This is a genomic window from Sphingobium sp. D43FB (assembly GCF_002312805.1).
Taxonomy (GTDB): Bacteria; Pseudomonadota; Alphaproteobacteria; order Sphingomonadales; family Sphingomonadaceae; genus Sphingobium.
Genome location: NZ_NMUA01000007.1, coordinates 57,672 through 173,014, shown reverse-complemented (window position 1 = coordinate 173,014; position 115,343 = coordinate 57,672). Strand labels below are relative to the sequence as shown.

At 63.2% G+C, this 115,343-nt stretch carries 96 protein-coding genes (2 of these 96 cut by a window edge); 51 read left to right on the top strand and 45 right to left on the bottom strand.

What is annotated here, in order from left to right; all coding sequences use genetic code 11:
• The 3 genes in view from SxD43FB_RS08545 to alr are tightly spaced (at most 20 nt apart) and all read right to left on the bottom strand, a layout consistent with a single transcriptional unit that may run on beyond the window.
• Positions 1-164: the start of a RidA family protein gene (locus SxD43FB_RS08545; protein ID WP_096061802.1), read on the bottom strand. Its footprint begins 184 nt before the window's first position; only the first 164 of its 348 coding nucleotides appear in the window; it begins with the start codon at positions 162-164; its stop codon lies beyond the left edge, outside the window.
• Between the two features lie 20 nt (positions 165-184).
• The gene (locus SxD43FB_RS08540) at positions 185-1,441 is read right to left on the bottom strand and encodes a D-amino acid dehydrogenase (RefSeq protein WP_096061801.1); all 1,257 of its coding nucleotides are present in this window, start codon (positions 1,439-1,441) and stop codon (positions 185-187) included.
• 3 nt (positions 1,442-1,444) lie between these two features.
• Entirely contained in the window at positions 1,445-2,560 is a 1,116-nt protein-coding gene (gene alr / locus SxD43FB_RS08535; RefSeq protein WP_096061800.1) for an alanine racemase, read from the bottom strand.
• Positions 2,561-2,684: 124 nt separating this feature from the next.
• On the opposite strand from alr, the gene SxD43FB_RS08530 reads away from it, so the two are divergent.
• On the top strand, positions 2,685-3,155 hold the full coding sequence (locus tag SxD43FB_RS08530) for an Lrp/AsnC family transcriptional regulator (RefSeq protein ID WP_069064295.1): 471 nt from the start codon (positions 2,685-2,687) through the stop codon (positions 3,153-3,155).
• Here the strand turns inward: SxD43FB_RS08530 and SxD43FB_RS08525 are convergent.
• From SxD43FB_RS08525 to SxD43FB_RS08510, 4 genes are all read right to left on the bottom strand, one after another.
• Positions 3,152-4,882 (bottom strand): acyl-CoA dehydrogenase C-terminal domain-containing protein, encoded by a 1,731-nt coding sequence (locus tag SxD43FB_RS08525; RefSeq protein ID WP_096061799.1) that lies wholly within the window; start codon positions 4,880-4,882, stop codon positions 3,152-3,154. The two genes, SxD43FB_RS08530 and SxD43FB_RS08525, sit on opposite strands and share 4 nt — an antisense overlap.
• 100 nt (positions 4,883-4,982) lie before the next feature.
• A complete protein-coding gene (locus SxD43FB_RS08520) occupies positions 4,983-6,101 on the bottom strand; it encodes a PHB depolymerase family esterase (protein WP_343228839.1) in 1,119 nt (372 codons plus the stop codon).
• A 155-nt stretch (positions 6,102-6,256) separates the two neighbouring features.
• On the bottom strand, positions 6,257-6,448 hold the full coding sequence (locus tag SxD43FB_RS08515; RefSeq protein ID WP_069064293.1) for a hypothetical protein: 192 nt from the start codon (positions 6,446-6,448) through the stop codon (positions 6,257-6,259).
• Positions 6,445-7,188, bottom strand: coding sequence for a Crp/Fnr family transcriptional regulator (locus SxD43FB_RS08510; RefSeq protein ID WP_176482716.1), 744 nt, complete (start codon positions 7,186-7,188; stop codon positions 6,445-6,447). Before SxD43FB_RS08510 ends, SxD43FB_RS08515 begins: the two co-directional genes overlap by 4 nt.
• A 317-nt stretch (positions 7,189-7,505) precedes the next feature.
• On the opposite strand from SxD43FB_RS08510, the gene SxD43FB_RS08505 reads away from it, so the two are divergent.
• The 8 genes from SxD43FB_RS08505 to SxD43FB_RS08470 all read left to right on the top strand — a co-directional run bounded on the left by SxD43FB_RS08505 (position 7,506) and on the right by SxD43FB_RS08470 (position 15,989).
• On the top strand, positions 7,506-9,629 hold the full coding sequence (locus SxD43FB_RS08505) for a catalase (RefSeq protein WP_096061832.1): 2,124 nt from the start codon (positions 7,506-7,508) through the stop codon (positions 9,627-9,629).
• Positions 9,630-9,702: 73 nt separating this feature from the next.
• Positions 9,703-10,842, top strand: coding sequence for a glycosyltransferase family 4 protein (locus SxD43FB_RS08500; RefSeq protein ID WP_096061798.1), 1,140 nt, complete (start codon positions 9,703-9,705; stop codon positions 10,840-10,842).
• The gene (locus SxD43FB_RS08495) at positions 10,835-11,767 is read left to right on the top strand and encodes a glycosyltransferase (protein WP_096061797.1); all 933 of its coding nucleotides are present in this window, start codon (positions 10,835-10,837) and stop codon (positions 11,765-11,767) included. The genes SxD43FB_RS08500 and SxD43FB_RS08495 overlap by 8 nt, the downstream gene beginning before the upstream one ends.
• On the top strand, positions 11,764-12,783 hold the full coding sequence (locus tag SxD43FB_RS08490) for a glycosyltransferase (RefSeq protein ID WP_096061796.1): 1,020 nt from the start codon (positions 11,764-11,766) through the stop codon (positions 12,781-12,783). The genes SxD43FB_RS08495 and SxD43FB_RS08490 overlap by 4 nt, the downstream gene beginning before the upstream one ends.
• On the top strand, positions 12,780-13,898 hold the full coding sequence (locus SxD43FB_RS08485) for an acyl-CoA dehydrogenase family protein (RefSeq protein WP_096061795.1): 1,119 nt from the start codon (positions 12,780-12,782) through the stop codon (positions 13,896-13,898). Before SxD43FB_RS08490 ends, SxD43FB_RS08485 begins: the two co-directional genes overlap by 4 nt.
• Entirely contained in the window at positions 13,895-14,560 is a 666-nt protein-coding gene (locus tag SxD43FB_RS08480) for a PIG-L family deacetylase (protein ID WP_255245645.1), read from the top strand. Before SxD43FB_RS08485 ends, SxD43FB_RS08480 begins: the two co-directional genes overlap by 4 nt.
• Positions 14,557-15,147, top strand: coding sequence for an SAM-dependent methyltransferase (locus SxD43FB_RS08475; RefSeq protein ID WP_096061794.1), 591 nt, complete (start codon positions 14,557-14,559; stop codon positions 15,145-15,147). The genes SxD43FB_RS08480 and SxD43FB_RS08475 overlap by 4 nt, the downstream gene beginning before the upstream one ends.
• Positions 15,144-15,989: a glycosyltransferase gene (locus tag SxD43FB_RS08470; RefSeq protein WP_176482714.1), complete on the top strand. Its 846-nt coding sequence runs from the start codon at positions 15,144-15,146 to the stop codon at positions 15,987-15,989. Before SxD43FB_RS08475 ends, SxD43FB_RS08470 begins: the two co-directional genes overlap by 4 nt.
• Before the next feature lie 40 nt (positions 15,990-16,029).
• Here SxD43FB_RS08470 and SxD43FB_RS08465 read toward each other — a convergent pair whose 3' ends face one another.
• The 15 genes from SxD43FB_RS08465 to SxD43FB_RS08395 form a co-directional block, all read right to left on the bottom strand.
• Entirely contained in the window at positions 16,030-16,482 is a 453-nt protein-coding gene (locus SxD43FB_RS08465) for a PA2169 family four-helix-bundle protein (RefSeq protein ID WP_096061792.1), read from the bottom strand.
• 133 nt (positions 16,483-16,615) lie between these two features.
• On the bottom strand, positions 16,616-17,356 hold the full coding sequence (locus SxD43FB_RS08460) for a TetR/AcrR family transcriptional regulator (RefSeq protein ID WP_255245644.1): 741 nt from the start codon (positions 17,354-17,356) through the stop codon (positions 16,616-16,618).
• A gap of 21 nt (positions 17,357-17,377) precedes the next feature.
• Complete coding sequence (locus tag SxD43FB_RS08455) at positions 17,378-18,844, bottom strand: aldehyde dehydrogenase family protein (protein ID WP_096061791.1); 1,467 nt, start codon at positions 18,842-18,844, stop codon at positions 17,378-17,380.
• Between the two features lie 38 nt (positions 18,845-18,882).
• Positions 18,883-19,632, bottom strand: coding sequence for an SDR family oxidoreductase (locus tag SxD43FB_RS08450; protein ID WP_237236134.1), 750 nt, complete (start codon positions 19,630-19,632; stop codon positions 18,883-18,885).
• Positions 19,633-19,714: 82 nt separating this feature from the next.
• Complete coding sequence (locus tag SxD43FB_RS08445; RefSeq protein ID WP_096061790.1) at positions 19,715-20,503, bottom strand: hypothetical protein; 789 nt, start codon at positions 20,501-20,503, stop codon at positions 19,715-19,717.
• A gap of 119 nt (positions 20,504-20,622) precedes the next feature.
• Positions 20,623-21,051, bottom strand: a complete 429-nt coding sequence (locus tag SxD43FB_RS08440) for a nuclear transport factor 2 family protein (protein ID WP_069064282.1) — start codon at positions 21,049-21,051, stop codon at positions 20,623-20,625.
• A complete protein-coding gene (locus SxD43FB_RS08435; protein WP_096061789.1) occupies positions 21,051-21,812 on the bottom strand; it encodes an SDR family oxidoreductase in 762 nt (253 codons plus the stop codon). Before SxD43FB_RS08435 ends, SxD43FB_RS08440 begins: the two co-directional genes overlap by 1 nt.
• Before the next feature lie 14 nt (positions 21,813-21,826).
• On the bottom strand, positions 21,827-22,246 hold the full coding sequence (locus SxD43FB_RS08430; protein WP_096061788.1) for a nuclear transport factor 2 family protein: 420 nt from the start codon (positions 22,244-22,246) through the stop codon (positions 21,827-21,829).
• Entirely contained in the window at positions 22,243-23,925 is a 1,683-nt protein-coding gene (locus SxD43FB_RS08425; protein WP_096061787.1) for an AMP-binding protein, read from the bottom strand. Before SxD43FB_RS08425 ends, SxD43FB_RS08430 begins: the two co-directional genes overlap by 4 nt.
• Positions 23,926-23,946: 21 nt before the next feature.
• On the bottom strand, positions 23,947-24,930 hold the full coding sequence (locus tag SxD43FB_RS08420; protein WP_096061786.1) for an MDR family oxidoreductase: 984 nt from the start codon (positions 24,928-24,930) through the stop codon (positions 23,947-23,949).
• Between the two features lie 4 nt (positions 24,931-24,934).
• Complete coding sequence (locus tag SxD43FB_RS08415) at positions 24,935-25,624, bottom strand: TetR/AcrR family transcriptional regulator (RefSeq protein ID WP_043149822.1); 690 nt, start codon at positions 25,622-25,624, stop codon at positions 24,935-24,937.
• Positions 25,625-25,837: 213 nt separating this feature from the next.
• Positions 25,838-28,258: a TonB-dependent receptor gene (locus SxD43FB_RS08410; protein ID WP_096061785.1), complete on the bottom strand. Its 2,421-nt coding sequence runs from the start codon at positions 28,256-28,258 to the stop codon at positions 25,838-25,840.
• Positions 28,259-28,451: 193 nt separating this feature from the next.
• Positions 28,452-28,835 carry a VOC family protein gene (locus SxD43FB_RS08405; protein ID WP_096061784.1) on the bottom strand — a complete coding sequence of 128 codons (384 nt, stop codon included), beginning with the start codon at positions 28,833-28,835 and terminating at the stop codon, positions 28,452-28,454.
• Positions 28,832-29,305, bottom strand: coding sequence for a VOC family protein (locus SxD43FB_RS08400; protein ID WP_096061783.1), 474 nt, complete (start codon positions 29,303-29,305; stop codon positions 28,832-28,834). The genes SxD43FB_RS08405 and SxD43FB_RS08400 overlap by 4 nt, the downstream gene beginning before the upstream one ends.
• Positions 29,306-29,416: 111 nt before the next feature.
• The gene (locus SxD43FB_RS08395; protein WP_096061782.1) at positions 29,417-30,298 is read right to left on the bottom strand and encodes a helix-turn-helix transcriptional regulator; all 882 of its coding nucleotides are present in this window, start codon (positions 30,296-30,298) and stop codon (positions 29,417-29,419) included.
• A gap of 152 nt (positions 30,299-30,450) precedes the next feature.
• Here SxD43FB_RS08395 and SxD43FB_RS08390 point away from each other — a divergent pair, with 152 nt between their 5' ends.
• The 4 genes from SxD43FB_RS08390 to SxD43FB_RS08375 are packed head-to-tail and all read left to right on the top strand — an operon-like array spanning position 30,451 to position 34,728.
• Positions 30,451-31,269, top strand: a complete 819-nt coding sequence (locus SxD43FB_RS08390) for an SDR family oxidoreductase (protein ID WP_096061781.1) — start codon at positions 30,451-30,453, stop codon at positions 31,267-31,269.
• 14 nt (positions 31,270-31,283) lie between these two features.
• On the top strand, positions 31,284-32,294 hold the full coding sequence (locus tag SxD43FB_RS08385) for a zinc-binding dehydrogenase (RefSeq protein WP_096061780.1): 1,011 nt from the start codon (positions 31,284-31,286) through the stop codon (positions 32,292-32,294).
• Entirely contained in the window at positions 32,291-33,565 is a 1,275-nt protein-coding gene (locus tag SxD43FB_RS08380; RefSeq protein ID WP_096061779.1) for an alkyl sulfatase dimerization domain-containing protein, read from the top strand. Before SxD43FB_RS08385 ends, SxD43FB_RS08380 begins: the two co-directional genes overlap by 4 nt.
• Positions 33,565-34,728, top strand: coding sequence for a sulfotransferase (locus tag SxD43FB_RS08375; protein ID WP_096061829.1), 1,164 nt, complete (start codon positions 33,565-33,567; stop codon positions 34,726-34,728). The genes SxD43FB_RS08380 and SxD43FB_RS08375 overlap by 1 nt, the downstream gene beginning before the upstream one ends.
• 148 nt (positions 34,729-34,876) lie before the next feature.
• On the opposite strand, the gene SxD43FB_RS08370 is transcribed toward SxD43FB_RS08375, so the two are convergent.
• The 3 genes from SxD43FB_RS08370 to SxD43FB_RS08360 form a co-directional block, all read right to left on the bottom strand.
• Positions 34,877-35,788: an SDR family NAD(P)-dependent oxidoreductase gene (locus tag SxD43FB_RS08370; RefSeq protein WP_096061778.1), complete on the bottom strand. Its 912-nt coding sequence runs from the start codon at positions 35,786-35,788 to the stop codon at positions 34,877-34,879.
• A gap of 113 nt (positions 35,789-35,901) precedes the next feature.
• Positions 35,902-37,050 carry a MaoC family dehydratase N-terminal domain-containing protein gene (locus SxD43FB_RS08365; protein ID WP_096061777.1) on the bottom strand — a complete coding sequence of 383 codons (1,149 nt, stop codon included), beginning with the start codon at positions 37,048-37,050 and terminating at the stop codon, positions 35,902-35,904.
• A 17-nt stretch (positions 37,051-37,067) separates the two neighbouring features.
• The gene (locus tag SxD43FB_RS08360) at positions 37,068-38,633 is read right to left on the bottom strand and encodes an AMP-binding protein (RefSeq protein WP_096061776.1); all 1,566 of its coding nucleotides are present in this window, start codon (positions 38,631-38,633) and stop codon (positions 37,068-37,070) included.
• A 153-nt stretch (positions 38,634-38,786) separates the two neighbouring features.
• On the opposite strand from SxD43FB_RS08360, the gene SxD43FB_RS08355 reads away from it, so the two are divergent.
• Complete coding sequence (locus tag SxD43FB_RS08355) at positions 38,787-39,599, top strand: IclR family transcriptional regulator (RefSeq protein WP_096061828.1); 813 nt, start codon at positions 38,787-38,789, stop codon at positions 39,597-39,599.
• Between the two features lie 79 nt (positions 39,600-39,678).
• Here SxD43FB_RS08355 and SxD43FB_RS08350 read toward each other — a convergent pair whose 3' ends face one another.
• The 5 genes from SxD43FB_RS08350 to SxD43FB_RS08330 form a co-directional block, all read right to left on the bottom strand.
• Positions 39,679-41,262, bottom strand: coding sequence for an SMP-30/gluconolactonase/LRE family protein (locus tag SxD43FB_RS08350; RefSeq protein ID WP_096061775.1), 1,584 nt, complete (start codon positions 41,260-41,262; stop codon positions 39,679-39,681).
• 1 nt (position 41,263) lies between these two features.
• Complete coding sequence (locus tag SxD43FB_RS08345; RefSeq protein ID WP_096061774.1) at positions 41,264-42,679, bottom strand: aldehyde dehydrogenase family protein; 1,416 nt, start codon at positions 42,677-42,679, stop codon at positions 41,264-41,266.
• A 150-nt stretch (positions 42,680-42,829) separates the two neighbouring features.
• Positions 42,830-44,614, bottom strand: a complete 1,785-nt coding sequence (locus SxD43FB_RS08340) for a thiamine pyrophosphate-binding protein (RefSeq protein ID WP_096061773.1) — start codon at positions 44,612-44,614, stop codon at positions 42,830-42,832.
• On the bottom strand, positions 44,611-45,987 hold the full coding sequence (locus SxD43FB_RS08335) for an aromatic ring-hydroxylating dioxygenase subunit alpha (RefSeq protein ID WP_096061772.1): 1,377 nt from the start codon (positions 45,985-45,987) through the stop codon (positions 44,611-44,613). Before SxD43FB_RS08335 ends, SxD43FB_RS08340 begins: the two co-directional genes overlap by 4 nt.
• 100 nt (positions 45,988-46,087) lie before the next feature.
• Positions 46,088-47,917 carry an NAD(P)/FAD-dependent oxidoreductase gene (locus tag SxD43FB_RS08330; RefSeq protein ID WP_096061771.1) on the bottom strand — a complete coding sequence of 610 codons (1,830 nt, stop codon included), beginning with the start codon at positions 47,915-47,917 and terminating at the stop codon, positions 46,088-46,090.
• 169 nt (positions 47,918-48,086) lie between these two features.
• On the opposite strand from SxD43FB_RS08330, the gene SxD43FB_RS08325 reads away from it, so the two are divergent.
• Positions 48,087-48,932, top strand: a complete 846-nt coding sequence (locus SxD43FB_RS08325) for an SDR family oxidoreductase (RefSeq protein WP_096061827.1) — start codon at positions 48,087-48,089, stop codon at positions 48,930-48,932.
• 11 nt (positions 48,933-48,943) lie between these two features.
• The gene (locus SxD43FB_RS08320) at positions 48,944-49,789 is read left to right on the top strand and encodes an alpha/beta hydrolase (protein ID WP_217988784.1); all 846 of its coding nucleotides are present in this window, start codon (positions 48,944-48,946) and stop codon (positions 49,787-49,789) included.
• Between the two features lie 31 nt (positions 49,790-49,820).
• On the opposite strand, the gene SxD43FB_RS08315 is transcribed toward SxD43FB_RS08320, so the two are convergent.
• The 4 genes from SxD43FB_RS08315 to SxD43FB_RS08300 all read right to left on the bottom strand — a co-directional run bounded on the left by SxD43FB_RS08315 (position 49,821) and on the right by SxD43FB_RS08300 (position 54,525).
• The gene (locus tag SxD43FB_RS08315) at positions 49,821-50,702 is read right to left on the bottom strand and encodes a Rossmann-like and DUF2520 domain-containing protein (RefSeq protein WP_096061769.1); all 882 of its coding nucleotides are present in this window, start codon (positions 50,700-50,702) and stop codon (positions 49,821-49,823) included.
• A 65-nt stretch (positions 50,703-50,767) separates the two neighbouring features.
• Complete coding sequence (gene htpG / locus SxD43FB_RS08310; protein ID WP_096061768.1) at positions 50,768-52,654, bottom strand: molecular chaperone HtpG; 1,887 nt, start codon at positions 52,652-52,654, stop codon at positions 50,768-50,770.
• 110 nt (positions 52,655-52,764) lie between these two features.
• Positions 52,765-53,580, bottom strand: coding sequence for a transglutaminase family protein (locus tag SxD43FB_RS08305; RefSeq protein WP_096061767.1), 816 nt, complete (start codon positions 53,578-53,580; stop codon positions 52,765-52,767).
• Between the two features lie 15 nt (positions 53,581-53,595).
• Positions 53,596-54,525, bottom strand: coding sequence for a transglutaminase family protein (locus SxD43FB_RS08300; protein WP_096061766.1), 930 nt, complete (start codon positions 54,523-54,525; stop codon positions 53,596-53,598).
• 14 nt (positions 54,526-54,539) lie between these two features.
• Here SxD43FB_RS08300 and SxD43FB_RS08295 point away from each other — a divergent pair, with 14 nt between their 5' ends.
• The 4 genes from SxD43FB_RS08295 (at position 54,540) to SxD43FB_RS08280 (ending at position 59,521) form a co-directional block, all read left to right on the top strand.
• Positions 54,540-55,310, top strand: a complete 771-nt coding sequence (locus tag SxD43FB_RS08295; RefSeq protein ID WP_096061765.1) for an N-formylglutamate amidohydrolase — start codon at positions 54,540-54,542, stop codon at positions 55,308-55,310.
• An 88-nt stretch (positions 55,311-55,398) separates the two neighbouring features.
• The gene (locus tag SxD43FB_RS08290) at positions 55,399-56,211 is read left to right on the top strand and encodes a DUF1206 domain-containing protein (RefSeq protein ID WP_096061764.1); all 813 of its coding nucleotides are present in this window, start codon (positions 55,399-55,401) and stop codon (positions 56,209-56,211) included.
• A gap of 116 nt (positions 56,212-56,327) precedes the next feature.
• Complete coding sequence (locus SxD43FB_RS08285; protein WP_096061763.1) at positions 56,328-57,836, top strand: ATPase domain-containing protein; 1,509 nt, start codon at positions 56,328-56,330, stop codon at positions 57,834-57,836.
• A 2-nt stretch (positions 57,837-57,838) separates the two neighbouring features.
• Positions 57,839-59,521 carry a response regulator gene (locus SxD43FB_RS08280; protein WP_096061762.1) on the top strand — a complete coding sequence of 561 codons (1,683 nt, stop codon included), beginning with the start codon at positions 57,839-57,841 and terminating at the stop codon, positions 59,519-59,521.
• 33 nt (positions 59,522-59,554) lie between these two features.
• On the opposite strand, the gene SxD43FB_RS08275 is transcribed toward SxD43FB_RS08280, so the two are convergent.
• Positions 59,555-61,984 (bottom strand): MHYT domain-containing protein, encoded by a 2,430-nt coding sequence (locus SxD43FB_RS08275; RefSeq protein ID WP_176482713.1) that lies wholly within the window; start codon positions 61,982-61,984, stop codon positions 59,555-59,557.
• Between SxD43FB_RS08275 and SxD43FB_RS25180 the strand changes: the two genes are divergently transcribed.
• A complete protein-coding gene (locus SxD43FB_RS25180; RefSeq protein WP_176482712.1) occupies positions 61,983-62,126 on the top strand; it encodes a hypothetical protein in 144 nt (47 codons plus the stop codon). The two genes, SxD43FB_RS08275 and SxD43FB_RS25180, sit on opposite strands and share 2 nt — an antisense overlap.
• On the opposite strand, the gene SxD43FB_RS08270 is transcribed toward SxD43FB_RS25180, so the two are convergent.
• Positions 62,102-63,214, bottom strand: a complete 1,113-nt coding sequence (locus tag SxD43FB_RS08270) for an ROK family transcriptional regulator (RefSeq protein ID WP_037480778.1) — start codon at positions 63,212-63,214, stop codon at positions 62,102-62,104. The two genes, SxD43FB_RS25180 and SxD43FB_RS08270, sit on opposite strands and share 25 nt — an antisense overlap.
• Positions 63,215-63,350: 136 nt before the next feature.
• Between SxD43FB_RS08270 and SxD43FB_RS08265 the strand changes: the two genes are divergently transcribed.
• The 5 genes from SxD43FB_RS08265 to SxD43FB_RS08245 all read left to right on the top strand — a co-directional run bounded on the left by SxD43FB_RS08265 (position 63,351) and on the right by SxD43FB_RS08245 (position 72,169).
• Entirely contained in the window at positions 63,351-65,852 is a 2,502-nt protein-coding gene (locus tag SxD43FB_RS08265) for a TonB-dependent receptor (RefSeq protein ID WP_096061760.1), read from the top strand.
• A gap of 2 nt (positions 65,853-65,854) precedes the next feature.
• Positions 65,855-67,030, top strand: coding sequence for a YdcF family protein (locus tag SxD43FB_RS08260; protein WP_255245648.1), 1,176 nt, complete (start codon positions 65,855-65,857; stop codon positions 67,028-67,030).
• Between the two features lie 16 nt (positions 67,031-67,046).
• Positions 67,047-68,036, top strand: a complete 990-nt coding sequence (locus SxD43FB_RS25175; RefSeq protein ID WP_096061758.1) for a nuclease — start codon at positions 67,047-67,049, stop codon at positions 68,034-68,036.
• Between the two features lie 190 nt (positions 68,037-68,226).
• A complete protein-coding gene (locus SxD43FB_RS08250; RefSeq protein WP_096061757.1) occupies positions 68,227-70,500 on the top strand; it encodes a TonB-dependent receptor in 2,274 nt (757 codons plus the stop codon).
• A gap of 22 nt (positions 70,501-70,522) precedes the next feature.
• On the top strand, positions 70,523-72,169 hold the full coding sequence (locus SxD43FB_RS08245; protein ID WP_096061756.1) for an alkaline phosphatase D family protein: 1,647 nt from the start codon (positions 70,523-70,525) through the stop codon (positions 72,167-72,169).
• 192 nt (positions 72,170-72,361) lie between these two features.
• Here SxD43FB_RS08245 and SxD43FB_RS08240 read toward each other — a convergent pair whose 3' ends face one another.
• Complete coding sequence (locus SxD43FB_RS08240) at positions 72,362-73,789, bottom strand: MFS transporter (RefSeq protein WP_255245643.1); 1,428 nt, start codon at positions 73,787-73,789, stop codon at positions 72,362-72,364.
• Positions 73,790-74,006: 217 nt separating this feature from the next.
• On the opposite strand from SxD43FB_RS08240, the gene SxD43FB_RS08235 reads away from it, so the two are divergent.
• From SxD43FB_RS08235 to SxD43FB_RS08195, 9 genes are all read left to right on the top strand, one after another.
• A complete protein-coding gene (locus SxD43FB_RS08235; protein WP_096061825.1) occupies positions 74,007-75,011 on the top strand; it encodes a substrate-binding domain-containing protein in 1,005 nt (334 codons plus the stop codon).
• Between the two features lie 309 nt (positions 75,012-75,320).
• Complete coding sequence (locus SxD43FB_RS08230) at positions 75,321-76,445, top strand: glycoside hydrolase family 68 protein (RefSeq protein ID WP_096061755.1); 1,125 nt, start codon at positions 75,321-75,323, stop codon at positions 76,443-76,445.
• Entirely contained in the window at positions 76,442-77,347 is a 906-nt protein-coding gene (locus SxD43FB_RS08225; RefSeq protein WP_176482711.1) for an ROK family protein, read from the top strand. Before SxD43FB_RS08230 ends, SxD43FB_RS08225 begins: the two co-directional genes overlap by 4 nt.
• Positions 77,344-79,095, top strand: coding sequence for a tannase/feruloyl esterase family alpha/beta hydrolase (locus SxD43FB_RS08220; RefSeq protein ID WP_096061753.1), 1,752 nt, complete (start codon positions 77,344-77,346; stop codon positions 79,093-79,095). Before SxD43FB_RS08225 ends, SxD43FB_RS08220 begins: the two co-directional genes overlap by 4 nt.
• Positions 79,092-80,330 (top strand): SGNH/GDSL hydrolase family protein, encoded by a 1,239-nt coding sequence (locus tag SxD43FB_RS08215; RefSeq protein ID WP_176482710.1) that lies wholly within the window; start codon positions 79,092-79,094, stop codon positions 80,328-80,330. The genes SxD43FB_RS08220 and SxD43FB_RS08215 overlap by 4 nt, the downstream gene beginning before the upstream one ends.
• A 73-nt stretch (positions 80,331-80,403) precedes the next feature.
• On the top strand, positions 80,404-82,773 hold the full coding sequence (locus SxD43FB_RS08210) for a TonB-dependent receptor (RefSeq protein ID WP_096061751.1): 2,370 nt from the start codon (positions 80,404-80,406) through the stop codon (positions 82,771-82,773).
• A 55-nt stretch (positions 82,774-82,828) separates the two neighbouring features.
• Positions 82,829-83,362 (top strand): DUF3237 domain-containing protein, encoded by a 534-nt coding sequence (locus tag SxD43FB_RS08205; RefSeq protein ID WP_255245642.1) that lies wholly within the window; start codon positions 82,829-82,831, stop codon positions 83,360-83,362.
• 12 nt (positions 83,363-83,374) lie between these two features.
• Positions 83,375-84,571, top strand: a complete 1,197-nt coding sequence (locus SxD43FB_RS08200) for an MFS transporter (protein ID WP_096061750.1) — start codon at positions 83,375-83,377, stop codon at positions 84,569-84,571.
• Between the two features lie 83 nt (positions 84,572-84,654).
• Positions 84,655-85,431, top strand: coding sequence for an IclR family transcriptional regulator (locus SxD43FB_RS08195; RefSeq protein ID WP_037480355.1), 777 nt, complete (start codon positions 84,655-84,657; stop codon positions 85,429-85,431).
• Between the two features lie 81 nt (positions 85,432-85,512).
• On the opposite strand, the gene SxD43FB_RS08190 is transcribed toward SxD43FB_RS08195, so the two are convergent.
• Positions 85,513-88,455 (bottom strand): TonB-dependent receptor, encoded by a 2,943-nt coding sequence (locus SxD43FB_RS08190; RefSeq protein ID WP_096061749.1) that lies wholly within the window; start codon positions 88,453-88,455, stop codon positions 85,513-85,515.
• Between the two features lie 329 nt (positions 88,456-88,784).
• Here SxD43FB_RS08190 and SxD43FB_RS08185 point away from each other — a divergent pair, with 329 nt between their 5' ends.
• The 9 genes from SxD43FB_RS08185 (at position 88,785) to SxD43FB_RS08145 (ending at position 102,317) form a co-directional block, all read left to right on the top strand.
• A complete protein-coding gene (locus SxD43FB_RS08185; RefSeq protein WP_096061748.1) occupies positions 88,785-89,978 on the top strand; it encodes a rhamnogalacturonan acetylesterase in 1,194 nt (397 codons plus the stop codon).
• Positions 89,979-89,985: 7 nt separating this feature from the next.
• Positions 89,986-91,506: a glycosyl hydrolase family 28-related protein gene (locus SxD43FB_RS08180; RefSeq protein WP_096061823.1), complete on the top strand. Its 1,521-nt coding sequence runs from the start codon at positions 89,986-89,988 to the stop codon at positions 91,504-91,506.
• Positions 91,507-91,579: 73 nt separating this feature from the next.
• Complete coding sequence (locus SxD43FB_RS08175) at positions 91,580-91,894, top strand: L-rhamnose mutarotase (RefSeq protein WP_096061747.1); 315 nt, start codon at positions 91,580-91,582, stop codon at positions 91,892-91,894.
• An 8-nt stretch (positions 91,895-91,902) separates the two neighbouring features.
• A complete protein-coding gene (locus SxD43FB_RS08170) occupies positions 91,903-94,902 on the top strand; it encodes a beta-galactosidase (RefSeq protein WP_096061746.1) in 3,000 nt (999 codons plus the stop codon).
• Between the two features lie 6 nt (positions 94,903-94,908).
• Positions 94,909-96,024 carry a glycoside hydrolase family 88 protein gene (locus SxD43FB_RS08165; protein ID WP_096061745.1) on the top strand — a complete coding sequence of 372 codons (1,116 nt, stop codon included), beginning with the start codon at positions 94,909-94,911 and terminating at the stop codon, positions 96,022-96,024.
• Between the two features lie 109 nt (positions 96,025-96,133).
• Positions 96,134-98,572 (top strand): glycosyl hydrolase 115 family protein, encoded by a 2,439-nt coding sequence (locus tag SxD43FB_RS08160; RefSeq protein ID WP_096061744.1) that lies wholly within the window; start codon positions 96,134-96,136, stop codon positions 98,570-98,572.
• A 94-nt stretch (positions 98,573-98,666) separates the two neighbouring features.
• On the top strand, positions 98,667-100,163 hold the full coding sequence (locus tag SxD43FB_RS08155; RefSeq protein ID WP_255245641.1) for an MFS transporter: 1,497 nt from the start codon (positions 98,667-98,669) through the stop codon (positions 100,161-100,163).
• A 13-nt stretch (positions 100,164-100,176) separates the two neighbouring features.
• Positions 100,177-101,358, top strand: coding sequence for an SGNH/GDSL hydrolase family protein (locus SxD43FB_RS08150; protein WP_096061822.1), 1,182 nt, complete (start codon positions 100,177-100,179; stop codon positions 101,356-101,358).
• Complete coding sequence (locus SxD43FB_RS08145) at positions 101,355-102,317, top strand: family 43 glycosylhydrolase (RefSeq protein ID WP_096061742.1); 963 nt, start codon at positions 101,355-101,357, stop codon at positions 102,315-102,317. Before SxD43FB_RS08150 ends, SxD43FB_RS08145 begins: the two co-directional genes overlap by 4 nt.
• Positions 102,318-102,324: 7 nt before the next feature.
• Here SxD43FB_RS08145 and SxD43FB_RS08140 read toward each other — a convergent pair whose 3' ends face one another.
• The 7 genes from SxD43FB_RS08140 to rhmD all read right to left on the bottom strand — a co-directional run bounded on the left by SxD43FB_RS08140 (position 102,325) and on the right by rhmD (position 109,100).
• Positions 102,325-103,143, bottom strand: a complete 819-nt coding sequence (locus SxD43FB_RS08140; protein WP_096061741.1) for an alpha/beta hydrolase — start codon at positions 103,141-103,143, stop codon at positions 102,325-102,327.
• Positions 103,130-104,167, bottom strand: coding sequence for a glycoside hydrolase family 43 protein (locus tag SxD43FB_RS08135; protein WP_096061740.1), 1,038 nt, complete (start codon positions 104,165-104,167; stop codon positions 103,130-103,132). The genes SxD43FB_RS08140 and SxD43FB_RS08135 overlap by 14 nt, the downstream gene beginning before the upstream one ends.
• Entirely contained in the window at positions 104,167-105,231 is a 1,065-nt protein-coding gene (gene rhaT, locus SxD43FB_RS08130; protein ID WP_037475224.1) for an L-rhamnose/proton symporter RhaT, read from the bottom strand. The genes SxD43FB_RS08135 and rhaT overlap by 1 nt, the downstream gene beginning before the upstream one ends.
• Positions 105,228-106,130, bottom strand: coding sequence for an amidohydrolase family protein (locus SxD43FB_RS08125; RefSeq protein ID WP_096061739.1), 903 nt, complete (start codon positions 106,128-106,130; stop codon positions 105,228-105,230). The genes rhaT and SxD43FB_RS08125 overlap by 4 nt, the downstream gene beginning before the upstream one ends.
• Positions 106,131-106,293: 163 nt before the next feature.
• A complete protein-coding gene (locus SxD43FB_RS08120; protein WP_096061738.1) occupies positions 106,294-107,043 on the bottom strand; it encodes an SDR family NAD(P)-dependent oxidoreductase in 750 nt (249 codons plus the stop codon).
• Complete coding sequence (locus tag SxD43FB_RS08115; protein WP_096061737.1) at positions 107,040-107,897, bottom strand: fumarylacetoacetate hydrolase family protein; 858 nt, start codon at positions 107,895-107,897, stop codon at positions 107,040-107,042. The genes SxD43FB_RS08120 and SxD43FB_RS08115 overlap by 4 nt, the downstream gene beginning before the upstream one ends.
• A gap of 18 nt (positions 107,898-107,915) precedes the next feature.
• On the bottom strand, positions 107,916-109,100 hold the full coding sequence (rhmD, locus tag SxD43FB_RS08110) for an L-rhamnonate dehydratase (RefSeq protein WP_096061821.1): 1,185 nt from the start codon (positions 109,098-109,100) through the stop codon (positions 107,916-107,918).
• 191 nt (positions 109,101-109,291) lie between these two features.
• Here rhmD and SxD43FB_RS08105 point away from each other — a divergent pair, with 191 nt between their 5' ends.
• The 7 genes from SxD43FB_RS08105 to SxD43FB_RS08075 all read left to right on the top strand — a co-directional run.
• On the top strand, positions 109,292-110,119 hold the full coding sequence (locus SxD43FB_RS08105) for an IclR family transcriptional regulator (protein ID WP_096061736.1): 828 nt from the start codon (positions 109,292-109,294) through the stop codon (positions 110,117-110,119).
• Positions 110,120-110,143: 24 nt separating this feature from the next.
• Entirely contained in the window at positions 110,144-110,908 is a 765-nt protein-coding gene (locus SxD43FB_RS08100) for an SDR family NAD(P)-dependent oxidoreductase (protein WP_096061735.1), read from the top strand.
• Between the two features lie 112 nt (positions 110,909-111,020).
• Positions 111,021-111,842, top strand: a complete 822-nt coding sequence (locus SxD43FB_RS08095) for a rhamnogalacturonan acetylesterase (RefSeq protein WP_255245640.1) — start codon at positions 111,021-111,023, stop codon at positions 111,840-111,842.
• Positions 111,839-112,807 carry an alpha/beta hydrolase gene (locus SxD43FB_RS08090; RefSeq protein ID WP_096061733.1) on the top strand — a complete coding sequence of 323 codons (969 nt, stop codon included), beginning with the start codon at positions 111,839-111,841 and terminating at the stop codon, positions 112,805-112,807. Before SxD43FB_RS08095 ends, SxD43FB_RS08090 begins: the two co-directional genes overlap by 4 nt.
• Entirely contained in the window at positions 112,804-113,559 is a 756-nt protein-coding gene (locus SxD43FB_RS08085) for a (Fe-S)-binding protein (RefSeq protein WP_096061732.1), read from the top strand. Before SxD43FB_RS08090 ends, SxD43FB_RS08085 begins: the two co-directional genes overlap by 4 nt.
• On the top strand, positions 113,556-114,950 hold the full coding sequence (locus tag SxD43FB_RS08080; RefSeq protein WP_096061731.1) for a lactate utilization protein B: 1,395 nt from the start codon (positions 113,556-113,558) through the stop codon (positions 114,948-114,950). The genes SxD43FB_RS08085 and SxD43FB_RS08080 overlap by 4 nt, the downstream gene beginning before the upstream one ends.
• Positions 114,947-115,343, top strand: the 5' portion of a protein-coding gene (locus SxD43FB_RS08075; RefSeq protein WP_096061730.1) for an LUD domain-containing protein. 212 nt of this gene lie beyond the right edge of the window; the window shows 397 of its 609 coding nt (coding positions 1-397); it begins with the start codon at positions 114,947-114,949; its stop codon lies beyond the right edge, outside the window. The genes SxD43FB_RS08080 and SxD43FB_RS08075 overlap by 4 nt, the downstream gene beginning before the upstream one ends.

Sequence of the window (115,343 nt, the reverse complement as noted above, 5' to 3'; positions counted from 1 at the left end):
CTGCCCGCCAATGCCAGCAAGCGCTCGATTTCGGCGAGCGTTTCCTGCGTCTGGTGGGTGACGCTCTTGCCCGGTGTGCCGACCTGGCCCGCGAGATAGACGGTGTCGCCATGGATGACCGCTTCGCTCATGCGCGGGCCGGTTTCGATGCGGGTGATGGTCATGGGTCTTCTCCTTGGAAACGTCAGCGGCGGTAGCGGGCGAGGCCCAGATCAGCGGTCTCGATCGCCGGGGGGCGGCCGCCGATAATGTCGGCGATCACCTGGCCTGAACCGCAGGCCATGGTCCAGCCGAGCGTGCCATGGCCGGTGTTGAGGAACAGATTGTCGAGCGGCGTCGCGCCGATGACCGGGGTGGAATCAGGGGTCATAGGCCGCAGGCCGCTCCAGAAGGTGGCCTGCGACAAGTCCCCTGCGCCGGGGAAGAGCGTGCCGACACTATGGTCGAGCGTGTCGCGGCGCGCTTGCGGCAGGTCATTGGTATAGCCCGATAGTTCGGCCATGCCGCCGACCCGGATGCGATCGCCCAGCCGCGTGATCGCGACCTTGTAGCTTTCATCGAGCAGGGTCGAGACCGGCGCGGCTTCCTCCTGCACGATCGGCACGGTGATCGAATAGCCCTTCACCGGATAGACCGGCAGACGCAGGCCGAGCGGGGCGAGGAGCAGCGGCGAGAAACTGCCCATGGCGACGAGATAGGCATCGCCGGTGACGGGGCCATCGCTGGTGACGACATGGCTGATCCGGCCGGATTCGCACGCCAATCCGTGGATGGTGCGGCCCATCAGGAACTGGACGCCGCGTGCGCGGGCCATGTCGGCGAGCGCATTGGTGAATTTGAAACAGTCGCCGGTTTCGTCATTGGGCAAACGAAGGCCGCCTGCGATCGGCGAAGCGCTGGCGGCGAGGCCCGGCTCGGCGGCGATGCAACCGGCACGGTCGAGCACTTCGAAGGGCACATTGTCGGCGCGCAGCACCTCGATATCCTTCGCGATGCCGTCCAGCTGCTTTTGTTCGCGGAACAGTTGCAGCGTGCCCTGGGTGCGTTCGTCATAGCGGATGCCGGTCGCTTCACGCAGCGCGATCAACTGGTCGCGGCTATATTCGGCGAGACGCACCATCCGCCCCTTGTTGATGCGATAGTCGGCTGCGTTGCAATTGCCGAGCATCGCGATCATCCAGCGGATCATGGCCATATCTACATTGGGCCGCAGGATCAGCGGTGCATGCTGCATGAACAGCCAGCGCAACGCCTTGGCCGGGATGCCGGGCGCGGCCCAGGGGGAGGCATAGCCGGGCGAAATTTCGCCCGCATTGGCGAAGCTGGTTTCCTGCGCAACGCCGCTTTGGCGGTCGATGACGACGACCTCATGCCCCGCCTGCGACAGATACCAGGCGGAGGTGACGCCGACGACACCGCCGCCCAGAATGACGATCTTCATGGTCTATTGCTCCTGAATGGCGGCGGGCGCGGGCAGATAGCTGCGCGCGTAGCGGGGGCCGAGCCGGGTCAAAATCTCGTAGGATATCGTGTCCGCTTGTGCCGCGACATCATCGATCGACTGGTGCGGGCCGATGAGTTCGACGGCGGCTGCGGGATAGAGGAGATAGTCGGGGACGTCGGTGACATCGAGCGCCAGGCTGTCCATCGAGACGCGGCCGACGATCGGCGCGCGCACGCCACCGATATAGGCAAAGCCCCGGTTGCTCAGATGCCGTGGCCAGCCATCGGCATAGCCGACCGACACGGTGGCGATGTGCGATGGGCGGTCGAAGCGATGAGTGAGGCCATAGCCGACCCCAGCCCCGGCTTCGACGGTGCGTAGTTGGATAATATGGGCGTCAAGCGCGACAACGGCGTGCATCGGGTTGGGCTGGCCATGGGGTGCCCCGCCATAAAGGGCGATGCCGGCGCGGACGATGTCGCCATGGGTGACGCCCGCCGTCATGGCACCGCCCGAATTGTCGATCGAGCGGGGCACGCCGGGGAATTGCCGGGCGATCGCATCGAAGGTGGCGCGCTGATGCGGGTTGAAGCTGTCGTCGGGATGATCGGCGCAGGCGAGATGGGTCATGACCAGGCGCAGGTCGATGCCCGCCAGCCGATCCGGCTGATCGCGCAGAGTGCCGAGTTCGGTGGATGCGAGGCCGAGGCGCGACATGCCGCTATCGACCTGGATCACCGCCGGGAGCGCATGGCCCAGCGTGCGGGCCGTTGCAGCCCAACCGTCGATCTGTTCGAGCGAATTGAGGACCGGGAGCGCGCCGATCGCCGCGCAAGTTGCCTCTGCGCCGGGTTGCACACCGTTCAAGACGTATAGGGTCGCGTCGATGGGCAGATGGGACCGCAAAGCGGTGGCTTCGCACAGATGGGCGACGAAGAAATGGCGGCAGCCAGTGTCGAGCAATGCGCGTGATACTTCGGCTGCGCCCAGGCCATAGGCATTGGCCTTGACCACGCCCGCGACGCTGGCGGGGGCGACCTGCGCCGCGATCAGCCGGTAGTTGGCGACCAGTGCGGCAAGGTCGATGCGCAAATTGCCCGCCATCTGCAAATCCATGCCGCTTCCCCTTCTCATCGTGCCGCAGTGTAGATCACGTTTCTTCGAAATGGGATGGCAAATGATCGAAGAATATTCCATTTCAAACCGTGAAATCGCAGAATAGTTCACGAGATTCGCATATATGGCCATTTCCTTCGATACGACCGATCGCGCCATCCTGCGCCTGCTCAAGCTCAATGCGCGGCGGTCCAATGCCGAGATCGCAGCGGAGGTCGGCCTGTCGCCGTCTGCCTGCCATCGGCGCATCCGGCAATTGGAAGCGCAGGGCGTCATTCGCGGCTATACGATCGTCGCGGGCGGGCGCGATGACAGCCCGCTGGTCAATGTCGTTGTGCAGGTGACGCTGGATCGGCAGACCGAGGATTATCTCGCACGGTTCGAACATGCGGTGCGACAATGCCCGGAAATCCGCGAATGTTTCCTGATGACCGGCGCGGTGGATTATTGGCTGCGGGTCGAGGCAGACAGCGTGGACGCCTATGAACGCATCCACAGCGAGATCTTATCGCGCCTGCCGGGCGTGACGCGGATCAATTCCAACATCGCCATGCGCGATGCGTTGCGGCCACGCCGAGGCAAGGGCGCGGGTTAGAAAGCGTCGGCTTCCAGCGCCATCAACGTGTCTTCGCCTGCCATGATGCTGACGGCCAGGGCATCGGCCTGGGGCAGCATGCGCTGGGCGAAGAAGGCGGCGACGGAGCGCTTGGCGTGGTGGAGCGGTGTGTCGTCCTGCGCGGCAGTAGCCATGCGGGTCCACATCCAGCCCATGGCGACGAGGGCGAAGAGGCGCAGATAGTCGACCGCGGCCGCCCCCGACGCATCGACCGATGCGCCGCGAAGCGAAGCGGTGACATCGCGTAATTTGCCAAGCGCCTCGCGGGTGCGGGTCGCAACCGGCAGGTCGGTGGCGTCGAGATCAGCGGCGATCAGGTTGAAAAAGCCCTCGACTACAGCGCCGCCCGACAGCGGCAGTTTGCGCGCGACCAGATCCATTGCCTGCACGCCGTTGGTGCCTTCGTAAATCTGGGCGATGCGGGCGTCGCGGACATATTGTTCCATGCCCCATTCGCGGATGTAGCCATGACCGCCAAACACCTGTTGCGCCTGCACCGCGCTTTCAAAGCCCATGTCGGTGAAGGCCGCCTTGACCACCGGGGTCAGCAGCGCGACCAGCGCGTCGGCCTTTGCCCGCTCGGCGGCATCAGGATGGGCATGGGCGCGATCAAGCTGGAGCGCGGTCCAGCCCGCCAGTGCGCGGCCCGCCTCGACAAAGGCGCGAATGATGAGCAGCATGCGGCGGACATCGGCATGTTCGATGATCGCCACCGGGTTGCGGGTGCCATCGGCGCTGCGGCCCTGGAGCCGTTCCTTGGCGTAGCTTGCCGCCTGACCGTAAGCCGCACCGGCGATGCCCAGCCCCTGGATGCCGACCATCAGCCGTTCGGCGTTCATCATCGTGAACATGGCAGCGAGGCCGCGATGCGGTTCGCCCACCAGCCAGCCGGTCGCCTCGTCATAATTCATGACGCAGGTGGGCTGGGCGTGAATGCCCATCTTCTTTTCGAGCGCGCCGACCGACATGCTGTTGCGGATGGTGAAGCCGCCATCGGCGTCGGGCAGGAATTTGGGGACGAGGAAGAGGCTGATCCCCTTGACGCCGGGCGGGGCGTCGGGGAGGCGGGCGAGGACGAGGTGGATGATATTGCCGCCGAAATCATGGTCGCCCGACGAGATGAAGATCTTTTGGCCGGTGACGGCGTGGCGGCCATCGCCGAGCGGCACGGCCTTGGTCTTGAGCAGGGCAAGATCGGTGCCTGCGCCGCTTTCGGTGAGCGCCATCGCGCCGGTCCATTCGCCGCTGACCAGCGGGGCGAGATAGGCGGCTTTCAAGTCTTCGCTGGCATGGGCGATGATCGCTTCCACCGCGCCGCGCGTCAGGCCGGGAAAGAGGCCGAAGGACAGGTTGGTGGCCGAGAGCATTTCGTCGAGCCAGAGCTGGAGGATGAAGGGTAGCCCCTGCCCGCCATGGTCCGGCGACGCGGCGAGCGCGGGCCAGCCAGCTGCCACGAATTCGCGATAGGCGTCGGCAAAGCCGGGTGGCGTGACGACGGCGCCGTCGACCAGGCGGCTGCCCTGTTCGTCGCCTTCGCGGTTGAGAGGTTGGAGCCGGTCGGCGCACATGCGACCCGCCTCTTCCAGTACGGCGACTGCGAGGTCCGCGTCCACATCCTTGCCGACATCGGCCATCGCTTCATCGAAGCGCAGGACGTGCGTCAACAGGAAGCGGTAATCGTCGATCGGGGGGACGTAGCTGTACATCGGGCCTCTCCTGCTGGCGTAGATGAGGACTACACCAAACAGCTGTTACAGTCAACTATCCGCCGAGGGGCCGGCCTCCCGGCGCGGCCCCTCTATCCGATCATCGCATCAGTCCGGCCTTGCGCAGCGCGTCTTCGATGATGGCGCTGACGCCGGTCGCCTTGTGCGCTGGCTTTGAGGTTGGCTTTCTGGCGTGCATGGGTTGCGGCCGGATGCGTTCGCCGGGCGTGGGGGCGGATTTGCGGGCGGGTGTGGCGGTCATCAGCCCCCAAGCCTGAGCGATCTGTCCGGTCGAGGAGATGCCCGCTTCCAGCATATAGGGGGCGGCGTTGCCATGGCCGTCCGGTCCTACGGTGTTCAGTGGCGTGCCATGGCCCATGCCGACAATCTCATAGGACTCGATGACCGCCCTGCCCTTTTCGTCACGCCAGGTGCGGCGTGGGCTGCCGTCGATGATTGTCTGCTCGCTGGGCAAGCCATCGACGCCGTGTAGCGATTGCCATTGGGCGAGGATGCGGTCAGCATTGGAGGGGGCGACGGTCTGGTCGGCGCTGCCCTGCCAGACAGAAATGGTTGGCCATGGTCCCTGATGGCCGGACGCGGCCTTGACCAGTTCGGGTAGGCGATCGTCGGCGGGATAGCCCTCGCCGCGCATGCGGGCGAAAGCGTCGTTGACCGAGGCCGCGCAACCGAAGGGAAGGCCGGCGATGATCGCGCCGCCCGCGAAGAGTTCGGGGTAGCAGGCCAGCATGATCGACGTCATGGCGCCGCCCGCGGACAGGCCGGTCACGAAGACGCGGCTTTGGTCGATGTCATGGGTGGCAACCATGGTATCGATCATCTGGCGGATCGAGAGCGCTTCGCCGGAATCGCGCCGGGAATCGAGGGGCGAGAACCAGTTGAAGCAAAGGTTGGGATTGTTCGACCGCTGCTGTTCGGGGAAGAGCAGCGCAACGCCCTGTTCGTCGGCGAGTTGTGACCAGCCAGCGGCGTGATCATAGCCCGCTGCATTCTGGGTGCAGCCATGGAGGACCACGACCAGCGCCGCGCCCTTGGCCAGATTTGCGGGCACATAGATTCTGGCGCGCAGGGCACCGGGGTTGCTGCCGAAGGCGATCAGGTCGTCCAGGCGATCCTTGACGGGGTCGGCCGACGCGCCGTGGGTCATCGCACGGAATTTGGCGAGTTGGGTAATGGTGGAACTTAGACGGGTCATCATGGGGTCTCCGGTTCGGCTTACGCCTATATTATGCTATAATGGTCGAACCGCCCAGATAGTTGCTGCATCGCACAATAGAATATGATGCCTAATCCCCTTATCTTCATGGAGATGTGAGGATAAATTTCTTCATTCTGCCGCAACGCAGCATATTCCTACGCCTCTGGCTCGGTCCAATGTTCGGCGCGTTGGGCGGCCTCGATCAGGCTCTTGCCCGTTTCCGATGCGGCGTAGGCGGTCATGGTGACGGCAATACCGTCGGGACCGTCGAGCAATACCAGCCCGGCTTCCGCGCTGGCGATGCCGGGCCGCGTCTGCGTGCCGGCGATGGGAGGGGGAGACCTCATGAGGCTTGGCTTTCATTGGGTTTGGTAGGATCGGCGTCGATGTAGAGATAATCGGGATTGAACTGCCCTCGCCTGGCGAGACCCCGCACGTCGAGAATATCCACGAGCGACGAGCGGAAGACGCATAACCCCTCCTCGCGCAACTGGCGCAGGACGCGATTGGCGTGGACGTTGGTAATGCCGCATATTTCGGCGATGTCATTCTGGGTGATGCCCAGCGCAAAGCGGCTTCCGTCGCTAAGCCCCACGGGCAGGAGCCGGGCGTTTGTTTCGCTCAAGAAGTGCGCGACGCGGCCGACCGCGTCCAACCGGCCGAGACGGAACAGCCAGGCCCGGTGGATGGCGGCATCGAGCAGGGTCGAGAACCATAATTTGCGGGTCAGTTCCGGCATGGTCGCGTTGATGCCGTCCAAGGCGCGGTGGGGCACGATCGCGACGGTGGCCGCAGTCAGGGTGGCGACATCATGATCGAGCGTCTTGAGCGGATAGGCATGGAGATCAACGAAATCGCCCGGCACCTGCACCGCGACGAGTTGGCGCATGCCTTCCCGGTCATCGAGATAGCGGCACATGAAGCCGTCGATCAGCAATGTGCTGTTGGATAAGGGCTCGCCCGCGCTGACGATGGTAGCGCGGGCGTCTATGGTGCGGACTTCGGATATGGCGCCTTCCAAGACAGCGCGTTCTTCCGCCCCCAGTTGGACGCCCCGACGTCCTTTCAAAAACCGATCCGTGAACAAGATATTGTCCTTCGCATATGATGGCGATCTTTGCCCCGATCGCCCGTGACAGTCCAAACGGCCCGCTGCGCCAGTATATCCAAGCCATGGCCACAAAACGTTATGACGCAGATTAGTATTTGCCAGACAGCCGCAACTTGCAACGTTGCTGCGTGTTTCCGTGACGTAGCATTTCTGCAGACCGTCCCTGCGCATGTGGTTGAGCATGGCATTGCCTTTGCTCGCCTATGTGCGCGCTCTCCAGTTGAGGAATTCTCATGGCCAAGTCAGACAAACCCGCCAGCGCATCCGGCAAGATCGCCGAGCAATCGGCCCGCATGGCCCCGCCGCCGCCCGCCGACGGGGTGTCCGACGTTTATGCCGAACCGCAGGCCGATGGCGGCGAGACGCATCAGATTGCAGGGGGTGATGTCGTAACGTTGACGACCGCTCAAGGTATTCCCGTTGCCGACAACCAGAATTCGCTGAAACAGGGCGCGCGCGGCCCGACGCTGCTGGAAGACGCCCATTTTCGCGAGAAGATGTTTCATTTTGACCATGAGCGCATCCCGGAGCGTGTCGTCCACGCCCGCGGCTATGGCGCGCATGGTTATTTCGAGCTGACGGAATCGCTGAGCGATGTGACGCGCGCCGATGTGTTGCAGCGCGTAGGCGAGAAAGTGCCTGCCTTTGTTCGCTTTTCGACTGTTGCCGGGTCGAAGGGTTCGGCGGATTTGGCCCGCGACGTGCGCGGCTTTGCGGTTAAGCTCTACACGCAGGAAGGCAATTGGGATCTGGTCGGCAATAATATCCCGGTCTTCTTCATCCAGGACGCGATCAAATTCCCCGACCTGATCCATGCCGCCAAGCCGGAGCCGGATCGCGATTTCCCACAGGCGCAGACCGCGCATGACAATTTCTGGGATTTCATCAGCCTGTCGCCCGAAGCCATGCATATGGTGATGTGGACGATGTCGGACCGGGCGATTCCGCGATCGCTGCGCACCATGGAAGGTTTTGGCGTCCATACCTTCCGTCTGGTCGATGCCGAGGGCAAGTCGACCTTCGTCAAATTCCATTGGAAGCCCAAACAGGGTTTGCAGTCAGTCGCGTGGAACGAGGCAGTCAAGATCAATGGGGCCGACCCGGACTTCCATCGCCGCGACCTGTGGGATGCGATCAATGCGGGCGATTTCCCGGAATGGGAATTGGGCGTGCAATTGTTCGACGATGCGTTCGCCGACAGTTTCGATTTCGATGTTCTCGACGCGACCAAGCTGATCCCCGAAGAATTAATTCCTGTGCGGATCGTCGGGCGGCTGGTGCTTGATCGGGTCGTCGACAATTTCTTTGCCGAGACCGAGCAGGTCGCCTTCTGCACGCAGAATGTGCCGCCGGGCATCGACTTCAGCAATGATCCGCTGCTGCAGGGTCGCAATTTCTCCTATCTCGATACCCAGCTCAAGCGGCTGGGCGGCCCCAACTTCACGCATATCCCCATCAATGCGCCCAAATGCCCGATGGCCCATTTCCAACAGGATGGGCATATGGCGATGCGCAATCCCAAGGGTCGGGCCAATTACGAGCCCAATAGCTGGGGCGCCGAACAGGGTGGCCCGCGCGAAGACCCGGCCAAGGGTTTCGTCAGTGTCGCCACGGTCGAGGACGGTCCCAAGCAACGGGTCCGGTCGGAGAGTTTTGCCGATCATTATAGCCAGGCACGTCAATTCTATATCAGCCAGATGCCGATCGAGCAGAAGCATCTCGGCGACGCGATCGTGTTCGAGCTGAGCAAGGTCGAGCGGCCCGATATCCGTTCGCGGACGGTATCGCATCTGCGCAATATCGATGAGACACTGGCGACGACGGTGGCGGATGGTTTGGGCATGGCCCTGCCCGAGCCGGCAAAGGCGGCGCGTGCCACGATCATGGACTTGCCGCCGTCCGATGCGCTGAGCATCCTCAAGAACGGGCCGGACAATTTCAAGGGCCGGAAGCTCGGCATCCTTTTGACCGATGGCGCCGATGCCAAGATGTTCGACGCGCTAGTCAAGGCGGTGGACAAGGAAGGCGCGGTGTATGAGGTGATTGCGCCCAAGATCGGCGGGGTCACCCTGTCCGATGGCACGGCGGTTGCGGCCAAGCAAAAAATCGATGGCGGGCCATCGGTGCTGTATGATGCGGTTGCGGTCGTCGCTTCGGCGGATGGCGCGGCGTTGCTGGCCATGGATGCGGCGGCCAAGGACTTCGTTACCGACGCCTTTGCCCATTGCAAGTTCATGGGGCTTACGGCAGAGGCACAGATCTTGTTCGAAAAGGCGGGTATCGCCGACGATCTGGACGAGGGCTGCCTGCCGCTTGCTACAGCGAAAGACGCCACGAGCCTGCTGACCGCCTGTCGCGGGCTGCGCCATTGGCCACGGGAAATGACCGTGGATCTGGACGCCGTGCCCGACGCCTGATCTCGATCTTCGATCAACCGGGGGCGAATGCGTTTTCGCCTCCGGCCCTCTTCTTGTCCAAAGGATATCGTTGATGCGGATTGGCATTATCGCCCATCTCAAGCATCCCATTGCGGAACCGTTTGCGGGCGGTTTGGAGATGCATACGCATCTTCTAGCCCGGTCATTGCGGGATCGCGGTCATGCCGTGACTGTCTTCGCGTCATCGCGCTCCGAACCCGCATTGGGGCTGGAGGCGATCTGTACCGAGACGGCGATAACGTCCGTTGGCACGACGGAAGCGAGCGACATCGCATTTTTCCGCGAGCATCATGCGTATCTGAGCCTGATGACCGGTTTGCGGAACCGGGATTTCGACATCATTCACAATAATGCGCTCCATTATCTGCCGCTGACCATGGCCGACAGTCTACCGATGCCGATGGTCACGACGCTGCACACGCCGCCATTCTGCTGGCTGGAAAGCGGCATCCGCCTGTGCGAAGCGCCCAATCATGCGCTGGTTGCGGTATCGCAGTCGGTCGCGGCGCAGTGGAGCCATGTCGCGCCCGCCGATGCCGTGATCCTCAACGGGATCGACTTGCGGAAATTCGTCTTTCGCGCGCAGGCCGACAGCGCGCCCTATCTGGTCTGGTATGGTCGGATCGTGGCGGAAAAGGGGTTGCACCTGGCAATCGAGGCGGCGCGCCTCATCGGCTTACCGTTGCGCATCGCCGGGCCGGTGCTGGATGAGGATTATTATCGGACGGTGATAGCGCCTACGTTGGGCGCGGACATCATCCATGTCGGCCATCTGGCGCATAGCCAATTGGCGCAGTTGGTGGCTGGGGCCAGCGCGTTTCTGTGTACGCCCTTGTGGGACGAGCCCTATGGGCTGGTCGTGGCCGAGGCATTGGCCTGCGGCGTGCCGGTGGCTGCCTTTGCGCGGGGTGCGATCCCGGAAATTCTTGATTCCAGTTGTGGAGTTCTGGCCACGCCCGATGATGTCGGGTCGCTGGCGCAGGCGGGGCGCGCGGCGCTGGCGCTGGATCGGCGGGCCTGCCGCGCGCGGGCGGAGCAGATGTGCGACGCCAACCGCATGGTGGAAAGCTATGAGGCGCTCTATCGGCAGCAGATCGACCTTGGCAGGCCGGTGCCGCGCGATGGCCGGGCGGCCATGCATCTGGTGCCGCCGTCTTCGCCGGATTCGTTACGTGCAATGCTGCATGGTTGAGCCGACGATCAATTTTTGCGTCTGTGTGCCGGCACGGAATGAGGCCGAACGGTTGCCGGTGCTACTTGCGGCGTTGGCGGCGCAGGATTGGCCGGGTCCGGTTATGGTATCGATCGGCGTCAACAATACGAGCGACGACAGTCTGGACGTGATTGGCAGGGTGCAGCGGCAACATGGCGCGCGGCTGGACATTGCGGTGGTCGTTGCCGATTTCGCGCCGGGGCTGGCGCATGCCGGATCGGCGCGCAAGTTGGCGATGGATGCGGGGCTGGCGCGGATTGCGATGGCCGGAGATGGCGTGCTGGTCAGTACCGATGCCGATAGTCGGCCGCCGGTCGATTGGCTGTGCAATATCGCCAAGGCTGTGGACCGGGGCGCGGATATGGTGGGTGGCCGGATCGATATCGATAGCCAGGAGCCCCTGCCCCCGGCCGTTTCGGCGCTGCGTTCGGCATGGGATGCTTATTGGGCGGCGGTGCGCGCGATCGAGGATGCGATCGACCCCCTGCCCTGGGATCTTGCACCGCGCCATGGCGATCATACGGGGGCTTCGCTAGCGATCCGTGCCTCTGTTTATCGGGCCTGTGGTGGGGTGCCGTTGCTCGCGACGGGGGAGGACCGGGCGTTGGTGACGGCGGCATTGGCGCGGGGCGCGCGGCTCGCCCATCCGGCTGATGTGCGCATATCCGTATCACCGCGACTGGAGGGGCGCGCGGAAGGTGGCATGGCCAGCGCAATGCAACAGCTTTACCGGGACGCAGAGGATGGAAGTCGGCCGATGGCCCCCGCCTTCGACCATTGGCGCGAGCGGGCGATGTGGCGCAGGCGTTTGCGCGCGCGGGCGGATGGCCATGCGCTGATCGCGCGGCGCGAGCCATTATTGCCGCCGATGCCGCATGATATGGCGCTGGAGATCAGCGCATGACGCGGCGACCGATCGGCTATTATGTGCATCATCATGGTGCCGGACATCGGGCACGCGCGCGGGCGATCGCCGCCGCGAGTGACTGGCCGATCATATTGCTGGGGACCGGCGTTGGCGAGGCCGGGATCGATTTGTCCGACGATCGGCCGTTGTCGGGCCGGTTCGATGGCGTGGATGGCAGCGAAAGGCGGCCCGCAGCGCTCCATTATGCGCCGATCGACCATGAAGGCGTACGGTTGCGCGTGGCGCGGGTGGCGCAATGGATCGCGACGGAACGGCCAGCGCTGATGGTGGTGGATGTTTCGGTGGAGATGGCCATGCTGGCCCGGCTGGCATCGGTGCCGACCATCTGTGTTCGATTGAATGGCGCGCGCAGCGATGTGCCGCATCTGGAGGCCTTTCGCGGTGCGGCGGGGTTGTTGGCCCCCTTTCATGCCGATCTGGAGCTGGAATCGACGCCGGCGTGGGTGCGCGAGCGGACGCGCTATCTGCCAGGCATTACGACCGCCGTGGCGGGGGCGGTGCCGCCGTCCGGCCGTATATTGGTAGTCATCGGCCGCGGCGGTGCGCCGGGCGATGGCGCGCGTTTGGCGCAGGCGGCGCGGGCTTGCCCGGATGTGCAATGGCGGGTGATCGGGCCGGTGTCGGCGGTCGGCGATTGCCCGCCCAATCTGGATATTGCGGGTTGGGTCGAGGATGCGGCGCGAGAGATCGCGGCGGCCGATGTGGTGATCGGCGGAGCGGGTGAAGGACTGGTCGGCGCGGTATTGGTCGCGGATCGGCCGTTCATCTGCATGCCCGAAGCGCGGCCTTTTGGTGAGCAGCAGGCTACGGCCAGCGGTCTGGCGCGTCTGGGTGCGGCGGTGGTGCTGCAAGATTGGCCGGAGGCAGCGACATGGCCGTCCTTGCTGGCGCAGGCGAAGGCTTTGTCTCCGCAAGCGAGGAGGCGGTTGCACGATCCGCAAGGCGCGCGAACGGCGGCGATCTGGCTTAGCGAACAGGCGGCAGCGGCATGAGCGTAGCGCCCTTCCCTATCGCGGACGACGCGCATCCGACGGCGCGGGCTGCCGCCGTTGCGCCAAGGCTGATGGAATTGGGGGCGCGCTATGACGCTGCGCCGGTCTTTCCGATCGACAGCATGCAATGTCTGGCGGCTGCGGGCCTGCACCGTTGCTTTGCGCCGGTTGCGAGCGGCGGGCTTGATTTTGGCGGCGACGAGGAGGCTTGGCATCTATGCCTGTTCGATGTCCTGCGGGTTATCGGTCGCGCGGACCTGAGCGTTGGGCGGCTGTATGAAGGGCATGTCAATGCGATGATCCTGTTCGATCATTTCGCGACGGCTGCGCAGAAACAGGGTCTTCGCCAGAGGCTGGATACGGGGGCCTTTTACGGCATGTGGGCGACCGAGCCGCCGCCGGGTGTGAAGATGGTGGGTCGGACGCTGCAAGGGGCCAAGTCCTTCGCCACGGGTGCGGGTGGGCTGGCGCATGCGATCATTACTGTGCAGCCGGAGGACGGCGCGCGGCAATTGGTCGTGGTTGCAGCGGACGATGCGGCGCGGGCTGATTTGTCGCAATGGCGGGTGCGGGGGATGCGCGCGACGGGAAGCGGGCTGTATGACCCGACCGGGATGGTGGTTGCGCCCGAAGACATGTTGGGCGCACCGGGCGATTATGATCGCGAGCCGCTGTTCACCACCGGGGCGTGGCGATTTACGGCGGTGCAACTGGGCGGCATCGAAGCGCTGTTGATCGAGACGCGCAAGGCGATGTCGGACGCGGCGCGGGGCGATCCGGTGCAGCGCGCGAAATTCGCCGATGCGGTGGCGGCCACGCGCACCGCCTATCTGTGGGTGCGCGAAGCGGCGCTGCGCGCGGCGCGGGACGATAGCGATGGCCCGGCTTTCGCGCGGATGACGCGCGGGGTCGTGGAGCGGGCGGCACTGGATGTCATGGAACTGGCGGCGCGGATCGTGGGCACGCGCAGCGCGATGGACGGGCAGCGAATCGACAAGATCAGCCGGGATTTAAGCCTCTATTTGCGCCAGGGTGGTCCCGATTATGCACGGGATCAGGCGGCGCTTGCGTGGCTGGACCATGATGCGTGGGGCGAGGAGGATCTGTTGTGGTGACGGCTGCGCTGTCCTCGCGCCAGTGGCGCGATATGCGCTGGCTGGTGCTGGCACCGCATCCCGATGATGAGACATTGGGCGCGGGCGCGCTGATCGCGCAGACGGCCAAGACGGGGCGGTTGGCGGGCCTAGTCTATCTGACCGATGGCGCGGGGTCGCATGACGCGGCGCAAAGGCTGGCGGCGGCTCGGCGGCGCGAAGCGACCAGGGCCGTGCAGCGATTGGCGGGTGGACGGGCGCGGCGGCCCGTGCATCTGGACTGGAAGGATGCGGCACCTGCACGTCCCGGCGATCCGTTGTTCGAGCGGACGGCGCGTTATCTGGCGGCGCTGTGCAGGCGTTGGCGGGTCGATGCGCTGGCAGTAACGGCCGGGCATGAGCCGCATTGCGACCATGAAGCTGCGGCTGCGCTGGCCTATGCAGTGCATGCGCGGGCGATGCGCCGTCTGGTGGTGGCGGAATATCTGGTCTGGGCGGACAGGCCTGATCAGAAGATGCGGCGCGCGATCCATACGGCGCCGATGGCGGCGGGACAACGGCGCTTGGCGCTGGCGGCGCATCGCAGCCAGTTGACCGCCGCCCATGGCCCCGGCTTTCGCCTATCACCCGAACAGCGACGCATGGGCGCGCGCGATATACTCTATGTGCGGAGACGGCCATGACCCGGCATGTTAGCAGCCTGGACCCCCAATATTTCGAGCAGATGTTCCAGGGAACAGATGATCCCTGGTCGCTGGAAACGAGCGCCTATGAGCAGGCGAAATATGCCCATAGCATCGAGGCGCTGGGCGAGCGTTGCTATGAATTGGGGTTCGAGATCGGCTGCGCCAAGGGCATGTTGACGCGGCAATTGGCCGAACATTGCCGGGCGCTGGTCGCGATCGATGTCAGCGAAACGGCGCTCAGCGGCGCGCGCGAGCGTTGTGCCGTATTCGATCATGTCTCGTTCAACCGCATGACCTTTCCCGCGCAAGTGCCGCTGGGTGGGCCGTTCGATCTCATCATCCTGTCCGAAGTCATTTATTATTGGGACAATGCGGATATCCGGCGCGCGGCCAAATGGGCGGGCACGCATGGCGCGCCGGGCGGCGACCTATTGCTGGTCCATTGGACGGGCGAGACGGACTATCCGCAAAGCGGCGACGAAGCGGTGGAGAAGTTTCGTGGCGCAATGCCAGGACCGGTAGAGGTCGTCACAGCGGAACGCCGCGACCAATATCGGCTCGATCTGTGGCGCATGTCGGCATGACGATGAGCGTCCTGACGATCGTCAAGAACCGGCCGGGGCATCTGGCGCAATTGATCGAGGGATTGCGGCGGAGCGAGGCGCAGCCTGACGAACTGGTGATCGTCGATATGGGCAGCGATCCGCCCGTCGCGGTGGAAGCGACGGGCTTTCCCGTGCATATCGTGCGGCTCGATCAGCCGGGGCTGCCGCTGGCGGCGGCGCGCAATGCGGCGGCGCATGCGGCGCGGGGCGACATGCTGTTGTTTCTGGATGTCGATTGCATTCCGATGCAGGGCCTGATGGGGGCGATGGCGCGAGCCTTGGCGCAGCAGGATGCCCTGATCTGCGCCGAAGCGCTCTATCTTGGTCCCAGGGACGCGCGCGGCGCGTGGGACGAGGCGACTTTGATGCAATGCGCGAAGCCGCACCCGGTTCGTCCTTTTCCCGCGGCGGGCTTGCGCGAAGAACATAATGCCGGGCTATTCTGGTCGCTGATCTTCGGCATTCGACGCGAGCGGTTCGTCGAACTGGGCGGGTTCGATGAGGCGTTTACCGGCTATGGCGCGGAAGATACCGATTTCGGTTTCCGCGCGCGGGAGGCCGCCCTGCCCCTGCTATTCCTGGGGGGCACGGGTGCGTTTCATCAATATCATGATGTGATCGACCCGCCGCTGCAGCATCTCGCCGACATAGTGCGCAATGCGCGACTGTTTCGCCAGAAATGGGGAATATGGCCGATGGCAGGCTGGCTGGCCGCCTTCGAGAAGGCGGAATTGATCGCGCGTGAGGGCGATGCGATCAGCCTGTTACGTATGCCGACCAAGGCAGAGGTGGATGCGGCGGGGGTGCCATTTTCTGGCTGACGAAAAATCGGCGGGGTTGCCCCCGCCGATCCGTTGTTTTTTAGTGCTGCATCGAATGCTTGATGTCGCGCATTTCGTCATGGCCAGCCTTGACCGAGCTATAGCAGCCTTCGATCACGCTGCGAACAGCAGGCGAAAGCTTGGTGTCGCCCAGCGCATCTTCGAACTTGGCCTTGATATGATCTTCGCCGGCTTCGACTTCGTTGACGATCGCCTTGTCGTCCTGGCCCGTCATCATCGACTTGAGGTTGAGGAACATGCGATGTGCGCCAGCAAGGACGGTGCCGTCGTCTTCAGGATTGCCGCCGAGACGAGCCACTTCCTGCTGGAGCCGCGTGGCGACTTCGCGGCGTTCGGCGGCGCGGCTGGTGAAGAGGGTCACGAAGCGACCGCCTTCGCTGTCCTTGGCGGCTTCGGTATAGCCATCGGCGCTGTCGATCGTGGTGGCGATCAGGCCATTGAGGGTCGAAATATCGTGGCTGTTGTCGGACATGATGGTTCCCGTCTTGAAAGATGAAAACCGGCGCCATTGGCAACCGGATACCCCCTTCAACGACGCGCGACCGGGAAAGTCGCAAACAAATGTCGGTCCTTAACCTCCATCAATGAGATTGATGGGAAAGCCCTCAGTCACCTGATGCAGCGAGCATCCGATAGTCGCGGATGCCCAGTTCCAGCAGTCGCGCCTCCGCGCGCAGCAAATGGGTGCGGCCCAGAGGATTGGGCGCGTGGAGCGCATTTTGCAGCGTCGTATCGGTCGTGACGGTGACGATACGTTCAAGCCCAGTCATCAGCGCCGTCGCCATGCTGAATACCGGCGATTGCGGTTTGCTGAGGTCGCCATCCATCTGTTCGACCATCAGGCGCATGACCGGCAGGGCCGCGTTGATACGATGCAGCATCATCCGTTCATTCTGCGCGTCGGCCATGCGGTTGCGCAGATGGAGCAGGCGGGAATTTTTGACCCAGAAGCCATGATAGGCCGTCACCAGCGCCAGACTATGCTCGCCCAGCGAAGCATCGTCCCAGCGCGTGCGGAGCAGACCGACATATGCCTCTTCGGCGGTCGCCATCACCGGTTCCAGCACGGCCAGGAGCAATTCGGTCAGGTCGTTGAAATAATTATAGAGCGACGTCATGCCAAGCGACGCCTGGCGCGCGACGGCGCTAAGCGACAGTTCGACATCGGCGGGGCCAGCGAGCAGTTCGTTGGTGGCGGCCAGGATGCGGTCGCGCGTGTCGCGCCCCTTGCGCCCCAGCCGTTGCCCGTTGAGATTATGGCTGAGCGTCTTGGTCGCGGTGGACGGGCGCGAGCGTGGCGATTTGCCCGCCGCCTGCTCTGCCTTCATGTCCGCCTTTGCGCTCAAGAGCCGATCCTTGCTATCCCGTCATGCGCGCCATGCGATCAATTTGGTTTCGAGAAATTCCTCGATTCCCTCAAGACCCCATTCGCGGCCGATTCCACTGGCCTTGTAACCGCCAAAAGGCAAGTCCCCGGCGATGCACATGCCGCCATTCACGCTGACGGAGCCGGTGCGTATCCGCCTCGCCACCGCAATGGCGCGATCGAGATCGGCCGAATAGACCCCGCCGCACAGGCCATAGTCGCTTTCATTGGCGATGCGGACGGCGTCGTCATCATCCTCGAACGGGATGACGACCAGCACGGGGCCGAAAATTTCCTCCTGGGCGATGCGCATGTCGTTGGTGACATCGACAAAGCAGGTCGGTTCGATGAAATAGCCGCTGCCCTTGTCGGGCCGTGCCTTGCCACCCGCCAGCAGTGTCGCGCCTTCGGCCTGGCCAATATCGATATAGGACAAGACCCGTTCCATCTGCCGCTGCGACACGACCGGTCCCATGATATGCGCGGGATTATCATAGTCGCCCCAATTGTCGCCGAAGCTGGCATAGGCATGTTTGAGGACCGCCTTGGCTTCCTCATAGCGGCTGCGCGGCACGAGCAGGCGCGAATGGACGGCGCAGCCCTGGCCGGCGTGGAAAACCAGCATCGACTGGGCGACATCCATCGCGAAATTGGTGCTGTCTTCCAGCACGATCTTGGCGGACTTGCCGCCCAGTTCGAGGAAGACGCGCTTCAATGTGGCCGCGCCCTGTTCCATGATGCGCTTGCCGACATTGGTGGAGCCGGTGAAGGAAATGAGATCGACGCGCGGGTCGGTCACCAGCATTTCCCCGGCGAGAGCCGGATCGCTGCCGACGATGACGTTGAGGACACCGGCGGGGAAGCCCGCTTCCTGGGCCAGTTCGCCGAAGATCGCACCCATGCCCGGCGTGTTGGGCGCGGGTTTGAGGATGACGGTGCAGCCAGCGAGCAGCGCGGCGACGACCTTGCCCACATTCACATAAAGCGGGACGTTCCAGGGCGTGATCGCGCCGACGACGCCGACCGGTTCATAGACCGCCTTGCGCTGCGTTTCGAAGCCATAGCCGGTGCGGCCGCCATAATCCTTGTCCCACTTCAATTGCGGGAAGAGGCGCAGATAATCGTCCCAGCCGTCGAGCGCCATATCCACATGGGCGCGGCCGACCGCGCCCATCGCTGCGCCGGCTTCGTCGCGCGCGAGGTCGGATAGACGTTCGCGGTTCGCTTCGAACAGGGCACGCAATTTGGTGACCAGGTCGACGCGCTTTTCGACATTGGTGGACCAGTCGGTCGTGTCGAAGGCGCGGCGCGCGGCGGCGATGGCTTCCTCCACATCGGCGGCCGAAGCATCAGCGGCCTTGCCGACCGGCTGGCCGATCCAGGGGCTGATGACATCGAAGGTCTTGCCGCCCTGCGCGTCGCGCAGCACGCCGTCGATGGTGAGTTTTGCGTCGGGGAGAGTGGCCATGGCTAGGGTCTTTCTGTCGATATGCGGGGATAGGGCGATCAGCGGCGGCGCGCCGTCAACGCGACCGTGCCGATGTGCAGGTCGGCGGGCATGTCGATGACGGCGCGGAAGGCGTCGGTGACGGAATCATAATGGGTGATGGGCCGCTCGCGCGGGTTGAGGCCGATCTTGGCATTGTCCTGCATGAAGCGCATGGCGACATCCATCGGCCAGTTGGTGCCGGTCTTGGTTTCGTCCATCATTTGCCCGGCCTGGACCACGGTGACGCGCACATCGTCCGCCGCCAGTTCCCGTCCCCACATGTCCGACATCAGTTCAAGCCCTGCCTTGCCCCCGGCATAGAGCCAGAGCATCGCCATCTTGATCGCGACGGATTCGCTGCTGACGTTGATGATATGCCCGCCGCCCCGCAGCAGCGGCAGCGCTTCACGGGCGCAATAGATCGGCCCGGCGACATTGATGGCGAGGGATGACTGGATCTGGTCGTCGCGCACCTCGGCGAGGGTGAACGGCTCATAGATGGCGGCGTTGTTGATGAGGACGTCCACCTTGGGATGGCGCGTGGCGATCTGCGCGAAGGCGGCGCGGACGGAGTCGGGATCGCCGACATCGCATTGCAGGGCCAAATGCCCCTCGCCCAGTTCGGCGGCTACGGCTTCCAGCTTCGACAAGGTGCGGCCGAGCAGGATGACGGTTTCGCCGTCACGCGCGAAACGCCGCGCCAGGGCGCGGCCGAGGCCGTCGCCCGCGCCGGTGATGATGATCGTCTTGCCCATGTCCTGCTCCATCCTTCAACTCTTGTTGCTTCATCCCATTCCGCACTGGCGCGCGCACGGCAAGGGGGACGGCCATCGCGCGCGCGATGGCTGTTCAGGCGCTGGCAGCCGGCCGCGCGAAATCGGCGGGGTAGACCGAGAGATCGCCATCATAGGCGATGCCGCCGGGCCAAAAGGCCGGGCCGCTGACTTTGCCGAAATAATGGACCGTGCGCGCGACCGAGCCGGAGGCGGAGCGCGGGGCAAAGGCGACGCCGCTGGGGCTGACGCCGCGGGCGCGGGCGCTGAAATCCTTGACGGTAAAGAGCAGGTCGTCGGTCTGCTGCGCGCAGAGAACCAGGTCGCTACCGGGGCAATAGCGTTTGGGTTCGAGTTGCACCGGCGACAGGCGGCCGCGCTTCATGCCAACCTTGCCGGGAACGCGGGTCACTTCAGGGGAATGCACCGTGTCATACCAGTGATGATATTCGGCTTCGCGCCCGGCGACGAAATTGGCGAGGATGATGCTGACGCCCGAAAAGGGCTGATCGGCCCGGTGGTTGGGGCTGAAGGCCCAGTCGGCATACATGGCATAGCTATGGATGCGCTCGCTTTCGTCGCTATCGTCGATCAGCCCGGCGTCGCGCGCCTGGGCCAGGAGTGGGGCGAGCGCGGGCAGGTCGATTTCCGGGGTGGCGGTGTCATGCTCGTAGACGCTCAGATACCGCCATGGCTGGGGGATATCGGGCATGATCTGCTGCGGCGTAATGGCATAGCGGTCGGCCGAGCGGAAGCCGCGCAGGCGGGCAAGATCGTCGCGATGGGGACCATCAAACCAGGCGGCATAGTCCGCTTCCCGTCCGGCCGGAACGTTATGGAGGTGGATGGTGGTATGCAGGCTCATTCCTCTGCCCTCTGGCTGCGCGCGCTTAAACGCTTGTCAGGCGCCAATTCAGCATGGACGGCGACGGTGCGCCAGAGGATTGGGCGGGCCTGATCAATTGATCGCCGGGGCAATGGCGATCAGGCCGAAGGCGGCGGCGACTGCATGGCGATATGTAGGCGAGTGAGGCGCGATTGAGCGATCCGCCATGCCCCGTCGATGCGGATATAGCGGTCGTGATAATGGCCATAGCCGGTCATTGTGCGTCCATCCGCCCAGACAAGATGATCCTGCATCGGCCAGATGCCGGTGGCGGCGTCGCCTGATAGGGTGAGTTCAGGCATATGGACATGATGGACGGTTTTGGCGGTTTCCAGTGAGCGTCGCACGCTGGCAACGGCATCATCGCGCCCTTCCATGCGGGGACCGCCCGATCCCGTCGCATCGAGCAGGAAGTCGGGCGTGAAGAGGGCGGCCCAGCCGTCCCAATCCTTGGTGTCGAGCAGGCGGCAGTAGCGCGCCTTCAATTCAGTGATGGCGAGCCAGTCGGCAAAATCGGGCGCGGGCATCAGAAGCGGAACCCGCGCATCTGGTTGCCGCCGTCGCACAAGATGACCTGGCCGTTGACGAAACTGCCTTCTTCCGACGCGAGGAACAAAGCGAGGTTGGATATGTCGGTTGCCGTCCCCTGCCGTTTGACCGACTGCATGGCTTTGAGCCGTTCCCAATTGGCGGCATCGACGCCTTGGAGCGCTGCTTCGGTTTCCATGAGGCCAGGCGCGATGCCGACGCAGCGAATGTCGTCGACGCCGAATTGCTGGGCCATGGCGTGGGTGAAGACGGTGAGCGACGCTTTGGTGATGCCGTAAGCGGTGGCGGGATTATAGCTGGCCATCGAACATTTGTTGATAATGACGCCCTTGGCCTTTGCCAGCGCGGGACGCAGCGCTTCGGCGAGCAGCAGAGGGCCAAAGGTGTTGACGGCGAAAAAATGCTGCCACTTGGCCATGCCGAGGCCGAAAAAGCCGCGCGCGATTTCGCCTGCATGCAGGCCCGCATTGTTGATGAGGACGTCGAGCCGGTCATGCGCCGACAGGATCGTTGCGGCGAACGCCTGAATGTCGGATTCCTGGCCCATATCGACGCGGTGGATGGACGCACTGCCACCGCCCGCTTCGATCAGCGCCTGGCTTTCCATCAGGCCCGCTTCGTTGATATCGGCGAGGATGAGATGCGCGCCCTCCCCTGCAAAGGCCAGTGCGTGGGCGCGACCGAGGCCGCCTGCCGATCCGGTGACCAGCACGGTCTTGCCGCTGAAACGATGGGCCATGATCCTGCTATCCTTTATGCTTGGTCCATGCGGGTGAAGGTCACTTGCGCAATCCGCCACCCCAAGGGTGTGCGGCGAAAGACGTCGCTGTAGCGGCCCATCACCGTGTCGATTGCGCCGGAACTGCGGCGCTTGAGCTTGACCAGGACCGTCCAGTCGCCGGTCGCGCGATCGCCGTCGATCAGGATTCGTGGCGAATGGAGCATGTGCAGCAGCCATAGGCTGTTGCCCGCAATGGCAGTGCAGAGGAAGTCGGTGATCGCCTGCGCGCCGATCAATCGACCCATGCCATAGTAGCCGACGAAATCCGGCGCGAAGATGGTCGCGAAAGTTGTGCGGGCCTGATCCGGGTCGCTGGCGGCGAGATCGGCGGTAGCGCAATAGCGGGCCTTGAGATTGGCGATCGCCAGCGCCTGCTCCGCGCCGTCGCTCATGCCGGTTCGGTCGCGAGCTGTTTGACCACCAAGGCTTTCAAGTCCGCCGTCTTGATCTTGGCGCTGCCGGTCAGCGAGAGGTCATCTTCGCTGAAGAAGAGGACGCGACGTGGTACTTTATAGCTGGCGAGTTGCGCCTTGGCGAAGGCGCGGATGGCGTCTTCGTCCAGCGGTGCGCCGACATGGGGGACAATGCAGGTGACGACCAGTTCGCCCAAGGTTTCATGGGGCACGCCGACGGTCTGGGTGACCTTTACGCCGGGGCAGGATTTGATGACGGTGTCGATCTCGATCGGCGAGACATTGGCGCCGCCGGTCTTGATGATGTCATTGAGGCGCCCTTCCCAATGCAGCCGTCCTTCCGCATCGAACCAGCCGCCATCGCCTGTATGGAAGAAGCCGTCGGCGTCCACGCTCTCGTCCAGTGGCACGCCGACATAGCCCAGCATCAGCGTCGGTCCCTTGACCGCGATCTCGCCGCGCTCACCAAGCGGCACGACGGTTCCAGTCAGCGGATCGAGGATCTTGAAGATATTGCCAGGCAAGGGGATGCCATGGGTGCCCGCGATCCGATCGTCGGGCGTGCCGGAATCGAAGATGGTGCTGATGGTGAAGGTTTCGGTATTGCCATAGGCGGCCATTGGTTCCTGCCAGTCGGTGCTGACAGTCGGATGCCGACCGAGCGGCGTGTGTTGGCCCACATAGTGGAGCGAGGACAGGTTCACATCGTTCCAGTTCGCCGCCCCCTCTAGTTGCGCCCATTGGTGGGGCCAGGCGAAGGCCATGGTCGCGCGCTCGCGCGCCATGAGGGTCAGCGCTTCTTCGGGCTGGAAGGTCGCTTGCAGGATCAGGCTGCCACCCGACGAGAGCGCGCCGCCGATCGCCATGGCGAAATTGCCCGACCAGAAGAAGCCATTGGCCGACCAGGCGCGGGCATCCTCCTTGGCGGCGAGAAAGCGTTTCCAGCGCCACAGTTGCAGCGTGACGCCGCGGTGCATCGAAAGGATGCCCTTTGGCTTGGCGGTCGAGCCGGAGGAGAAGAAGAGGACGCCGGGGTCGGCAGGCGTGACCGTGGCGGCGGTCGCATCGACCAGCGCCTGATCGACGCTATCGCCGCGCCTCAGGAAAGCGTCCCACGGCTCGATCATGCCCTCGCCGCCACCGAGCGAGGCGATGTGGCGGAGGAAAGGGAAATGGGGTGAGGCGAGCGCACCGGGGCTGGCCGTCGAGATGCCCGGTTCCAGGTCGGTCAGGATCGCGGCAAAGTCCTTTTTGAGGACGGTGCGCTCCATCAGGAGGAGGTGGCAGGCGGACGATTGGAGCAGATGCTCCAGTTCGGCAGGCGTCGAAAAGGTACTGAGCGTCGCGGCGACGCCGCCCGCCAGCGCCGTGCCGAAGGCAGCCGCCAAAAATTCGGGGCGGTTGGTCATCAGGATGCCGACGCGGGTGCCCTTGCCCACGCCGCAGGCGATGAGCGCGCGCGCCACTTCATTCGCGCGCGCCCACAGATCGTCATAGGTCCAGCGGGTGACGCTATCTCCTTCGTGCATCACCAGCGCTTCGGCCGGGCCGGAGCGCGCCGTGACTTCGCGCAACCAGCCGCTCAAGGTCAGCGCCCCCAGCCCCGGCTCTTCACTGAGCGGGGGACCGGCGACGATCGAAAGCGGCTGGTCGGTCATGATGCGTCCTTGGGGTAAGGTTCAGCGGTTCACATCGACGATGATGCGCCCGCGCACCTTGCCGTCCATCAGGTCGGTGGCCGCCGAGATCGCTTCCGACAGGCTGATTTCGGTGGCAATCACGTCCAGCAGGGCGGGGTCGAGATCGCGCGCCAGCCTCTCCCACGCCGCGAGGCGCGGCGCCTTGGGCGCCATCACGCTGTCGACGCCGAGCAGGCGCACGCCGCGCAGGATGAATGGCATGACCGTAGCCGGAAAGTCCGCGCCCTGCGCCAAGCCGCAAGCGGCGACCGCGCCGCCATAGCGGGTCTGGGCGCAGGCGTTAGCGAGGGTGAAGCTGCCGACCGAGTCCACGACACCGGCCCAGCGCTCCTTCTGCAGCGGCTTGCCCTTTTCCGACAAGGTTGCGCGGTCGATGACGCCCGCAGCGCCCAATTGCGTCAGATAATCGGCTTCGGACGCCTTGCCTGTCGAACCGATGACGGTGAAGCCTGCTTTTTTGAGCAGGGCAACGGCGACGCTACCGACCCCGCCAGTCGCGCCGGTAACGAGGATTTCGCCCTGGTCGGGAGTGACGCCAGCCTTGACCAGCGCTTCGACGCAGAGCGCGGCGGTATAGCCGGCCGTGCCGATCGCCATCGCCTGCGCGCCGGTGAAGGCGGCGGGCAATGGCACCAGCCAGTCGCCCTTCAGCCGCGCAACCTGTGCCAGGCCACCCCAATGCCCCTCGCCCACGCCCCAGCCGTTCAGCACGACCTTGTCGCCCGGCTTCCAGTCGGCATGATCGGAGGTGCGCACGGTGCCGACCAAGTCGATGCCGGGGACCATCGGGAATTTGCGGACGACCGGCGACTTGCCGGTGATGGCCAGACCATCCTTATAATTGAGCGTCGAATAGGCGACGTCGATCGTGACATCGCCTTCGGGCAATTGGGCTTCGTCGACCTGCTGGAGCGAGACGCTCTGCTGGTCGTCGGTCTTGTCGATCATGATGGCTGAAAACATGGGGCTATTCCTTTTTGGGAGACGAAGAGGGTGCCGTTGGTGTCAGTCCTTTGCGGAGGCGATCGGCGATGCCGGGGAAGCGATCGGCGCGCATCGAGCCATACATGCACAGGCGCAGCGATTCCTGCGCCACGCGCCGGGCAAGGTCGCGCCGTTCCTGATCCGGGCGGCCATGGGATTGCGCCCAGACCGGCCAGAGAAACGCGCCCGACAGCATCATCACCGACAACACTTCGACGTCGATGCCGTCTTCGGCCAGATCGGTTTCGGCAAAGCGCTGGAGCGACCCTTCATATTCGCGCCAGAAGGGGTCGGCCATCGGATCGGGCGAAGCCAATAGCTGGAGCAGCCAGATGCGGCACAGTTCCGGGTTTTCCATCGCGAAGATGGCGAGGCGGTCGGTCGTATCGGCAATATCGACCTGCTCGACGCGGCGTTCACCGATGGTTTCAGGGTCGCCGAATACCGCGCGGAACATGCGGTCGGACACCCACTCTGCGGTCGCCTCGATCAGTTTTTCGCGGGTTTCGAAATGCTGGTAGGCGGTCCCGCGATTGACCCCGGCGAGCGTTGCGACTTCGGACAGGCTGATCCCCTCCGGCCCATCCTTGGCCAGCAGCGCGCGCGCTGCTTCCAGTATGACTTCGCGTGTGGCTGCAGGATCGCGGGAACGTCTGGTCCGTGTTTGCGTCATGCGGCATGCCTCTCTTGTCGTTCGGGCGGCCCGCCGTAACGATCCGAACGACCGCCCGGCTGGCTCGCCTGGGATAAGAAGGCATAAATCAACATCACTGTTGTCCATTAGGCAAGGCCCGTCATCGCCAGCGCCGGTGATGCGCGTCCTTCGCAGAGACTGCGGGGGCGATCCGACCGATCCTGTGGAAGGTTCGGACCGCCCCGCAAAATCTCAGCGCGATCCGAAGTAGAAACGCACGTTGATGCCGAATTCCCGCGGCGGCGTGACCGTGCCACCGGTATAGGTGCTGGTGAAGGTCTGCGCCGCCGTCGTTGCACCTGTTGCGGTGAAGCCAGTGATCTGCTGATAGCTGGTGAACAATGGCGTGGTGCGGGTCAGAACCTTGGTCGTGTCGAACAGGTTCTTGGCGAAGAGCGATACTTCCCAGCCGCCATCGGGATCGCGGATGCCGGCATAAAGGTTGGCGAGGGCATAGGCGCCGACCTGATCAAAATTATTGCTCGGATCCCCTTGCGACTTGCCGTTATAATTGACCAGTCCGCGCAGGAAACCATCGACCTTGCTGGAAACGGCGACATGATATTCGCCCTGCAAGGTCGCCGTTACCGGAGGCATGAAGGACGAACGTTGCGACACGGCGCAGGACGACAGATTGTCCGCACCAACGGCCGCCTGCAGTTCCGCAAGCGATGGTGCCGCACTCACCAGGTCGGGTATGCCGTCAGCGTTCAGATCATTGCAAGGGATGTTGCCATTCTTGATCTTCCCCAGCGAATAGCTGGCGGTCAGGCCGAGGGTAAGGTTCCGCGTGACATCGACGCTCAGTTCGCTTTCGATGCCGTTCACTTCTACCGGCACGGCACCGACGAAGTTGAAGGATGCGACCTGCTGCGCCGTCCCGGTGACCTGGCCCGCAGCATTGCGGACGGCGACGGTGTTCACATAATAGACGCCATTATTGGGGACGCGGAACGGGAAATTCTTGTAGGTCTGATGGTAGGCGGTCATGTTGAAACGTGCCCGGCCACCCATCAGGGTGCTTTTGAAGCCCAACTCATAGGATTTGGAGGTTTCAGGCGGCAGGTTGAGGAAGCTGTTTTCCAGCGCCGACTTCACGATGTTGAAGTCGCCCACGACGTTGAGGCCCGGCCGCATCGAACTGCCCGTGGCGGCATAGACCAGGAAGTCGGGGGAGAAATTATGCTTCACCGACGCGCTGTAGATGAGCTTCTTGAGATCCTGGATATCGTTGGCGATGATGGCACCATTCACGCCCAACTGGCTGAGCGAGTCATATTTGATCTGGCGCAGGCCGCCGGAGATTTCCGTCTTGTCGCCGATTTGGGCGGTCAGGTTGCCGAAGAAGGATTGTTCATGCGTGTCGTTGGCGCGCAGGATGTTGGTCGTCACGATCGACGCGATCCCGCCCCCGAAAGCCGTGGGGAGACGCACGGGCGTCAGCTGGCTAAGGGCCGTCGGCGAATCCAGCTTGCTGTCGAAGAAGCCGATCACATAGTCGAATATGCCAAGAACCCGCTCCTCATTCTGGAGCCGGATTTCATGCGACGTCCCCTTGGCGATCGTGTCGGTGAGTTGGTTGATGTCGCGACCGATGAAGAAATTGCCGCGGTCCAGATTTTCCGTCGATAGATATTCCTGCTTGCTGTACTGACCCTGATAAATCAGGCGCTGACCCCACTGGGCGAGTTCGGCGCGCCAGTTGAAGATATCGAAGCGCTGATTGATGATGCGCGGCTGTTCCTGGATCGACAGACGATCCTTCGCCGTGATCAGTACCGGGCTGGGTGCGGCCGCCGGATTGGCTTCGCTGAAGGAAATCGACTGATCATAGGTCCGCGCGTCGCGGTCCATATATTGATAGGTGCCTTCCAGCCTGATCCAGTCCGCCGGTTCGATGAGACCGACGACGCGATAGCTCTTGGTCCGCGAATGCGGGTCCGGCGCGCCGGCGCTGCGCACCAGCGGACGGACGCGATCAACTTCATTTTCGTCCCACACGCCCGACACGCGGATACCCGCAATGCCTTCGATAACGGGGATGTTCAGCGCGCCCTTGAAGTTGAGGGTGCCGATATCATTGGCGGTCCAGTCCGCATAGCCGCCAAACTGGTTGAGATCAGGCTTGCGCGTCGTGATGGTGATCGAGCCGGACGGCGAAGCGCGGCCGCGCAAGGTGCCCTGCGGCCCGCGCTGCACTTCGATCTGGCCGATGTCGTACATCTGCTGGATGACCACGCCCGGCGAGATTGGCGCGTCATTGAAGTAGAATTCAACCGTACCGTTGTTGCCGGACGCACTGGCGTCGAAATTGACGCCGCGCAGGCGGGCATTGCCGCCGATACCGTTGGGGTTGGAGGTCAGTTCAAGGCCGGGTGCCAGCGATTTGACTTCGGTAAATTCGCGGAAGTTGAGATTGTCGATGGACTGGGCAGTCACGGCGTTGACGACGGCGGGAACGTCCTGAACGTCCTCGCCGCGACGGCGCGCTTCCACGATGATGGTGGGCGCATCGAAGCCATTTTCCTGCGGTGCTTCCTGCGCGATGGCGGGCATCGCCAGGGTGAGAACCGCCAGGCTGGCGCTCATGCTATAATAGGCTGTCTTCCGCATCCGAAAATCCTCCCCAATTTGGCGCCTCACCCGATCTAAGGCCGGGAACGGCGTGGTCATCATTGTCCTTTTGTGAGTCGCGTTATGCCCGATTAGACTGTGGCGCGAAGCCCTTAACCAACAGGGGTGTTTATATATCGCCGTCGCGATTCCGGTCTGATCGTCGTGCGTTGAGTGCTGGCTTATGGGTGGATCAGGTATCGGGTGGCCCGTAGCGGAAGATGGCCAGCTTGTTGCCATCAAGGTCACGGAAATAGGCGCCATAGAAGCCGTTGGGGTCGTCGCCCCTAATGCCGGGCTTGCCTCCGCACTGGCCGCCAAGCGCCAATGCCCTGGCGTGGACGGCATCAACCGTTGCGCGGCTGTCGGCCTGGATGCCGACCTGGTTGCCGTTACCGGGCGATGCTTCGCCTTCGAAGGGCTTGCCGATAAGGAGCATGCCGCTGTCGGGGGTCTTGTAGGCCACGACGTCCGGGCGGTCGAAGGCGCGGACGGCCCCCAGCAGGGCGGCCAGTTCGTCATAGAAACTCTTGGCGCGATCCAAGTCGCGGGTGCCGAAGCGGGCCATACTAATCATGCGGTGCGTCCTCCCATGGTGGTCCAGCGTTCGGGGGCCATCCAGACATATTCGGTATAGTGGCCGAGCCACGCGCGGGTATCGAGATAGAGAAATTGGAGCAGGCCGGGTGTGCCGCCTTTCAACACGACGGGATAGGATTGCCGGTCGACCTGCGCCAGGAAAGCGTCCCAGTCATCGACGCGGTGGCAAACATGGTGGAAGCACAGTCGGTCGTCGGCTGGCAGCGCGTCGCGGTAGAGGGCGAGGACGTCGCCCTGCCCCGGCTGGATCAATTCGATCTGCATGTCGCCGATCCAGAGGAAGGCGAGTTTCTGCGTACCGATGCCTTCGCCATGGGGCGTCCAGAGAGTGACGGAGACTTCGGTTTCCATAAGCAGGCGGATGTCGGCCCGCTCCCTGAACTCTGCCACGGCCTGGTCGATGTTTCGGGTCACATAGGCATTTTGATAATGGCGTCCGACGATCATCCTGCCGCCCTCTCCTGCTGATGCGTTCTGATTATGCGTACAGCGACTAGGACAATGGATTGCGGTTTTTTCAAGGCAGTGAATATCGCCATCGAGCCATTATATAGATATTCAGCCAGAGGATAGTGGCGACAGACGCCGCTGGCGAAATTGGCGGGGGGTGGCACCGGTCGCGCGGCGGAAGGCGTAGGCGAAGCTGGAGGGGGAGGCAAAGCCGAGCGCGAAGGCGATTTCCTTGATGCTTTGCGGGGTGGCGAGATGGCGCTTGGCCATGTCGATCCGGGTCTGGGCGATATGATCGCCGATCGAACAGCCCCGCGACGCGCGAAAACCGCGCGTCAATTGGCGGGGGGACAAGTTGCACAGCGCGGCCAGTTCGCCAAGCGTCGGGGGTGGGCCAAGCATGTGCAGCCGTTCCTCGATCCGGCGCAAGCGCCAGGAGGACAGGCCACCACTGACTGGCCCTTCGCCGATCGCCTGGCAATAGCGGGCCACTTCGATCGCCAATTGCCGGGCGATGAGTTCGGCGAGGATCGCGCTGCCGGACCCTGGATGACGGACTTCGTCGGCGAGCCGCAACAGGCAGGCGCGCATGTGCGGATGGGTGATGTCGAGGCCCGCCGCCAGACGCCGGTCGGTCCATTCGATGCCGCCATCATCGAGCCAGCAGTTGATCGCGGCGGCCGGAATTTCGCAGATGACCGAAGCCTGCCGGCCGCCGGTTTCGCTGCGGATATGGATTGCTTCGCCGGGCGGCACGAGGAAGATTTCGCCCAATGGTTCGTAACGATGCGGTCCCCAGCGGTCGCGATAGCAGCCCCGCGCCTTTTCCGGACGGGGCGTCAGGCACAGGTCGAGCCAATAATGGTCGGTGCGGTAGAAGAGCCGGTCGGTCGGCTGATCGAGATGCAGGCGCATGATCCGTATCAGTGCCGAGGGCACGATCAGTTCCGCCTCGAACAGCGATTCGGCATAGGTTTCGGCTGGCGGCACGGGCGCTCCGGGGCATAGATGTCTTGGCTCGATATAGTGGTTATGGCCTGATCTCTACAGACAGGTCAATTGCGGCCTGTCGCGCGCTGATCGACAATCGCGCGCAGCAAAGGACCGCCGTCGGGCGGCGACATTTCATAGGAGAGCGACAGGTGGCAGGTCTTTTCGACTGTTCGGACAAGGTGACGCTGGTGACCGGCGGCAATGGCGGCATTGGCCTGGGCTTTGCGCGCGGCGTGGCGAAAATGGGCGGCAAGATCGCCATTTGGGCGCGCAATGCGGACAAGAATGACGCGGCGAAGGCGGATTTGCTGGCGGCGGGCGCGGCGCGCGTCGAAACCTATCAGGTCGATGTGGCATCGGAAGAGGCGATCATTGCGGGCTATGCGCAATTGCTGGCCGATTTCGGGCGAGTCGATTGCGTGTTCGCCAATTCGGGCCGCGCGTCGCGCAGCCGGTCGGTGCTGACGCTGGACGCGGCCGAATGGCATGACTTGCTGGCGGTGAACCTGCACGGGGCTTTCTTCACCTTGCGCGAAGGGGCCAAGGCGATGGTCGCGCGGGCAGAGGCGGGTGAACCCGGCGGGAGCCTCGTCTATTGCGGCAGCTTGTCGATGTTCCACGGCATTGCCGGCATAAACAATTATGCGGCGTCGAAAGGCGGCATGGGCGCAGCGGTGCGCGGCATGGCGGCGGAACTGGGCAAATATGAGATCCGCGCGAACAGCATCGCGCCGGGATATGTCAAGACCGGCATCGGCGGCGATCAGGGCATGAGCGAGGAAATGAAGGCGCGCATGGCGGCGGTCGACGCGCATTTTTCCGCCAAGACGCCGATCCATCGGCCCGGTGCCATCGAAGATTTCGAGGGGATCGGCGCCTATCTCTGCTCCGACGCATCGCGATTCCATAGCGGCGATACGATCGTGATCGATGGCGGCAGCCTGATCTATCCCCCTTACGCCTTTTGATCGGGAGACGATCCATGCGCCTGCTCACCATCCATGACGTCGATGACGTGCGGCTCGATCCCTATGAACGGCCCGAAGCCGGGCCGAAGGATGTGGTCGTGAAGATGAAGGCCTGCGGCATTTGCGGCAGTGACCTCAGCTACATCAAAAATGGCGGCATCCCGACGCCGGGCAAGCGGACGGCGCTGGGCCATGAGGGTGCGGGCGAGCTGCTGTTCGTGGGCGCGGAGGTGACCGGCGTGTCGGTCGGGCAGAGCGTCATCATCAACCCGATGATGACGCCTAGCTATATCGGTAGTGGCGGGCCGGAGGGGGCGTTTACCGAGGAATTGCTGGTCCGTGACGCGCGGCTAGGCGACAGTTTGCTGCCGATCCCCGATGGCATCCCCTATGATGTCGCGGCGATGTGCGAGCCGTTGTCGGTGGCACTGCATGGTGTCAACCGGGCGCAGGCGAAGGCGGGCGACAAGGTCGTGATCTTCGGCTGCGGGCCGATTGGCCTTGGTATGATCCTCTGGGCGGTGGACCGGGGGTGCGACGTGATCGCGCTCGATCTGGCGGAGGAGCGGCTGGAACGGGCGCGGGCGCTGGGCGCGCAAACGATCAATCCGGCGCGCGAGGATGCGATCGCGCGGATCAAGGCGATCCATGGCACCGTGATGGTGTTCGGGCGGGAGAAGGCGCTGACCGACGCCTATATCGATGCGGCGGGTGCGCCGTCGATCTTGCGCGACGTGGTGACGCTGGCCAAGACGCATGCGCGGCATGTAATTACGGCCGCTTATTTGAAGCCCATCGAACTGCCCGCCGGGCCGATGCTGACCACAGAGATGACGATTACGACGGCCGTCGGCTATCCGACCGAAATGCCCGATGTGATCGCGGCGATGCCGCGTTTGCAGGACAAGATCGCGGCGCTAATCAGCCACCGCCTGCCGTTCGACCGGGTGATCGAGGGGCTGGATATTGCCGCACAGCCGCAATCGGCCAAGGTGATGATCGAATTTGCGGACGACGCCGCATGAGCGACACGCCGCAGACGCCTCCCCAAACGCCGCTTGGCGCGCTCGTCATGGGCGGTCAGGGGCAGACAGACGCCGAGCGGGTCGGCGACGGCATCTTCATGGTGAAGGATATTTCCAACGCCTATCTGGTGACGACGGGCGATGGGGATTTGCTGGTCAATACCGGGTTTCTGGGCAATGGCGCGCGCAACAAGGGGTTGTTCGCGCCGCATCGCAGCGGGCCGTTGCGGCGCATTATCGTGACGCAGGCCCATGCCGACCATTATGGCGCGCTGCCTGATCAGATGGAGGCAGGCACCCAGGTCATCGTCGGGTCGGGCTTTGGCGAGACGGTGGACTATTTCGAGCGGCTGGCCCCCTTTCTGGGCCGTCGTTCAGGCAAGCTGTGGGCGTCGATGACGCGGCGCGACGGGCCGCCGCCCAAGCCGCCGGTGATCGTGCCGGACGTGGAGGTGGCGACCAGCCTTGCCTTCGCGCAGGGCGGGCGCGCCTTCGAGGTGATCAAGACGCCGGGGGGTGAAAGCCTGGATTCGGTGTTCGTGTGGATGCCGCAGGAAAAGACCGTCTTTACCGGCAATCTGTTCGGCCCGGTGTGGCGGGCGATGCCCAATCTGGTGACGATGCGCGGCGACAAGCCCCGAATGGCGCGGGCCTATCTGCGATCGGTCGAGCAGGTGCGGACATTGGGCGCGGAATTGGTGATCACCGGTCATGGCGATCCGATCCGGGGGGCGGACAATATCCGCGCGGATCTGGACGCGATGCACGTGGCGGTCAGCTATCTGGAGCGCGAGACGATAGCGGGGATGAATGCGGGCCGGACGGTGCAGGAATTGATGCGCGAGATCGCCCTGCCCGATGCGCTGAAGATCGGCGAATTTCATGGCAAGACCAGCTGGGTCGTGCGCGCCATCTGGGAAGAAAATGGCGGCTGGTTCCATTATGCCGATGGCACGACCGCGCTTTATGGCGTGCCGCGTTCGGCGGTGAGCGGCGATCTGGTCGAACTGGCTGGCGGTGCAGGCGCGATCGTGGGCCGGGCGCATGGGCATGTGGCGGCGGGGCGGCCTTTGGAAGCGCTGCATTTGTTGGACATCGCACTGGACGTTGTGCCCGATCATGAAGCGGGAATGAGCGTGCGCAAGGCGGCGCTGGGGCAATTGCTGGCGGCGAGCGGCAGCACGAACCTGTCGGAAACCATGTGGCTGAAGGCGGAGATCGCCGAGACGGAGAAACGCCTCGCCAGCCCAACAGATAAGGGAGAAGGATGATGACCACTACCACCGCAGGGCTGGACGCCGATGCGCTGATCACCGCGGCGCGCGAACAGACGGGGCTGACCGATCTGGGCGATGACGCGATATTGGAGGGGCTGTATGTCCTGGTCGATGCGATCAATGGCGAGGCGAAGCTGACCGAGGCGGCGCAGGGGCGCTGGGCGCAGCAGATCACCGCCACGCTGGCGAACCGCTTGCAGGTCGAGGATTATCTGGCGCGGCATCCTGCGTTGCTGGATGCGCCGGTGGACAAGCCGCTGTTCGTGTTCGGCCTGCCGCGCACGGGCACGACGCTGACGATCAATTTGCTCAATGCCGATCCGGCGCGGCGGTGCTTCCTGCGCTGGGAAGCGTTCAACAGCGTGCCGCCAGCGGCGAAGGGCGCGCTCAGTAGCGATCCGCGCTATGTAGCGGAACAGGCGCGGCTCGACATGATGCTCAAATATGCGCCGCATATTTCGGCGATGCACCATGAGGATGCGGACAGCCCGACCGAGTGCCAATTTTCGATGGCACCGTCCTTCTGCGCACAATATTATGACTCGGTGCTCAATATTCCGAGCTATCAGAAGTGGTTGTTTTCCACGAGCTACCTGCCTGCCTTCCGCTATCAGAAGCGGTTGTTCCAGATGTTGCAGGAGAATGAGGGCGGGCAATGGACGTCGAAAAATCCTTGGCATCCGTTGTTTCTGGATGATCTGACGACCGTTTATCCCGACGCGCAATTGGTGATGACGCATCGCGATCCCGCCGATGTCGTCGCGTCGGCGTGCAGCCTCGTTTATCAGGTACGCAAGATGTTTAGCGACGATGTCGATCCGGTCGAGGTCGGCAAGTCGCAGCTGCGCACCTTCGACCTGATGATCGAACGGATGCTGGCCTATCGGGAGAAGCATGGCTGGGATTCGATCCACGATATTCAGTATGACGCGCAGGTGCGCGACCCGATCGGCGAGATGCGGCGGCTCTATGCGCGGTTCGACACGGAACTGACGGCAGAGGCGGAAGCCGCGATGCAGGCGATGCTGGATGCCAATCCGCAGGGCAAGCATGGCAAGCATAGCTATGATCTGGCGGATTATGGGCTGGATCGCGCGGGTGTGCATGCGCATTTCCGGGATTATACGGCGCGGTTTGGGATTACGTGCAGGGCATAAGTGACCGGCCTCATCGACCCCGTTCGGGCTGAGCCTGTCGAAGCCTTGCCCTTCTGTTCAAGAAGTGCGGCCCTTCGACAAGCTCAGGGCGAACGGAGGAAGGAGGCGAAGGCAAAACGGCGAACACCTCCGTCGCGCAAAGATGAGTTTACCCCGCTCGCGCCATCTCAAAACAATAGCGGAGATGGTCCATATGGCCGTCCGGCACGGGTGCGAAGTGGAGGGCGTTGTCGGTGGCGCGGATGGTGTCGAGATTTTCGGCGATCTGTTCGATGGTCCAGTCGGGGCGGAACGCGCCTTTGGTTTCCATCGTATAGGCGCGGGCGACGCGGCCGGCCATGGCGATGAGCATTTCGCCGGTCACCGCGCACTCCTCATGAGCCAGATAGCCGACCGTCGGCGCGACAAGGTCCGGGTCCATCGGCGGATAGGCGCTGGTGTCAAGGCCGTCGGCCATGCGCGTGACGGCACCGGGGAGTATGATGTTGCTCTTGATATTATGCGCTGCGCCTTCGATCGCGGCGACGTTGGACAGGCCGGTCATCGCGGCCTTGGCCATCGAATAATTGACCACGCCTGCATTGCCATAGAGGCCGTTGAGGGAGCCGGTCAGGATGATGCGGCCATAATTGGCGGCGGTCATGTGCGGGAAGGCGGCGCGCACGACATGGAAGGCGCCGCGCATATGGACGTCGAGGACCGTCTCGAAATCGGCGTAGCTGAGGTCATTGAGCGATCCACGCCGGACGATGCCCGCATTGTGGATAAGGATGTCGATGCGGCCAAAATGGTCGATCGCCGCTTCGATGATCGCCTGGCCGCCTTCGGGTGTGGCGACGCTATCCGTCGAGGCGACCGCTTCGCCACCGGCCGCGCGAATTTCCTCCACCAGTGCCTGGGCGGGACCGGCGTCGGTGCCCTCCCCCTGCATCGACACGCCGGGATCATTGACGATGATCGTTGCGCCGCGCGCTGCCAGCAATAGCGCGTAGGCGCGGCCAAGCCCCCGGCCTGCTCCGGTGATGACGGCGACCCGGCCGTCGAAGCGCATCTCGTCCATTTTGCGGTCCTCTCTTATCGTTTCGCCCGATCCTAGCGGCGGACGCGCAACGCAAAAGGGCCGCCGACGCATATCGCTGCGGCGGCGGCCCCCTCTCCTACCCCCTCAAGGGATCAGGCAGGCTTGCTGGGCAGTTCGGCGATCGAGGTGCCAAAGGCGGAGACTTCGCCGCGATGGGTGGTCGCCTGCTGTTGGATTTCGACATATTTCTTGCCGTCTTCCTCAAACTTGCGGATCACGCTGCCGTCGATGTAGATCGCGTCGCCATCGGGATTGTGGCGGCGGATCTGGCACTTGCTGCGCGTCAGGAAGCCATCGTCACCGATCCAGTTGGTGATGTGATGGGTCAACCAGCTGCACCGTTCCGGGCCATAATCATAAGCGCCGGGCGCGCCGACTTCGAGCGCGAAGGCTTCGTCCCAGTGAACGCGCTCAGGGCAATCTGGCACGTTGAAGCGGTTGCGGATGCCAAGGCCGGGATGCGCCTGCTGCATCTGGTTGGCCAGCTTGTTGGCGCGGATATAGAGGCCGCCCCACCCTTGCGCGTAGCAGATGAAGCCTGTGACCGTCATCGGTCCCTTCATCATGCGCGGCAGTTCGTCGCCGACTTGCACGTCTTCCCAATAGCGGGGCACCGAGCCGCGAATTTCCTCTTGGCTGTACAGGCGGGTAAATTCAGCCAGTTCTTCCTCGGTATATTGCTCCACGCGACCGCGGGCTTCGGTATATTTGGTGCCGCGTTCGCGGGCTTCGTCGCGGTCGGTGCGGAATACCCAGCTATCGCCTTCGGCTACCTTGTCGCCCGACTGGTTGAAGAAGTCGACATGGTAGATTTGCTGAAAGCTGCGACCGGCGAACTTGGTATTATGTTCGACCAAATCCTTGAGATAGGCTTCGGTACGGATGGTGTCGTTGCGCAGCACCGGCTTGTGCCAGGTCCAGTCGGCCCCCGCCCACATGGCATGGACGCCCGACAGGCCGCCGCAATAGCCCGAAATGATGCGGCTGGTGGTGAACAGGAAGCTGGGCAGCGCGACGAGCGAGCCATATTTGGTCTTTTCGGCATAGGCCGGATCGCACCACAAGGGATTATCGTCGCCAATGCCATGAGCATAATGACGGATCGCGTCGCGGGTCGCTTCATAATTCCACGGTTCGACCGTATTTTCGATCTTGACGCCGATGCGCTTGCGCAGGTCGTCCAGGCCTTCTTCGGTGATCTTGGGGAATTTATTGGTGGGGGCTTCCGCCAAAGTTGCCATGTCTTTTCTCCTAATGGTCAGTTGACGAGGTCGGCCGCTTTGGCGGCCTCGCGGTCTCGAAGGATTTTGCGGTGGACCTTGCCGGCCGGGGTCTTGGGCAGGTCGGTCACGAATTCCACGACGCGGGGGAATTCATGCTGGGCGAGTTTTTCGCGGGTGAAGGTCTGGAGTTCCTTCACCAATGCGTCGCTGCCGTCGCAATTGGCGATGACGAATGCCTTGACGACCTGGCCACGTTGCGGGTCGGGCACGCCGATCACGGCGCATTCCAGCACCACGGGATGTTTGAGCAGCGTGTTTTCGATCTCGACCGCGCTCATCGTCCAGCCGGCCGAGATGATGACATCGTCGGCACGGCCGCAATGATAGAAATAGCCGTCGGCGTCGATTTTCGCGCGGTCCTTGGTGGTTTCCCACTTGTCGCGCCGCCACAGCATCAGTTCGCCGATCTCGCCGGGGGTGGACGGTGTGCCATCAGGGCGCTGGACTTGTAGCTTCTGGCCGGGCACCGCTTTTCCGAGTGAACCTGGCTTGACGGTGAAATCGTCCGCGCCCGGATAATTGACCAAAACCACGCCGATTTCGGTCGTGCCGTACATGGAGCAGGCGGGCACTTTGAAATAGGTATCGATGAAGTCGAGCGTCGCCGGGTCGATCGGTTCGCCGGTGTAGGATAGCTTCTTGAAGTGGAAGGCAAAGTCCTCCGCCTTGCTGCTATTCTTCATCATGCGATAATGGGTCGCGGCGGCCGACATGTTGGTGATCTGGTAATCGTCCAGCGCCTGCATGAGGCGGACGGGATCGAAGCGGCCGGCAAAGGTGCCGGTGGTGACGCCCAGCCCCAATGGGGCAAGCGTGCCATGCCACAGGCCATGCCCCCAGGCGGGCGAGGACGGGCAGAAAAATCCGTCGCCCGGACGGATGCCGGTGCCGTAGAGCGCAGCGAACATCAGCGTCACCAGCGCGCGATGGCTGTGCTTGACCGCTTCGGGTAGTTCGCGGGTCGTGCCGGATGTATATTGGAATACGGCTAGGTCATTCGCCTTGGTCTTTGGCGTGTAAGTCGCGGGATATTTTTCGATTTCGTCCAGCAGGCCGTCGTCGGCGATGACGACGCGGGGGCCGTTCATGCTGCGGGCGAGGTCGGCCTTTTCCAGATTGGTGATCAGGATGGTCGGCTTGCAGTCATCGACGCGCAAGCGCAGCGCATCGGGACCGAACAGGGTGAAGAGCGGCACCGAGATCGCACCGGTCTGCATCGCGCCGAACAGGCAGACATAGAAGGGCAAAGAGGGTTCGAGCATGAAGGCGATCCGTTCGCCGGGTTGAACGCCCTCTGCATCGAGCCAATAGGCGAAGCGTGCGGCACCGGCCGAAATCGTATCGAAGCTGAGAATTTCATCGCGGCCATCGGCGTGGGCGATACGGACGGCGGCGCGGCCGCTGCCATCGGCGTGGCGGGTAATGCATTCATGCGCGATGTTGAGATGATCGCGGTCGCCGTCGAACAGACCCCAGGGCGCGTCGGACGTCGCATGCGCCTGCGCATCGGCATAGCTGCTATAGTCGGTGAGTTTGGCCATCCGTCCCGTCCATTCACTCTGTCGAATGGCGAGAAAGCCGCCTTCGTCATGATGGTCCCTGCATGTCATGGCGACCCATTTGTTGTAAATCACGAATGGTGTTCTATATATTGAATGTTTCGCTCCATCGCCGGAGCGATGGAGGCCTGTTGCATGAGTAACCCGATCCGCGCGCGTTCCCCCTCCCCCGTCCGCAAGGTCGCGGCGGCGGTGAAGGACAGTAAGGCCCCGGCGATAACCCGCGCGGCGGCGATCCTGCGGTTATTGGGACGGAGCGACCGGCCTTTGGGCGTGCAGGCAATCGCCAAGGAATTGGGACTGGTGCCGTCCACCTGCCTCTATGTCCTGCGCGCGCTGGCGGAGGAGGAACTGGTGTCGTTCGACGCGGACACTAAACGCTATGCGCTGGAGGCGGGGGTGCTGACGCTGGCGCGGCATTGGTTGCGGCGCGATCCGTTCAACGACTTGGCACAACCGCTGCTCGACCGGCTGGCGCAGCGTTTTGGGCTGACCATGTTGGGGGTGCAGGCCGTGGGCCTGGATCATATGATCGTCGTCGCCATGGCGCAGTCGGGCAGCGGGTTTCAGCTCAGCACCCAGATCGGTAGCCGCTTTCCGGCGCTGATCAGCGCGACGGGGCGCTGCATCGCGGCGTTCGGCGATTATCCTGAGGCGGTGTTGAAGGCGCGGTTCGACCAGTTGCGATGGGACGATCCGCCTGCGTTCGAAGACTGGATGGCGCAGTTACGCCAGACCCGCGCGCAGGGTTTTGCAGTGGATGAGGGGCAATATATCGCGGGCGTGACGGTGGTGTCCGCGCCGGTGTGGAAGGGTGCGGGGCGGCCGGTTCATGCGCTGGTGGCGATCGGTATTGGCGCGGCGCTGGGGCGGGAATTGGGGGCGTTGCAGGACGCGCTGGTGGAGGCGGCGGGGGCTTTGTCCGGGCAGTTGGGCGGTGGGGCGTAACACACTATCCGTTCGTTTCGAGCGTAGTCGAGAAACGGAGCGCGCCTGTGTCTCGACTTCGCTCGACACGAACGGGGGTTTATTGGGCGGGGCGGAGGGCCAGGACGCTGCCTTCGGCGTCGCCCGACAGGTAGAGTATGCCGTTCGGTCCTGCGGTCAGGCCGCAGAAATTGATCATCGGGCCAGCCATGTCGCCGATCGGGCCGAGATAATGCGGCGTGATGCCGATCGGGGCGCCGACTGGGAGGTTGGTGGCCAATATAGTCCGATCGCCGCCGGACAGGTCGCAGCCGACCAGTGATTTGGTGCCGGTATCCACCACGAACAGGCGGTTGCCGATGATGGCGATGCCTTCGGGTTTTTGCAGCCCGTCGAGGACTGTTTCGATCCGTCCGCCGACCAGCTTGATCACTTTGCCCGTTTGCGAGGCGTAGAGGATGCCGTTGGCGTCGATGGCGACACCCATCGGTTGGTCGAGACCTTCGGCCAGCGTTTCGACCGAACCGCTGCTGGCGGATAGCAGGCGTCCGCTGCCCTGTTCGGCGAAGACGACTGCGCCGTCCGGGGCGAGCGCGACGCCCATGAGGCGGTCATGGCCGTGGCTGATGAAATCGCTGGCCCCCTCACCCGGCCGATAGCGTGCGACGCTGCCGGTGCCGGTGGTGACGATCCATTCGCCCGGTTGCGCGCCGCGTGCTACGCCGAGCATATAGCCGGGGCAGCCGGAATGGAAGATCATGCCTGCCAGTTGGGGCGCGCCGCCGGGGCGGAGCGTGTAGCCGAACGTGCCGTCCGCGACGAACAGCGCGCCATCCGCGCCCATGGCGAGGCCGAGCGGCCATTGCAGCGCGCGGGGGACGATCGAGTGGACCTTGCCGTCGCCGAGCAATTCGGTGATCTCGCCGGGGATGCTGGAGACGAAGATGCGGTCGCCGATGAAGCTGACATTGTCGAGGCCGGGGCCAAGATCGGCAAGGATTTCGCGGGTGCCGCTGACCGGGTCGATCCGCAGCACCTGCCCGCTGGCGACCTGGGTGGTGACGATGCGCCCCTTGCTGTCGAACTTGACCGAGTCCGGCACGCCAAGGTCGCCTGCGACGACGTCATGCGCGCCGGTTTCCAAGTCCACGCGCCAGATTTCATTGGCGCCCATGACGGGGACATAGAGTTTGCCGTCCGGGCCGACCTGAAAGGCGTTGGCCATGGGGATATTGTCGAGGATCAGGCGGGGCGCGCCGCCGTCGCGGTCCAGTTCCATGATCCGGGCGCCCATGCGGCATTCGCCCGCGATCAGGCGGCCCTGATGCCAGGTGATCGGGTTGGCGACGGGCATGTCGCCATAGAGGACGCGCGCTTCCCCGCCGGGCGTGAGCATCGACACGCGGCCTTCGGTGATTTCGGTGAGGTAGAGATTGCCAGCCTCATCGAACACCAGGTCGTCGGGCGCAACGATCGCGCCGCCCATCGGGCTGATGGTCGAGATGGTGCTTGTATCGACGTCGATCGCGCTGACCTGGCTGCCGCCGACCTGGGCGACATAGAGGCGGCCGTCCGGGCCGGTGGCAAGGCCATTCGCGCCGTAGAGGCGGCTTGGCGGGGTGAGGCGTTCAAGGCTACACCCCTCCGCAGCTGTCATGCCGCTGGGCGCGATGCGGCCATTCATGTCAGACGTAACCGAGCATGGATTTGACTTCGAGATATTCGTGGAAGCCATACTCGCCCCATTCGCGCCCGTTGCCGCTGCGCTTGTAGCCGCCGAAGGGCGCATGGAAATCGAAGCCGCCATTCATACTGACCCAACCGGTGCGCAGGCGGCGGGCGACGGCATGGACTTGGGCGGTGTCGAGGCCGTTGACGTATCCCGCGAGGCCGAAGGGGCTGTCATTGGCGATGGCGACGGCATGGTCGATGTCGTCATAGGGGATGATGACCAGCACGGGACCGAAAATCTCTTCGCGGCCGATGACCATGTCGTTGGTGCCGAGGAAGACGGTGGGGCGGACGAACCAGCCTTTGTCGATGCCTTCGGGGCGACCGGGGCCGCCTGCGACGAGGGTTGCGCCTTCTTCGACGCCTTTGGCGATATAGTCCTGAATGATATTATATTGCGCCTTGGACACGACCGGCCCCATGGCGACCTCGCCTGCCGGGTCGCCAACGGTGACGGCTTGTGCGGCCGACTTGGCGGCTGCAAGCGCTTCGTCGAGGCGGGGTGCGGGGACGAGCAGGCGCGATCCGGCGCTGCAGGTCTGGCCGCTATTGCCCATCATCCCAGCGGTTGCGCCGGTGACGTTTTCGGCTAGGGCCGCATCGTCCAGTACGATGAAGGCGCTCTTGCCGCCGAGTTCCAGGCCGACGCGCTTGATTGTGGTGGCAGCGTCCTTCTGGATCTGAACGCCAACGGGTTCGGAGCCGGTGAAGCTGATCATGTCGACATCTTCGTGGGTCGAAAGTGCGGTGCCGATGACGCTACCCTGCCCCTGAATCATGTTGAACACGCCCGCAGGCACCCCCGCCGCGTCGATGATTTCGGCGAGGATCTGGGCAGAGAAGGGCGCGAGCTGCGGCGGTTTGAGGATCATGGTGCAGCCGGTGGCGAGCGCGGGGAAGACCTTGACGCAGGTCTGGTTCATCGGCCAGTTCCAAGGCGTGATGAGGGCGCAGACGCCGATGGGTTCGCGGCGGATCAGCGTGGGTCCGCGCAGTTCCTCGAACGGGAATGTCTCCAGCAATTCGATGGCGGTCTGCAGATGGCCTGCGCCGAGGCCGACATGGAAGCCGTTGGCGAGGCCGGATGGTGCGCCCATTTCCTCACGGATCGCCTCGCCCAAGTCGGCCATGCGGCGCTGATATTCGGCCTGGATGGCTTTGAGCAGGTCGAGCCGCTGTTCGCGGGTGGTTTCCGACCAGGCGGGGAAGGCGCGGCGGGCGGCGGCGACAGCCTTGTCCACGTCCGCCGCGGAGCCAAGCGCGATATGGCCCGCGACAGATTCGGTCGCGGGGTTGATGACTTCGGCCGTCTTGGGCGCGACCGGGTCTACCCACTGGCCGTCAATGTAGAAGTGCAGATGGTCGCGCATGGGTGTCTCCCTCATTCGATCCTCCCCCGGCGGGGGAGGTGGCAGGCCGAAGGCCTGACGGAGGGGTGTCATGCTCTCGATAGGGTGACACCCCTCCACCACCGCTACGCGGCGGTCCCCCTCCCCTCACAGGGGAGGAATTTCTTCGGCTTACTGCGTGCCTTCCGCGTACCAGGTGCGGAATTCAGCATATTTGGGCATTTCTTCCGAATTGGCCTTCGGGTCGATGACGACATGGACGACGCCGACCTTGCCGCTGGCATAGGCGCGTTCGATGGCGGGTTTGATGTCTTCGGCGCGGGTGACATATTCGCCGTGGCAGCCAAAGCCTTCGCCGATCTTGTCGAAACGGACGTCCTTGCTCCAATGGGTGCCGGTTTCTTCAGTGCCCTGGCCGAAGGTGCGCTTGTAGACGCCGACTTCCAGACCCCAGGCATTGTCGACGCCGACGACGCAGACCAGCGGCAGCTTGCAGCGCGCGGCGACTTCCAGTTCACCGATATGGAAGAGGAAACTGCTGTCCGAAGTCAGCAGCATGGCCGGGCGCGAAATGCCGGTTGCCGCCTGGTCCGCCAGCATCGCGCCGGTGGCATAGGGGATGCCGGTGCCGATATGCCCGAAATTCTGGTTCCAGATCACGTCATGCGGCTTGCACTGCGAATAGGTCCATTGGAAGATGACGCCCGCGCCGCCGTCGCGGATCATGATGCCGTCCTTGGGGAAGGCCTGTGTCGCTTCGACCGCGAGGCGCGCGGGATGGATGGCCACGTCGCCGGTGCCGTCGCTCTTGGTAAGCGATTCCGCCGCCAGTTCGTCCAGTTCCGCTTGGCCGTCGCGCATGAAGGCTTCCAGCATCGGGGCCGGTGCGCGTGGCGCGTCCTTTAGCGCGGCGACAAGCTGCGGCACGACGCCGCGCAGGTCGCCGACCAAAGGCACGTCGATTGGGCGGTTGACGCCGATGGCCGAGGCATCCTGTTCGACATAAATCCATTTGCGGATCGCTTCATTCTTCTGCCAGTAGCGCCATTTGCCGAAATGGACTGGCTCGCCGAGTTCAGTGCCGAGCGCCAGCACAAGGTCGGACTCGGTGACGGCCTCGATCGACGCCTTGGAGAAGACATATTGGAAGGTGCGGTCTTCGAGACCCTTGATATAGCTGGTGCCGCCCGACGTCTGGATGACGGGGCAGTTCATCAGATCGGCCAGTTGCTTGACCGCTGCGCCGGTACGTGACGTGTGGACGCCATGGCCGACGAGGAGGATCGGATTCTTGGCTTCGCGCATCAATTTGGCGGCTTCGTGGACGCGGTCGATATCCGCGCCTTGATTGACCAGGCGATAGCGTTCCGGCACCAGCGGCGCTGGCAGGTCCAGCTCTTCCAGAATGATGTGGCTGGGATATTCGATATAGACGGGGCCAGGGGTGCCGCCCATCGCCTTGCGGATGCCTTCGCGGATCACTTCGTCGGTCTGGTCGGCATATTCGATGGATGCGGCATATTTCACCGAATTTTCGAACAGCGGCATTTGCTTGACGAACTGGATGCGGCCACGGCGGACGCGCTGTTCGGTGACGCGGGCGCGCTGGCCCGACAGGAAGATGACGGGCGAATGCTCGACCAGCGCGCATTGGATGGCGGGCGCCATATTGGCGATGCCCGGCCCCAGCGTGCCGATGGCGACGGCGGGCTTGCCGGTGATGCGCGAGGCGGCTTCGGCCATGAAGCCTGCGGCGGCTTCATGATGGGGGGCGACCACGGTCCAGCCGCGCCGTTCGGCCTCCAGGAACATATGGACAAAGTTCGGGTCGGGGATGCCGAACAGGGTGTTGATGCCTTCGGCCTCGAACAGGTCGAGGACACGCTTATAGACTGGCGTGCCTGACTTGCCCGATGCGGTTGCAGCGGTAGTAGGCTTGGGATCGTCGTAGCTCATTTCAATAGCCTCGGTGCGCCCGTACCCATGTACGCGGCGAGGTTGCGGTGGAAATTGGTGATCTTGCGTTCCTGGTGCGGATTAGGGAGCGGCCCTCGAAAACCGCGCGACTTCATCCCCTTCTGCACCCATTTCATGTTCGAGAAGTCTTGGGCGAGGACGGCGCCCCATCCTTCCGCCGTTGGTTCGGCATGTTCCCATTCAGTCGCCGGTTCCTCGCCTTCGGGGAACCGTTCGATCGCGTAGGATTCGAAGATGCACATGTTGGGATCGTCGCCGAAGGGCCGCGCGCGATAGCAGAGCGCGAAGGTGATCCCCTGCAACACCGACATGTTGGGAAAGACGTGCCAGGCGAGGCCGGCCTCGGCCATCACTTCTGGCGGAATGTCGGGCCAGAAGACGCCGCGGGCGGCATCGTCCGCCCGCGCCGATTTCAGCCAATGGGCGATGACATCGGCGGCCGCCGTGCCTTCGGGCAATTCATCGACCAGGCGGCTGGCGGCATCGACCAGCGTTTGCGTGGACGCGGCATAGTTGAGCGTCTCGTAATTTTCGCGGATCAGCTCATAGGTCGAGCGGCGCGGATCGTCGCCCTTGCCTGCGCGGGTGACACTGCTGCTCTGGCTCATGGCGAAGGCGGGATCGCGCTGGTCGAAACCGCTGACGCCGTGCAGGCCATAAGCCGCGCCATAAGCATAATAGTCGCCATAGGCGAGCAGCTGGCTATGCGTGCCCGCGACATGATAGGGTTCCATGAAGGCTTCGAGCGCGGTCTTCCAATTGGATGGATAGACCACCCATTTGCGCCATTTGTAGCGCATGTTGTCCATTTCGAAATAAGACAGGATGCGCCCGGCATCGCCCAGGAAATCGGTCACGGGTTCGGCGTCCAGATCCATGTGAATCCAGATCCATCCGCCCCACAGGTCGACCTTCACTTCGGAAAGATGCGTACAGTCGGGCGTCAGGGCGCCCTGCCAGTCCTGCGGATCGAGGATATAGCTGTTATTGCCGTCTATATCGAAGGTCCAGCCGTGGAAGCCGCAGATGAAATTGCGACGCTTGTTGCCCTTGGCCGAGTGCGCGCCTTCGGGCACATCCACTAACTGCCGCCCGCGATGGGGACAAACATTATGATAGGCCTTGAGCCGATCAGGCGCGACGCGAATGACGATGATGCTGTCGTCGCAAATATCGTAGGTCAGCCAGTCGCCGACTTCCGGTAATTCCTCGGCCCGGGCAGCGACCTGCCACACTTTGGGCCAGAGCTTTTCCTTTTCGGCGAGCGCATAGTCGCGCGACAGGAAAGCCTCGACCGGATAGGTCAGCGGCTTGGCCAGATCCTCGATGGCGATGGTGGTCGGGCTGTTCATGCCATGCTCCCGCAGCCTGTTCCCGGCCGTCCGATGATTGCGAACGAACGGGCAATCCCAAGCGAAAGCCGGTGGCCGGACGGCGTCCTCCCACCGGCGATCATGACCGCAACTCCATGCCCGCAAGGTCACCGCGCGCGCGCCAGTCCTGCAACAATGTCTGGAATGCGCGCCAGCCGAGACCGTAGCTGCGGAACAGCGCCCAGGGTGCTTTTACCTGACCTTCATTGGTGAAATAGCTTGGCGTACATTCGATCTGGAAGGCGGAGGTGTCATATTCCACATCGTGGAAATGCTGGACATAGGCGTCCTGCGCGTCCGCCGTGGTTTCGACCGAGGCCGCGCCCTTTGCCATCGTCGCCTGGATGATGTGGGCGATATGTTCCGCCTGCCGCCCGAATTGTTCGGTGACGCTGGCGTTGAGGCCGCCCTGAATATAGCCGATGAAGAATTGGTTGGGGAAACCGTGGGTCATGGTGCCGTGCAGCGTCTTTGGCCCGTTCGCCCAATGATCGTAGATGGACAGGCCATTGCGCCCCTCCACCACGTCGATGCCCCAGCGGCGCTTGAGGTCGCTGGTGACCTCAAAGCCGCTGGCGAAGATCATGCAATCGACGTCATAGGTGACGCCGTTCGAGACGAAGCCGGTCTCCGTCATCCGCTCCAGCCCCTTGGCATCCGACACGTCGACCAGTTTCACGTTGGGCTGATTGAAGGCGGCGTAGAAGTCGTTGCTGGAGAGCGGGCGCTTGCACAGGAAGCGATACCAGGGCTTGAGCGAGGCGGCGGTCGCCTCGTCCTTGACCATTTCATTGACGCGGGCGCGCAGCCGTTCCATGACGCGATAATCCACCACTTCGCGGCGGGCCATGAATTCTTCGGGAGACAGTTCCGGCCAGCCTTCGGCTTCCAGTTCGGCGTGCAGGTTGCGCGCGATTTCGGTCCAGATGTCGCAGATCAGATCCTGCTCACCCGGTAGGAAAAATTCCATGGCGGCGCGGTGGAAATTGGCCTGACGCTCGGCCTGCCAGCCCGGTTGCAACGATTCCGCCCAGTCAGGATCGGTCGGCGGATTGGGCCGTTCGTCCACGGTCGATGGCGTCCGCTGAATAACGTAGAGCTGCTTGGCGTAGCGGGCGAGATGCGGGACGGCCTGGATCGCGGTGGCACCCGTGCCCAGGATCGCGACGCGCTTGTCGATCAGCTTGTCAAGCACCGGATTTTCGTAGCTGCCGCCGGTATAGCCATAGTCCCAGCGGGCGGTGTGGAAGATCTTGCCCTGATAGCGGTCTATCCCCTCGATCCCCGGCAGCTTGGGCATGTTGAGGACGCCGCAGCCCATGATGACGAAGCGGGCGCGGAAATGATCGCCCCGGCTGGTTTCGACATGCCAGCGCTGGAGTGTATCGTCCCATCTGAGCGCAGTGACGAGCGTGTGGAACAGGGCGCGATCGTGGAAGCCGAAGCGCTGGGCGATCTGTTTGATATAGGCTTGAATCTCCGCGCCGTCGGCGAATTTCTTGGACGGCATGAAGCCGGTTTCTTCGAGCAGCGGCAGGTAGCAATAGGCGTCATTGTCGCATTGGATGCCGGGATAGCGGTTCCAGTACCAGACGCCGCCAAAGTCGCCGGCATGGTCGATATTGCGGAAATCGGTGACGCCCTGCTTGGTCAGATGATAGCCCGCCAACACCCCGGCAAAGCCTCCGCCCAGCACCAGCACGTCGAGGTCTTCGACCAGGGGGTCGCGCGGGGTGACGGCCATGTGCGGATCGACATCATAGCTATGCGTGGTGTCGTCAGTGGTCGGCTGATACTGCCCCTGCCCGTCACCGCGCAGGCGCTTGTCGCGCTCTTCGCGATATTTTGCGCGCAGCGTCGGGATATCGAATGTATCGGGCGCTGGCGTCCGGGTGGGAGTGCAGCTCATATCCGCTCCATGGAAGCTTGTTGTTTCTGGCAACTAATCAACAACACTGTTCATTTGCAATGCGGCCTGCGCGGTTAGCGCCGGAGCGATGTTTCGCTTCACCCCCTGTTTAGGGCTTGGCCGCGCGGGCTAGGTTGAGCGCGTAAAAAGCGGGATGAGGATGTCGGACATGGCGCAGCAATTGATGGATTTCACGGGCCGGACGATCATCGTCACGGGCGCTGCGGGCGGCGGCATCGGCACCGCGACGACGAAGATGCTGGCGCAGGCGGGCGCGACGGTGATTGCCGCTGGGCGCACCCAGGCCAAGTTCGATGCGCACATCGCGCCGCTGATCGCGCAAGGGTTGGCGATCGTGCCGGTCATTGCCGATGTCGGGACGGACGAAGGCGTGGCGAAGGTGATGGAGGCGGCGGTGGCGGCCCCCGGCGCGCTCCATGGGCTGGCCAATGTGGCGGGTGGGGCCGCGCCGCAGACCTGGATGCGGGCCGAGCGGGTGACGCGGGCGGACTGGCGCGCTTTGTTCGAGCAAAATCTGGAGACGATGTTCTTCATGAGCCAGGCGGTGGCGCGGGAATTGCGGGCACGGGGCAATCCGGGTGCGATCGTAGGGGTTTCGTCGATCAGCGGGATGAACAGCGCGCCCTATCACATCGCCTATGGCACGGCGAAAGCGGCAATCGTCGCGGCGACCCGCACGCTGGCGACCGAATTGGCGCTCGACAATATCCGCGTCAATACCGTTGCGCCGGGCATGACGATCACGCCGGGATCAGGCGCTTATATCGATGAGGATGTGGCGCGGGACCAGGCGGCGATCGCCATGGGACGGCGTGCCCGGCCGGAGGAACAGGCAGGCGCCATCGCCTTCTTATTGTCCGACCTGTCGAGCTATATCACTGGGCAGACGATATTGGTGGATGGCGGGCTGAACCTCAAATGGACGCATCTGGGCGCGGACAATACGTCGCTGTTCCTGAAGAATGAGGATTTCCGCGCGGCGATAAAGGCGTAACAATGGCTGGCATGAGCGCGATTGAAAGACAGACCCTGCGGGGCGCGGACGTTGACCTGGCCGCCGAGGTGACCGGGCCGGTGGATGGACAGCCCATCCTGTTCCTGCATGGCAGTGGGCAGACGCGGCAAAGCTGGGGCAAGGCGCTGGTCGAGGCGGCGCGCCATGGGTTTCGCGCGCTGTCCATGGATTTGCGCGGGCATGGCGACAGCGGATGGTCGCCCGATGGACGCTATGATCTGACCGTCTTTGCCGATGATTTGCGCGCGGTGCTGGCGCAATTGGACCGACCCCCGGTGGTGGTGGGTGCGTCGCTGGGTGGGATCGTGGGGATGATCGTGGCTGCCGCCGATCCTGCCGCGATCCGCGCGCTGGTGCTGGTGGACATCACCGCGACGGTGGACATGGAGGGGGCGAACGAGGTGATCGCCTTCATGAACGCCGGGTCGGACGGCTTTGCCTCGATCGAGGAGGCGGCAGCAGCGGTATCGGCCTATCTGCCGCATCGCGACAAGCCGCAAAGCAGCCAGGGACTGGCGAAGAATTTGCGGCAACGCGGCGAGCGCTGGTATTGGCATTGGGACCCGGCCTTCATGACGATGGGCGTGGATGCCAAGCCGGAGGCGGAAGGGCCGACCGTACTGGAGACGGCGGCGCGGGCGCTGACCATTCCCACCTTGCTGATACGGGGCGGGCGTAGCCGGATCGTGACCGAGGAAAGCGCGCGCGTCTTTCTGGAGATGGTGCCGCATGCCGACTATGTCCATATCGACGGCGCGCATCATATGGTGGCGGGCGACGCCAATGATGCGTTCAACGATGCGGTGTTCCGCTTTGCCGATCGGCAGGTGGCGTAAGCGCTTGCGCGTCCTCCGTCTGTTTTAATTCTTACTCTTCCAGAAGCGTTCGGCAAGCGACGGTGGATCGCGGCGCGCCATTGTGCCTGTCCAGTTCGTCCAGGGTCGCCAGCGCCATCGCCTTATAGGGCGGCAGGAGCGTCGGGCATTGTTCGCCCAGCGCTGCGAGATGTTTGGCGATCGTTTCGTCGTCGCCGCGGAGCAGGGGGCCGGACAGGCCTGCCATGCCGTGATCGAGACTGACGTCCAGCGCGGCGCGTACCAGGGGGGCGAGGAGTGCCGAGGGTTCGGCGACACCGGCGGCGGCGAGTGCCTGGCAGGCACCGGCGATCAGCGTGACCAGATGGTTGGCCCCGTGGCATAAAGCGGCGTGATAGAGCGCCCGCTGCGCCTCTTCGATGGGCACAGTGATGCCGCCCAGCAAGGTTACGAGTTTTTGCGCTGCTGCGTTGGCTTGCTCGGTCGATCCAGTGACGGCGAAGCGGGCGCCGACCATATGTTTGACTTCGTTCGTCGGGTTGCCGGTGAAGGTCATGGCGGGATGGATCGCCGCCGTTATCGACGTGGCGCTGCGCAGTGGGTCCAATATGGCCGCGCCGCTGCGCCCGCTGACGTGGAAAATGAAGCGTGGCCGGTCGGTGGGTTCGGCCTGTGCCAGTGCATCGACGATGTGTGCGAGGGCATCGTCCGCGACGGCGAGCATGATGAGATCGCAGTCGCGCGCGATCTGGGCCATATCTCCAGCTGCCTGTGCCCGTCCGATGACGGCGACAGCCTCGGCGCATTTCGTGGGGTTCCGGCCCCAGATCAGGAGCGGGTTGTTGGATTGGGCGGCCAGCGCACAGCCGATGGCGGACGCCACCCGGCCTGTGCCGATGATGCCGATCCGGCGGTAGGGCGATGTGCTGACCATGATTGCCACCCTACCCCAGGGAGGATGGCCCGTCATCGCATGGATGACGGGCTATTCTTCGTTTTTTAGCCGACCGCCCGGCTCATCAGCCGGTCCAAGCGGTCCGAAAAGGCGCGCGCGTCGGTGGGTTGTTCGCCATCGGCGATGCGGGCCTGATCGAGCAGCAAATGGGCGAGGTCGGACTTGAGACCATCCGCATCGTCGCTCGACGCCAATTTCTGGATCAGGGCATGACGCGGATTAATCTCCAGCACAGGCAATGCCGCCGTCGGGAGCTGGCCTGCGCTGGCGAGCAGCTTTTCCAATTGCCGGTCCATGCCGCTTTCGGGCGCGACCAGGCATACAGCGCTGGTCGTCAGCCGGTCCGACGCGCGCACATCGGATACGGCATCAGCGAGGGTCGTCTTGGCGAAGGCGAGGAAGTCGGCGACGGCTGCATTTTCCGGCTCGGTGGGCTTGTCCGCGCCTTCGACCAGCGGAATGAGGCCCAGGTCCGCGCCGCCCTGCGTCACCGACTTGAACGGCTTGCCTTCATAATCGACGCCCATGGTGGTCCAGAAATTATCGACCTGATCGGGCAGCAGCAGCACTTCGATCCCGCGCGCACGGAAGCCTTCGAGCTGCGGCGAGGTCGACAGCCGGTCAAGGTCACTGCCAGTCGCATAATAGATGGCGGTCTGGTTCTCCTTGAGCTGCGCGACATAGTCTTTGAGCGAGCGCCATCCCTCCCCCGATGTCGTGCTTTTGAAGCGGGCGAGGCCAAGCAGCGCCTCACGCCGTTCGAAATCCTCGTACAGCCCTTCCTTGAGGACGGGGCCGAAATTCTCCCAGATGCGCTGATAGGCTTCCGCGTCATTATCGGCCAACTTCTGCAGGTCGCCGAGCAGACGGCCGGTCACGCCCTTCTGGATGGCGCCCAGCACCGGGCTGTCCTGAATCATCTCGCGCGACATATTGAGCGGCAGGTCGGCCGAGTCCACCAGCCCGCGCACGAAGCGCAGATAGCGGGGCAGGATCGGTGCTTCGTCGGTGATGAACACGCGACGGACATAGAGTTTGATATGCCCCTTGCGATCCGGGTCGAACAGGTCGAACGGCTTGGTTTCGGGGATGAAGGTCAGGACCGAATATTCATAGCGGCCTTCGGCGCGGTAATGGACCGTGTGCGCGGGCTTGTCATATTGGCCGGCGACGCTGCGATAGAAGTCGGCATAATCCTCTTCGCTGATCTCGGACTTGGGCTTGAGCCACAGTGCGGCGCCATCGGCGATGTCGACGCCATCGGCATCAGGCTTTTCAAACAGCATGATCGGGACTGGAACATGGCCCGACTGCGCCTTGATGATGCGCTCGACCGTATAGCGTTCAGCGTAGGATTTGGCGTCTTCCATCAGGTGCAGGACGACGCGGGTGCCGCGCGTGGGAGTGTCGGCCAAATCGACCGGGGCAATGGTGTAGGTGCCCTGCCCGTCCGAGGTCCAACTGGCGGCCTCGTCCGATCCGGCGCGGCGCGAAAACACCTCGACCTGGCTCGCTACCATGAAGGCGGAATAGAAACCGACGCCGAACTGGCCGATCAGTTGCGAACCTTCCTTGCCCGCTTCGGCCGCCAGGCGTTCCATGAACGCCTTGGTGCCCGACCGAGCGATCGTGCCCAGCGTCTCGCCCATTTCGGCGGCAGTCATGCCGATGCCATTATCTTCGATCGTCAGGCGGTTCTGGTCGGCGTCCAGAATTACGCGGATGCGCGGGTGCGGGTCATCGCCCAGCAGAGAGGGCGTGGCGATGCCTTCATAGCGCAACTTCTCGCACGCATCGGCGGCATTGGAGATGAGTTCGCGCAGGAAGACGTCACGGTCGGAATAGACCGAATGCACCATCATGCGCAGCAGCTTCGAAACATCCGCCTCGAAAGCATGGGTTTCGGGCGCGGTAGCGATTTCAGTCGTCATGGCAGGTTTACCCTTTGAATGCGTCAACGGCGCGGCAAATGGCGGCTCGTCGTGCATTTTGCAAGATCGATGCTTGGCCTTTCCTGACGAGAGACGGGGTGGCTTGCCCCTTACTCTATCGATTGCACTTCATCGGTATGGACGTCGAACCGGACCAGATTGGCGGGGCCGAAAGCGGTGGTCAGGGCGACGTCGGTGGCATCGCGTCCGCGCGCCATGAGGATGCGGCCGATGCGCGGGCGATTGTGACGGGCGTCATAGGTGTACCAGTTGCCGTCGATATAGACGTCGAACCAGGCGCTGAAATCCATCGGCGCATCGACCGGCGGGATGCCGATGTCGCCCAGATAACCAGTGCAGTAGCGCGCCGGGATATTCATGCAGCGGCACAAGGTGACAGCGAGATGGGCAAAGTCACGACATACGCCGCGCCGTTCCTGATAGCCGTTCCAGGCGGTCTTGTCCGACCGGGCATAATGATAGCCGAACTCGATATGGTTATGGACGAAATCGACGATCGCATCGACCCGGTCGCGGGCCGAGGCATGATGGGCGAAATTGCCCCAGGCGACATCCATCAACCGGTCGGTTTCGCAATAGCGGCTGCCAAGCAGGAAGGGCATCACCGCGTCGGGCAAATCCTCGACCGGAATTTGTGGGCCATCGGGCGCGCGGACGTCCGGCTGGCCATTATCCTCGATCACGAAATCGCACGACAGGGTCACGCCGCCGGGCGGGATGGCGAAGCGGGTCGCGACATTGCCGAACCCGTCCTCGAACTGATAAAGCGGGATATCCGGGCTGGCCATCAGCCGTTGGGGCGTGCGTAGATCCTGATGACGCGAGGGATGCACGCTCAGCAGCGCGACCATGGCGGTCTTCGCATCGGTATTGAAGACAATATCATATCCGCAGCGGATCAGCATGGACGGGTACTTTCCTTAAACGCCGATATGTCGGCTGTTGATGGCACCATGGTTGGTCGAGGGAAACAGGCTAGGGTCCGCACGCAACACATCAACCGAAACTTCCATGTTCAGGAAGCTGCCGGGCGGGCCGAACCATGTGCCCGACAGGGGCAACGCCTGATAGGGATCGCGCGCGACGGCGACGCGGATGAGGCCGCGATTGCCGATAATGCCGTTGGTGGGATCAAATTCGACCCAGCCGGAACCAGGCAGGAAGATGCGAACCCAGGCATGGGTGTTGCCGCCGCCCACCACATCTTCGGATCGCGAAGGATTATACACATAACCAGAAACGAACCGCGCGGCAAAACCCAGAGCGCGCACCGCCTCGATCATCAAGACGGCAAAGTCGCGGCAGGTGCCCTGGCGCAGCTTGAGCGTTTCTATGGGCGACTGGGTGCCCTTTTCATGGCGAGGGACGTAGGTGAATTCGCGCTGGATGCCCGTGGCGATCTCCGTCAGCAACGCGATCGTGCTGGTGTTACCATGATTGCTGACGAAGCTGCGCGCCCAATTATCGACGATCCGTTCGGGATCATGATATTCCCGTTCAATCGACCGGAGCAGGTCGGGCATGTCTTCCGACGAATAGGTGAAAGGAAAGAGGCGGGCATAGGGTTCGACGTCCACCTGCTTTTGCGCGAGCGGGGCGTGATCCAATGTGGCTTCGCTATTGACGACCAGTTGCGCAGCCCGCGCCTTGAATGTGGCGATGGCGACCGAATTGCCGAAGACGTCGTGCAGCCAGCGCAACTCGCTGGGCGCGGGATCGATGTCGAGGCGTGCGGACAGCAAGCGCTGGTCAAATGCCTCGCGAGGGCGCATCATGATGCGATGTTCACCCAGGGATACCGGCTGCTGATAGTGATACGTCGTACTGTGTCGGATGGTGAGCAACGGCATAGGGTCATGTCCTGATGGCCGGGCGCACGGCAGAAAATCTCTTGGGTCCGGGTGATCCGTTGCCGTTCGGGCTGTTCAACGCAGAAGGCGGCTCCCCGTTCCTGCTCATCGGCGATCATGCGGGGGCGGCGATTCCGGGGGCGCTGGGGGATATGGGGTTGAGCGCGGCCGATCGGGCGCGCCACATCGCCGTCGATATAGGGGTTTATGGGCTGGGCCATGCGTTGGCGCGGCGGCTGGATGCCCCTTTTCTGCACCAGAGCTATTCGCGTCTGGTTATCGATTGCAATCGTGACCCGGCGCATGCCGAGGCGATACCCGCTTTATCCGATGGCACCGTGATTGGCGGCAATGCCGACCTGGACATGGCGGAGAAGGCAGAGCGAGTGAGAGCGATCCACCGACCCTATCATCAGGCGATGGCGGACCTGATCGCAGCCCGAACGGCCGCCGGGCGCGAGACGATCCTGCTATCGTTGCATAGTTTTACCCCGGTGCTGAACGGTGATATCCGTCCTTGGGATATCGGCCTATTGCATTGGCAGGGGCGCACGGATTTTGCGCTGTCGATGCTCGACCAGTTGCGGTCGATTGCCGGTGTCGTCGTCGGTGACAATGAGCCCTATGCTATGGATGCCACCGACTATACGGTGCCATTGCACGCCTTTCCCAACGGCTTGCGCTATGCGGAAATCGAGGTGCGGCAAGACCTGATCGAGGACGCCGGGGGGCAGATGCTATGGGCCGAGCGCATTGCCAGCGCGGCACAGGGGGCCGACGCTTAACGTTCCACTGGCTAGACCAGGTCATGGAAAAAGATTCCAAGGGAACGTCCGCACTTACCGCGCATTAGCCTCCCCGACAGGAGGCCTCATGACTTATAGTGACCGTATGACCCTATTCGCGCGCATCGGCTTTGCGGCGCGCGGACTCGTCTATATCCTGATCGGCTGGTTCGCTTTGGATGTCGCGTCGACAGGCGGCGAGGTGAAGGATAATCAAGGTGCGCTGGGCAGCATGGTCGATGCGCCGCTCGGCCATGTGCTTCTCGCCATCTGCGCGCTGGGGTTTGCCGGTTACGCCATATGGCGACTGACCGAAGCGGCGATGGACCCGGAAGATTGCAGCCGGACGCTCAAGGGTAAATTCAAGCGGGTGGGCTATGCCATGAGCGGCATTTCCCATATCATCCTGGCGGTCGCCGCGGCGCGCCTGGCCTTGCGCCAGACATCGGCGCAGGAGGGCAGTCCGGGGGACGCGAGCGCCGAAAGCTGGTCCGCTTGGCTTTTGTCACAGCCGGGCGGCGTGGTCCTTCTAGTCCTGGTTGGCCTGGTTCTCTTTGCGGTTGCCGCGACGCAAGCGATCAAAGCCTATAAGGCGGAGTTCCACGAACTGGATGGCGATACCCCCGCCCCCGACTATGTGCGGTGGATCGGACGCTGTGGTTATGCCGCACGCGCATTGATATTCGCGCTGATCGGCTGGTTCATCATTTCGGCCGCGTTGAACCATGATCCCGATCAAGCGGGTGGGCTGGGCGAAGCGCTCAAACAATTGCGAGCGCAGGAGGAAGGCACCATCATTTTGAGCGTCGTGGCCTTTGGCCTGGGGCTGTTCGGGGTCTTCAGCCTCATCGAAGCGCGCTATCGCCGGATGCGCGTTGCCAAGCCGGATTTCCTGCGATGAACCACGTGATTTTGGTTGATGTCCGGTCATGTGAACAGCCGTTCATGGACCAAAATCGCGATCAAATCGTTTCTGAAACAACCGGCTCCCTGTGAGCGCAAGAGTTTGAGGACGATATGACGGACCTGGCCACCGATGACCGCAAGGTGACGATTTCAACCGGCATTGCGGACCTGGACAATATTTTGGGCGGCGGGCTGACGGCCAATCGCGCCTATCTGCTGGAAGGAACGCCCGGCAGCGGCAAGACGACGATCGCCCTGCAATTCCTGCTGGAAGGCGCGCGCCAGGGAGAGCGCGGCCTTTACATCACCCTGTCGGAAACGTCGGCGGAATTGAAGGAAGTCGCCCGCAGCCATAATTGGGTGCTGGACGATATCGACCTGTTCGAACTGGTCAGCGGCGAAGGGTTGGACCCTGAAGCCGAGCAATCCATTTTGGAGCCGTCCGAAGTGGAATTGGGTGAGACGATCCAGGGCGTAATGGAGTGCGTCGATCGCATCCGGCCGGTTCGGGTGGTGTTCGATAGCCTGTCGGAAATGCGGTTGCTCGCGCAAAACTCGCTGCGCTATCGCCGCCAGATATTGGCGCTGAAGCAATATTTCTCGCAGCGCCATTGCACGGTGTTGATGCTAGATGATCGCAGTTCCGATCCCAACGACCTGCAGTTGCACAGCATTGCCCATGGCGTCATCACGCTGGAACAGGCGGCGCAGGATTATGGCACCGAACGCCGCCGCCTGCGCGTCGTGAAGATGCGCGGCGTCAAATATCGCGGTGGCTATCATGATTTCGTGATCGAAACCGGTGGTGTGGCCGTGTTTCCGCGCCTGGTCGCGAACGAACATCATGGCGACTATGTCTCGCATCTTGTATCCACAGGGTTGGACCGCATGGATCAGATGCTGGGCGGCGGCATTTCGGTCGGCACCAATTTGCTGTTCAACGGGCCTTCGGGCGTTGGCAAGACGACGACCGCGGTACAGTTTGGCCTGAGCGCCATCGCGCGCGGCGAAAAGGCGGCCTATTTCCTGTTCGATGAAGGACGGCCGACCATGATTACCCGTGCCCGCGCGATGGGCATGGATTTGCAGCCGCATCTCGACAGCGGCGCGCTGACAGTCACGCAGATCGACCCCGCGGAAATGTCGCCGGGCGAATTTGCGAGCTGGGTCCGCCGCGCGGTGGAAGAGGATGGCGTGCGCTTCGTGGTGATCGACAGCCTGAACGCCTTTTTGCAGGCCATGCCGGGCGAGAAATATCTGGTGCTGCAGATGCACGAGATGTTGAGCTATCTGAACCAGCAGGGCGTCATCACCGTCCTCATATTGGGGCAGCATGGCATCATCGGCGAGGTCCGGTCCGACGTTGACCTGAGCTATCTGTCCGACACGATCGTCCTCTTTCGTTATTTCGAAGCGAAGGGCGAAATGCTGAAGGCGGTGTCGGTCGTGAAGAGCCGCACCACGCCGCATGAGGCGACCATCAGGGAGTATCGCCTAGGCCGCAACGGCATTACTGTGGGCGAGCCGCTCAAGGATTTCGACGGCGTTCTGACGGGCGTGCCGACCTATAGCGGCAAGACGCCCTTGCTGGCAGCAGAGCCGGCGGCGAGCGAGACATAAGGATGGAAGATCGCATCCTTGTTCTGGCGCTGAGGGGTAGAGACGCGGCAGTGATGGAAACGCTGTTGGCGAAGCAGGATTATGCCTGCACGACCTGCGCCGATGCGCGCGCGCTGAGCCACGAACTGGTGCAAGGCGCGGCCACCGCGATCATCACTGAAGAGTCGCTCGCTGGAGCGGATCGCAGCGCGCTTGACGCCTGGGTCGCGCAACAACCGCCATGGTCCGACTTTCCCTTCATCCTGCTCGCCACGCGGCGGGCCGGGCATCGGCCGCGCGACGCGATGTTGGTGCTGGAGCGGCTAGGCAATGTCGTCGTGCTGGAGCGGCCCATCCATAGCGAGACTCTGGGCAGCGCCGTGCGATCGGCGATGCGGGTGCGGCGACGACAATATGAGGCGCGTGAGCGGCTGGCCGCGCTGCAACTGGCCGAAGAGCGGCTGACGCACCTCAACGCCAATCTCGAAACGCGTATTGCCGAGCGCACAAGCGAATTGTCGCGCGCCAACAATATGTTGATGGAGGAAGTGGCCGAGCGCGAGCGCGCGCAGACGGCGCTTGTCCAATCGCAGAAAATGGAAGCGGTGGGCCAGTTGACCGGCGGTATCGCGCATGACTTCAACAATCTGCTAACCGTCGTGTCCGGCAACCTCGAAATGATCGAGCGGCGGAGCGACGACGAGAGGATCTTGCGCCACGCCCGCTTCGCAGCGGAGGCGACCGATCGCGCGGCGAAGCTGACGCGCCAGCTTCTGGCCTTTTCGCGCACCCAGCAATTGGCGCTCGCGCCGCTCAGCCTCAATGCGCTGGTGGAGGGCATGGGCGACCTGCTGGCGCGGACGATCGGCCCGCGCATCGACCAGCGGCGCGTCCTGGCGGACAGCCAGCCTTGGGTGATGGCGGATGTGCATCAACTCGAACTGGCGGTGCTGAACCTGGCGATCAATGCGCGCGACGCGATGCCGGACGGTGGCATATTGACGATCGAAACGGATGCCGGGCGCTCTGCGCCGGAGGGCGTGAAGCCCGGACGCTATGGCGTGGTGCGGGTGCGCGACAATGGTGTGGGCATTCCCCGACCGATCCTGTCCAAAGTGTTCGACCCCTTTTACACGACCAAGCCACTGGGCAAGGGCACCGGCCTTGGCCTGAGCCAAGTCTTCGGGATCGCCCGGCAGTCAGGCGGGATCGCGCAGATCGACAGTGTGGAGCAGGAGGGCACCACCGTCAGCATATGGCTGCCGCTCGCCGAGCAACCAGTGGTCGATACGGAGTTGGTCGCGCAAATCTCGCCGTCGGACCGGGTCCGTGCGAAGCTCAACATCCTGGTCGTGGACGATGACGAAGGCGTGCGCCGGTTCGTTGCCGAAGGACTTGAGAGTTTCGGCTATCATATCACGCAGGCGGCGTCGGGTGCGGAGGCGGTGACGATGCTGGATGCCGCCCTTCCCGACGTGATGATCGTGGACTTTGCGATGCCGGGCATGACCGGGATCGAACTGGCTGAGGAAGCGCGACGCCAGGCACCCGATCTGCCGATCATCATGGTGACGGGCTATGCCGAAGAAGGCGTGTCGGCGGACACGAGCCTGATCACCCACATAGTGCGCAAGCCCTTCAAGATCGATGCGCTCGTGGGCGTGCTGGACATGTCGACGGGCATGTTGGCCAGCGCGCCGGATTGAAGGTTTGGGCCGGGGGCGGCCGATTGCGCGCCCTCAGGCGACGCTGTCCAACGGTCGGGACACCAGCAGTCCCTGCATTGCAGCGAGCAATTCATCGATACGGAACGGCTTGCGCAACATGACAGCATTGCCGCCCATGACGGAATCAATGGCGTCGGTATCGGCAAATCCGCTGGCGAACATGACGGGCAGCGACGGGCATTGCTGTGCGATCCGGGCGGCGAGTTCGGCGCCATTCATACCCGGCATGGCAAAGTCGATAATGGCGATGTCGAAGTCCTGCGCGTCGAGCTTGATCAGGGCGCTGGCACCATCAATCGCCTCGACCACATGATGGCCATGGCTTTCCAAGGCGCCCGCGACGATGGTCCGCACGCTGTCATCGTCGTCCACCAGCAATATGCGCACCGCGTCCCGCTCCGCAGCAGGCGCAAGCGCAACGGCGGGCGACGTGGCGATGGGTTGCCAGGTCGTGCAGGGGAGCAGCACGCGAACGGTGGTGCCTTCGCCCAGGATGCTTTCGAGGCGGACGGTGCCGCCCGCCTGCCGCGCGCTGCCATAGATTTGCGCGAGGCCAAGGCCCGTGCCCTTGCCCACCGCCTTGGTCGTGAAGAAGGGTTCCATTGCGCGGCGGCAGGTGACTTCGTCCATGCCCGTGCCGGTATCGCGCACGGCGATTTCGACATAGTCATTGTCGGCGATTTCGCTGTCGCCGCTGATGGTGCGGACGTGGGTGGAGATGGCAAGCGTCCCGCCATTGGGCATGGCATCCCGCGCATTGATCGCCAGGTTCAGCACCATCATTTCCAGTTGGGTGGCGTCCGCCAAAACCGGCACGGGATTGGGATTGAGCTGAAAATCGAGCGTGATCATCGGCCCCAGGGTACGCGCGAGCAGATCATGCAACGGCCGGATCACGTCGCACACGAGAAGCGGCTGGAGCTGGATGCGTTGCGCCCGGGCGAAGGCGAGCAGTTGCGCGGTCAGCTTGGCGCCGCGTTCGGCCGCGTCGAGACCACCCTGGGCATAGCGGCGCACGCGATCGAGGTCGTCGGGGCGGCGCAGGATCAGGTCATAGGCGCCCACGATCGCCGCCAGCACATTGTTGAAGTCATGCGCCATGCCGGACACGAGCTGGCCAATGGCTTCGAGTTTCTGGCTGTGCAGCAAGGCTTCCTGCGCATCGCGCAATTCCCGCGTGCGCGCCTCGACCCGTCCTTCGAGCGTCGCATTAAGTTCGCGCAACTGTTCCTCGACCGCGGCGCGTTCGATGACCAGACGAGTGCGTTCGGCGATCTCCTCCATGAAGGCGGTATCGTCCCGCTGCCAGGCGCGCGGGTGGCGGTCATTCAGATAGACGATGGTTTGCAGGCGGCCGTCGCGGATGAAGGGGACGACAAGGATCGCGCGGGTATCGACCGATTTGGCGTCCGCGTGAAGCCGGGTGTCATCGCTGAGGTCAGAGTGAAACAGATCATCGATGACGACCGTCTGCCCCGCCTTGAGCGCGGTGACGATTTTCGGCCCGAAGGTCTTGGCGGGATAGCGACCCAGCAAGGGCGGCGCGGCCCCATCGGTCCAGCAGATATCATAATGGAAGATGTCTTCGACCGGGTCGAGTTGGCCATAGCCGGTACGGGCAACGCCGAAATGCGCGCCCATGAGCGCCGCGACCTCCTGCAGGGCTTCCTCGGTATTGCGGCCACGCAGCACGTCAGCGATCTTGAGGCGCAGCGCGATGCGCGCCTCCCGCCGGGTGATATTGCGGAACAGCCGTTCCAGCCCGGCAGCCCCCAATGCCAGCAGCAGGATCAGCACCGTCACCGCGCTGATCAACATGGCGAGATAGGTTTGTCCTAGGTTTCCGCCACCGCCGGTCATGGTCAGGCCCGTCTTTGCAGTGAAGATCGCCGCGCGCATGCCCGCATAATGCATGCCGGCAATCGCCACGCCCATGATGGCGGCGGCGACCAGCCGATGCGACAATTGATGATCGCGGGCGGCGAGCCACATGGCAGCCGTCGCAGCCCCGACGGCGATCAGAACGGACAGCAGCAGCCAGAATGGATCATAGCGGAGCGTTGCCGCCATGTGCATGGCCGCCATGCCGAGATAATGCATGCCGAGCACACCCGCGCTGATCAACAGCCCCGCCACTGCCAAGCGCACCGGTGCCATGGCCGACCGGCTCAACATCCAGAAGCCGGCCCAAGTGAAGCCCAAGGCCAGCGCCAGCGACAAGAGGGTGAGCGCAAGATCATAGCGCATCACCATGCCCGGCATGGTGAAGGCGAGCATGGCGACGAAATGCATCGACCAGATGCCGCCGCCCAGCGCAATGGCGGCGGCCGTCACCCACATATGCCGCATCCAGCCGGTCGATGCCCGCATGCGCGTCGCAAGGCTGAGCGCCGTGAACGATGCGAACATGGCGATCAGGATCGACAGGATAACCAGAGACATGTCGTGGGTGCCGCGCATCATCATGGGAGTGCTAGTCTCACAGGCCGACAAACAGCGCAATAACATGGATTTTCATGCCGACCCAAAACGTCCGGCCGCGGCCATTCTTATGTTCCGTCAGATTTCTGCCGACAGCGCGTGAATGGGCAACAGCGCCGCGCCCAAGGTGATGGGCGAACTGCCGAGATTCGAGACCTGCACCGGCGGCCTGCGATGATCGAACATGGTGACCAGATGGGCGCTGCGCAGGCGATCGGCCAGGCCATCGAGAATGGCGCGCGGCAATGCCCCTGCCAGCATGATCGCGCCCGGATCGAACCAGGCAAAGGCGGAATTGCAGACGATTTCCAACTGCCGTGCGGCGCGATCGAGCCAGGTTTCGATGATCGGCGCCTGGTCTGTGGCATCGAAATCGATTTCGGCGACAGAGGAAATGTCACACCCGCCCGCGCGCAGGACGGCGAGCAGGTCGAGCGGGCTGGGACGTGGCCGGTCACCGGGAAACAAGGCCCCAATCTCGCCCGCCGCGCCAAATTGCCCGCGCACGAGGCGGCCGTCCACGATGACGCCAGCGCCGATGCCAAACCCAAGCAGCAATATGACCATGGAGGAAAAATCGCGGATCAGGCCGCCGAGATAATATTCGGCGATGGCGGCGGCGTTGGCGTCATTTTCGATCCACAAGGGCCAGCCCATTTCGGCTGAGAATATGTCGTGCAAGGGCGCGTCCCGCCAATCGGGCAGGACATCGACCACCGCCCATCGGTCGCCCGCCAAGGACAGAGCCGGGCCAGGAACGGCGATGCCGATGCCCAGCATCCTTTGCCCCAGCAGGCCATGGCGATCGACCAGCATATGGGTGATGCGGCGGATCTTGTGCGCGAATGCCCTGGGGTCGATCGGCTCGGTCGCCTCATGATGGATCGCGATCGTGGTGCCGGTGAAGTCCACCAGCGCGATCTCGATCAGCCCCTTATGCGCCGTCGCGCCGACCGCATAGCCGCCGCGCGGAGCGAGGCGGAGGGGGATGGCGGGCCTGCCCCGCCGCTGCACATCGACGTCGGGCATTTCCTCGACCAGGCCGAGCGCCAGCAGATCGCGGGACAGGCGGGTCAATGCCGTGCCGCTGATTTCCAGCGCCGCCGACAGCGCGGATCGCGACAGCGGGCCGGACTTGCGCAGCCTTTGCAGGATGCGGCGCTGGTCCTTGTCGATGGAGGGAAATTGCATGGCCTTGGCCCTCTTCATACCGGCTCTGTCGCACGATGAGCGCCGCGCTAAGCGGATTTATTTATTTTCACAACAATAATTAAAAATGTCATGTTCATCGACCACGGGCCGCTCGACCACCACAGAGGGGCTTTTCATGATCAAGACCGTTTTTGCCACCGGCACCGCCCTTGCGGCGCTGTGTTCCACCTTCCTTACGCCCGCCTTCGCGCAGGATGCAGCCCCCGCCGAGCAGGCGGCCGAACTGGGCGGCGAGCAGAGCGATATCATCGTCACCGGCTCGACCCGCGCCCAGCGTCGCTTCGACGTATCCTATGCGATCAACACCATCTCGCCCGAAGATGTCGAGAAGATCGCCCCCGTCAACTTCGCCGATCTGATCGGCCAGCTGCCCGGTTTCCAGACCGAAATCACCGGCGGCGAAGTGCAGAACATCTATCGTATCCGCGGCCTGCCCAATGATGGCGGCTTTGTCAGCTTCCAGCAGGACGGCCTGCCGCTGTTCCACGAAAATGACGGCGTCTTCTTCCGGGGCGACGCGATCTTGAAGCAAGACCTGATGACCGACCATGTCGAGGTCGTGCGCGGCGGCCCTGCCCCGGTCTATGCCAGCTATTCGGGCGCGATCATCAACGCGATCACCGTGACGGGCAGCGATACGCCGCGCGGCAAGGCGCAGGTGACGCTGGGCGACACCGGCCTTTACCGGCTGGATGCCTATCAGGCCGGACCGCTCGGCGAGAACACCTATTATGCGATCGGCGGCTTCCTGCGCCAGCATGACGGCTATCGCGACAATGGCTTCCCCAACGACAAGGGCGGCCAGATCCGCGCCAACATCAAACATGATCTGGACAATGGCTCGATCAAGCTGAGCCTCAACTATGTCAACGATCACAACGTCTTCTACCTGCCGATCCCGACGGCGGATCCGCGTGACCCCAGCGTTTCGCTAAACAAATATATCGACTTTTTCGAAGGGACGATGAACTCGCCCGCGTTGCGCAACGTCAATCTGAAATATCGCGATGGCGTAGGCGTGATCCAGAGCAGCACCAGCGACCTGGCCGATGGCCGCCACATGCAGATGATCAACATCGGCGCGCAATATGAGGCTGAGTTCGACGGCTGGCTGGTGTCGGCCAAGGCCGGTTACACCCAGGGTCAACTGGATTTCACCGCTTTCTATTCGACCACCAACCCCACGACGCTGACCGCCTTCCTCGATGCCGGTGGCGCCAACAGCATCCGCAACCGGGCGAATACCGCGTTCGGCACGGCCAGCCGCTTCGGCCTCACGCTGGCGGGGACCAATAGCGTCTATGACCCCGAAACCGCCTCTGGCCTCATCATGCAGGGTCAGTATCGCGACATTCATTCCAAATATTATTCGGCGCAGGGCAATTTCTCGGTCGCCAAGAAGTTCGAGACCGGCATCGGCAGCCACGACATTAAGCTCGGCCTCTACACAAGTGCCTATGGCGAAAGCAGCCGTACCACTTTTCAGAACTATCTGATCGAAGTGGCGGGCCAGCCGCGCACGCTCGACCTGGTTGCCTATAATGCGGCGGGTACGGAGATCGGCCGGGTCACCGACAATGGCGTGCTGAACTATGCCGCGACGCTGAGCCAAGGCGATTCGGACGCGACGATGTTCGCGCTTTATGCCAACGACACCTGGGAGATCATTCCCGGCCTTCGCATCGACGCGGGCGTCCGTCATGAACGCTACAGCTATAAGGGCTGGGCCGCGCTGACCGAGCAGGTCAATCTGGGCGATGCCACGACATTGGCCGACGACACCACGCGCGGTTTCACCGGCGTCATCGTCAATTCCAAGCGGAAGCCCAACGTCACCAACTGGACGGTCGGCGCCAATTACGACTTCAGCCAGAATGTCGGCGTCTATGGCCGCGCGTCGCATCTTGAAACGCCGCCCAATGTGCAGACTGTGATGAGCATCAATCCCACGATCATCACCACCGTCGCCGACCAGTTCGAGGTCGGGCTGAAGCTCGCTTCGGGTCGTTCCTACCTCTATGTCACGGGCTTCTACACCAATTTCGATCCGCTCAACGCCTCGTTCCTCGCCTTCGACCCGACGACGGGCCGCAACGATGTGAACATCCCCTTCATCGGCGAAGCCCAGGTGAAGGGCGTGGAGTTCGACGCATCGGTCGCGGTGACGCCCTGGTTCTCGCTGAACGGCGCGCTGACGATCAGCGATCCGAAATATAAGAATTTCCAGAGCGCGACCGGGGCCGACCCGGAACAGGCCGAGGGCAACCAGATCGTCCGCCAGCCGAAAATCTACGGCAACATCCGTCCAAGCTTCGACTTCCAGACGGGCGAGACGGACATCTCGGTCTATGGTCGCTACACCTATATGGGCAAGCGCTTCGTCGATCTGTACAACAATACTGCCCTGCCCGCCTATGGCACGATCGGCGCGGGCGTCACGGCGCGCCACGGCAGCTGGCAGATGCAGATTGTGGGCGACAATCTGTTCAACGCCCATGGCCTGACCGAAGGCAATACCCGCACTGACTCGCTGAGCGGCCAGGGCAGCGCGGAAGCCATTTACGGTCGGCCGATCTTTGGCCGTAACTTCCGCCTCGTCATCAGCAAGTCCTGGTAATGATGCGGAACGTGGCACGGATGGCGACCTTGGTCGCCACTATGGCTGCGGTTGCGATCGCGACGGTCCCGGCACAAGCCGGGGCCGTTCGCGATGTCGTGACCGAACGGCTTTCGCAGCGACTCTTTCCGCTTTTCGACGGGATGGCGCGCGACCCGGCCGCCGTTCGGGCACTTGTTTCCAAGGCGGACATCGCTGCCCTGCTGGACATTCGGCAGCGGCGCGTCGCTGGCTGCGCGCAGGATATGTTCTGCGTGGCGCAGGCGCTGATCTGGACGGAAACGGACATCGACACTGTATCCAAGTCGGTGGCCGCCCCTGCTGGCCTGACCGCGCCCGATGATGGGGTGCCAGCGCAGGCCCGGCGCGAGATGGAAGGCATCAACATCATCTTGCGCACCTATGGCCTGGGCGCGCCAGCCGCCTATGCGCAGATCGATGGGGCTGGCACGATCGATCCGCAAGAGCGCCAGGCGCGGCTTCAGGCCGCTTATTGGCTGTCACGCACCCCACGCTACACATCGGCGCAGGCGCTGGACCCCAGCATCGACTATGCGCTGGCGCTGCTGGACGGTAGCGATCGCGCCGATGCGATCGGTTTCGAACCGCTGACCGGGGGCGCCAATGCGGCCGCCATGGCGCGTGCGAAAACTCTCGATTGGAGCCGCTATCGCTATTCGGCGTTGATCGTCACGGGCGTCGGGCCGGAAGTGCCGGACATGGCGATCAGCCCCTTTGGCAAATATCATCTTCGGCTGGCCGCCAGCCGCTTTGCGCAAGGCGATGCGCCCTTCATCATCGTGACCGGAGGCAAGGCGCATCCCCGCGCGACCCGCTTTGCCGAGGCCGAGCAGATGCGCAACGCGCTGATCGACCGCTATGGCGTGCCGGCCGACGCGATCCTGATCGAACCCTATGCCCGGCATACGACCACCAATTTGCGCAATGCGACACGCCTGTTGATGGCGATGGATGCGCCGATGGATCGCGATGCCGTGATCGTCTGCAACCCCGGCCAGAGCGCTTCGATCGAAAGCCCGCAATTCGCCACGCGCAACCAGCGGGAGCTTGGCTATCAGCCGGGGCAAGTCGGTCGCCGCCTGTCGCCAACCGAATTGCTGTTCCGCCCCTCCCGCGTATCGGCGCGGATCGATCCGCGCGACCCCCTCGACCCCTGATTTCGGAGTTCAGACGATGCGAACCCTCCTCCTTGCCCTCACCACGATAAGCGCACTGGCGTTGCATCCGACCGCCGCCCATGCTTGGGGCCAGACCGCCCATGCCGTGATTGATCGGTCGGCGATAGAGGCCATTCCGGAGGATGGGCCGGTCTTCCTGCGCAAGCATGTCGATTATATTGCAGCCTCGGCCTCGCTGCCCGACAGTTGGCGCGGAGACGCGGAGAATTTCTCCAAGATGGAGGAAGACCCCAATCATGGCTGGTTTCGGGAACAGTTCACCTTCGTAAAACCCATCCCGCGGTCGCGCCATGAATTCGTCCTGGCGCTCTACAAACAGTATGAGGCGATCAAAGATAGCGACCCGCAGACGGCGCAGCGGACCAATATACGCTGGACCGGCACCCTGCCCTATGCGGCGATGGAGGCCTATGAACGGCTGATCACCTGCATGCGCTACGTCCGCAAGGCCCAGGCGGAGGGCGGCGATGCGTCGATCCCAGAACAACATTGCGCTTTTCAGGTCATACGGTTGGGCCATTATATCGGCGATGGGGCGCAGCCGCACCATGACTCGATCCATTCCGACGGATGGCGCGGCGACAATCCCAAGGGCTATACCACCGACCGGTCCGTTCATGGCCGGTTCGAAAGCCGGTTCGTCGACGGCATGGGCCTGACGGTAGCGGACATCGCGCCGCGCATCGGGGCGCCGCGCCGCCAGCGTGGCGACATGTTCGACGCGGTGCTGGGCTTTCTGAACGAAGCGGGTGACCTGGTGGAAAATCTGTACAAGCTCGAAAAACGCAACGGCTTTGCCGATTTTGCCGACAAGGATGTGCGCGCGTTCGTCTATGACCGGACGAGTGCCGGCGCCGCGATGCTGCGCGACATGCTGTGCCGCGCCTGGGCCGAAAGCGCGACGCCGCCCGCCAAAATCACGCCCTCGCCGCTCGACGCCAGCAATCCGCGCTTCAACCCGGAAACCGGATCGGCACCGAGCTGAGCCGAAACGCCGCAGGTTCCCCATAGTCGCACGGGGAGCCTTCGCGGTGGCGCAGCTCAATGTGACGATTTCGTTTCATCAATCCGGTTCGAGCTTCATCTGATTGTCATCTCCTAGCCTCTGGCAAGTCACATCCTTGGGGCATCGGCGTCCTCATTCAAAAAAGGGGTTCGCCAACATGACACGCCGTATGCAGCTTTTCGTCGCCCTGCTTTCCAGCAGCACCGCCTTCCCAGCTACGGCCCAGACCATGGCGCCCGAAGTCGAGGCAGCAGGTGGCGAGCAGATCATCGTCACCGCGCAGAAGATCGAACAGCGGGCGATGGACGTGCCCATCACCATATCGGCCGTCAGCGGCAAGCGGATGGCGGAAATCGGCGTTTCCGACTTGGACGAACTGTCGAACTATATCCCCGGCCTCAACATCCAGGAACAGAGCGCCAACAATCCGGGCATCGTCATTCGCGGCATCACGTCGGACAGCGGATCGGCCCAGCAAGCGCCGCGCGTCACCCTTTATTATAACGGCGTCGACATTTCCCGCTCGCGTGGCTCCTATCAGGACATCTACGATATGGAGCGGATCGAGGTCATCAAGGGACCGCAGGCGACCTTGTTCGGAACCGCGTCGGCGGTGGGCGCGATCAGCATGATCTCCGCCCGGCCCAAGCCCGGTTTCGCCGCCGAACTGACCGCCGGATACGGTAATTATGACGCCAAGTTGCTGAGCGGCTTCGTCAATGGCGGGTCGGACAAGGTCTCCGGCCGCATCGCCTTCGCCTGGAAGAAGCGCGACGGCTATGTGAAGAATCTGTCCGCGACGCAGGACGATCTCTATGCCCGCGACCAGTTGGGTGTGCGCGGCTCGCTGCGCCTCACGCCCACCGACAATTTCACCGCCGATCTCATCCTTACCTATGACCGTCAGCGCAATTCCGGTACGCCCTTCATCTCGCGCGCACTGCCGACCTCGCAGGGGCCGGGCAACCCCTTTGGAGCGGCCAATCTGAGCGGTTCGCCGCTATCGTCTTCCGCTCTGCGCGGTGACAAGCTGGGCCTGCGCCGCGACGTTTATGACGCGAACCTGACTTTCAGCTGGGACATCGCCGACGACTGGACGCTGACGATGGTCCACGGCTATCGCGATTTCGACAGCAATGAAATTTTCGATGCGGACGGTTCGGCCGCCTGGTATCTGGAATTTGGCGAGGAGGCGAAGGGCTGGCAGGCAAGCCATGAAACACGCTTCTCCTACGCTGGCGACCATTTCCGTGGCGCGTTCGGCTGGAATATGTTTCGGGAGAAAAGCAATCAGCGCGTGCCTTTCTCGACGGAAGAAGGCACCTATATCCAGTGCGCGACACGCCTGATCCCCGGCCTCGCCTGTGTAGCGGCCGACGGCACTGTCACGGCATCGCAGGCGACGGCGATCCTCACGCAAGGCGCGGCGACAGTCATTCCCTACAACTCGGTTTTTGAAAATCAGGGCAAGAATGACAGCTATTCGATGTTCGCAGATGGCACCTGGCTCGCCAGCCCGTCGCTGGAACTGACGGCTGGTATCCGCGCGCTCATTGAAAAGCGCCGGTCGGGCTTCGTGACGACTGTGCCCAACTCCGTGCTGAGCGGCGCGCCGCTGATTCCGGGTCAGGTGAACACCAATGGCCGCGTCCTGCGTGCCGAAGACAGTTTCGCCGCTTTCCTACCACGCTTCAATATCCTCTATCGTTTCTCACCCAATCTGAACGGCTTTGCCACTGTGTCGAAGGGCCGCCGGTCACCGACCGTCAGCCTGGACGCGGCCGCTGGCGGCGTCGCCCGCATCAACCGGATCGCGGGGGAAAATGTGTGGAACTATGAAGTCGGGCTGAAGGCCAATAGTGGCATCATTTCCGGTTCGCTGGGTGTCTATTATCAGAAATATGATAATTTCCAGGTCAGTGTGACCGGCACCGACGGCGTCAATCGGACAGTCAGCGCCGGCACGGCCAGCAATCTGGGCGTTGAAGCGGAAGTCGCGATCCAGCCCACCAGCTGGCTCAACATCTTCGCCAATGGCGGCTATATCGATGGCGGCATCGACAATAAGGAAGCCAATGGCCGCTTTGCGGGCGACCAGTTCCGTCTCCAGCCCAAATTCCAGTCGGCGGCCGGTTTCACCATCGACGCGCCGCTGGGCAATGGCATGCGCGTCTTCGCGACGCCCAGCCTCACCTATCGCAGCAAAATCTATTTCGAAGTGCCGAACACCGAAGCCATCAGCCAGAAGGCTGTCATGCTGGCGAACCTGCGCGCAGGCATCGGCTTTGCGGATGATCGCTATGAGATTTCAGGTTTCATCCGCAACCTCACGAACAAGGACTATCTGCTCGATGCCGGCAATACCGGCGGAGGCTTCGGCATCCCGACCTACATCCCCGCAGAACCGCGCTTCTACGGCGTGCAGCTCACCGGCCGCTTCTGAACGGCGAGAGGAAGGAACAATCATGCGCTTCACCATCGATCGCCGCCTGCTCATCAAGGGCAGCATATTGGGCCTGGGGTCCCTGTCCATTCCCGGCGCCGCGCAGATATTGGGTGCGCGCGGCTTTAGCCATGGCGTAGCCAGCGGCGAACCGGGCATGAACAGTGTGCTGCTCTGGACCCGCTATGTCGGATCGGGAGACAGCAAGTTGCGGGCCGAAGTCGCCACCGATCCGGCCTTTACCAAGGTCGTGTCGGGCGACGAAGTCACCGCCCGCGCCGATGCCGATCACACAGCGAAGGTCACCGTCACTGGCCTTCAACCCGGCCAATGGTATTTCTACCGGTTCATCGCGCCCGATGGCGCGATCAGCCGGATCGGTCGCACCCGCACCTTGCCGCAGGGTGATGTGTCGCGCTTCGGCATCGGCCTCTTCTCCTGCTCCAACATGCCCTTTGGCTTTTTCAACGCCTATGGCCATGCCGCCGTGCGCGACGATATCGACCTGGTCATCCATTGCGGCGACTATCTCTATGAATATGATCGCGGTCATTATCCCAGTCTGGAAGACGCCGTCCCCGGCCGGATCATCGAACCGGCGAACGAGATGGTGACGCTGGCCGATTATCGCCTGCGCTACGCCTCCTACCGGCTCGACCCTGATCTTCAGGCGCTGCATGCCGCCTTCCCGATGATCGCCCAATGGGACGATCATGAACTGACCAATGACGCCTATAAGGATGGCGCGGAGAATCATCAGCCCGACATGGAAGGCGAATGGGCGGTGCGCAAAGCGGCGGCGCAGAAGGTCTATCGTGAATGGATGCCCGTCTCCGATGCGATGTATGACAGTTTCCAGATCGGTACGCTGGCGACCATCTTCCGTCCTGAAACCCGGATCACAGCGCGCAACAAGCAATTAAGCGTCGGCGAAGCGGTCGCCGGGCGTGGCGACCTGGCCAAGGCGCTGGCCGATTTCCGCGATGGTGCCTGGAGCATGCAGGATCGTACACTAATGGGCGCGGGGCAGGAAAAGTGGCTCTATGATGGCTTGGGCAAGTCCAAGAAGGAGGGCACTGCCTGGCAGATACTCGCCCAGCAAGTGATCATGGGTTATGGCCGTTTTCCAACCAATGCGGCCGATTGGGTGCCTACCAATTCCCCGGCGATCGTGCGCACGAGACTGGCCGGTGCGGTGGCCGCGTCGCAGGCGGGGCTACCCTATAATATGGATAGCTGGGACGGCTATCCGGCGGCGCGCAACCGCCTCTATGACGCGGCGCTCGCGGCCGATGCCGACCTTGTCGTCCTGTCGGGCGACAGCCACAATGCCTGGGGCTATAATCTGGGCGAACGCGGCCCTGGCCAGGGCGACAGCAAGCATAGGGTCGGCGTGGAATTTGCGGGGCACAGCGTTACCTCGCCAGGTTTCGAAGCCTATGCCAAGGGCGTGCCGCCAGCCGACATCGCCCGCGCCCTCCGCGCGGTCAATCCGGGTATGGCTTTCTGCGATACCAGCCAGCGCGGCTATGTCTCGCTAGAGGTAACGCCGCAGCAGGTCGCAGGCTCCTGGCACTTCATGAAGGATATCCGCACGCGCACGACCGACCTTGCAGGCACGCACCGCATGACCGTGCAACGCGGCGCGAAGCTGCTGCAGAACGCATAAGGCATAGGCAAACCCCGCCATTGCAAGATGGCGGGGTTCGCATCGGGGCAATTGCTAAGCGCCGCGCGTCCGTCGGCGCGGGGCATCACGGCGTCTATCGACGATCTTCATCATAAACATTCAAATCAGAGAATGTTGGCATAGTGGCGTGCAGCGATACCGCCAAATATCTGCATTTGCCGCATGATCTTCTCACAGTTGGGGACATGGTTGCCGCGCGGCGCGCTGGCTCCTATAAGTCAGGGCCGTGAGCAAGCGCGCATGGCGGGCGTGGCTGATGTCGTTGGCGCGCATCAGTGCTATCGCGCATAGGCTGCCGACGATCGGTACGGCTAGTCCCAGGCTGAGCATAGCTGTCTGCACCAATGCTGGCTGGACAGTTTCGGGCACATAGCCGAGCCAGCCCAGTGTCCAGCCGATCAGCGCCGTGGAGGCCGCTCCGCTCGCCTTTACCACCACAAGATAGAAGGCGAATAGCCCGGTTTCGAACCGGCGGTGGTGACGCCAGGCGACGACGTCCACGGCATCGGCCAGCAAGCCCCAGGGCAGCATGAAAATGCTGGCGAACCCGAAGCCGATCAGTAGCGTGCAAGCGATCAGGGCATTGGGCCATGCGAGACACAGGGCGAACAGCATGATGCCGCTAATGCAGACGGCATGGCCTGCAGCCAGCAGGGTCGCTTTGCTGAACCGGCCAGTCATCGACGTCCAGGCCAGAACGCCCAAAAACTGGCCGGTGGTCAGGCCCAGCAGCAGCATCTTCACCAGATCCGGGCGCTGGACCACATAGGTGCCGATATAGAGCAGCATCCGGCTGAACATCGGGATGGCAAAGCCGGTGATGAAAGCGAGGAGCGCCAGCGCCAGGATCAGGGGGTCGCGCAACGGAATCGCAATGCCGTCGCCCTCGACCGCTGGGTCGGGTGGGGGCGTCGAACCGTTGTTCGATGCCAAGGCACTAAGAATCATGGTCGCGGCAAAGAGAATACAGGCGATGACACCGGCCACGGCAAGCCGATCGAAGTCCCCTGTCCGCCCGGCGGATTGTACCATCGGCGCGAGGATGATGGCGATCGCCAGGGAACTGATCGTGCTGAAGAACAGGCGATAGCCCGACACGCGGCCACGCGATCGGCTGTCCGACGTGACCCGCGCCATGAGTGCATTGTGCGGCACGTCGATCACTGCATAGGCACCGCGAAACAGCAGCAACCCGGCGGCCACGATCCACAGATCGCGCACGCCGAGCGCTGGCAAGGCATAGAGCAAGGCGAAAGCAGCGCCGCAGGGCATGGCGGCGGCCGCGACCATCCAGCGATAACCTCGCCCGGTGCGTCGCAGACGGATAACCAGCTTTGCCGCCAACAGGTCGAAGACGAGATCGCCCAGCACCGCGACCAGCATCAAGGAACCCGCGCTGGTCGGCGATTGGCCCAACAGGTCGGTCAGGAGAAACAGGATGGTGAGATCGGCCCCGGAAAAGAGCAGCGCCTTACCCATATTGCCGGAGGAATAAGCGAGCAGTCGACCTTCGCGCCCCGCCCGTTCGCGTAGAGGCGTTGGCCGGTGCAGGCTCTGCTTTGACGCTCGCAACGATGTCAGCACATGATGTCCGCTCAACCCATGCCTGCAATCCAGCGCGCCGACATTTCGGGGACGGCGCCTAGTGGCGCTCTCTTACAGTTTGGCGACTCTGCGGCCTGCGTGAGCAAACCCACCGGCCGCAGGGTAGGAAAGCGCCATTTGCGCCGATCCGACAAATCGCCCTATAGCGCAAACGCCTGTAGCGGGACGATGACGCCCAGAAGCATGGGTGCGGTCGATTTGGGATATGTGGATGAAACGCCAGAAAGCCTCCAGCCTTGCCGACCTGTCCGCACTTGCTGGCGTGTCCATCTCCACGGTGTCCCGCGCCTTGGCCGACAATCCGCTGGTCGCGGTCGCTACCCGCGACAAGATCAAGCAGTTGGCGCGCGAGCATGATTTCCAGATCAATGTCGCCGCGCGCAATTTCCGGCTCCAGCGCACCGGCGCTGTGGGGGTGATATTGCCGTTGGGCCATGAGACCGAGCAGCATCTGACCGATCCCTTCTTCATGAGCCTGATCGCGTCGCTGGCCGACGCGCTGGCCGATCGCGGTTATGACCTGCTGCTCTCGCGCGTCATTCCCTCGAACGACCAATGGCTCAAAGCCTTTGTCGAATCCGGCAAGGTGGATGGCGTCATCATCGTCGGGCAATCGGACCAGATCGACGTGATCGAAACAGTGGCCGCCAGCTATGCGCCGCTGATCGTGTGGGGGGCGTCGATACCCGGTTACAGGCAGTTGACCGTGGGGTCCGACAATTTCGAGGGCGGACGGTTGGCCGCGCAGCATCTTCTGTCGCAAGGTCGGAAAAGGCTGACCTTCGTCGGCAATCCTGCGGTGCCGGAATTCGCGGCTCGCTTTGCTGGTTTCAACGCGGCGATCGCGCAGGCTGGGGTACCGCAAGGCGCTGTCCTGCCCTCGCATGTCACGGCCGAAGCCGCCTATGCGACGGTACGGACATATTTGAAAGAGGATGCGGCGCCGGATGGCATCGTCGCCGCGTCGGACGTGATTGCGCTCAATGCGCTACGCGCAATTGCCGACCATGGATTGCGCGTGCCCGACGATGTCGCTGTGGTGGGCTATGACGATGTGTTCATCGCCGAACAGACAACGCCACCGCTGACGACGATTCGGCAGAATTTCGTGCTGGGCGCGCAGATGATGGTCGACTTGCTGTTCCGCCGGATCGCGGGCGAGGAGGCCGCCTCTGTCTCCCTTCAGCCAACGCTCGTGTTGCGCGCTTCGGCCTAAACCCCTCTCGAAACCAAACAATTACCTCGATAAGCAAAAAGTTTTGCAAACGTTTGCATTTAAGATTGCAAACGTTTGTTTTTGGAAATATCAGGGCGGCAACAAGATAGCTGCGCATAGGGGATGATCGGTGAGGGCTGATGTAAGGATTGTGCCGGGTTTGGCACGTCGATTTGGCCATGACGACCATCCTGCCCTGCACTCTCTTTCAGCGCCTTCTCCGGCCGTTCGTTCCGCCGGGGCGAAGTCGGACCTCCGCCAAGGACTGCACGCTTTGGCGGGGGTCATGACACCAGCGGACGTCGCCGCATGAGTGAAGCGCCTTCCACGAGCCACTGGACTGCGGGCGACATCCAGCGCATCGATCCGGCTACAGCGCCTTGCGCCCCGGTCATCCCGGCGCAGCGCCGCGTGATCGAGACGCTGGACCTGTGGGATTATTGGCCGGTGCAAACCGTCGATGGTCATCCGGCCGATATTGCAGGCGGCACGCTGTTCATCGCGCTGTCGGCACCCGTTTTGCCTGATCCCGACGCAAGGCATGCCGTGGCGCGGATGCGGCTGCTACATCGCGTCGAGGGTGAATGGCGCGATCTGGGGCCGGTTTTGCCAGACGGTTTTTCGCCCGGCAGTCGCGAATGGTCCGGTTCGGCCATCATTTCGCCCGACGGCGAGACGATCACGCTTTATTATACCGTGGCCGGCGTCCGGGGCGAGGTGGAAACAAGCTTTGCCCAGAGGCTATTCTACACTTGCGCAGGGTTGACCATTCGGGATGGCGCCATAGCGCTTTCGCCTTGGTCGGAGCCTGTCGAGTTTCTGGAGCCGGACGATGTTCATTACAGCCGCGACATGGCAGGCGGCGGTGCGGTCGGCACGATCAAGGCGTTTCGCGATCCGGCCTTTTTCCGCGATCCGGCCGACAATCAAGACTATATCCTGTTTGCCGGATCGATAGCCCGGTCGCGGTCGGCATGGAATGGGGCGGTCGGCATTGCGCGCCGGGTCGTTGACCAGGAGTGGCAGATATTGCCGCCGCTGGTCGAAGCGGATGGACTTAACAATGAGCTGGAACGCCCGCATGTCATCATGCGGGACGGGCGCTATTATCTCTTCTGGTCGACGCAGACCAAGGTGTTCGCCACCGACGGCCCGGCTGGGCCGACCGGGCTTTATGGCATGGTGGCGGACAGGCTGTTTGGCCCGTGGCGACCGCTCAACGGGTCGGGGCTCGTGTTCGGCAACCCACCATCCGCGCCGTTTCAGGCCTATAGCTGGCTGGTGCTGCCGGATCTATGTGTGCAGAGCTTTGCCGACCTCGTCGGGTTGGCGGAGCCGCCGCGCGATGTCGTGCAGGCACGGGCGCATTTCGGCGGCACCCCGGCCCCCGAATTGCGGCTTATGATCGACGGCGAGAAGGCGTGGCTGGCATGACGACACCGGAAACCATGATCGCGGGCGTCGAATTGGGCGGCACCAAATGTATCGCGACGCTGGCGCGGGGCAAGGATATCCTGCGGCAGGAGCGCTGGGCGACCGAAGGGCCAGAGACGCTGGACCGGATTTCGGCAACCTTGGCGGCATGGCAGGACGAGGTGCCGTTCGCGGCGATCGGGATCGGCAGCTTCGGGCCGCTATGCCTGGACGCCAGCAGTCCACGTTTTGGCCATATGGAAAATACGCCCAAGCCCGGCTGGGCGGGGGCAGATGTGCATGGGCATTTTGCGCGCCGTTTCGCCCTGCCCGTCGGGATCGACACCGATGTCGGGGGCGCGGCCCTGGCCGAGGGGCAATGGGGTGCGGCGATGGGATGCGCGGTGCATGGCTATGCGACGATCGGCACGGGCGTTGGCCTTGGCCTGGTGGTCGATGGCAAGGCCGTGCATGGCCGCCTGCACCCTGAGGCGGGGCATATGCGTATCCGGCGGACGGCGGGCGACCTGTTTGCGGGGGCATGCCCTGCCCATGGCGATTGCCTGGAGGGGCTGGTCGGTGGTCCGGCGCTGGCGGCGCGGGCGAACGGCGCACTGGCGGATATGCCCGATGACGATCCGCTTTGGGATCGGGTGGCGCGCGAATTGGGCGAATGGGTGGCGATGCTGATCCTGTGCGTGTCGCCCCAGCGACTGGTGATCGGCGGCGGAGTGCTGGATTTCCGTCCGACCCTGCTTGCGAAGATACGGGTGGCGGTCGCCGCCAATCTGGGCGGTTATCTGGCGGGGCTGGATATCGCTGCGCTGGAGACGTTGATCGTGCCGCCTGCCTTGGGGCGCGATGCGGGGCCATTGGGGGCGATCATCGTGGGGCAGAATGCGTTGAGGGGGAGCCAGGCATGAACGAATGGCGCTATTCTGGCATAGCCGCCGCGATCGCGGCGCTGAGCGGCTGTACATCCTTGACCGATGTCGCGCCGACCGCAGCGGTCGGTGATCGCTGCGCCGCCTTTGCATCGACACTGCAAGGCCATTGGCCCGACGCCTCGACGCGGGTGACCAGCGCGGTGTTCGTGCCGGAAGGGCCAGCGCCTGCGCCCGATCCGCGTGGTTTTCAATATGACAGCACGGTCCCGCTGAAGGCGCATTGCGACGTGCAGGCGATAATGGCCGAGCGGCAGGGCGTGGACGGCCAAAGCTATGCGATCAAATTCCATCTGCGTTTGCCGATGGAATGGAATGGGCGTTTTCTGTTCCAGGGCGGCGGTGGCACCAATGGCGACATTGGCAATGCGTTGGGCGCGTTGGCTGGCGTTGGCCTCGTCACACCTGCATTGGCCCAGGGCTACGCGGTGGTCAGCCAGGATTCTGGGCATGACAATGCGGTCAACAGCGACCCGGCCATGGGCGGCGCGGTGGCGTTCGGCTTCGACCCGCAAGCGCGGCGCAACTATGCCTATGCGTCATTGGGGGCGGTGACCGATGCGGCGAAGGCTGCGATCGCGACCTTTTATGGCAGCGCACCGCGCTATTCCTATTTTGCAGGCTGTTCCAAGGGTGGCCAGGAAGGATTGGCGGTCGCGCATCGCTATCCTGATGCTTTCGACGGGATCGTCGCGGCGGCACCGGGCATGTCTCTGCCGCGCGCGGCGTTGGCGCAGGCCTGGGACGTGCAGACATTTGGCCGCCTCGTGCCGCCCGGTCCCGATGGCGTGCGACCGTTCGGACAATTGGCGAACGCATTTTCGACCAGCGAATTGGGGATCGTTCGGCAGGCCATACTGAAGGCGTGCGACGCCAAGGATGGCGTGGCCGATGGTCTGGTCGCGCATTATGGCCAGTGCGGCAATGAAGATGTGCTGCCGGTGTTGCGCAGTTTTGCCTGTACCGGACAGCGAAACGGACAGTGTTTGTCCAATTTGCAGATCGATGCGCTTGTCCGGTCCATGGCCGGTCCGCGCAAGAGCGATGGGTTGCCGCTCTATGTCCGTTTTCCCTGGGACGGGGGCGTCGGCGAGCCGGGCTGGGCGGTGTGGAAAGTCGGACTGGCCAAGGAAGGTGTCCCAGCGCTGAGCATCGTCGTCGGCGGATCGGCCCTGTCCGCCATCTTCCAGACGCCGCCCAAGCTGGTGGCTGCCGATCCGCAGGGCATGATGCAATGGCAGATGGGCTATGATTTCGATCGCGATGCGGACGCCATCTATCGCGTGGCGGCCCCCTTCCCGACTTCGGGTTGGGACATGATGTCGGCGCGGTCGCCCGATATCGATGGGTTCCGGGCGGCTGGCGGCAAGCTGATCGTGCCGCATGGCGCGGCCGATCCGGTCTTCTCGCTCGAAGATACGCTGCAATGGTATCGGGAGGTCGATGCCCGTTATGCGGGCAAGGGCGCGGACACCGTGCGCGTCTTCCCTGTGCCCGGCATGAACCATTGCGAAGGTGGGCCATCGACCGATCGCTATGACGCCTTTGCCGCGATGGTCGATTGGGTCGAGCGGGGCCGTGCGCCCGAACAACTGAATGCCGTGGCTGCTGCGGCCAGTCCGTGGCCGGGCCGTACCCGTCCAATCTGCCGATACCCCGCTTATGCCCGGTATAAGGGCCAGGGCGATGTCGAGAAAAAGGAAAGCTTCGAATGCGTAAGAGGATGATAGGCCGGCTTGCCCTTGGGGTTATCGCGATGCAGGCGGCGCTGCTGCCGGTGCAGGCGGTGGCGGCGGACGATGGCCGCTGGGTCGCGAGCTGGGCATCCAGCCCGTCTTTGCCCGTCGCCAAGCTGCCCTTCGATTTCTGGGAACCGGCGCCGGAGGTGCAGGGGACCATCCGCTATCATCTGCGCCTGAGCGCGGGCGGCACGAAGGTTCAAGTGCGCCTGTCGGGCGACACCCAGCCGACCGATGTCGCGATCGGCAGCGCCACCATCGCTCTCGCTGACGCGCAGGGGCGGATCGATGCGGCCACCATCCGTCCTTTGACCTTTTCCGGCGCGCGATCGGTACGGCTGCCCGCAGGGGCGCCGCTCTTGTCCGACCCGCTGTCGCTGCAGGTGAAGCCAGGCGCGGTGGCGGTGGTCAGCGTCTATCTGCCCACCAAGGTGATCTTGCCGCAGGCCGACCCCAATCATCGTGCCGAATGGGCGATCGGCAGCGACCAGACCGGATCAGCGACGTTGCGCGGTGCCAAGCCGGTATCGAGCCGTGAAATCGTCACGTCGGTATTGGTGCAGTCGGATAAGGACGCCCGGACGATCGTCGCCTTTGGCGATTCCATTACCGATGGCTTTGGGGCCAAAGATCCGCTGCTGCGCGGTTGGCCAGGGCAGTTGGCCAAGATGCTGAACGCCAAGGGGATCGCCAATGTCGGCATCGCCAATGCGGGCATCGGCGGCAATCGGGTGTTGCGCGAAGAAGTCGGGCCGAGCGGCCTGGCGCGGTTCGACCGCGACGCGCTGGCCGTGCCTGGCGTTACCGACATCGTCCTGCTGGAGGGGATTAACGATCTGGGGCTGAGCGGTCTGGACAATCCGCGTACCGACGGGCTGCATGACACGATCACCGCCGATGACCTGATCGCTGGCTATCGCCAGATGATCGCGCGGGCGCGGGCGCATGGCATCAAAGTCCATGGCGCGACGCTGACGCCGTTCCTGGGATCGACCTTTCCAGGCTATGCGACGCCCGCCAAGGAAGTGATCCGCCAGGCCATCAACCAGTGGATCCGCACCAGCGGCGAGTTTGACGGCGTGATCGATTTCGACGCCGCCGTCCGCGATCCCGCCGCGCCCGACCATATCCTCGTCCAATATGATTGTGGCGACAAGCTCCACCCGTCGGACGCGGGCTATGCCGCCATGGCCAAGGCCGCGTGGGACCATTTCAACTTCTAAATCATAGCATGAAAACAAGGACTTGGATCGAAACAGGGTGACGATCCAAGCCTCCATAAAAAGGGAGAGTATCGTGAAGCATTTCTCATTTCTGTTCGTCGGCGCCAGTGTCGCCGCCTTGTCCTTCCCCGCGCTGGCGCAGGATGTAGCGCCGCCGAAGGCTGAAACGGACATGGTCGACAATTATGGCGGCGACATCATCGTCACCGCGCAAAAAACCTCCGAGAAATTGTCCAAGGCGCCGGTCGCCATCAGCGTCGTGTCGCAGGACAGTTTGAACCGCCAGGGCGTGGATTCCGCCGCCGCGCTGACCAGCACGGTGCCGGGCCTGCAATCGAGCCAGAACGGCTTTGCCATTCGCGGCATCGGCAGCAACAACAGCTTCAGCGGCTATTCCACGGTCGCGACGCAGATTGACGGCATCTATGATCCGTCTGCCGCCGTGCTGACGCTCGGCCTGTTCGACCTTGGCTCCGTCGAAGTGCTGCGCGGGCCGCAGGGCACCGTTTATGGGCGCAATGCGACCGCAGGCGTCGTCAACATCAACACGGCTGATCCTGGCAAGGATCTGGGCTTCAACGCCGACATTCAATATGGCCGGTTCAATGAAGTGCGCGCACGCGCCGCCGTCGACCTGCCGATCAGTGACGCTTTTGCCCTGCGTATTGCCGCCTATCGCCAGGTCGATGACGGGTTCGAGGGCAAATATGGCGCCCGGCAGAATTACAACAAGACCGACCAGGCCGGGCTGCGCGTCAACAGCATCCTGCGTCTGGGCGATAGCCTGACCTGGCGCCTTTCGCTCAACTATGGGGAAAATAAGGGCACGATCCCGCTCACCTATATGCGCAGCCGCAACGTCTATCCCGATGCGGATATCGCGGCGGGGGTCTTCGGCCCGATCCAGACCATCTATGATGAAGTCGTCAATCCGGGGCAGGATCTGGTCACCGACAATCAGATGGACCTGAAATATTATGCCGCCCGGTCGCGGCTGACCTGGCAGGCGACCGACGCGCTGTCGCTCACCTATCTGGCGGGCTATTCGGTGCTGAAGAATAATGGCGTGGATTCCGCGACCGGCGTGTTCACGCAGCAGAATATCAACCGTCGGACCGAAACCCAGTCGCATGAGGTGAACGTCAATTATAATTCCGGCCGGTTCGACCTGGTTCTGGGCGGCTTCCTCTATCAGGACAAGCAGCCGTCGGGTACGCGCCTGCTACATGCCGGCGATACAGCGCCCGCGCCGTTCGGCAGCATCCTCACTGCCGCAGGACTCGCCAAGGTCGCAGGCACGGGCAATAATATTACGACCATCAGCGGTGTCGATGTCGTGACCTCCTATCGCGGTCAGGGCACCAAGTCGCAGGCGGTGTTCGGGCAGGGCACCTATGAACTGGCACCGGGTTTGAAAATCCTGGGCGGCGTGCGGTCGACCTGGGAGCAGGTCAACCAGCGCAATATCGAACTGGTCTGTCCCGGCGACACGATCACGCTGGAGAATATCACGCCAACGACCTGTCCCGGCATTCCCTTCGTCTATGCCCTGACCGATGACACCAACCGGCCGGAAGCGAAATTTTCCAATGTCAGTTGGAAGGCGGGCGTGAATTACGAGCTAACGCCCGAAACGCTGGCCTATGCCAGCGTCGGCACGGGTTTTCGTGGCGGTGGCCTAGAAGCCACCGGCAACGCGCCGGAGTTCCGGGAATATCAGCCCGAAACCGTGACCAATTACGAAATCGGCGTGCGCAGCTCGCTGATGGGTGGCAAGCTCTACCTCGCCGCCACGGCGTTCAACATGGACTATAAGGATCTGCAGGTATCGAGCATCGTGCTCAATCCGCTGACCAATCAGGTGTCGGCGGTCACGACCAATGCCGCGACGGCGCGGCTGCGCGGGATCGAACTGGAAGCGATCGTCCGACCGACGAGCAATGACCGGATCAGCGGCTTCGTCTCCTATCTTGACGCGAAGATCCGGTCCTTCCCGACGGCATCGGACAATCTCAATTCGGGCAGCGGCAATTATAACGGCGTCACCGGTGCGTTCGGCAACCTGCCTTTGCCCACCAACGTCGTGCGCGACGTATCGGGCAATGAACTGCCCAATGCGCCAAAGTGGAGCGCGCGGGTCAGCTATGCGCATATCTTCGACGTGGGCGGTGCGGGTAGCCTGACGCCGAGCGTGGACTTCTATGTCCAGTCGCGGACGTTCAGCGACATCCAAAATTATGCGCAGAGCCGCCGCGCATCCTATACCAAGACCGACCTCAACCTGCGGTATGAAACCGAAGATGGACAATTGTCCATCACCGGCTTCGTCAACAATCTGGAGGACGAGCGCGTGGCCAATAATCTGGTGACGGTGTGGAGTTCCACCACCGCCAATTATGATCCGCCGCGCACTTATGGCGTGCGCCTCGGCATGCAATTCTAAGCTAGGGTGGGACGTCCCCCACGGGACGCCCCATTTTTTCGGAAAGGGCAGCATCATGGCCGACAGGCAATTCCAGAACGACCCGCAGACGCGCCGTAGCCTGTTGCTCTCCGCTGGCGGACTGGCGGCCGTTCCCTTCATGGCGAAAGCGGCCGCGCCTGCGCCCGTGGCAGAGGACATTCCCAAGGCGGAATTCGTCTATGAAGCGATCGTGACATTGGGCCCGCCCGAAGAGATTGGCGAAACGCCGCATGGCAAGCGCGTGCGCATCCCGATCACCGGCGGCACGTTCAAGGGGCCACGGATCAGCGGCACCATCTTTCCCGAAGGCATGGACTGGCAATTGATCCGCCCGGACGGCATGACCGAATTGGAGGCCGCCTATCTGATGCGGGAGGCCGACGGCACCGTCATCCACATCCGCAACAAGGGCGTGGCGGGCAAGGGCTATGCACGGACGAGCGCCGTGTTCGAAGTGCCCAATGGGCCGCATGCCTGGCTGAACGAAGCCGTGTTCGCAGGGACGGTCGGCCCCGTGCCGGAGATGGACACCCCCGCCGTGCGCATTCGCATGTACAAGCTGGTTTAGGACCGCAGACAAATGGCTCGCATTCGTTGGCTCACCTATTTGATGTTCCTGATGTTCGCGATGACATCGGAATCGGTCGGAGTGATCATTCCGTCGGTGATCCGCGAATTCGGCCTGGGCATGACGGCGGGCGGTGCCTTTCACTATGCGACGATGAGCGGCATCGCGCTGGCCGGGGTCTTGCTGGGATCGATGGCGGACCGGTTCGGGCGCAAGCCGACGATTTTGGCGGGCCTGGCGCTGTTCGGCTTGAGTGCCTCCCTGTTCGCCTGGGTCAGCAGTTTCGGCCTGTTTCTGGTCCTGCTGTTCGTCGGCGGGCTTGCGGTCGGCATCTTCAAGACGGCGGCGCTGGCGTTGATCGGCGACATATCGACATCGACGCGCGCGCATACGGCGACCATGAATGTGGTCGAGGGGTTTTTCGGCATCGGCGCGATCATCGGGCCGGCGATCGTCGCTTATCTGCTGTCGCATGATGCGTCGTGGAAATGGCTCTATCTGATCGCCGCTGCGCTGTGCGGATTGCTTATGATCCTCGCCTGGCGCGTGCCCTACCCGCCGGTGCAGGCGAAAACGGACAGCGCGCCTATGGCCGACATGCTGGCGATGATGCGCAATCGCTATGCGCTGGCGTTCAGCAGCGGGATCATGCTCTATGTGGGCGTGGAGACCGCCATCTATGTGTGGATGCCGACATTGTTGGCGGGCTATGCCGGGCCGGGCTGGCAATGGGCGGCCTATGCGTTGTCGATCTTCTTTATTCTGCGCGTCATCGGCCGCTTTGCCGGTCTCTGGCTGCTGGAGCGGTTCAACTGGACCGCCGTGCTGGCCTCGTGCGGCATTGCCATCCTGGTGTGCTTTGCGCTGGCCATTTTTGGCGGGCGGCCGATGGCGGTGATGTCGCTGCCCTTGTCGGGCCTGTTCATGTCGGTGCTGTACCCGACGCTCAATTCCAAGGGCATCAGTTGCTTTCCAAAGCCCCAGCATGGCGCGATTTCGGGCGTGATCCTGTTCTTCACCTGCGTCAGTGCGGTGGTGGCACCGTTGGCGATGGGGTTGATCGGCGATTATTTCGGCGATGCCATTTATGGCTTCTACCTCGCGACGCTGTTTGCAGCCGTGCTGGCGGTGGGGCTGGTGCTCAACATGATCTTCGATCCGGTGAGCGGGGAGTTGGCAAAGCGGGGCGCGCTCGACTATCGGGCTTGAGCGCGTACCGCACAAATCTGCTGACAGGTGCGCCGATTTGAAGGATAGACGTTCCTTTATCTGGGACGCATGGCGAACATGATATGAGCGATAGCGAAGACAGCAAGGAACCGGGCGTCAAGGGCACGCAGACGCTGATGCGCGCGCTCGACATCATGGACGAAGTAATCGACGGCCCCATTCGCGCCGCCGACCTGGCCCGCAAGCTTGGCATGAGCAAGACCACGGCGCACCGGCTGGTGCAGGCGCTCAAGTCGCGCAATTATCTGGCCGTGACGCGGGACGGCTTTGCGCTGGGGCCGAAGCTGCTGCAATTGGGCGTGCTGGCGACCGAGCAGATCGACTTTGTGCGGATCGCCCGGCCATTTATGGAATTATTGTCCGAACGCAGCGGTTTTTGCGTGTTCGTGGGCAAGCGCGAGGGGGATTTTTCCCGCCATCTCGATCGGGTGACAGGAACGCAGCGGTTGCGCGTGGCCACGGCACCGGGCGATCGTCGGCCGATCGCGGAAACGGGCCTCGGCAAGGCGCTGTTGCTGGACGAGGATGAGGCGACCTGGGAGCGGCTGTATGTTGCGGCCAAGGGCGGCAAGCCGTCGCGCGCGGCGATCAACGCTTTCATCGCCGAAATGCAGGGCCACAAGGCGCGGGGCGAAGTGCTGCATGACAGCGAATTGGGTGACGGTGTACGATCGATCGCGACACCGATCCGCGATGCGAAGGGCAATATCTGCATCGCTATCTCGATCGCCAGCGCGGCCCATTATCTGACCGATGAATTGCGCACGACACTGGCGCTGCAGGTGATGCGGTCGGCCGAGCAGATCAGCGCTGCGGTGGGGTATAGCGGCCCGCGCTGAACGGGTGACTCTCCCCGCAAAAACAATAAGGGCGCGATCATCGCAATGATCGCGCCCTTCAGGTTGGGGGAGAGGATGTCTTTACATCCGGTAGGTCACGCCGAAGGTGAAGGTGCGGCCGATGCGCGTTTCGAACAAAGTGTCCTGCCGCACGCTGTCGGTGTAGAGGCGGTTCTGTTCATCGGTCAGGTTCTGGGCCTCGACGATGAGCTTGAGACGATCGGTCACGGCAAAGGAGGCCGATGCGTCCATGTAGAAGGTCTTGGCATTGCCGACCAGATCGCTGCCTGGCGAGGCAGGGATACCGCGGATGAACTTGTCGCGGAAATTGCCTGTGGTGCGGATGCTGAACTTCTCATCCTCATAATAGAGCGTGCCCGACGCTGTGTTCTTCGACAGGCCGACAAGGTCCGCCGTGGTGGTCACCGTCGGCACGCCATTTACGCTGGCGAGGATATAGTCGATCTTCGACGTGACGTGGGTGAAGTTCGCCAGCATGCCGAAATTGCCGAGGAAACCGTCGAAGAAGGTGAAGGGTATCTGCGCATTCAGCTCGATACCCTTCAGCGGGCCGCCCGGCGTATTGAACGGCTGCGACACGTTGAAGGGTTCGCTGGGGTCGGTGTTGCTGTTTTCGAGCAGACCATTGGGCAGGCCCAACTGGTTGAACGGAATGAGGCTGTTCACATTCTGGACGAAGCTCTTGATGTCCTTGTAGAAGAAGGCGGCGGACAGCAGCGAGCCGGGACGGAAATACCATTCCACCGCGACGTCGAACGTGTTGGCACGGATCGGGTCGAGGAAGGGATTGTTGATATTGCCGACGCGGGTGACCGGGTTGACGCCGCTGGTGGGGGTCAGCAGGCCCAGTTCCGGGCGCGCCAGCACCTTCGCACCGGAGAAGCGCACCAGCAGATTTTGCATCGGCTCGATCACGACATTGGCGGACGGCAGCCAATCATCATAGACATTGCGGGCAGCAGCGAACCGGCCGGCAAGGCCGGTAGGCGTGGTGGCGCTGGCGATCTGGATATAGCCCGACGAAAGCATGTCGGTCTTGACGTAGCGCACGCCCGCATCGCCGCGCACGCTGAAACCGATGGCATCCTCCAGGTCGAAATTGGCCATCACATAGCCGCTCGTCACCTCTTCGCGCACCCGGCTGCGGCCACCGCCACATTCGACGCCGCAATAGCGTACCGCATCAAAGCCGAACGTATCAGCCCATTTTTCGGCATCTATCGCTGCCCAACCACTGGGCGCACCATTGCCCCATAGCTTGTCGACGCCGCCGATGGTGGTCGTGATGTCTGCCAGCGTCGTGCCGGCCGGCAGGGCGCGGACCACCGTGTCGGCATTGAAGGGCCGCAGGAAGGTGGAGAGGAAGTCGCTGCGCCGATACTGGCCGCCCGCCCGGATTGAGAAAGCCTCGCTCGCCTTCCACGTCAGGTTGGCGCCAGCGGTCAGATTGTCGGTCTTGTTGCGGGATGGCTTGCCCTGGAAGCTGAAGCCGCCGCGCACGGTGCCATCGGCGAACGGCGGCGCATAGGCGAAGCTGCCGGGGTTGCCGACATCCGTGCCAAAGCCCAGAACCGGCGTGCTGCCGCCATCCCGGAAGTCGATCGAGAAACCATCGACATCGACGGCATCCATGAAGGTTTGCAGGCGCTTCTTGCCGTTCCAGATCGAGCGGTTGAACCCGACGATCGCGTCGACGGTCAGGCTGTCGTTCAGCTCGCGCTTGAAATTGACATTGGCCTGTTTGAAGGTCGAGACGAAATTATCGACCAGCCCTTCGGAGCGGACATCGACGCCGTCGAATACGCCATGAACCAGCGATCCATTCTCGTCGAATTCGATTTCGCGCACCGACGTCATCGGCTGGCCGAGGTTCGAGGCATTGCGCGCGAAGGACACGGCGGCGATATAATTGTCGCGACGGGTCACTTCGAACCGCGAATAGAGGAAGTCGACGGAGATATCGGTCTGGTCGTCCGGCTGATATTGCAGCGTCAACGATCCGCCGATCCGTTCCTGATTCTGTTCGCTATTGAGATAGCGCGGCAGGCGGGGGAAGAAGGCACCGCTGCCCGGCGTTCCTTCTGCGCCTTCGCGACGCAGATTCTGGATCGTGTCATAGGCCGCCTGCGTGCTGGTGCGCGGATTGCCATTGCTGCAATTTGCGGCCGTTACGCCGCGCGTCGCCAATTGTTCAGGCGTCTGGCCTGCTGTATTGATCGGTGCGCCCAGCGGCGAACAGAAGCCGCCATTGATATTGGCAGGCAGCAGATCGACGGCGGAATAGCCGACTTCACGCAGGTTGCGCTGTTGATAGGCGACCGACCCCAATATGCCGAAACCGCTATCGCCAAACTGCTTGGAAATCAGCAGCGAGGCGCGCGGATCGACCTTTTTCGACAGTTCGTTATAGACGCCGCGCGCCGTCATCGAGAGGACGAAGTCATCCTTCTGATCGAAGGGCTTGGGCGCGGAGAGGTCGACGGTCGCACCGAGCGAGCCTTCCTCGATATCGGCCGAGGGTGTCTTGCGCACGGAGAGGGCCGAGAAGATTTCGGTCGGGAAGACGTTGAAGTCGAAGCTGCGGCCATTATTGCCTGCGCCATAAATGTCCGAGCCGCCGGTTTGCGCCGTGCCTTCCATACCGTTGATACGGACGCGGGTGAACCCGGCACCCAGGCCACGGACCGAGATGTTGCGGCCTTCGCCACCATCGCCACGCGCAAGCGCCACGCCGGGCACGCGCTGCATCGATTCAGCGAGATTCGAGTCGGGGAATTTGCCGATGTCTTCAGCGACGATCGAATCGATCGCGGCAGCTTCGCGGCGTTTCATGCCGAGCGCGCTGTCCAGCGAGGCGCGGAAGCCAGTGACGACGATATCGGCGGTTTCGGATTGATCCGCGACGGGCTGATCCTGGGCAGTAGCGGGAACCGCCACGAGCAACGTGGTGGCGATCGCGATGGCCGAGCTGCGGCGCGCAAATGCGGAACGGGTGTGCAACATGACTTCCTCCCCTATTGACCGGTTGCCATCACCCCGATGACATCCGAATGTCCCACTATGTGGATTACGGTGTCATCTTATATTGGGAGTCGCGGAATGGAAAGAAAAATCATCATATGATTTTAATCACCACATTGTGGGATATTTAGATCCGCGCCGGAGGATGACGCGAGAGGAAAGGCCATTGACCCTGCTATAATCCCTATATATGGGTTATAAACCTATTTAGCGGGATAGATATTGGCCTCTGCACGGGCCGATATTCTGGGGGGAGCGCGACGGCCTTCGTGGCGCTCCCCCGCTCTTGCACCTCTGCAAAGGGTCATGTCATGCCGTCCAGCGCTGCGCTCTTCCTGATGCTGGCGGCCGCTGCCGGAGGGCAGACCATCGTCCTTAACCGCGACTCGTTGCAACCCTATCAGGCGGCGAGCCACGGCGTCGAACCGGGCGGCAATGCGCAGGGTTTTGCCTATTCGATCGCGCTACCCGAAGGCCGCTATCGCGTGACCGTGCGATTGGGGGACCGGACGCGGGCGGGTGATACGACGGTCAAGGCCGAGGCGCGCCGCCTGATGCTGCGCTCTGTACGCACCCGCAAAGGCGAGGAAGTCGAACGGCATTTCCTGGTGGATGTCCGCACGCCCGCGCTGCCGCCGCCACCGCCCACGGCGCCGGGTGGCGACCGGGTGCGGATCGACGCGCGCGATGCGCAGGAATTTACCTGGGACGACAAGCTGACGCTGGAGTTCCTCGGTCAACCGGCTGTCCGATCGATCCGCATCGAGCCGGTCACGGCCCCGGCGATCTTTCTGGCGGGTGATTCCACCGTCACCGATCAATATGCGGAACCCGCGGCGAGTTGGGGCCAGATGTTGCCCGCGATGCTGGATGACCGGATCGTCGTCGCCAATCACGCCAAGTCGGGCGAGACGCTCAAATCTTTCCTGACCAGCTTGCGCTTCGACAAATTGCTGTCGGCGATGCGGCCTGGCGACTGGCTGTTCATCCAGTTCGGGCATAATGACCAGAAGCAGCAATGGCCGCAGACCTGGGTCGCGCCGGATTCGACCTACCCCGCTTATCTGCGCGCCTATATCGCCGAAGCGCGGCGGCGTGGCGCGCATCCAGTCCTGGTGACATCGCCCGAACGGCGCAATTTTGATGCGCAGGGGAAGATCGTCGATACGCTGAGCGACTATGCGGCGGCGGTGCGGAAGGTCGCGGCGGAGGATGGCGTCCCGCTGATCGACCTGAACGCGGACAGCCGCGCCATCTATGAAGCGCTTGGCCCCGATGTCGCGCCCAGCGCCTTCAACGATGGCGGCAAGGACAAGACGCATCATAATAACTACGGCGCGTGGTTGCTGGCGAGCGCCGTGGCGCAGCGCATCCGCGATACCATCCCTGCGCTTGCCCCGCATGTGAGCGCCGGTGCCGTCGCCCCGGCAAAGCCACCAACGGCAGCGCAGATCGCCATTGTCCCAAGCCTGATCCACAGCGATCAGCGCCCGGCCGGGAACTGAGATGGACATGACCCGCCGCGATCTGGCGCTGGGACTGGCCAGTCTCCCGCTGGCGGCCCTGCCCTTCCCCGCCCATGCCGCGCGGCGCTTCGATGTGCGGGACCATGGCGCACGTGGTGACGGCATTGCGGTCGACAGCGATGCGATCAACGCCGCGATCGAGGCGGCATCGCGCAGCGGCGGCGGCACCGTCCTGCTGACGCGCGGGCGCTATCTATGTTTCTCGATCCGGCTGCGCAGTCGCGTCACCTTGCTGTTGGCCGAAGGCGCGGTGATCGAAGCGGCCGATCCGGCGCGCCATGGCGGACGTTATGATCTGCCCGAAGACGGGATCGACCAGTTATATCAGGATTTTGGCCATAGCCATTGGCGCAACAGCCTGATCTGGGGCGATGATGTGCGCGAGGTCGCCATCCTTGGTCCCGGCGCAATCGATGGCGCGGGCCTGACCCGCGACGGCCCCGGCGCGCGCTGGAAGCGCCAGGCGGGCGAGCGTCCGCTGTCGATGCGGGCGATGACGCAGGCGCAGATTGATGACCTGGAACCGGCCGCCGCGGCGATGGCTGGCAAGGGCAACAAGGCGATCGCGTTCAAAAATGGCCGCGACATCCGCCTGTCGGGCTTCACCATTCGCAAGGGCGGGCATTTCGCCATATTGGCGACGGGCACGCAAAAGCTGCGCATCGATGGGCTGACGATCGATACCGACCGCGACGGCATCGATCTCGATTGCGTGCGCGACGTGGTGGTGGAACGCTGCCGCGTCAATTCGCCCAATGACGATGCCATCGTGATCAAGAGCAGCCATGCGCTGGGGCGGGCGATCGCCGCCGAAGACATATTGATCCGCGATTGTGACGTGTCAGGCTATGATATGGGATCGCTGATCGACGGCACCCGGACGACCCGCCAGCAGATCGCGCCCGATCAGGATCGCGTCACCGGACGGATCAAACTGGGGACCGAGAGCAATGGCGGTTATCGCAACATCCGCATCGAGGATTGCCGCTTCACCCGCTGCCGGGGGCTGGCACTGGAGACGGTCGATGGCGGGGTGATGGAGCATATCGTCGCGCGCCGACTGACCATGCGCGACGTTACTACCGCGCCCCTTTTCCTGCGGCTGGGCGACCGGCGGCGCGGGCCGGAGGGCACAGGGATCGGCGCGATCCACCATGTCGAGATAAGCGAGGTCGATGCGCGTGGCATCGATCATCGCTTCCCGGCCACGATTGCGGGCCTGCCTGGCCATCCGATCCGCGACGTGACGCTGCGCGATATCCATCTGGACTATGCGGGCGGCGGCACGGCGCAGGATGCCGCACGGCGGCCCGGCGAACTGGCCGACGCTTATCCTGAGCCAAGCATGTTCGGCGTGCTGCCCGCCTGGGCGCTGTGGGCGCGGCACGCTCAGCGGCTGACGATCGAGCGGTTCACGGCGGCGACACGCTCGCCCGACCAGCGTCCGCCCTTGCTGTTCGACGATGTGCGGCATCTGACGGTGCGAAACACGCCACTGTGGCGTTGACGAACAATTGGGACGATGTTACCAAATATAGGTCACAGGTTCCATAATGTGGTTTATAGGGGGAAGAGCCGAGATGTCGATCCACGCCTTCAAGATGCAATTGAAGCCCGGCGTCGTGGACGAATATCGTCGCCGCCATGACGAAATATGGCCCGAACTGTCCGATCTGCTGCGCCAGTCGGGTATCTCCGATTATTCCATCTTTCTGGATGAAGATACGCTCAGCCTGTTCGCTGTGCTGACGCTGGCGGCGGAGAATCAGCGCGACACGCTGCCTGACCATCCGGTGATGCAGAAATGGTGGGCCTATATGGCGCCGCTGATGGAGGTCGAACCGGACAATCGACCCAAGGAATGGCCGCTCCCCCTACTGTTCCACATGGATTGATCCGACCGATGCGCTCCCTAATTGCTGCCCTGCTGCTGGGCTCCGCCCTGGCGATCCCTGCGATGGCGCAGGTTGCCAAACCCACCGCCAACCTGTCCGCCCCGGTCAAGAGCTTTGGCCGCGTCTCCTATGATGCGCGATCGCTGATGATCGATGGCGAGCGCAAGATCATCTGGGGCGGGGAATTCCACCCCTTCCGCCTGCCCTCGCCCGACCTGTGGCGCGACATATTGCAGAAGATGAAGGCGAGCGGGTTCAATACCGTCGCCCTCTATTTCGACTGGGGCTATCATAGCCCGAAACAGGGCGTGTACGACTTTACCGGCATCCGCGATCTCGACCGGCTGCTCACCATGGCGGAGGAGGAAGGCCTCTACGTCATCACCCGTGCCGGTCCCTATGTGAATGCCGAACTGTCGCGCGGCGGCTTTCCCGGCTGGCTGGTGAACCAGCGCGCACGCGCGCGTACTGACGACCCGGATTATCTCAAGGCCGTCGATGAATGGCTCAGCCAAATCAACCCGATCATCGCGCGGCACCAGATCAATGTGGACAAGCAGCGCAAGGGCGGCGTCATTCTGCACCAGATCGAAAACGAACTGGCGCTGACGACGCCCGCACAGCGGCGCTATATGGATCACCTCTATGCCAAGGCGCGGGCAGACGGCATCACCGTGCCGATCTTCCACAATGATCAGGGCCGCAATGGCTATTGGACGCCCGAATCCTCGACGGTCGACAAGGTCGTCACCGGCCCCAACGATATGTATGCGTTCGATGGCTATCCGGGCGGCACCTGCACCGTCACCGGCCAGCCCACCCGCGATGTCGCCGCACCCGACTGGGGCTATTATGGTACGGGCGGGGCGAAGGGCGGCGCGTCGGCCTCACCCGATACGCCGGGATTCGCGGCCGAGTTCGGCGGCGGCTGGTTTGATTATTGGGGGTCGAACGGCGGCTATGACTGCAACGCGATCCAGCGCGGCAAGCGGTTCCAGCGGGTCTTCTATGGCACCAACCTCGCCAACGGCATCGGCATCCAGAGCTTTTACATGACCTATGGCGGCACCAGCTGGGGCTGGCTGCCCGGCCCGGTGGTGTTCACCAGCTATGATTATGGCGCGGCGATTTCCGAACCCCGTGCGCTGCGCGAAAAGGCGCAGGAGATGAAGCAGTTGGGCGGCCTCATCGCGTCCGTCCCCGATCTGGCGGGCATGGTTCCGGCGGGGCCGGTCGAGATCACATCGCCCAATATTCAGATTTACCATAATAAAAGCCCGGAAACCGACGCTCGTTTCCTGATGGTGACGCACACGCCGTCCAACGGGCAGACGAACGACAGCTTCACCTTTACTGCCGACCTGCCCGATGGCCGCTATACCGTGCCGATGCGCCTCAACGGCTTTGACGCGAAATGGCTGGTCGCGGGCGTAACGCTGGGTGGGCAGCGGCTGGTCTATTCCACGTCGGAACTGCAATCGGCGCAGCGCCAGGATAAGGGCGCCCTGATGCTGCTCTATGGCCGCGCCGGGGAGCCGGGCGAGACCGTGCTGCGCTACACCAGCGCGCCGACCGTGACCGTGATCGAGGGGGAAGCCACCAGCCGTTTCGACGCGGCGAAGGGCGACTTGAAACTCAGCTACCGCCATCAAGGCCGCGCGATCGTGCGGATCGAGGGCGGCGGGCGGCCGCCGCTGACGGTGATCCTGGGCGATGAAGCTGAGGCCGTCCGCTACTGGCGGCAGGGCGATATGTTGATCCGTGGCCCTGAACTGGTGCGCCATGCGACGGTGAAGGGCGGCACGCTGGCCCTGACCGGCGATACCGCGACGCAAAGCCCGCTCGAAATCTGGGCGCCGGGCACGATCCGCAGCGTGACGTGGAACGGCGGGAAGATCGCCACTCGCGCCACGCCATCGGGCAGCCTTGCGGCCACGCAGCCGCTTGCCGGTCCTGCTACGTTCGCGCTGCCTGCGCTGACCGACTGGCGAATGGCCAAGGGTTCGCCCGAAGCAGAGCCAGCCTTCGACGATAGCGGCTGGCAAGTGATCGACAATCGCTCATCGGCCAGCATTACCGCGCGACCCGATGGGCAGCCGAATATGGGCATGGACGCCTATGGCTTTCATGATGGCGATGTCTGGTATCGTGGCCGCTTCACCGGAACGCCCGATGCCAAGACGCTGTCGCTCTATTATGGCGCGGGTGGTTCTGGCCTCGTTCAGGCGTGGATCGACGGGCAATTTATCGGCGAGGCGGAAACGCCGGGCGGTCTGCCCCGTCCTATTACCACCGGCACGGCGCGCTTTGCCCTGCCCGCCAGTGCCCAAAGTGGCGAGCATATCCTGTCCGTCATGGTCCGTAACAATGGTCATAATTGGGATCTGGACAGCGATGATTTCCACAAGGAGGCCCGTGGCCTGATCTCCGCATCGCTGGAAGGTGGCCCGAGCGGACGCAGCTTTGCCGTGCCGATCGCATGGAAGATTCAGGGCAAGCACGGCGGCGAGACGCTGGCCGATCCTGTACGCGGTCCGGCCAATAATGGCGGCCTCTATGGCGAGCGCATGGGATGGCATCTGCCCGGCTTCGATGACAAGCGCTGGGCGAAGGCAACGGTCCCTGCCACGCAGGCAGAAGTGGGAACCAGCTGGTATCGCACCAGCTTCGACCTGGCCGTGCCCAAGGGGCAGGACGCGACCATCGCGCTCAGCTTCGGCGACGCGACCAAGCCGCGATCGCCGGTTCGCTATCGCGTGCTGATGTTCGTCAATGGCTGGAACATGGGGCAGTTTATCGCCCATGTCGGGCCGCAACGCACCTTCCCCATTCCCGAAGGCATATTGAACCATCGGGGCAAGAACCATGTCGCGCTGGCCGTCACATCCGATGGCCAGCCGAGCGATGCGCTCGAAGCCGTGCGCCTCGTCACCCTTCATTCCGTGAAAGGCGGTCTGCCAGTGCAGATGGTTACCGCGCCAAACGCACCTTCAGACCTTAAGGAGTAAGAATAAGTGGCCGCACTCAATCATGATGTCCCGCGCGCCCAAGTGGTCGACGCCATCGACCGGCTGATGGACAATCTCGTCAATATCAAGGACGAGACCGGCGAGTTCCTTCTGCATCTGGAGGATGGCCGCATCATCGACACCAAGGGATGGGCCGGGTGGGAATGGACCCATGGCATCGGCCTGTTCGGCATGTGGCGTTATTATGAGCAGACCGGCGACCAAAAGGCGTTGGGCATCATCAAGCAATGGTTCGAGGATCGCTTTGCCGAAGGCACGCCGACCAAGAATATCAACACCATGGCGCCCTTCATCACGCTCGCATACCTGTATGAGCATGAGCCGGACCCGCGCTACATCCCCTATCTCGACACCTGGGCCGAATGGTTGATGGCGGATGATGGCCTGCCCAAGACCGAAGAGGGCGGCTTTCAGCATATCGTCTATAATGACGAAAATCCGGGCGAAATGTGGGACGACACGCTGATGATGTCGGTGTTGCCGCTGGCCAAGATCGGCCTGCTGCTGAACCGCCCCCATTATGTCGAGGAAGCCAAACGCCAGTTCCTCATCCACATCAAATATCTGTTCGATACCAAGACAGGCCTGTGGTTCCATGGTTGGGATTTCAACGGTCGTCATAATTTTGCAGAAGCATTGTGGGCGCGCGGCAATTGCTGGGTGACGATCGCCATCCCTGAAATCATCGAGATACTGGATCTGCCGCAGGGTGATGCGTTCCGCACCTTCCTGATCGATACGCTGGCGGCGCAGGTGAAGACATTGGCGCAGACGCAGGACGCCGATACGGGCCTGTGGCACACGCTGATCGTCGATTCGACCAGCTATCTGGAAGCTTCGGCCACCGCGGGTTTCGCCTATGGCATCCTCAAGGCCGTGCGGAAGGGTTACCTGCCGCGCCATTATGAGGCTGTCGGCATCAAGGCGGTGCGCGGCGTGCTGGCCAATATCGACGCGGCGGGCGAGTTGCAGCAGGTGAGCTTTGGCACCGCGATGGGCGACACCCAGCAATTCTACAAGGATATTGCGCTGACCTCCATGCCCTATGGCCAGAGCCTCGCCATCTGCGCACTGGGCGAGTTTCTGCGCAGCTATATCTGACAAAGCGGGCAGCGGCGGGAGAGCGGGAAATGGAAGGACCGATCGACCGCCAATGTCCGCCAAGGGATACCGCCAGCGTTGCGACGCTGGCGGTATTTCATATTTTGCGATGATCGCGCGTATTTTGCTCCTGATTGCACTGATCGGCGTTGCGCCGATGGCGACGGCGCAACATTGGGTGCGCGAGAACGCCCGCCCCGGCGATCTCACGCTGGCGGCGCAGGGGCGCGTCGCGCCGGTCGTCATCGATCCTGCCGATCATGATGTCGTCGCCATCGCCGCAGCCGACCTGCGCCGCGACCTTGCCACCGTCACACGGGCAACACCGGGCGGCGACACGCAAATCTGGATCGGCACGTTGGGCAAGAATGCCGCGATCGACCGGTTGATCGCTGACCGCCGCATCGCCATCGGCACGTTGAAGGGTGCCTGGGAAAGTTTCCTGATCGCCAGCGTCGACAAGCCGCGCGCCGGCGTTGCGCGCGCGCTGGTGATTATCGGGTCGGATCGGCGCGGGACAGCTTATGGCGCCTATGAATTGTCGCGTGCGATTGGCGTTTCGCCTTGGCACTGGTGGGCCGATGTTACGCCCCGGCATCAGGTCAGCCTCCATGTCGCCAAGGGGTTGCGGCGCTTTGGCCCGCCTTCGGTCAAATATCGCGGTATCTTCTTCAATGACGAGGATTGGGGGCTAGTCCCTTGGGCTGCCGCGACCCATGCGCCACAGGAAAAACCGCTCGGCCCCAAGACCTACGCCAAGGTCTTCGAGCTAATGCTGCGGCTGAAAGCCAACCTCCTCTGGCCTGCCATGCACAAGGTGACGCAGCCCTTCAACGCCGATCCGGCCAACGCCGCGCTGGCCGACCGCTATGCTATCGTCATGGGATCGAGCCATGCCGAACCGATGCTGCGCAACAATGTCGGCGAATGGAGCGCGCCGCCGGATGATTTCGACTATGTGAAGAATGCGCCCGGCGTGCAGCGTTACTGGGCTGATCGCGTTGCCACAAATGCAGGCTATGAGAGCATATGGACGCTCGGTATGCGCGGCATCCATGACAGCGGCATGGTTGGTCCGTCCACCATCGCGGATCGCCGCGCTACGCTGGAGCGCATCATCACCGACCAGCGCGGCATGCTGGATCGTGCAGGCATAGCCGACGCACCGCAGGTCTTTACGCCCTATAAGGAAGTGCTCGACATCTATCGCGCGGGACTCAAGGTACCCGATAATGTGACGCTGATGTGGCCCGACGATAATTTCGGCTATATCCGTCACTTCCCCGACCGCACCGAGCGCGCGCGATCGGGTGGATCAGGGATCTATTACCATCTTTCCTATCTTGGCGCGCCGCTCTCCTATCTCTGGCTATCCACCACGCCGCCCGCGCTGATCCGCGAGGAAATGGGCCGGGCCTTCGATCGGGGTGCGCGCCAGATGTGGGTCGCCAATGTCGGTGACTTGAAGCCCGCCGAACTGGCGACGGAGTATTTCCTAGCGCTGGCTTGGGACATAGAGGCGACCCGCGCCCAGCCGATCGACCATTTCGCCGAAGCATGGGCGGCGGAGAATATTGACGCGACGCAAGCGCGGCCGATCGCCGATGTCCTGCGCACCTATCACCGCCTGAATTTCGATCGTAGGCCCGAACATCTGCAGTGGTATTTGCCTGGTGAAAAGGCACGGCCAAGTCCGCTGTCGATCGCGCAGGCGGACGCCCGGCTCGCCGCATTCGCCGCCATGGAACAGGCCCTCGCCGCGCTGGAATCGCATGTCCCCGCCGATCGCCGCGACGCCCTGTTCGAACTGCTGACCTATCCAGTCGCCGCGTCCGCCGCCGCCAATCGCCGCTTCTTCGCGGCAGAAGCGCATGACCGGCTGCGCGACAGCGATCTGGCCGAAGCGATCCGACGCGGTACGATAGCCCATGCGGCCGATGCGACTCTGAGCACGCTTACGCACCGCTATAATCGGGAGATTGCGGGCGGCAAATGGCGTGGCATGATGGCGGTGGAACCTGCCGACGGCCAATGGCGCAGCTATCGTCTGACCCCGCCGATCCTGCCAGCACCCGACGCTCTATCGGCCCCCGCATCGGTGCCGACGATCGTGCCTCTGCACATCGATCCTGTGCTGAAGCCGCGGCAATTCACGGTCAACAAAGGATGGCGGCTGGGCGACGGTCTGGGGCGGCACGGTGCCGTCCTCGCCGCGACCGGGGCCGGAGGCAGCGTCGGTGCGACCGTCACGCTACCGGCCGGGGAATGGCGCGCTTTTGTCGATATCCTGCCGACCTATGCCGACCGGGATGGCGATCCGCTGCGCTTGACCGTTGCTATAGACGGTGTCGCGTATCGCCTGGCAACGCCACGCCAGACTGGGGACAGGGATTGGGCGCAGGCTGTTCTCGATAGCCGGATTGCGCTGGCCGTGCCGGTAGATTTGCCAGCGGGCGCGCATCGCGTCACCTTGCAGTCCGCCGATCCAGGCGTGATGATCGAGGCGATCCGCTTCGAGCCGGTTCACGCAACAGGTCACTTGCATTAATTTCAAATAGCGTGATAGACATTCACTATATGGTATTAAGCCATGTGTCCGGATGACGATCGTGGCACGATCCAAGGCTGAGGATAGACAAGCAGTGCTCCCAGAAACCCGCCCCGTTCGCCTGCGCAATTATCTCGCTTATGGGTCCAATGACGTGTTGGGCGCTGGGTCGATGGCGGTCATTTCCGGTTGGGTATTGATCTTCTACACCCAGTTTTGCGGGCTTTCCGCCGGACAGGCGGCGACGATTTTTGCGGTCGCGCGTATCCTGGACGCCGTTGCTTCGCCGATGATCGGCTATATTTCCGACCATTTCGGCAGCACTCGGCTCGGCCAGCGTTTCGGGCGTCGGCGCTTTTTCATCCTCGCGGCGATCCCGCTATTGCCCAGCTTCGCGCTGATGTGGCTGCCGGGCCAGGCCTTCTGGTATTATCTTGTCAGCTATGTGCTGTTCGAACTCGTCTATGCGATGGAGATCATCCCGTTCGAGACATTGGCAGCCGAAATGTCGAGCGATTATAAGACCAAGGCGAAGTTCGCAGGCGCGCGCATCCTGTTCGGGCAGGCGTCGGCCATTTTGGCGGGCTTCCTGCCGCTGTGGCTGATCACGACGTTGGGCCGCGACAGTGCCGACACGTTTTTTTACATGGGCATCATTTTCGCCGCGCTCTTCATGCTGACGGCCGGGCTGCTGTATCTGTTCAGTTGGGAACGGCATATGCCGGGCGGGGTTGCGCTGACGCAGGCCGCGCCGACGGCTGGCATGGGGCAGGCGTTCAAGGCGCTGTATCGCAACCTTTTTTCCACCATGCGTATTCGGGCGTTCCGGCTGCATCTGGGCATGTATCTGGGCGGCTATATCAGTCAGGATATTTTCAACGCGGCCTTCACTTTCTTCGTCATCTTTGCGCTGACGGGATCGATGGCGATCGCATCGGGGCTGCTTGGCACCATGTATATTGTCCAGTTCGTGGCGGTCATTATCGCGATCAACCTGGCGCTGCGGGCGTCGCCGTCGCGCGCCTATCAGATTGCGGCGGCCAGTTTCGCGGCGGGTGCGCTGACACTCATCGGTCTGTGGGTGCTGGACATTCCGGCGAGCAGCCCGATGATCTGGTTGCCAATCATCCTGGCGGGCCTGGGTCGTGGCGCGCTCAACTATATCCCCTGGGCGACCTATAATTATATGGCCGACGTGGACGAGATCGTCACTGGACAGCGGCGTGAGGGCAGCTTTGCCGGTGTCATGACCTTCGTGCGCAAGGCGACGCAGGCCGCGGCTGTCGCGGGTGTGGGGTTCATCATGCAGGCGGGTGGCTTCGTGTCCGGTGCGTCCGTGCAAAGCTATGATGCCATCCTGACGATCGCTCTGTTGCTGGGGATCGGCACGGTGGGGATGCTGGGCTTTGGTATCCTCGTGTCCACCCGCTTCCGCCTCAGCCCCGCCACCCATGATGTGCTGATGGCCGAGATCGAGCATCTACGGGGTGGCGCACAGACGCCCACCAGCCCGGAGGCGGGCCGGATCGTCGAGGATCTGTCAGGCTGGCGCTATGATCAGCTATGGGGCAGAAACCCGGTCGCCCGCTGACAAAGGATCGATCATGCGCCCTGTCCTGTTTCTTGCCGCTCTTGCCCTGTCAGCCACGCCCGCCGCGGCCCAGCACTGGTCGCGCAGTTGGATGGCCGCACCGCTCGTCTGGACCGCTGCGGCCGACAAGCGCCCGGACCTGACCGACCGCACGGTGCGGCAGGTCGTTCGCCTGTCCAGTGGCGGGGTGCGCATCCGGCTGCGCCTGTCCAACGAAATGGCGGTTGCGCCGCTGACGATCGGCGCAGTCCATGTCGCGCTCGCCGGGGAAGATGGCGCGACCCTGCCGGGCACCGACCGCGTCGTCGCGTTCAACCGCGTGCAGGGGACGACGCTTTCCCCGCGCGCGCCGTTGCTGAGCGACCCGATCGACCTGCCGGTCAAGCCGCTTACCCGGCTGACGATCAGCATCCATCTGCCCCAGGGCGCAGCCACGCCCACCGTCCATGCCTATGCCGCCGCCACCAACTGGATCGCGCCCGGCGACCAGACCGCCGCGATCAACCTGACCGGGGCGACGACCATCGGGCCGCGCCTCATCCTGTCCGCCGTGGAAGTGGAAACCGCCCGGCCCGCCCCCACCATCGTCACGCTGGGCGATTCCATCACCGACGGCGTGCGCGCGACCAATGACAGCAACCGGCGCTGGCCCGACCTGCTGGCCGAACGCTTCCAGAGGGCGGGACGGCGGAATGTCGCGATCGCCAATGCCGGGATCAGCGCCAACCGCCTCTTGTCCGAAGGCGAGGGCTATAATGCGCTCGCGCGCTTCGACAGCGATGTGCTGGCGGTGCCGGGCGTCAGCCATGTCGTGATATTGGAAGGGGTCAATGATATCGGCGCGGCGACGGCGCAGAGACGCCCTTTGCCGAGCGCCGATGACCTGATCGGCGCCTATCGTCAGATGATCGCGCGGGCGCGGGGTAATGGGATCAAGGTCATCCTCGCCACCATCCTGCCCTATAAGGGCGCTGGCTATTGGAGCGCAGAGGGCGAGGCTGTCCGTGTCGCCGTCAACGACTGGATCCGCACGACTGACGAAGCCGATGGCATGGTCGACCTCGCGAACGCGATCGCTGACCGCGCCGATCCGGCGCGGATGGCGAAACCCTATGATGTGGGCGACGCGCTGCACCCCAATGATGCAGGATTTGCGGCGATGGCCGCAGCGTTTGACCTCCGACTGTTTCGATGATCGCTGGCCTGCTCCTGATCGCCGCTGCTAGTGCGCCCATCGCGCCCAAACCGCTCTATCGCGACCCCGTGCATGATGGCGCGGCCGACGCCTCGACCGTCTATGACCGGGCCAGCGGCGAGTGGGTGATGTTCTACACCAACCGCCGCGCCGACCTGCCTATGGAAGACGCCAAGGATGTCCGATGGGTCCATGGCACCGCCATCGGCACCGCCCGGTCGAAGGATGGCGCGCATTGGCGTTATAGCGGGACGGCCGCCATCCCCAAAAGCTGTACCGGCGAGACGCTTTGGGCACCCGAAGTCCAGTTTCTCGGCGGGCAATGGCATATGTGGCTGACCGTTGTGCCGGGGGTCTTCCGCGACTGGAAGGCGCCGCGCTTCATCGTCCACCTGACCAGTCCCGACTTAGCGACGTGGAAATGCGGCGAGCGGCTCGACCTTGGCTCCGACCGGGTGATCGATGCCAGCGTCATAACGCTGCCTGACGGCGCCTATCGTCTCTTCTTCAACGATGAACGCGAGAATAAGGCGATCCGCACGGCGGACAGCAAAGACCTGGTCCACTGGACGGTTGGTAAGCGCCTGACCGACACGCCCGGCGAAGGCCCCAAGGCATTCCGCTGGAAGGGGCGTTGGTGGCTGATCTCCGACGCGTGGAAAGGGTTGTTGGTCATGCGGTCCGACGACGCGGAGACATGGGAGCGGCAGGAAGGGCATATTTTAGGCCTGCCCGGTATCCATCCCACCGATCGCGCCAAGGGCCAGCACCCCGACATCATCGTTGCGGGCGAGCGGGCCTATATCCTCTATTTCGTTCATCAGGATGGTGAGGATGAGGCGCGCGTCAATCCCGACTGGAAACGCCGCAGCGTCCTCCAGATCGCGGAACTGGTCGAACGCGATGGGTCTATTTCGGTCGATCGCAACGCCCCGGTGTCAGTCGCGCTAAAACCCTGAGCAGCGATTACAGGAACCCGACCTGCCGCAGCCAAGCTTCGCATAGCGTTGGCCAGATCGACACCGGCATGTCCGTCGTGTCGAGCGCAAAGCCATGCGGCGCATCGGCAAAGATATGGAGTTCGGCTGATCCTCCAGCGTCCCGCAATGCCCTATGCAGGCGGTGGGCATTCTCCACCGGGACCACCGGGTCATTGCCGGCATAGACGATGAAGGTCGGCGGTGGTTCGGACAGCAGTTGGGCGTCGGGCTGCAGCGCATCGTAGAGCGCCTGCTTTTCGACCGGCGGCAATGGCGGTTTATCGGCGACGACCGTTCGGCCCTTTGCATTGGTCGAGATGGGGGCATAGCCAATGACCAGGATATCGGGCGGCTGCAAATCGGCTTTTCCCCATTCCGCCGGATAGTCGGCGGCGAGGCAGGCGGCGAGATGACCGCCGGACGAAAGGCCGACGACACCCATCCCTTCCCTTGCAAATCCACTGGAACGGGCCAGCGCCATGGCCGCATGCGCGTCGTCGAGCGGGGCGGATGGGCCATTGCTTGCATCGGGAAAGCGATGGATCAACAGGAAGACATAATAGCCCAGCCGATTGAGCCAGCGCGCGATCTGCACGCCCTCCCGCCCTGCCATCAGCGCGACATAGCCGCCCCCGCCCAGCACCAGCATCGCCCGGCCATTGGGGCGATCGGGCGCATAGCCTAGCAGGACGGGGCGTTCGACTGCCGTGACCACGGCTTGCTCTGGCGGAGCGGTGTTGTCCTCCAGCGTGAAGGCGCCTGTTGCTGCGCCATGCAGCGGCCAGACCTGATCAGCACCCAGCATCTTGCGCTCCCATCGGGCAACCATGGGTGGGATAGGCTTCCCCATCCAGTTCCACCGCTTCGCGCACCACCTCGACCCGATCGCCGGTGTCGCGCATTTCGTAGAATTTGGCCAAGGCGCGCTTGAAGGGGCGATGCACGACCATCATCAGCCGCCCATCGAATGCGCGGAAGAGCATGCCATGCCCACTGTCGCGCTCGACCAATGGCCCTAATTGCTCCCAGGGGCCAGTTACCGTGCCGGATGTGGAGCGGGCCAGCGCCTGGACATAGCCATCCCTGCCATAGCTCGACCAGAGCATCAGCAGCGTACCCTTCGCCGTGCGGAACAGTTCGGGGCCGTCGGTGACATGAACGATGTCGCCTTCAGGCTGTTTTTGCCCCACCACCCAGTCGGCCTCGTCAGCGCGGAACAGCTCGCGCGGCGGTCCGGCTGCCGTCAGGTCATCCTTGAGCGGTAGCGCCTCGATCGTGCCGGTGCCGACCTGCATCCATTCATGGGCATAGACGAGCCAGGGCTTGCCCGCCGCATCGACATGCATCGTGCCATCGAGCGTCATGGCATCAGCCGGGGCGATCGGATCACCGCCGCGCACCAGGGCAAAGGGACCGTCGAGCCGATCAGATACCGCCAGCAAGGTGGTGCGTCGGTAAGGCGGGCGCTTGGCCTTTGCCTGGATGGCGGCAGCTTCATTATGGAAGGTCGCCAGCAGATACCAGCGCCCCTTCCAGCGATGGACTTCGGGTGCCCAGGCACCCTCATTCGCCCATGTCCCGTCCGGCAGGGTGAAGACGATGCGCGGCTTTTCCCAATGCGCAAGATCGCGGCTGACATAGGCCATGATGCCCAGTCGTTTGTCGCCGGTTACGGCGGGATCGTTGCGGCTGAACAGCCAATAGGTCTGGCTGTCGGTATCCGCGACTACCCATGGATCATGGATACGCAGGTGCGATGTCAGCAGCGGCGCTTGTGCCGCCAGGGGAGCAGCGAACACCAACAGCAACAGGGCGAGCAAGCCTCGCATCAGCCCGCCATCCGGTTGCCATAGCCGATGATCAGCGTGGCGAAGACCAGCAGGCCCACGCCACTCCACACCATGCGGCGAACGGCCGGCGCGGCGTCTTTCCACTCGCGAAAGGCAAAGCCCCAGCAGGTGCCGAAGATGATGATCGACGCCATGTGCAGGGTCCAGCTGGAAAAGCCGAAGCGACCCATCTGGCTTTCGCCCATGGTGTAGAAGAAGAATTGGAAATACCAGGCCGTGCCCGCCAGCGCACAGAGCAGGACATTGGGCAGCAGCGCGGGGCGCTTGCCATCTGCGTCGGGTGCGCCGAGCCACTGGCCCGCAGACTTGTTTTTCACGATCAGCCACCCGCACCAGACCGCGTTGGTGATGAGGCCGCCGAACATGACGATGCACAGCGTCGGCAGGCCAGTCCAGAGCGGTCCCGTCCCAGCAGCCGCCGACAGCGCCTTGACCGGTTCGCCCGCCGCAAGGCCAAAGGCGAAGCAGGAGGACATGATGCCGGAGAAGATGGCGACGGCGATGCCTTTCTTGAAATCGAACTCGGCAACGGCGGCGGCCTTTTGTTCAGGCGAGAGCGCGGCATCCTTGCGCGCGCCGGCCATGGCGACGACGATGATGCCCAGCACGGTCACGGCCAGCCCCAGCAGCACGATCTGCCCATGCAGCGTGCCTGCGATCTGCGTCATGAAGCTGCCATCGACGATCGGCGGGATCAGCGTGCCGAACACGGTGCAAAGGCCCAGCACCACCGCCATGCCGAGCGAAAGGCCCAGATAACGCATGGTGAGGCCATAGGTCAGCCCGCCAAACCCCCATAGGAAGCCGAAAAATATGCACCAGCCCACGACCGAGCCCGGCACCTGCGCCATCACGCCCATCAGATCGTTGGTCTGGACCGAGGCGAAGAACCAGGGTGCGATGACCCAGGAAAAGATGCCGCCGGTCAGCCAGAAAATCTCCCAATTCCAGCGCTTCACCCCGCGATAGGGGACATAGAAGCTGGCCGAGGCAAGGCCACCCAGCCAGTGGAACAAGACGCCGAGCAGTGGATTGCCGATCATATATCAAGTCCCAGGCGATAGAGGCGATTAGCGTTGCCGCCGAACAGGGCGCGGCGGTCGGCTTCGGCCAAATCCGCGACGATGGCGTGATAGGCCTCCATATAGCGGTCGATTGGGCCAAACAGCTTGTCGGTTGGCGTGTCGCTGGCGAACATGCAGCGATCAACACCGAACAGGTCGATCGTTTCGCGGACAAAGGGCGCGATCGTCTCGCGGCTCCAGTCGCGACGGATGAAGCCCATGCCCGACAGCTTGACGCAGACATGGGGTAGCGCTGCGAGGGCCTGCATGCCCCGCCGCCAATCGCCGACACCGTCCGCGTCGGTCAGCACCGGCATGCCGAGATGATTGATGATGACGGGGATGTCGGGGTGGCGCTCGATCAGCGGGACAAGTCCTGGCATCTGCCCCGGATAGCATTGCAGGTCGAAGGACAAGTCGTGCTTTGCCAGCAAGCCATAACCCGCCTGCCATTGCGGATCGATGGTCAGGTCGGTGGACGTGTAGCTGCGCCGAGGGTCGGGGTGCCAGTTGACGATATGGCGGATGCCCTTGACGCGGCTGTGTGCAGCTTGCGCGGACAATAGTGTATCGACGTGCGGGTCGTTGAGCGCGGCGAAGGCGACGATGCCCGTAGGCAGCCCCTCGATCGCAGCAAGGCCATCTAGCCATTGGGTTTCCCGCAGAGCGCTGTCCGCCGCCGCACCCGCATCGACATGCACGGCGCCAACGACATTCCAGCGTGCGAGGTCTGCGCGATATTCCGCAACGCCATAATCATGAGCGATCGGTTCGACGCTGCCGTTCGGCCCATCCTCGGCAAAGGGCGGGCTGAGCCAGTCGTAGCGGATATGCGCCAGATCCCATAAATGGATATGCGCATCGACAAAGGGGATCATGGCCGTCCTCTCCTTATCCCATCTCTCCGTTCGCCCTGAGCTTGTCGAAGGGTCTTACTTCTTCAGAAGAAGGCTTCAACAGGCTCAGCCCGAACGGCACTGGAGGCTTGTTCCAACGCGGCGTGCTGGCTCTTGGTCGGCCAGTCGCGCCGCGCGACGTGTGTCAGAAAGTGGTGCGACCGCCCGACGTGTCGAAGGTCGATGCGGTGGTGAAGCTGCATTCCTCGCTTGCCATGAAGCAGACCATCGCGGCGGATTCGCTGACTTCACCCAGGCGCCCCATCGGGATCTTGGAGCGCATATAATCGACCTGGCTCTGGGGCAGCTGTGCGAGGATCGGACTTTCGAAGGTGGCGGGGGTCAGGGCATTGGCGATCACGCCCTTGCCCGCCAGTTCCTTGCCCAGGCTCTTGGTCAGCCCGATCACGCCCGCCTTGCTTGCGGAATAAGCGCTGGCATTGGGATTGCCCTCCTTACCAGCAACCGAGGCCAAGTTGACGATGCGCCCATAGCCATTTTGGAGCATGAACGGCACCACTGCGCGGTTGCAGTAAAAGAGGCCGTTCAAGTTAATGTCGATCACGCTGCGCCAGCTGTCGAGCGGATAATCCCATAGGGTCGCGGTCGCGCCGGTAATGCCCGCAGAGCAAACCAGCACGTCGACTTTGCCCAGTGCTTCCGCGCTGGACTTGGCTGCCGCCTCCACTGCCGCCTGATCGGAGACATCGAGCGCGACCACATGGGTCGCGCCGATCTCCGCTTTGGTTTCCGCCAACGCATCGGCGTTCACGTCCCACAAGGCAACCTTACCGCCTTCGGCCACGATCCGCGCGGCGACCTGTTTGCCCAGGCCCGACGCGCCGCCGGTGACGATAGCGCAGCGTCCTTCATAACGATCAGCAAAGACGCTCATCCGAGCACCTCGTCGCCCAGATGCCGCCATTCGACGACATTCTGCGTCTGGGTGCCCAACTTGGCGATGCCCAGTTCCATCACGTCACCGGCCTTTAGGTAGATGGCGGTCGGCTTCTTACCTTCGCCAACGCCGGGCGGTGTGCCGGTGATCATCAGGTCGCCGGGATAGAGGGTGATATATTCGCTGACATAGGCGATGAGCTGCGCGACGGTGAAGATCATCGTGCGGGTGTTGCCGGTCTGCATCCGATCACCATTGACGTTCAGATACATGTCGAGATCCTGGCAATCGCCCACCTCGTCGGGCGTCACCAGCCAAGGGCCGGTCGGGCAGAAGGTGTCATGCCCCTTGCCTTTGCTCCACTGGGTGCCGCGCTGCTTCTGGTTGAAGCGTTCCGACACGTCGTTGACCAGCGTGTAGCCCGCGACCTTCGACAGCGCCTCTTCCTCGCTCACGAAGCGGCAGGTTTCGCCGATGATGACGCCCAGCTCGACTTCCCAGTCGCCATGGGTCGCGCCCTTGGGCAGCATCACTTCATCGTTTGGCCCATTGAGCGACGACAAAGCCTTCATGAACATCATCGGTTCGGTCGGGATCGGCAGGTTGGATTCGATCGCATGATCCTCATAATTGAGGCCGATGGCGACGATCTTGCCCACGCCCTTCAACGGCACGCCATAGCGCGGCGTCCCCTCCACGATCGGCAGCGACGCGATGTCGGCGGCCTTGGCGGCGGCCAGCGTCTCGATCGTCAGCTCGGCGACCACGCCTGACAAGTCGCGGATATTGCCATCCGTATCGACGATACCGGGCTTTTCCTGGCCACGCGGGCCAAAACGGCAGAATTTCATGGCAATCTCGCTTCTTGCTTAGTGAGTATAGGGGCGGTGCATCGCGATATCGCGGTTCAGTTCGACGCCGAAGCCGGGCGCGTCGAGCGCGCTGGCTTTGAGCCGACCATTTTCGGGCACTGGCTCGCCGATCAACTGTGGGTGGAACATCGGCACCACTTCGGTTGGTCCTGGATGCATCATCAGGAATTCGGCGAAGGGCGAATTGTGGCGGGTAATGACGAAATGGTAGCTGTAGACCGAGGAGCCGTGCGGCACGACCATCTTGCCATGGGCGTCGGCGAGCGCGCTGATCTTGAGCAATTCGGTCACGCCGCCGCACCAGCCGACATCGGGCTGGATGATGTCGCAGCAATCCATTTCCAGCAACATGCGGAAGCCCCAGCGGGTCGCCTCATGCTCGCCGGTGGTGACCAGCATCCCCTTGGGGACGTTGCGCTTCAACTGCTGATAACCCCAATAATCGTCGGGACTGATCGCTTCTTCTATCCACTTCAACCCATGTTCGTGCGCGGCGATGGCGAGGCGCGTGGCATAATCGACGTCGAGCGCCATCCAGCAATCCCACATCAGCCAGAAGTCGGGACCGCATTTTGCGCGCATATCGGCCAGCTCGGCGATGTTCTTCTTAAGACCCTCGATCCCCTCAGCCGGGCCATGGTGCAACGGCATCTTGCCGCCGATAAAGCCCAGTTCCTTGGCGACATCGGGCCGCGCGCCGGTGGCGTAGAATTGCAATTCGTCGCGCACCGCCCCGCCCAGCAGATGATAGACCGGCTCCTGCCGCAACTTGCCCAGCAAGTCCCACAGCGCCAGGTCGACCCCGGAAATGGCATTCACGACCAGACCTTTGCGCCCATAATATTGGGTCGAGAAATACATCTGGTCCCAGATTTTCTCATAATCGGTGGGCGAGCGGCCTTCCAGAAAACGGGCCAGATGCTTTTCGACGATGAACGCTGCCGGTTCGCCGCCGGTCGTCACGGCAAAGCCGATCGTGCCATCTTCCGCCTCGATCTCAACGACCAAAGTGCCCAGCACGTTGATGCCGAAGCTCTGGCGCGACTGACGATATTCGGGATAGCGCGACATGGGCGTCGCAATATGGTCGTCGATCCAGTGGCCTTCGCCCTGGTCATGATAGTCGGCACCGCCACCGCGCACGGTGAAGGCCCGGACATGCTTGATTTTCGGCAAGGTCACGATCGGCACGCACACACTCCCTGAACCATGCCGACGTCCAATATATGGGACAAGACGGCAGAAACTTCCAAAATCTGAGCAAAATGGCGATAAAGGTCGGACAGCAGGCACGGGGGCATGTTCGAAAGAATCACGCTTGGTCCTCGCCTTCGCCCTTGTTTTTCTCATTTTGTGGGATAGAGTGTTATTAGATGAGACAGAAAACGTCAAATCCAGAATCGGGTGAACGAGAGGAAAAGTCGAAAGCCGCCGGGTCGCAGACCTTGCAGCGTGGGCTGGACCTGCTCGACCAGGTGATCGACGGGCCGGTAAAGCTCGCCGACCTGTCCGAACGCATGGGTCTCACCCGATCGACCACCCACCGCCTCGCCAATGCGATGGTGGAACGGGGATTCCTCACCTTCCTGCCGCGCGAAGGCTATCAGTTGGGGCCGAAACTGCTGCAGCTCGGTTTCCTGGCGCAAGCGCAGGCCGATGTGGTGCAGATCGCCCGCCCGCATCTCGAAGCCCTGGCATCCGCGAGCGAAGATACGGTTCATCTAGGTCGGCTCGATGGCGATCAGGCGCTTTATCTCGACAAGATAGCCGGGCGTCGCCGCGTCGAAATATCCAGTCGCATCGGCGATCGGCATCCCTTGACCTCGACCGGGCTTGGCAAGGCCCTTTTACTGGACGACAGCGAAGCGGTCTGGACCCGGCTGTTCGACGCCGAGCGCGAAGATGGCACCCATGATGCCGATGCGGCCCTCTGGTTCGACCGGATGCGCGCCTATGTCGCGCAGGGACGCACCTTCGACCTCGAAGAAAATGAGGACCAGATACGCTGCGTCGCAGCCCCGGTGCGCGATGCAGCGGGCGCGATCGTCGCCGCCATCAGCCTGTCGAGCGCAGCCCAATATATGGACGACGAGCGGATGCAGGCGCTGAGCGCCGATGTCCGCGCGGCGGCCCACGCCATCAGCGCCGATCTGGGCTGGACCCCCGGCGTCAAACCACCCAACCGCCCTGCACGGCGGTAACCAGCCAAAGAAAGGCCCGATCCCATGAAACTGCTTGAAGGCAAGACCGTCCTCGTCACCGGTGCATCGACCGGCATCGGCCGCGCCGCCGCCATTGGTGCCGCGCAACATGGTGCCGATGTCGCGATCAACTATGCCAATAGCGATGGGCCTGCCGCGAGTTGTGTCGCCGAGATCGAGGCATTGGGCCAGCGTGCCGTCGCGGTGAAGGGCGACGTTGCTGATCCGCAGACCGCACAAGATTTCGTGGCAAAGGCCGTGGACGCCTTCGGCAAGGTCGATGTGATGGTCAGCAATGCGGGCATCTGCCCCTTCCACGCCTTTCTGGATATGCCCGTGGACGTGGTCGAGCGCACCTTCAAGGTGAACCTGCATGGCGCCTATTTCATGGTGCAGGCCGCCGCGCAGCAGATGGTGAAACAGGGCCATGGCGGCTCGATCGTCGCCGTTTCCTCCATCTCCGCGCTCGTCGGCGGCGAATATCAGACCCATTATACGCCGACCAAGGCGGGCGTTCATTCGCTGATGCAGTCCACCGCCATTGCGCTCGGCAAACATGGCATTCGCTGCAACAGCGTGCTGCCCGGAACCATCCTGACCGAGATCAACAAGGATGACCTCGCCGACGTCGAAAAGCGGACCTATATGGAGCAGCGCACGCCGCTGGGGCGGCTGGGCGCGCCGGAAGATCTGGCGGGTCCGATCGTGTTCCTGGCGTCGGACATGGCCGCCTATGTCACCGGCGCGGCGCTGCTGGTGGATGGCGGCATGTATGTGAACTTGCAGTAAACCGTGATGCTCCCCCTCCCCTCCGTTCGCCCTGAGCCGGTCGAAGGGCTTTCTTTCTCGCTTGGCGAAATCTGGGCTTCGACAAGCTCAGCCCGAACGGGGGGAGAGCAGAATGCGTAAGTTCGCTGGTCATGCCGTAAGGATGGTGCAGATTGTCCTGTTCGGCGTCATCCTCACTGCCCCCGCAAACGCCACCGCGCCCGGCAACACCATATTGATCGCGGGGGATTCCACCGCGGCCGACTATGCGCCGGTGCGGTATCCGCAGACGGGATGGGGAACGATGCTACGCTGCGCCGTGGCCCCAAATGTCCGCATTCTCAACCATGCCATGGGCGGCCGTTCAACCCGCAGCTTTCTGGCGGAGGGGCGCTGGGACCGGCTGCGTGCCGATATCCTGCCCGGCGACACGGTGCTGATCCAGTTCGGCCATAATGACGCGACGCGGGCGAAGCCGGAGCGCTGGGCACCGGCGCAGACCGGCTATCGTGACAATCTGTTGCGCTTCATTCGTGACGTGCGGATGGCCGGCGGCGTGCCCGTCCTCGTCACCCCTGTTACGCGGCGCAATTTCGGGCCGGAAGGCCGCGCCATCGCGGATTTTCCTGCATGGTCGGGTGTCATGCGGGACCTGGCGATCAAGACGGGCACGCCGTTGATCGACTTGGAGGCCCGCTCACGGGCATGGCTCGATCGCGCCGGGCCGAATGGGTCGAAAGCGCTCTATCTCCATTATAGCGCCCAGGACAATGTGGCCGCTTTCCCTAAGGGCATCAGCGACAATACGCATTTCAGCGAATTGGGCGCGCGGCAGGTGGCCGATCTGGTTGCCGGGGGTCTGAAATCGCTCGCGCTGCCCATTTCCGCGACGATAGCGGCGCCGCGCCCGGCCCTCACTCGCACCACCCCGCTTGGAAGGACGGATTGCCAATGACACCGCCGATCGACCGCCGCACCCTCCTTGCCGGCACCCTCGCCTCCGCCACTCTGGCAACACCTGCTCTGGCGCAGAGCTTCCCCCTGCCCCATGGGTTCGAGCGGTTTCCGATCTGGCCCGGCAAAGCGCCGGGTGGCGAGCGAGTGACGGTACAGGAGGTCGAAAGCCTTCGCCGCCCCGATAGCGGGCCGGATGACGGCGTGTTTGCGCATGTGGTGACCCCGACGCTGACCTTGTTGCGCCCCGTCAAGCCCAATGGCGCGGCGATCCTGCTCATCCCCGGCGGGGGCTATATCCGTGTCGCGATCGGCCATGAAGGCTATAACATCGCCCGCCATTTCGCGCAGGCGGGCTATGCCTGCTTCTCGCTACTCTATCGCCTGCCCGCCGATGGCTGGGCGGCAGGTGCCAAGGCACCGTTGCAGGATGCCCAGCGCGCCCTGCGCTTAATACGCGCGCTCGCCCCAAGGGAAAAGTTTGACGCGAACCGGATCGGTGTGATGGGCTTTTCGGCGGGAGGACATCTTGCGGCCTGGCTGACCAGTCGCACGCCCCAGGAAAGCTATACGCCGGTCGATGCCGCCGACCGCGAACCGATAAGGGCCGCTGTTGCCGCCTATATGTATCCGGTGATCCAGATGGAGGGCGCGTTCGTCCATGCCGGATCGCGCACGCAATTGCTTGGCCCTGATCCAACGGCGGAACGGAAGCGCGCCTATTCGCTCGACCATGACGTGAGTGCAGAGACCCCGCCCGTCTTCCTCGCCCATGCGTTGGACGACAAGGCGGTGCCGCCTGAAAACAGCCTGGCCATGCTGGCTGCGTTGCGCGCCAAAGGCATAGCGGCGGAGTGCCATCTGTTCGAAAATGGCGGCCATGGCTTTGGCCTTGTCGCCGCGCCGGCAGCACCAGCGCCCTGGCCCGACCTGTTCCTGAATTTCGCGAGACGCCACGGCCTATGACCGCAAATGTCGCTCTGTTCGTCACCTGCCTGGTCGATATCATGCGGCCGCGCATCGGCTTCGCCGCGATCCGTGCGCTTGAAGCGGCGGGCTGTACCGTCGTCGTGCCGCAGGGGCAGACCTGTTGCGGCCAGCCTGCGCTCAATAGCGGCGACCGTTCCCATGCCGTAGCGCTGGCCAAGCAGACAATCGAAGCACTCGAACCCTATGAGGCGGTTGTCGTCCCCTCCGGCTCCTGCGCCGGGACGATCCGTTGCCACTATCCCGAACTGTTCGACGATGATGCGGCATGGCGCGCGCGCGCACAGGCAGTCGCCGCCAAGACGTTCGAGGTGATGGCCTATCTGGATGAGGTTTGTGGCTGGAAACCGGAGGGCGTCATCCTGCCCGCCACCGCAATCTATCATGATAGTTGTTCGGGGCTTCGCGAACTGGGAATCAAGGCGCAGCCCCGCCGCCTGCTCAAAGCCATCGATGGCCTGTCGATGACACCGTTGCCGGGCGCGGAAACCTGCTGCGGCTTTGGCGGTACTTTCTGCGTCAAATATCCCGCCATCTCCAACGCCATCGTCAGCGAGAAGGCTGACGCGATAGACACCACAGGCGCGGACCTGCTGCTGGCGGGCGACCTTGGCTGCCTGATGAACATGGCGGGCAAATTGCATCGCAAGGGCAGCAAGGTTCGCGCCTATCATGCCATCGAACTGATCGCGGGCATGGGCGACGGCCCGGCGATCGGCGAGGAAGCATGAGCGGCTTTACCGATCGCGTCGACGCCGCACTCGCCGACCCGATCCTCAAGATCGCGGTCGAGCGCACCGCCGGGACGGCGGAGGCCAAGCGTGCCATCGCGATCGACGCTTTCCCCGATTTCGAAGCTGCGCGGACACGCGCGGCTGCGATCAAGGATCATGTGATCGCGCATCTTGGCGCCTATCTCGAACAATTCGAAGCCAGCGCCATAGCGTCGGGGGCGCAGGTCCATTGGGCACAGACGGCAGACGAAGCCTGCCGGATCGTCATCGACATCTGCAAGGCGGCGGGGGCACGGACGGTCGCCCGCTCCAAATCCATGCTAGGCGAGGAAATCGGCTTGCCCCATGCGCTGGAGGAGGCGGGGATCGTCCGGGTCGAAACGGATCTTGCCGAACATATCATCCAGCTGGCCGACGAGCGGCCGTCCCACATCATCTGGCCCGCGATGCACAAGACGCGCGAACAGGTGTCTGCATTGTTCCGCGCGAAACATGCCAATCCGCATGAGGAAGAAACGATCGCCGCCATGGCCCAGAGCGCCCGGCGCGAACTGCGCGGGGCGATGCTGGGCGCGGATGTCGGGATATCGGGTGCGAACTTCCTGATCGCAGATAGCGGCGCGGTCTGCACCGTCACCAACGAAGGCAATGCCGAACTCTCGCTCGTCCCGCCGCGCGTGCATATCGTGACGGCGGGGATCGAAAAGATCGTGCCGTCCATGCCCCACGCTATCCATATGCTGCGGATGCTGGCACGGTCTGCCACTGGCGCGGCGCTGACCCAATATACGACCTTTTACACCGGTCCAAAGCGCGTTGGCGACCGCGACGGGCCGGAGCAGATGCACATCGTGCTGGTGGACAATGGCCGCACCAAAATGCGCGAGGAAGGTCTGGCGGAGATGCTGCGCTGCATCCGCTGCGGCGCGTGCATGAACCATTGCGTGGTGTTCCGCCAGATTGGCGGCCATGCTTATGGCGGCACTTATCCGGGGCCGATGGGGGCGGTGCTAACGCCTGCGCTCGACGGCTTAGCGCCCAATCGCGACCTTGCCCATGCCTGCACTTTGAATGGCAAATGTCAGGAGGTCTGCCCGGTCAAGATCCCGCTCCCCACGCTGCTCAAGGGCTGGCGCGAGAAAAGCTGGCACGAAGGGCTGGAGCCGACCTCAATGCGCTGGGGGTTGGGTGTCTGGGCTTGGTTTGCGCGCCGTCCCGCGCTCTATCGCCTGGGCACCGCCTTAGCGATCCGGGCGATGCGGCTGATCGGCCGTACCGGCTGGATCGCCAGCCTGCCGCTGGCGAGCGGCTGGACCAAGCATCGCGACCTGCCCAAACCCGCCGCCCGCAGCTTCATGGCGCAATATCAGCAGGAGCAGCGTAAATGAGCGCCCGCAACGCCATCCTTGCCCGACTGAAAGGCCCGGTTCCGGTCGCAGCCGAAGCCGCTGCCTTGCTCGATGGGCCAGAACGCCCGGCTGTCGACGCCGCCGCGCTCGAATCCGAATTTCTCGCCCGCCTCGCTTTGCCCAGCGTCAATGCCAGCCATGACCGTATCGCCAGCCTGGCCGACCTGCCTGCCGCCATCACGCGCTACCTGACCGACCAGCAGGAACCCTTGACCCTCTGTTGCCCGCCAGACCCACGCCTAGCGGCGTGCGATTGGTCCGCCTTCACCCTGCACGCCGATGCCGCCGCCGATGAAGGCGCTACCCTCGCCATTGCGCGCAGGGGTATCGCTGAAACCGGGTCGCTGATCTTCGAAACCAGTCCGATCGCGC

Bases quoted from the DNA above. Each gene is read 5' to 3' on its own strand.
- SxD43FB_RS08540 (WP_096061801.1), bottom strand. From the start codon at position 1,441: ATGAAGATCGTCATTCTGGGCGGCGGTGTCGTCGGCGTCACCTCCGCC.
- alr (WP_096061800.1), bottom strand. From the start codon at position 2,560: ATGGATTTGCAGATGGCGGGCAATTTGCGCATCGACCTTGCCGCACTG.
- SxD43FB_RS08530 (WP_069064295.1), top strand. From the start codon at position 2,685: ATGGCCATTTCCTTCGATACGACCGATCGCGCCATCCTGCGCCTGCTC.
- SxD43FB_RS08525 (WP_096061799.1), bottom strand. From the start codon at position 4,882: ATGTACAGCTACGTCCCCCCGATCGACGATTACCGCTTCCTGTTGACG.
- SxD43FB_RS08520 (WP_343228839.1), bottom strand. From the start codon at position 6,101: ATGATGACCCGTCTAAGTTCCACCATTACCCAACTCGCCAAATTCCGT.
- SxD43FB_RS08515 (WP_069064293.1), bottom strand. From the start codon at position 6,448: ATGAGGTCTCCCCCTCCCATCGCCGGCACGCAGACGCGGCCCGGCATC.
- SxD43FB_RS08505 (WP_096061832.1), top strand. From the start codon at position 7,506: ATGGCCCCGCCGCCGCCCGCCGACGGGGTGTCCGACGTTTATGCCGAA.
- SxD43FB_RS08500 (WP_096061798.1), top strand. From the start codon at position 9,703: ATGCGGATTGGCATTATCGCCCATCTCAAGCATCCCATTGCGGAACCG.
- SxD43FB_RS08495 (WP_096061797.1), top strand. From the start codon at position 10,835: ATGGTTGAGCCGACGATCAATTTTTGCGTCTGTGTGCCGGCACGGAAT.
- SxD43FB_RS08490 (WP_096061796.1), top strand. From the start codon at position 11,764: ATGACGCGGCGACCGATCGGCTATTATGTGCATCATCATGGTGCCGGA.
- SxD43FB_RS08485 (WP_096061795.1), top strand. From the start codon at position 12,780: ATGAGCGTAGCGCCCTTCCCTATCGCGGACGACGCGCATCCGACGGCG.
- SxD43FB_RS08475 (WP_096061794.1), top strand. From the start codon at position 14,557: ATGACCCGGCATGTTAGCAGCCTGGACCCCCAATATTTCGAGCAGATG.
- SxD43FB_RS08470 (WP_176482714.1), top strand. From the start codon at position 15,144: ATGACGATGAGCGTCCTGACGATCGTCAAGAACCGGCCGGGGCATCTG.
- SxD43FB_RS08465 (WP_096061792.1), bottom strand. From the start codon at position 16,482: ATGTCCGACAACAGCCACGATATTTCGACCCTCAATGGCCTGATCGCC.
- SxD43FB_RS08455 (WP_096061791.1), bottom strand. From the start codon at position 18,844: ATGGCCACTCTCCCCGACGCAAAACTCACCATCGACGGCGTGCTGCGC.
- SxD43FB_RS08450 (WP_237236134.1), bottom strand. From the start codon at position 19,632: ATGGAGCAGGACATGGGCAAGACGATCATCATCACCGGCGCGGGCGAC.
- SxD43FB_RS08445 (WP_096061790.1), bottom strand. From the start codon at position 20,503: ATGAGCCTGCATACCACCATCCACCTCCATAACGTTCCGGCCGGACGG.
- SxD43FB_RS08440 (WP_069064282.1), bottom strand. From the start codon at position 21,051: ATGCCCGCGCCCGATTTTGCCGACTGGCTCGCCATCACTGAATTGAAG.
- SxD43FB_RS08435 (WP_096061789.1), bottom strand. From the start codon at position 21,812: ATGGCCCATCGTTTCAGCGGCAAGACCGTGCTGGTCACCGGATCGGCA.
- SxD43FB_RS08430 (WP_096061788.1), bottom strand. From the start codon at position 22,246: ATGAGCGACGGCGCGGAGCAGGCGCTGGCGATCGCCAATCTCAAGGCC.
- SxD43FB_RS08425 (WP_096061787.1), bottom strand. From the start codon at position 23,925: ATGACCGACCAGCCGCTTTCGATCGTCGCCGGTCCCCCGCTCAGTGAA.
- SxD43FB_RS08420 (WP_096061786.1), bottom strand. From the start codon at position 24,930: ATGTTTTCAGCCATCATGATCGACAAGACCGACGACCAGCAGAGCGTC.
- SxD43FB_RS08415 (WP_043149822.1), bottom strand. From the start codon at position 25,624: ATGACGCAAACACGGACCAGACGTTCCCGCGATCCTGCAGCCACACGC.
- SxD43FB_RS08410 (WP_096061785.1), bottom strand. From the start codon at position 28,258: ATGCGGAAGACAGCCTATTATAGCATGAGCGCCAGCCTGGCGGTTCTC.
- SxD43FB_RS08405 (WP_096061784.1), bottom strand. From the start codon at position 28,835: ATGATTAGTATGGCCCGCTTCGGCACCCGCGACTTGGATCGCGCCAAG.
- SxD43FB_RS08400 (WP_096061783.1), bottom strand. From the start codon at position 29,305: ATGATCGTCGGACGCCATTATCAAAATGCCTATGTGACCCGAAACATC.
- SxD43FB_RS08385 (WP_096061780.1), top strand. From the start codon at position 31,284: ATGCGCCTGCTCACCATCCATGACGTCGATGACGTGCGGCTCGATCCC.
- SxD43FB_RS08380 (WP_096061779.1), top strand. From the start codon at position 32,291: ATGAGCGACACGCCGCAGACGCCTCCCCAAACGCCGCTTGGCGCGCTC.
- SxD43FB_RS08375 (WP_096061829.1), top strand. From the start codon at position 33,565: ATGACCACTACCACCGCAGGGCTGGACGCCGATGCGCTGATCACCGCG.
- SxD43FB_RS08370 (WP_096061778.1), bottom strand. From the start codon at position 35,788: ATGGACGAGATGCGCTTCGACGGCCGGGTCGCCGTCATCACCGGAGCA.
- SxD43FB_RS08365 (WP_096061777.1), bottom strand. From the start codon at position 37,050: ATGGCAACTTTGGCGGAAGCCCCCACCAATAAATTCCCCAAGATCACC.
- SxD43FB_RS08360 (WP_096061776.1), bottom strand. From the start codon at position 38,633: ATGGCCAAACTCACCGACTATAGCAGCTATGCCGATGCGCAGGCGCAT.
- SxD43FB_RS08355 (WP_096061828.1), top strand. From the start codon at position 38,787: ATGAGTAACCCGATCCGCGCGCGTTCCCCCTCCCCCGTCCGCAAGGTC.
- SxD43FB_RS08350 (WP_096061775.1), bottom strand. From the start codon at position 41,262: ATGAATGGCCGCATCGCGCCCAGCGGCATGACAGCTGCGGAGGGGTGT.
- SxD43FB_RS08345 (WP_096061774.1), bottom strand. From the start codon at position 42,679: ATGCGCGACCATCTGCACTTCTACATTGACGGCCAGTGGGTAGACCCG.
- SxD43FB_RS08340 (WP_096061773.1), bottom strand. From the start codon at position 44,614: ATGAGCTACGACGATCCCAAGCCTACTACCGCTGCAACCGCATCGGGC.
- SxD43FB_RS08335 (WP_096061772.1), bottom strand. From the start codon at position 45,987: ATGAACAGCCCGACCACCATCGCCATCGAGGATCTGGCCAAGCCGCTG.
- SxD43FB_RS08330 (WP_096061771.1), bottom strand. From the start codon at position 47,917: ATGAGCTGCACTCCCACCCGGACGCCAGCGCCCGATACATTCGATATC.
- SxD43FB_RS08325 (WP_096061827.1), top strand. From the start codon at position 48,087: ATGGCGCAGCAATTGATGGATTTCACGGGCCGGACGATCATCGTCACG.
- SxD43FB_RS08320 (WP_217988784.1), top strand. From the start codon at position 48,944: ATGAGCGCGATTGAAAGACAGACCCTGCGGGGCGCGGACGTTGACCTG.
- SxD43FB_RS08315 (WP_096061769.1), bottom strand. From the start codon at position 50,702: ATGGTCAGCACATCGCCCTACCGCCGGATCGGCATCATCGGCACAGGC.
- htpG (WP_096061768.1), bottom strand. From the start codon at position 52,654: ATGACGACTGAAATCGCTACCGCGCCCGAAACCCATGCTTTCGAGGCG.
- SxD43FB_RS08305 (WP_096061767.1), bottom strand. From the start codon at position 53,580: ATGCTGATCCGCTGCGGATATGATATTGTCTTCAATACCGATGCGAAG.
- SxD43FB_RS08300 (WP_096061766.1), bottom strand. From the start codon at position 54,525: ATGCCGTTGCTCACCATCCGACACAGTACGACGTATCACTATCAGCAG.
- SxD43FB_RS08295 (WP_096061765.1), top strand. From the start codon at position 54,540: ATGGCCGGGCGCACGGCAGAAAATCTCTTGGGTCCGGGTGATCCGTTG.
- SxD43FB_RS08290 (WP_096061764.1), top strand. From the start codon at position 55,399: ATGACTTATAGTGACCGTATGACCCTATTCGCGCGCATCGGCTTTGCG.
- SxD43FB_RS08285 (WP_096061763.1), top strand. From the start codon at position 56,328: ATGACGGACCTGGCCACCGATGACCGCAAGGTGACGATTTCAACCGGC.
- SxD43FB_RS08280 (WP_096061762.1), top strand. From the start codon at position 57,839: ATGGAAGATCGCATCCTTGTTCTGGCGCTGAGGGGTAGAGACGCGGCA.
- SxD43FB_RS25180 (WP_176482712.1), top strand. From the start codon at position 61,983: ATGTCGTGGGTGCCGCGCATCATCATGGGAGTGCTAGTCTCACAGGCC.
- SxD43FB_RS08275 (WP_176482713.1), bottom strand. From the start codon at position 61,984: ATGTCTCTGGTTATCCTGTCGATCCTGATCGCCATGTTCGCATCGTTC.
- SxD43FB_RS08270 (WP_037480778.1), bottom strand. From the start codon at position 63,214: ATGCAATTTCCCTCCATCGACAAGGACCAGCGCCGCATCCTGCAAAGG.
- SxD43FB_RS08265 (WP_096061760.1), top strand. From the start codon at position 63,351: ATGATCAAGACCGTTTTTGCCACCGGCACCGCCCTTGCGGCGCTGTGT.
- SxD43FB_RS08260 (WP_255245648.1), top strand. From the start codon at position 65,855: ATGCGGAACGTGGCACGGATGGCGACCTTGGTCGCCACTATGGCTGCG.
- SxD43FB_RS25175 (WP_096061758.1), top strand. From the start codon at position 67,047: ATGCGAACCCTCCTCCTTGCCCTCACCACGATAAGCGCACTGGCGTTG.
- SxD43FB_RS08250 (WP_096061757.1), top strand. From the start codon at position 68,227: ATGCAGCTTTTCGTCGCCCTGCTTTCCAGCAGCACCGCCTTCCCAGCT.
- SxD43FB_RS08245 (WP_096061756.1), top strand. From the start codon at position 70,523: ATGCGCTTCACCATCGATCGCCGCCTGCTCATCAAGGGCAGCATATTG.
- SxD43FB_RS08235 (WP_096061825.1), top strand. From the start codon at position 74,007: ATGAAACGCCAGAAAGCCTCCAGCCTTGCCGACCTGTCCGCACTTGCT.
- SxD43FB_RS08230 (WP_096061755.1), top strand. From the start codon at position 75,321: ATGAGTGAAGCGCCTTCCACGAGCCACTGGACTGCGGGCGACATCCAG.
- SxD43FB_RS08225 (WP_176482711.1), top strand. From the start codon at position 76,442: ATGACGACACCGGAAACCATGATCGCGGGCGTCGAATTGGGCGGCACC.
- SxD43FB_RS08220 (WP_096061753.1), top strand. From the start codon at position 77,344: ATGAACGAATGGCGCTATTCTGGCATAGCCGCCGCGATCGCGGCGCTG.
- SxD43FB_RS08215 (WP_176482710.1), top strand. From the start codon at position 79,092: ATGATAGGCCGGCTTGCCCTTGGGGTTATCGCGATGCAGGCGGCGCTG.
- SxD43FB_RS08205 (WP_255245642.1), top strand. From the start codon at position 82,829: ATGGCCGACAGGCAATTCCAGAACGACCCGCAGACGCGCCGTAGCCTG.
- SxD43FB_RS08200 (WP_096061750.1), top strand. From the start codon at position 83,375: ATGGCTCGCATTCGTTGGCTCACCTATTTGATGTTCCTGATGTTCGCG.
- SxD43FB_RS08195 (WP_037480355.1), top strand. From the start codon at position 84,655: ATGAGCGATAGCGAAGACAGCAAGGAACCGGGCGTCAAGGGCACGCAG.
- SxD43FB_RS08190 (WP_096061749.1), bottom strand. From the start codon at position 88,455: ATGTTGCACACCCGTTCCGCATTTGCGCGCCGCAGCTCGGCCATCGCG.
- SxD43FB_RS08185 (WP_096061748.1), top strand. From the start codon at position 88,785: ATGCCGTCCAGCGCTGCGCTCTTCCTGATGCTGGCGGCCGCTGCCGGA.
- SxD43FB_RS08180 (WP_096061823.1), top strand. From the start codon at position 89,986: ATGACCCGCCGCGATCTGGCGCTGGGACTGGCCAGTCTCCCGCTGGCG.
- SxD43FB_RS08175 (WP_096061747.1), top strand. From the start codon at position 91,580: ATGTCGATCCACGCCTTCAAGATGCAATTGAAGCCCGGCGTCGTGGAC.
- SxD43FB_RS08170 (WP_096061746.1), top strand. From the start codon at position 91,903: ATGCGCTCCCTAATTGCTGCCCTGCTGCTGGGCTCCGCCCTGGCGATC.
- SxD43FB_RS08160 (WP_096061744.1), top strand. From the start codon at position 96,134: ATGATCGCGCGTATTTTGCTCCTGATTGCACTGATCGGCGTTGCGCCG.
- SxD43FB_RS08150 (WP_096061822.1), top strand. From the start codon at position 100,177: ATGCGCCCTGTCCTGTTTCTTGCCGCTCTTGCCCTGTCAGCCACGCCC.
- SxD43FB_RS08145 (WP_096061742.1), top strand. From the start codon at position 101,355: ATGATCGCTGGCCTGCTCCTGATCGCCGCTGCTAGTGCGCCCATCGCG.
- SxD43FB_RS08140 (WP_096061741.1), bottom strand. From the start codon at position 103,143: ATGCTGGGTGCTGATCAGGTCTGGCCGCTGCATGGCGCAGCAACAGGC.
- SxD43FB_RS08135 (WP_096061740.1), bottom strand. From the start codon at position 104,167: ATGCGAGGCTTGCTCGCCCTGTTGCTGTTGGTGTTCGCTGCTCCCCTG.
- rhaT (WP_037475224.1), bottom strand. From the start codon at position 105,231: ATGATCGGCAATCCACTGCTCGGCGTCTTGTTCCACTGGCTGGGTGGC.
- SxD43FB_RS08125 (WP_096061739.1), bottom strand. From the start codon at position 106,130: ATGATCCCCTTTGTCGATGCGCATATCCATTTATGGGATCTGGCGCAT.
- SxD43FB_RS08120 (WP_096061738.1), bottom strand. From the start codon at position 107,043: ATGAGCGTCTTTGCTGATCGTTATGAAGGACGCTGCGCTATCGTCACC.
- SxD43FB_RS08115 (WP_096061737.1), bottom strand. From the start codon at position 107,897: ATGAAATTCTGCCGTTTTGGCCCGCGTGGCCAGGAAAAGCCCGGTATC.
- SxD43FB_RS08105 (WP_096061736.1), top strand. From the start codon at position 109,292: ATGAGACAGAAAACGTCAAATCCAGAATCGGGTGAACGAGAGGAAAAG.
- SxD43FB_RS08100 (WP_096061735.1), top strand. From the start codon at position 110,144: ATGAAACTGCTTGAAGGCAAGACCGTCCTCGTCACCGGTGCATCGACC.
- SxD43FB_RS08095 (WP_255245640.1), top strand. From the start codon at position 111,021: ATGCGTAAGTTCGCTGGTCATGCCGTAAGGATGGTGCAGATTGTCCTG.
- SxD43FB_RS08090 (WP_096061733.1), top strand. From the start codon at position 111,839: ATGACACCGCCGATCGACCGCCGCACCCTCCTTGCCGGCACCCTCGCC.
- SxD43FB_RS08085 (WP_096061732.1), top strand. From the start codon at position 112,804: ATGACCGCAAATGTCGCTCTGTTCGTCACCTGCCTGGTCGATATCATG.
- SxD43FB_RS08080 (WP_096061731.1), top strand. From the start codon at position 113,556: ATGAGCGGCTTTACCGATCGCGTCGACGCCGCACTCGCCGACCCGATC.